At 34.2% G+C, this 115,343-nt stretch carries 95 protein-coding genes and 2 tRNA genes (2 of these 97 running past the window's edge); 58 read left to right on the top strand and 39 right to left on the bottom strand.

Translation table 11 applies throughout. From position 1 onward, the window contains the following. Nucleotides 1-248, top strand: partial view of an NAD(P)H-binding protein gene (locus tag LNQ81_RS04610; protein ID WP_229945000.1) — the final stretch only. 382 nt of this gene lie to the left of the window's left edge; only the last 248 of its 630 coding nucleotides appear in the window; its start codon lies off the left edge, out of view; it ends in the stop codon at nt 246-248. 39 nt (nt 249-287) lie between these two features. Here LNQ81_RS04610 and LNQ81_RS04605 read toward each other — a convergent pair whose 3' ends face one another. The 6 genes from LNQ81_RS04605 to LNQ81_RS04580 form a co-directional block, all read right to left on the bottom strand. After that, the gene (locus tag LNQ81_RS04605; protein WP_229944999.1) at nt 288-1,178 is read right to left on the bottom strand and encodes a hypothetical protein; all 891 of its coding nucleotides are present in this window, start codon (nt 1,176-1,178) and stop codon (nt 288-290) included. Nucleotides 1,179-1,423: 245 nt separating this feature from the next. Next, nucleotides 1,424-1,999, bottom strand: coding sequence for a YceI family protein (locus LNQ81_RS04600; protein WP_229944998.1), 576 nt, complete (start codon nt 1,997-1,999; stop codon nt 1,424-1,426). A gap of 153 nt (nt 2,000-2,152) precedes the next feature. Beyond that, a complete protein-coding gene (locus tag LNQ81_RS04595; protein WP_229944997.1) occupies nt 2,153-3,388 on the bottom strand; it encodes a lactate oxidase in 1,236 nt (411 codons plus the stop codon). Between the two features lie 415 nt (nt 3,389-3,803). After that, nucleotides 3,804-5,348, bottom strand: coding sequence for a glycine--tRNA ligase (locus LNQ81_RS04590; RefSeq protein ID WP_229944996.1), 1,545 nt, complete (start codon nt 5,346-5,348; stop codon nt 3,804-3,806). Between the two features lie 92 nt (nt 5,349-5,440). Then, nucleotides 5,441-6,181 carry an MUS family subclass B1 metallo-beta-lactamase gene (gene blaMUS, locus LNQ81_RS04585; protein ID WP_229944995.1) on the bottom strand — a complete coding sequence of 247 codons (741 nt, stop codon included), beginning with the start codon at nt 6,179-6,181 and terminating at the stop codon, nt 5,441-5,443. A gap of 23 nt (nt 6,182-6,204) precedes the next feature. Next, entirely contained in the window at nt 6,205-7,368 is a 1,164-nt protein-coding gene (locus LNQ81_RS04580; protein ID WP_229944994.1) for a pyridoxal phosphate-dependent aminotransferase, read from the bottom strand. A 428-nt stretch (nt 7,369-7,796) separates the two neighbouring features. Between LNQ81_RS04580 and LNQ81_RS04575 the strand changes: the two genes are divergently transcribed. Next, nucleotides 7,797-8,165: a hypothetical protein gene (locus LNQ81_RS04575; RefSeq protein ID WP_229944993.1), complete on the top strand. Its 369-nt coding sequence runs from the start codon at nt 7,797-7,799 to the stop codon at nt 8,163-8,165. Nucleotides 8,166-8,233: 68 nt separating this feature from the next. On the opposite strand, the gene LNQ81_RS04570 is transcribed toward LNQ81_RS04575, so the two are convergent. The 11 genes from LNQ81_RS04570 to LNQ81_RS04520 all read right to left on the bottom strand — a co-directional run bounded on the left by LNQ81_RS04570 (nt 8,234) and on the right by LNQ81_RS04520 (nt 21,957). After that, nucleotides 8,234-9,397: an efflux RND transporter periplasmic adaptor subunit gene (locus LNQ81_RS04570; RefSeq protein ID WP_229944992.1), complete on the bottom strand. Its 1,164-nt coding sequence runs from the start codon at nt 9,395-9,397 to the stop codon at nt 8,234-8,236. 4 nt (nt 9,398-9,401) lie between these two features. After that, a complete protein-coding gene (locus LNQ81_RS04565; RefSeq protein ID WP_229944991.1) occupies nt 9,402-13,751 on the bottom strand; it encodes a CusA/CzcA family heavy metal efflux RND transporter in 4,350 nt (1,449 codons plus the stop codon). Nucleotides 13,752-13,853: 102 nt separating this feature from the next. Next, complete coding sequence (locus tag LNQ81_RS04560; protein WP_229944990.1) at nt 13,854-14,234, bottom strand: hypothetical protein; 381 nt, start codon at nt 14,232-14,234, stop codon at nt 13,854-13,856. A gap of 177 nt (nt 14,235-14,411) precedes the next feature. Further along, nucleotides 14,412-14,894: a hypothetical protein gene (locus tag LNQ81_RS04555; RefSeq protein WP_229944989.1), complete on the bottom strand. Its 483-nt coding sequence runs from the start codon at nt 14,892-14,894 to the stop codon at nt 14,412-14,414. Nucleotides 14,895-15,046: 152 nt separating this feature from the next. Continuing rightward, on the bottom strand, nt 15,047-15,541 hold the full coding sequence (locus LNQ81_RS04550) for an SMI1/KNR4 family protein (RefSeq protein ID WP_229944988.1): 495 nt from the start codon (nt 15,539-15,541) through the stop codon (nt 15,047-15,049). After that, entirely contained in the window at nt 15,541-16,221 is a 681-nt protein-coding gene (locus LNQ81_RS04545; RefSeq protein WP_229944987.1) for a DUF2625 family protein, read from the bottom strand. The genes LNQ81_RS04550 and LNQ81_RS04545 overlap by 1 nt, the downstream gene beginning before the upstream one ends. Nucleotides 16,222-16,322: 101 nt before the next feature. Further along, on the bottom strand, nt 16,323-16,931 hold the full coding sequence (locus LNQ81_RS04540; protein WP_229944986.1) for a DUF4190 domain-containing protein: 609 nt from the start codon (nt 16,929-16,931) through the stop codon (nt 16,323-16,325). Nucleotides 16,932-17,026: 95 nt separating this feature from the next. Then, entirely contained in the window at nt 17,027-18,568 is a 1,542-nt protein-coding gene (locus tag LNQ81_RS04535; RefSeq protein WP_229944985.1) for an acyl-CoA carboxylase subunit beta, read from the bottom strand. A gap of 5 nt (nt 18,569-18,573) precedes the next feature. Next, complete coding sequence (accC, locus tag LNQ81_RS04530) at nt 18,574-20,013, bottom strand: acetyl-CoA carboxylase biotin carboxylase subunit (protein ID WP_229944984.1); 1,440 nt, start codon at nt 20,011-20,013, stop codon at nt 18,574-18,576. Nucleotides 20,014-20,015: 2 nt separating this feature from the next. Further along, nucleotides 20,016-20,501: an acyl-CoA carboxylase biotin carboxyl carrier protein subunit gene (locus tag LNQ81_RS04525; protein WP_229944983.1), complete on the bottom strand. Its 486-nt coding sequence runs from the start codon at nt 20,499-20,501 to the stop codon at nt 20,016-20,018. Between the two features lie 874 nt (nt 20,502-21,375). Next, nucleotides 21,376-21,957, bottom strand: a complete 582-nt coding sequence (locus LNQ81_RS04520; RefSeq protein ID WP_229944982.1) for an RNA polymerase sigma factor — start codon at nt 21,955-21,957, stop codon at nt 21,376-21,378. A gap of 551 nt (nt 21,958-22,508) precedes the next feature. On the opposite strand from LNQ81_RS04520, the gene LNQ81_RS04515 reads away from it, so the two are divergent. The 5 genes from LNQ81_RS04515 to LNQ81_RS04495 all read left to right on the top strand — a co-directional run bounded on the left by LNQ81_RS04515 (nt 22,509) and on the right by LNQ81_RS04495 (nt 31,699). Further along, the gene (locus LNQ81_RS04515; protein WP_229944981.1) at nt 22,509-23,639 is read left to right on the top strand and encodes a FecR family protein; all 1,131 of its coding nucleotides are present in this window, start codon (nt 22,509-22,511) and stop codon (nt 23,637-23,639) included. Between the two features lie 162 nt (nt 23,640-23,801). Further along, the gene (locus LNQ81_RS04510; RefSeq protein ID WP_229944980.1) at nt 23,802-27,053 is read left to right on the top strand and encodes a SusC/RagA family TonB-linked outer membrane protein; all 3,252 of its coding nucleotides are present in this window, start codon (nt 23,802-23,804) and stop codon (nt 27,051-27,053) included. A 12-nt stretch (nt 27,054-27,065) separates the two neighbouring features. Then, nucleotides 27,066-28,448 carry a RagB/SusD family nutrient uptake outer membrane protein gene (locus LNQ81_RS04505; protein ID WP_229944979.1) on the top strand — a complete coding sequence of 461 codons (1,383 nt, stop codon included), beginning with the start codon at nt 27,066-27,068 and terminating at the stop codon, nt 28,446-28,448. Beyond that, a complete protein-coding gene (locus LNQ81_RS04500; protein WP_229944978.1) occupies nt 28,438-29,151 on the top strand; it encodes a hypothetical protein in 714 nt (237 codons plus the stop codon). The genes LNQ81_RS04505 and LNQ81_RS04500 overlap by 11 nt, the downstream gene beginning before the upstream one ends. 94 nt (nt 29,152-29,245) lie before the next feature. Continuing rightward, complete coding sequence (locus LNQ81_RS04495; RefSeq protein ID WP_229944977.1) at nt 29,246-31,699, top strand: alpha/beta hydrolase family protein; 2,454 nt, start codon at nt 29,246-29,248, stop codon at nt 31,697-31,699. Nucleotides 31,700-31,727: 28 nt separating this feature from the next. Here LNQ81_RS04495 and thiL read toward each other — a convergent pair whose 3' ends face one another. Further along, nucleotides 31,728-32,786 (bottom strand): thiamine-phosphate kinase, encoded by a 1,059-nt coding sequence (gene thiL / locus LNQ81_RS04490; RefSeq protein WP_229944976.1) that lies wholly within the window; start codon nt 32,784-32,786, stop codon nt 31,728-31,730. Between the two features lie 76 nt (nt 32,787-32,862). Next, a complete protein-coding gene (locus LNQ81_RS04485; protein WP_229944975.1) occupies nt 32,863-36,066 on the bottom strand; it encodes a glycosyltransferase family 117 protein in 3,204 nt (1,067 codons plus the stop codon). A 179-nt stretch (nt 36,067-36,245) separates the two neighbouring features. On the opposite strand from LNQ81_RS04485, the gene LNQ81_RS04480 reads away from it, so the two are divergent. Next, nucleotides 36,246-36,316 (top strand) — tRNA-Gln (locus tag LNQ81_RS04480). Between the two features lie 114 nt (nt 36,317-36,430). On the opposite strand, the gene LNQ81_RS04475 is transcribed toward LNQ81_RS04480, so the two are convergent. Next, nucleotides 36,431-37,366, bottom strand: coding sequence for an ISAon1 family transposase (locus LNQ81_RS04475; protein ID WP_229949234.1), 936 nt, complete (start codon nt 37,364-37,366; stop codon nt 36,431-36,433). A 37-nt stretch (nt 37,367-37,403) separates the two neighbouring features. Continuing rightward, a complete protein-coding gene (locus tag LNQ81_RS04470; protein WP_229944319.1) occupies nt 37,404-37,757 on the bottom strand; it encodes an ISAon1 family transposase N-terminal region protein in 354 nt (117 codons plus the stop codon). 641 nt (nt 37,758-38,398) lie between these two features. Here LNQ81_RS04470 and LNQ81_RS04465 point away from each other — a divergent pair. After that, nucleotides 38,399-38,469, top strand: a tRNA-Gln gene (locus LNQ81_RS04465). Between the two features lie 92 nt (nt 38,470-38,561). On the opposite strand, the gene LNQ81_RS04460 is transcribed toward LNQ81_RS04465, so the two are convergent. The 5 genes from LNQ81_RS04460 to LNQ81_RS04440 are packed head-to-tail and all read right to left on the bottom strand — an operon-like array spanning nt 38,562 to nt 43,272. Continuing rightward, nucleotides 38,562-39,347, bottom strand: a complete 786-nt coding sequence (locus tag LNQ81_RS04460) for an enoyl-CoA hydratase/isomerase family protein (protein WP_229944974.1) — start codon at nt 39,345-39,347, stop codon at nt 38,562-38,564. Nucleotides 39,348-39,364: 17 nt separating this feature from the next. Beyond that, nucleotides 39,365-40,837, bottom strand: a complete 1,473-nt coding sequence (locus LNQ81_RS04455; RefSeq protein WP_229944973.1) for a sensor histidine kinase — start codon at nt 40,835-40,837, stop codon at nt 39,365-39,367. Next, a complete protein-coding gene (locus LNQ81_RS04450; RefSeq protein WP_229944972.1) occupies nt 40,837-41,376 on the bottom strand; it encodes a CopD family protein in 540 nt (179 codons plus the stop codon). The genes LNQ81_RS04455 and LNQ81_RS04450 overlap by 1 nt, the downstream gene beginning before the upstream one ends. A gap of 2 nt (nt 41,377-41,378) precedes the next feature. Next, complete coding sequence (gene hemH, locus LNQ81_RS04445) at nt 41,379-42,395, bottom strand: ferrochelatase (RefSeq protein WP_229944971.1); 1,017 nt, start codon at nt 42,393-42,395, stop codon at nt 41,379-41,381. A gap of 4 nt (nt 42,396-42,399) precedes the next feature. Continuing rightward, on the bottom strand, nt 42,400-43,272 hold the full coding sequence (locus LNQ81_RS04440) for a helix-turn-helix transcriptional regulator (RefSeq protein ID WP_121964319.1): 873 nt from the start codon (nt 43,270-43,272) through the stop codon (nt 42,400-42,402). A 231-nt stretch (nt 43,273-43,503) separates the two neighbouring features. Between LNQ81_RS04440 and hemA the strand changes: the two genes are divergently transcribed. The 7 genes from hemA (at nt 43,504) to hemB (ending at nt 50,141) form a co-directional block, all read left to right on the top strand. Next, nucleotides 43,504-44,754: a glutamyl-tRNA reductase gene (hemA, locus tag LNQ81_RS04435; RefSeq protein ID WP_229944970.1), complete on the top strand. Its 1,251-nt coding sequence runs from the start codon at nt 43,504-43,506 to the stop codon at nt 44,752-44,754. A 1-nt stretch (nt 44,755) separates the two neighbouring features. Then, nucleotides 44,756-45,685: a hydroxymethylbilane synthase gene (gene hemC, locus LNQ81_RS04430; protein ID WP_229944969.1), complete on the top strand. Its 930-nt coding sequence runs from the start codon at nt 44,756-44,758 to the stop codon at nt 45,683-45,685. A gap of 1 nt (nt 45,686) precedes the next feature. Then, nucleotides 45,687-46,352 carry a uroporphyrinogen-III synthase gene (locus LNQ81_RS04425; RefSeq protein WP_229944968.1) on the top strand — a complete coding sequence of 222 codons (666 nt, stop codon included), beginning with the start codon at nt 45,687-45,689 and terminating at the stop codon, nt 46,350-46,352. A gap of 37 nt (nt 46,353-46,389) precedes the next feature. Beyond that, nucleotides 46,390-47,418, top strand: a complete 1,029-nt coding sequence (hemE, locus tag LNQ81_RS04420; RefSeq protein WP_229944967.1) for a uroporphyrinogen decarboxylase — start codon at nt 46,390-46,392, stop codon at nt 47,416-47,418. 66 nt (nt 47,419-47,484) lie between these two features. Next, nucleotides 47,485-47,844, top strand: a complete 360-nt coding sequence (locus tag LNQ81_RS04415; RefSeq protein WP_229944966.1) for a hypothetical protein — start codon at nt 47,485-47,487, stop codon at nt 47,842-47,844. A 296-nt stretch (nt 47,845-48,140) separates the two neighbouring features. Next, on the top strand, nt 48,141-49,046 hold the full coding sequence (gene hemF, locus LNQ81_RS04410; protein WP_229944965.1) for an oxygen-dependent coproporphyrinogen oxidase: 906 nt from the start codon (nt 48,141-48,143) through the stop codon (nt 49,044-49,046). 102 nt (nt 49,047-49,148) lie between these two features. Next, nucleotides 49,149-50,141 carry a porphobilinogen synthase gene (gene hemB, locus LNQ81_RS04405; RefSeq protein WP_229944964.1) on the top strand — a complete coding sequence of 331 codons (993 nt, stop codon included), beginning with the start codon at nt 49,149-49,151 and terminating at the stop codon, nt 50,139-50,141. A 168-nt stretch (nt 50,142-50,309) separates the two neighbouring features. Here the strand turns inward: hemB and LNQ81_RS04400 are convergent, their stop codons facing one another. Further along, complete coding sequence (locus LNQ81_RS04400; protein WP_229944963.1) at nt 50,310-50,744, bottom strand: DUF3592 domain-containing protein; 435 nt, start codon at nt 50,742-50,744, stop codon at nt 50,310-50,312. Nucleotides 50,745-50,886: 142 nt separating this feature from the next. On the opposite strand from LNQ81_RS04400, the gene LNQ81_RS04395 reads away from it, so the two are divergent. The 5 genes from LNQ81_RS04395 (at nt 50,887) to LNQ81_RS04380 (ending at nt 55,028) form a co-directional block, all read left to right on the top strand. Further along, entirely contained in the window at nt 50,887-51,252 is a 366-nt protein-coding gene (locus tag LNQ81_RS04395) for a DUF7716 domain-containing protein (protein ID WP_229944962.1), read from the top strand. Between the two features lie 140 nt (nt 51,253-51,392). Next, entirely contained in the window at nt 51,393-51,794 is a 402-nt protein-coding gene (locus LNQ81_RS04390; protein WP_229944961.1) for a c-type cytochrome, read from the top strand. Between the two features lie 567 nt (nt 51,795-52,361). Further along, nucleotides 52,362-53,963, top strand: coding sequence for a fumarate hydratase (locus LNQ81_RS04385; RefSeq protein WP_229944960.1), 1,602 nt, complete (start codon nt 52,362-52,364; stop codon nt 53,961-53,963). A gap of 433 nt (nt 53,964-54,396) precedes the next feature. After that, a complete protein-coding gene (locus tag LNQ81_RS18175) occupies nt 54,397-54,531 on the top strand; it encodes a hypothetical protein (RefSeq protein ID WP_006266739.1) in 135 nt (44 codons plus the stop codon). Nucleotides 54,532-54,539: 8 nt separating this feature from the next. Continuing rightward, nucleotides 54,540-55,028 (top strand): DUF6169 family protein, encoded by a 489-nt coding sequence (locus LNQ81_RS04380; protein WP_229944959.1) that lies wholly within the window; start codon nt 54,540-54,542, stop codon nt 55,026-55,028. Nucleotides 55,029-55,074: 46 nt separating this feature from the next. Here the strand turns inward: LNQ81_RS04380 and LNQ81_RS04375 are convergent, their stop codons facing one another. Then, on the bottom strand, nt 55,075-56,280 hold the full coding sequence (locus LNQ81_RS04375; protein ID WP_229944958.1) for a TCR/Tet family MFS transporter: 1,206 nt from the start codon (nt 56,278-56,280) through the stop codon (nt 55,075-55,077). A 257-nt stretch (nt 56,281-56,537) separates the two neighbouring features. Between LNQ81_RS04375 and LNQ81_RS04370 the strand changes: the two genes are divergently transcribed. The 7 genes from LNQ81_RS04370 to dnaG all read left to right on the top strand — a co-directional run bounded on the left by LNQ81_RS04370 (nt 56,538) and on the right by dnaG (nt 65,077). Then, nucleotides 56,538-57,887: an SWIM zinc finger family protein gene (locus LNQ81_RS04370; protein ID WP_229944957.1), complete on the top strand. Its 1,350-nt coding sequence runs from the start codon at nt 56,538-56,540 to the stop codon at nt 57,885-57,887. A gap of 491 nt (nt 57,888-58,378) precedes the next feature. Beyond that, complete coding sequence (gene rlmN, locus LNQ81_RS04365) at nt 58,379-59,419, top strand: dual-specificity RNA methyltransferase RlmN (protein WP_229944956.1); 1,041 nt, start codon at nt 58,379-58,381, stop codon at nt 59,417-59,419. A gap of 106 nt (nt 59,420-59,525) precedes the next feature. Further along, entirely contained in the window at nt 59,526-60,503 is a 978-nt protein-coding gene (locus LNQ81_RS04360) for a polyprenyl synthetase family protein (protein ID WP_229944955.1), read from the top strand. Nucleotides 60,504-60,691: 188 nt separating this feature from the next. Then, nucleotides 60,692-61,258: an RNA polymerase sigma factor gene (locus LNQ81_RS04355; RefSeq protein WP_229944954.1), complete on the top strand. Its 567-nt coding sequence runs from the start codon at nt 60,692-60,694 to the stop codon at nt 61,256-61,258. Next, nucleotides 61,240-61,857, top strand: coding sequence for a hypothetical protein (locus tag LNQ81_RS04350; protein ID WP_229944953.1), 618 nt, complete (start codon nt 61,240-61,242; stop codon nt 61,855-61,857). Before LNQ81_RS04355 ends, LNQ81_RS04350 begins: the two co-directional genes overlap by 19 nt. A 6-nt stretch (nt 61,858-61,863) precedes the next feature. Then, nucleotides 61,864-62,934, top strand: coding sequence for a hypothetical protein (locus LNQ81_RS04345; RefSeq protein WP_229944952.1), 1,071 nt, complete (start codon nt 61,864-61,866; stop codon nt 62,932-62,934). Nucleotides 62,935-63,091: 157 nt separating this feature from the next. Further along, entirely contained in the window at nt 63,092-65,077 is a 1,986-nt protein-coding gene (gene dnaG / locus LNQ81_RS04340) for a DNA primase (RefSeq protein ID WP_229944951.1), read from the top strand. Nucleotides 65,078-65,111: 34 nt separating this feature from the next. On the opposite strand, the gene LNQ81_RS04335 is transcribed toward dnaG, so the two are convergent. Both LNQ81_RS04335 and nadE read right to left on the bottom strand, forming a co-directional pair. Beyond that, entirely contained in the window at nt 65,112-65,591 is a 480-nt protein-coding gene (locus LNQ81_RS04335; protein WP_229944950.1) for a hypothetical protein, read from the bottom strand. Nucleotides 65,592-65,663: 72 nt separating this feature from the next. Beyond that, nucleotides 65,664-66,470 carry an NAD(+) synthase gene (nadE, locus tag LNQ81_RS04330; RefSeq protein WP_229944949.1) on the bottom strand — a complete coding sequence of 269 codons (807 nt, stop codon included), beginning with the start codon at nt 66,468-66,470 and terminating at the stop codon, nt 65,664-65,666. A 73-nt stretch (nt 66,471-66,543) separates the two neighbouring features. On the opposite strand from nadE, the gene gldB reads away from it, so the two are divergent. Together gldB and gldC are read left to right on the top strand one after the other, a co-directional pair. After that, nucleotides 66,544-67,530 carry a gliding motility lipoprotein GldB gene (gene gldB, locus LNQ81_RS04325; RefSeq protein WP_229944948.1) on the top strand — a complete coding sequence of 329 codons (987 nt, stop codon included), beginning with the start codon at nt 66,544-66,546 and terminating at the stop codon, nt 67,528-67,530. Then, nucleotides 67,530-67,868: a gliding motility protein GldC gene (gene gldC / locus LNQ81_RS04320; protein WP_229944947.1), complete on the top strand. Its 339-nt coding sequence runs from the start codon at nt 67,530-67,532 to the stop codon at nt 67,866-67,868. The genes gldB and gldC overlap by 1 nt, the downstream gene beginning before the upstream one ends. 60 nt (nt 67,869-67,928) lie before the next feature. Here the strand turns inward: gldC and LNQ81_RS04315 are convergent, their stop codons facing one another. The 4 genes from LNQ81_RS04315 to LNQ81_RS04300 all read right to left on the bottom strand — a co-directional run bounded on the left by LNQ81_RS04315 (nt 67,929) and on the right by LNQ81_RS04300 (nt 73,692). Continuing rightward, nucleotides 67,929-68,909 carry a LuxE/PaaK family acyltransferase gene (locus tag LNQ81_RS04315; RefSeq protein WP_229944946.1) on the bottom strand — a complete coding sequence of 327 codons (981 nt, stop codon included), beginning with the start codon at nt 68,907-68,909 and terminating at the stop codon, nt 67,929-67,931. Nucleotides 68,910-69,004: 95 nt separating this feature from the next. Continuing rightward, nucleotides 69,005-69,355 carry a T9SS type A sorting domain-containing protein gene (locus LNQ81_RS04310; protein WP_229944945.1) on the bottom strand — a complete coding sequence of 117 codons (351 nt, stop codon included), beginning with the start codon at nt 69,353-69,355 and terminating at the stop codon, nt 69,005-69,007. Between the two features lie 110 nt (nt 69,356-69,465). Continuing rightward, nucleotides 69,466-70,614, bottom strand: coding sequence for a hypothetical protein (locus tag LNQ81_RS04305; RefSeq protein WP_229944944.1), 1,149 nt, complete (start codon nt 70,612-70,614; stop codon nt 69,466-69,468). A 324-nt stretch (nt 70,615-70,938) separates the two neighbouring features. After that, nucleotides 70,939-73,692: a TonB-dependent receptor gene (locus LNQ81_RS04300; protein ID WP_229944943.1), complete on the bottom strand. Its 2,754-nt coding sequence runs from the start codon at nt 73,690-73,692 to the stop codon at nt 70,939-70,941. A 183-nt stretch (nt 73,693-73,875) separates the two neighbouring features. Here LNQ81_RS04300 and LNQ81_RS04295 point away from each other — a divergent pair, with 183 nt between their 5' ends. The 7 genes from LNQ81_RS04295 (at nt 73,876) to LNQ81_RS04265 (ending at nt 79,026) form a co-directional block, all read left to right on the top strand. After that, nucleotides 73,876-74,568 (top strand): response regulator transcription factor, encoded by a 693-nt coding sequence (locus LNQ81_RS04295; RefSeq protein ID WP_229944942.1) that lies wholly within the window; start codon nt 73,876-73,878, stop codon nt 74,566-74,568. A gap of 3 nt (nt 74,569-74,571) precedes the next feature. After that, the gene (locus tag LNQ81_RS04290; protein ID WP_229944941.1) at nt 74,572-75,633 is read left to right on the top strand and encodes a sensor histidine kinase; all 1,062 of its coding nucleotides are present in this window, start codon (nt 74,572-74,574) and stop codon (nt 75,631-75,633) included. 102 nt (nt 75,634-75,735) lie between these two features. Beyond that, the gene (gene trmB, locus LNQ81_RS04285; protein WP_229944940.1) at nt 75,736-76,407 is read left to right on the top strand and encodes a tRNA (guanosine(46)-N7)-methyltransferase TrmB; all 672 of its coding nucleotides are present in this window, start codon (nt 75,736-75,738) and stop codon (nt 76,405-76,407) included. A gap of 1 nt (nt 76,408) precedes the next feature. Further along, nucleotides 76,409-77,035 carry an amino acid permease gene (locus LNQ81_RS04280; RefSeq protein WP_229944939.1) on the top strand — a complete coding sequence of 209 codons (627 nt, stop codon included), beginning with the start codon at nt 76,409-76,411 and terminating at the stop codon, nt 77,033-77,035. Next, entirely contained in the window at nt 77,035-77,370 is a 336-nt protein-coding gene (locus LNQ81_RS04275) for an MGMT family protein (protein WP_229944938.1), read from the top strand. The genes LNQ81_RS04280 and LNQ81_RS04275 overlap by 1 nt, the downstream gene beginning before the upstream one ends. A 536-nt stretch (nt 77,371-77,906) precedes the next feature. Further along, nucleotides 77,907-78,383 carry a hypothetical protein gene (locus LNQ81_RS04270; protein ID WP_229944937.1) on the top strand — a complete coding sequence of 159 codons (477 nt, stop codon included), beginning with the start codon at nt 77,907-77,909 and terminating at the stop codon, nt 78,381-78,383. A gap of 103 nt (nt 78,384-78,486) precedes the next feature. Further along, on the top strand, nt 78,487-79,026 hold the full coding sequence (locus tag LNQ81_RS04265) for a hypothetical protein (protein ID WP_229944936.1): 540 nt from the start codon (nt 78,487-78,489) through the stop codon (nt 79,024-79,026). Between the two features lie 443 nt (nt 79,027-79,469). On the opposite strand, the gene LNQ81_RS04260 is transcribed toward LNQ81_RS04265, so the two are convergent. Both LNQ81_RS04260 and LNQ81_RS04255 read right to left on the bottom strand, forming a co-directional pair. Then, a complete protein-coding gene (locus tag LNQ81_RS04260; protein ID WP_229944935.1) occupies nt 79,470-80,798 on the bottom strand; it encodes a sensor histidine kinase in 1,329 nt (442 codons plus the stop codon). Nucleotides 80,799-80,806: 8 nt separating this feature from the next. Further along, complete coding sequence (locus LNQ81_RS04255; protein ID WP_229944934.1) at nt 80,807-82,153, bottom strand: sigma-54-dependent transcriptional regulator; 1,347 nt, start codon at nt 82,151-82,153, stop codon at nt 80,807-80,809. Between the two features lie 152 nt (nt 82,154-82,305). On the opposite strand from LNQ81_RS04255, the gene LNQ81_RS04250 reads away from it, so the two are divergent. From LNQ81_RS04250 to LNQ81_RS04180, 15 genes are all read left to right on the top strand, one after another. Further along, complete coding sequence (locus tag LNQ81_RS04250; RefSeq protein ID WP_229944933.1) at nt 82,306-83,547, top strand: efflux RND transporter periplasmic adaptor subunit; 1,242 nt, start codon at nt 82,306-82,308, stop codon at nt 83,545-83,547. 23 nt (nt 83,548-83,570) lie between these two features. Next, entirely contained in the window at nt 83,571-84,254 is a 684-nt protein-coding gene (locus LNQ81_RS04245; protein ID WP_229949232.1) for an ABC transporter ATP-binding protein, read from the top strand. Between the two features lie 12 nt (nt 84,255-84,266). Beyond that, nucleotides 84,267-85,022, top strand: coding sequence for a GIN domain-containing protein (locus tag LNQ81_RS04240; RefSeq protein ID WP_229944932.1), 756 nt, complete (start codon nt 84,267-84,269; stop codon nt 85,020-85,022). A gap of 3 nt (nt 85,023-85,025) precedes the next feature. Continuing rightward, on the top strand, nt 85,026-87,404 hold the full coding sequence (locus LNQ81_RS04235; RefSeq protein ID WP_229944931.1) for an ABC transporter permease: 2,379 nt from the start codon (nt 85,026-85,028) through the stop codon (nt 87,402-87,404). 2 nt (nt 87,405-87,406) lie between these two features. Further along, on the top strand, nt 87,407-89,854 hold the full coding sequence (locus LNQ81_RS04230) for an ABC transporter permease (protein ID WP_229944930.1): 2,448 nt from the start codon (nt 87,407-87,409) through the stop codon (nt 89,852-89,854). A gap of 2 nt (nt 89,855-89,856) precedes the next feature. Further along, complete coding sequence (locus LNQ81_RS04225) at nt 89,857-92,289, top strand: ABC transporter permease (RefSeq protein WP_229944929.1); 2,433 nt, start codon at nt 89,857-89,859, stop codon at nt 92,287-92,289. Between the two features lie 2 nt (nt 92,290-92,291). Continuing rightward, on the top strand, nt 92,292-94,721 hold the full coding sequence (locus LNQ81_RS04220; protein ID WP_229944928.1) for an ABC transporter permease: 2,430 nt from the start codon (nt 92,292-92,294) through the stop codon (nt 94,719-94,721). A 2-nt stretch (nt 94,722-94,723) separates the two neighbouring features. Continuing rightward, entirely contained in the window at nt 94,724-97,177 is a 2,454-nt protein-coding gene (locus LNQ81_RS04215; RefSeq protein WP_229944927.1) for an ABC transporter permease, read from the top strand. Nucleotides 97,178-97,196: 19 nt separating this feature from the next. Then, complete coding sequence (locus LNQ81_RS04210; protein ID WP_229944926.1) at nt 97,197-98,027, top strand: GIN domain-containing protein; 831 nt, start codon at nt 97,197-97,199, stop codon at nt 98,025-98,027. Between the two features lie 23 nt (nt 98,028-98,050). After that, nucleotides 98,051-100,477, top strand: a complete 2,427-nt coding sequence (locus LNQ81_RS04205) for an ABC transporter permease (protein WP_229944925.1) — start codon at nt 98,051-98,053, stop codon at nt 100,475-100,477. Continuing rightward, a complete protein-coding gene (locus LNQ81_RS04200; protein WP_229944924.1) occupies nt 100,470-101,765 on the top strand; it encodes a TolC family protein in 1,296 nt (431 codons plus the stop codon). Before LNQ81_RS04205 ends, LNQ81_RS04200 begins: the two co-directional genes overlap by 8 nt. 117 nt (nt 101,766-101,882) lie before the next feature. Continuing rightward, complete coding sequence (locus tag LNQ81_RS04195) at nt 101,883-103,013, top strand: Mrp/NBP35 family ATP-binding protein (RefSeq protein WP_229944923.1); 1,131 nt, start codon at nt 101,883-101,885, stop codon at nt 103,011-103,013. Nucleotides 103,014-103,032: 19 nt separating this feature from the next. After that, complete coding sequence (locus tag LNQ81_RS04190; protein WP_229944922.1) at nt 103,033-103,272, top strand: NifU family protein; 240 nt, start codon at nt 103,033-103,035, stop codon at nt 103,270-103,272. A 122-nt stretch (nt 103,273-103,394) separates the two neighbouring features. Then, on the top strand, nt 103,395-104,447 hold the full coding sequence (locus tag LNQ81_RS04185; protein WP_229944921.1) for an NAD(P)/FAD-dependent oxidoreductase: 1,053 nt from the start codon (nt 103,395-103,397) through the stop codon (nt 104,445-104,447). A gap of 1 nt (nt 104,448) precedes the next feature. Continuing rightward, nucleotides 104,449-104,790 (top strand): 2Fe-2S iron-sulfur cluster-binding family protein, encoded by a 342-nt coding sequence (locus LNQ81_RS04180; protein ID WP_229944920.1) that lies wholly within the window; start codon nt 104,449-104,451, stop codon nt 104,788-104,790. Nucleotides 104,791-105,159: 369 nt separating this feature from the next. Here LNQ81_RS04180 and LNQ81_RS04175 read toward each other — a convergent pair whose 3' ends face one another. Both LNQ81_RS04175 and LNQ81_RS04170 read right to left on the bottom strand, forming a co-directional pair. Next, nucleotides 105,160-105,864 carry a DedA family protein gene (locus LNQ81_RS04175; RefSeq protein WP_229944919.1) on the bottom strand — a complete coding sequence of 235 codons (705 nt, stop codon included), beginning with the start codon at nt 105,862-105,864 and terminating at the stop codon, nt 105,160-105,162. 20 nt (nt 105,865-105,884) lie between these two features. Beyond that, entirely contained in the window at nt 105,885-107,129 is a 1,245-nt protein-coding gene (locus LNQ81_RS04170) for a dicarboxylate/amino acid:cation symporter (protein WP_229944918.1), read from the bottom strand. 300 nt (nt 107,130-107,429) lie between these two features. Between LNQ81_RS04170 and LNQ81_RS04165 the strand changes: the two genes are divergently transcribed. The 5 genes from LNQ81_RS04165 to LNQ81_RS04145 all read left to right on the top strand — a co-directional run bounded on the left by LNQ81_RS04165 (nt 107,430) and on the right by LNQ81_RS04145 (nt 113,796). Beyond that, nucleotides 107,430-109,331, top strand: coding sequence for a S9 family peptidase (locus tag LNQ81_RS04165; RefSeq protein ID WP_229944917.1), 1,902 nt, complete (start codon nt 107,430-107,432; stop codon nt 109,329-109,331). 391 nt (nt 109,332-109,722) lie between these two features. Beyond that, on the top strand, nt 109,723-110,535 hold the full coding sequence (locus tag LNQ81_RS04160) for a hypothetical protein (RefSeq protein ID WP_229944916.1): 813 nt from the start codon (nt 109,723-109,725) through the stop codon (nt 110,533-110,535). A 512-nt stretch (nt 110,536-111,047) separates the two neighbouring features. Then, nucleotides 111,048-112,247: a C1 family peptidase gene (locus LNQ81_RS04155; protein WP_229944915.1), complete on the top strand. Its 1,200-nt coding sequence runs from the start codon at nt 111,048-111,050 to the stop codon at nt 112,245-112,247. A gap of 16 nt (nt 112,248-112,263) precedes the next feature. Further along, nucleotides 112,264-113,097 carry a mechanosensitive ion channel family protein gene (locus tag LNQ81_RS04150; RefSeq protein WP_229944914.1) on the top strand — a complete coding sequence of 278 codons (834 nt, stop codon included), beginning with the start codon at nt 112,264-112,266 and terminating at the stop codon, nt 113,095-113,097. A 111-nt stretch (nt 113,098-113,208) separates the two neighbouring features. Further along, nucleotides 113,209-113,796 carry a type 1 glutamine amidotransferase family protein gene (locus LNQ81_RS04145; RefSeq protein ID WP_229944913.1) on the top strand — a complete coding sequence of 196 codons (588 nt, stop codon included), beginning with the start codon at nt 113,209-113,211 and terminating at the stop codon, nt 113,794-113,796. Between the two features lie 335 nt (nt 113,797-114,131). On the opposite strand, the gene dusB is transcribed toward LNQ81_RS04145, so the two are convergent. Next, complete coding sequence (gene dusB / locus LNQ81_RS04140) at nt 114,132-115,124, bottom strand: tRNA dihydrouridine synthase DusB (protein WP_229944912.1); 993 nt, start codon at nt 115,122-115,124, stop codon at nt 114,132-114,134. Between the two features lie 155 nt (nt 115,125-115,279). On the opposite strand from dusB, the gene LNQ81_RS04135 reads away from it, so the two are divergent. Further along, nucleotides 115,280-115,343, top strand: the beginning of a protein-coding gene (locus LNQ81_RS04135; RefSeq protein WP_229944911.1) for a hypothetical protein. The gene runs 2,303 nt beyond the window's last position; 64 of the gene's 2,367 nt are visible here — the first part of the coding sequence; its start codon is at nt 115,280-115,282; its stop codon lies beyond the right edge, outside the window.

Here is a 115,343-nt window from a genome sequence, read left to right as displayed (position 1 = left end):
CTTTGGAGCGATCGATACTTAATCTTCATTTCGAAAACACTATTATCCTTAGACCGGGGTTATTGATTAGACCTGGAACCGATCGTTTTGGCGAACGTATTGCGGCTAAATTATTGCGATTTTTTAATGCTATACACTTGTTTAAAGGCTATAAACCAATTGATGTGTTTAAAGTGGCAAATCGTATGCGTAGTGAATCTAAAAATAACTGTTGTCGTCGTTTGATAGTAGAAAGTAACGAAATATAGAAAGCTTATCTCATTGAGATAAGCTTCTATATTATCATATTATTTAAAACGGGTAGCTAGTTTTAATAGTGCATCTGGATTACTAACACCATCTTTTACATCCATTATTTTAATATTATCACTATCTCCTGTACTTGTACTTAAAGGTAATTGAAGAGGTATCTTAGGAGTTTCTCCAAAAAGAGTTTGGTATAATACGATAGAGTTAACGAATACGGCATCATTAAGCATATGGCGTGAGGAATCTGTGTGACGTAGTACATCTTTGCCATCTTTGACCGCAACATAATCTTCTTTCCCTTCATATGCAGCACCTAATACAGAAGAAAAGTCTAAGTATCCCGTGTTAGGCAATGCTTTTGCTACTGTTACACCATTCTCTACTAATAGTGGTTGATAATCTTTATAGTCGGCTCCATTGTACTCGAATGGCACTGTTAATCCATAGATATAAGTTGCTACGCCAGGACTGTTTTTGATCACCTGATCATATACGTTCTTTGTATTTGTTTTATATTTTTCTAACTCTTGGATTGCTACAGGGGTTGCTTCTTGTAAGATTATATAGTCAAAGTAGTTACCATCTTTATCAGTACGTCCAAATAATTTGTCTGCCTCTTTTTTATTAGCTGAGATTATTTTATCAATGCTTACTCCCATTTCTAAAAGGGATTTGACTTCTACCTCTTTATTATTTTCTTTTGCTAGAGCTTCTAACATTTTAGGAAAACTTGCGAAGTACTCCGTATGGCTATTTCCTACAAATAATACTCTTACGGGACCTTCTGATTTAGGTGGTTTAGGTTTGGTAACCAACTCTTTAGAAGTAGTTCCTTCAGCTGCTCCATCTGTACCTTCGACCTTGTTTTTTTCTCCACACGAGGTAAGTATTAAAGCTCCGATAAAGGCACTTAATAAAATCTTCTTCATAGTATTTTTATTTGTAATAATGTTAATACTATCAAATTTAAACATTATAACCTTTATCGTTCGGATAATCTGATTTTATTTTAGTAGTTTTTTGTTCCTATTCAGAGTGCTGTTTTTGATGTTATATCCATTTGGTATATGATAAAATAGGCCTCACATTATCTGTGAAGCCTATTTGGGAAATCAAGAGTCTATTTATACTTCTTGGGTAAATAATAGACAGACTCTTAGTAATTATGAAAGGATTATTTAGCCTTGTTAAACTCTAGGTTTACATTAATCTTAACGTCTTTAGCGATAGCTTGTCCTGATGGATCGTATGCTACTCCAAAGTCAAAACGGTTGATAGTAGTACTTGCTTGGAATCCAAGTTTAGTATTACCTTGGCCATCATCTTTTAATAAACCACCGTAAGTAAGATCAAAAGTTACTTTCTTAGTGATATCTCTTATTGTTAAGTTACCTTCTAATTTATATTGGTCTTTACCTGTTTTTTTAATTGAAGTACTTTCAAAAGTCATTGCAGGGAATTTCTCTGTATTAAAGAAATCATTTGTTTTTAAGTGGTTATCACGCATCTCGATAGATGAGTTCACACTGTTCATATCTACTGAGAATTTAAATGTTCCTTTCGTTAAGTCTTCAGGTGTTCCTTCGAATGTTCCCTCGTATTTATCAAAACGACCATCTACAAAAGAAATTCCTAAGTGCTTCACAGAGAAGTTTAAAAATGAGTGGTAGTTATCTACATTCCATTTTGTTTGGGCGAATGATGCAACAGAGAATAATGTTGCTACGAATAATAATGCTATTTTTTTCATGATAATAATTTTAATTGTTTTGTTATTTATTACAAATTTAGTTCCACATTTAGCTTTAAGCACTTAACCTACATTAAGAAGTATTTTTATCTTGTGTAATTGTGGTTTTTCATTAATCATAATCCTCTGTTTAATAGTAGGATAACTGTTTTTTTATAATTGAAAATCTTTATCTGTGTATAGTTTCGTATTTTGAATTTCTTTTATGTTTTTAGCTCCTCCTAAGAACATATTGATGGTCAATTCCTTATTTAACTGATCGATCACAGACGTCACCCCTTGACTACCTCCTAGGTGTAGTGCATATAGTAAAGGACGACCTATCGCTACGATATCAGCTCCACTAGCTAATGCTTTAAAGATATGAGATCCTCGTCTAACACCACTGTCAAAGATAATAGGCACGCGTTTGTTGACTGTTTTTGCTACCAATGGAAGTACATCAAATGAAGATGGACCTGCATCTAGTTGTCTACCGCCATGATTAGATACCCATATTGCATCTGCTCCTGCTTGAATTGCTATCTCAGCATCTTCAGGTGACTGTATTCCCTTAATGATAACAGGTAATCCTGTCATATCTTTTACATACTTGATATCAGATGGTTTAAAGTCTTGCTTAGCTTGTGCATATATTTCTGTTATACCAGCTCCTTTTCCAGTTTTATTTCCATCTGTTTGTTGGGCTGCAAATAACTCTAAGTTACCCATCACTAGTGGAAATGTGAATCCTGTTTTGATGTCTTCTTCTCTATATCCTCCTACAGGTGAATCTACTGTTAAGATGATAGCTTTAGCTCCGTGTTTTTTTGCTCTTTCAAGTGTAAACTTATTAAAATCATCATTTTTACTCATGTATAACTGAAAGAAGAAAGGTGCTCCGTCGATTCCCTCAGCTACTTCTTCTATCGTCTTGTTGCCATAAGTACTCAGTGAGAATAGAGATCCCGCTGCTATCATTCCTTTAGCTGTAGCTACTTCACCATCTACATGAGATAGCCCTTGAGCAGCCATAGGAGCTTGTATAATAGGTGTCTTTAATGGAATTCCAAATAAACTTGTTGATAGGTCTATGTCCTCATGTTTAATTCCTTTTAGCACGCGTGGCATGATGTACTTCTTATCGAAGTTCTCAGTATTAATCTTTAGATTATTTTGGTCTTCAGAACCTCCTACGATATATCCGAATGCCCCTTTATCCATCTCAACCTTCACCTGACCTTCTAATTCGTGTAAGTTGACAATCTTTAATTTTTTATTAGCTGTACTAGCTCGATAACCTTGCTCTTTTTTTTCTTTGTCTTGTAGGATTGTTTCTGTTTCTGTTGTGTGAGCAAATGCACTAGTTATAAGTGTTATTGCAATCAATGTTACTATTGTCTTTTTCATATTCTTGATATTTGTAATTTTTGATAGGACAAAGTTAAGGTGAGGTATTATTCTAATTGATTAACCTACATTAAGAACGGTTTTTTCTTGTAAATAAACTATAAATTACCTGATTACTAGATTACTAAAGGTAGTGATAATTTTGTAAACCTAATAAATAAGATGAGTTGACAGTTGCGTTTTTTACGAACTAATTTTGGGTGGTCGGCTTATGGTCGGCTGTTGATAGGCATGTGGTCGGCTGAAAAGTGCTATTAATAAGCCTATCACTAGCCTACCATATAGGGATCATTATCCTAGCAGTTGGAAGGAGGTATAATTTAGAAGAGGGGTGTTTATAGAAATGGATAATATAAAGCACAAAAAAAAGCTGCTCCCCTTGGAACAGCTTTTGTATCTTAAAGTAATCTATTGATTACAACATTTTCTTTAACCAGTTTCTCATAGATACTTCATTTTCTATGATACTCTTAAGGTCAGTAATTGCTACACGGTCTTGTTTCATAGTGTCGCGATGACGAATAGTCACAGTCTTATCTTCTAATGACTGGTGATCTACAGTGATACAGAATGGTGTACCTAATGCATCAGCACGACGGTAACGACGACCTACTGCGTCTTTCTCATCATATGCTACATTAAAGTCCCATTTAAGTTCTTCGATTATCTCTTGAGCTAGCTCAGGAAGACCATCTTTCTTTACTAAAGGAAGTACAGCAGCCTTAGTAGGAGCTAGTACTGATGGTAATCTTAATACTGTACGTGTAGTACCGTCTTCTAAAGTCTCTTCTACTAAAGATTTAGAGAATATAGACAAGAACATACGGTCAAGTCCTACTGAAGTTTCTACTACGTAAGGTACATAAGAAGTATTTGTCTCGTTATCAAAGAACTGAAGCTTTTTACCAGAGAACTTCTCGTGTGCTTTAAGGTCAAAGTCTGTACGTGAGTGGATACCTTCTAATTCTTTAAATCCAAATGGGAAGTTAAACTCGATATCAGTAGCAGCATTAGCATAGTGTGCTAACTTCTCGTGGTCGTGGAAGCGGTAGTTCTCAGCTCCCATTCCTAATGATAAGTGCCACTTATGACGAGTAGATTTCCAGTACTCATAGTACTTCATCTCTTCACCTGGTTTCACAAAGAATTGCATCTCCATCTGTTCGAACTCACGCATACGGAAGATAAACTGACGAGCAACAATCTCGTTACGGAATGCTTTACCAGTCTGAGCGATACCGAATGGAATCTTCATACGACCTGTCTTCTGTACGTTAAGGAAGTTTACGAAGATACCTTGTGCTGTCTCAGGACGTAAGTATAAGTCCATAGCTGAGTCAGCAGAAGCTCCTAGTTTGGTACCAAACATCAGGTTAAACTGACGTACTTCAGTCCAGTTTTTAGATCCTGTATCAGGGTCAGCAATCTCTAGCTCTTCGATAAGTGCCTTCACATCTGCTAAATCTCCTGTATCAAGACCTTTAGCCATGCGCTCTAAGATCTCTTTTTTCTTCGCAAGATATTCTACTACACGTGGGTTAGTAGCTACAAATTGTTCTTCGTCAAAAGATTCTCCAAAGCGTTTCTTTGCTTTTTCGATTTCTTTTTGAGCCTTTTGGTATAATTTTTCACAGTAATCTTCGATTAGAACGTCCGCTCTATATCTCTTCTTACTGTCTTTATTATCAATTAATGGGTCATTAAACGCGTCTACGTGACCAGAGGCTTTCCAAGTAGTAGGATGCATAAAAATTGAGGCATCAATTCCTACAATATTTTCGTGCATTTGTACCATAGATTTCCACCAGTACTCGCGAATGTTTCTCTTTAACTCCACACCGTTTTGAGCGTAGTCATATACTGCGCTTAAACCATCGTATATTTCGCTAGATGGAAAAATATAACCATACTCTTTAGCGTGCGAAATAACGTTCTTAAAAATATCCTCTTGTTTTGCCATAGTGCAAAAGTAATAAAAGACTTTAAGATTAGAAACTCTGCCATTGGCATTTTAGTGTTAATATCCTAAAGTTTATTGGTTTACTATATTAATTAATCGTTTTTAGTTGAATGTAGTTGATTGTATTCTGATAATATACGCTCAGTATTCTCGATATGCCCTGTCATATCCCATTCGTCGTGTCCAGGTATAATGACTTTAGCATTCTTAAACTTTCTCTTTACTGCTTCGATAGTCTTAGGCCAAGCTTTTACATTGGCGTCAGCTATATTACCGATAGTAGTAGCTTCTGCACTCTTAATCAGACACCCTCCGAACAGTACTTCTTCTTTAGGGAACCAGACTACTGTGTTATCCAGTGAATGTCCTTCTCCTAAGAAGTATACAGTCAACTTCTCATTGCCAAAGGTAAACTGTTTTTCCTTATTAAAAGAATGTTGAGCTTGAGGTTCATTGCGTTCTTTTAATATTTTGTTTGTTAATGAGTAGGTATACGTCTGTGCACCTGTGCTATTAAAGTAACCTAATCCCCCTGAACGATCTTCGTGAAAGTGTGTAGTCACTACCCATTTAATCTCTTGGTTATGATTAGTTCTGATGTACTCGATTAGAGGTTCGTACTGATCTTTATCCCAAGGTGTATCTATCAGAATAACTCCTTCGTCTGTCAGAATGTACATCGAATTACACGAATAGGTTACTCCTTTAAAATCCTGATAAGTAGTGTATACATACATATTATCATTGAGTTGTTTTATTTTTAGCTTGTCAGATTGAGCGTGTACTAACGTAGTACAGATTAACATCGCTATGGCACTAATTATTTTGTACATGGTTTATTTATTTCTTAATGAGATTATACCCATCCGTTCTTTTTAAATTTTTTGATTACAGCTAAGAAATGGTTCATCTCTTCTGGAGTACCTAGTGTTACTCTACTCCAGTCCATAAAGGGAGGAAAAGGGCGCCCTATAATGATGCCTTCACTTTTCATTCCATCCATATACGTTTTTTGATCACATTTGATTTGGTGAAATAAGAAATTTCCTTGACTAGGTAAATACTTAATTTCTAAGGCATCAAATACTTGAGTGGTCATTGCTAAAGAATTAGAATTCATACCTCTGCTTTGTTGGATAAAGGATTTATCTTTTATTGATTCTGTACCTGCAACAGCTGTAGGTGTACTAATATTGAGTATTGCCATAAAAGGTAAAAGCTCTTTTGCAAACTTTTCTGTAGAAAGACCATATCCTAAACGCATCCCTGCCATAGCAAATATCTTAGAGAATGTGCGTAGTACGATAACATTATCTCTGCCTTCTCGTATAAATGATGTGCCACTAATAAAATTGGGGTCAGTGATGTACTCAGCATACGCCTCATCTACCATAAAGAAATTCTTTTGGGGATCTGCCCCTTTTACCCAATCAGCTATAGTGGTCGATGAGGTAAGTGTACCTGTAGGATTATTAGGATTACATAAGTAACATATAGATACTCCATCAAAGCGATCTGCTATCTCTTTCATTTTTGTGATATCCATACAATATACGTCATCTAAAGGAACTTTAATGACAGATATATTCATTCCTTCTGCATGACTAGCCGCTAAGAAGAATGATGGATCAGGAGTTATTAATTGGATGTTTTGTTTCTTTTGAGTAGCTTGATACCCTAGGGTATTAATTGTGGCTCTAATCACATCAGAAGATCCTATGCCAAGTGTAATTTGTTTAGGAGTCATTTTAAATTCACTTGCTACCGTATTTTGTAGCTCTTCAATATAGCTATCAGGATATCGATTAACATTAGATAATGAGTCAATAATAGCATTCTTTGCTTTAGGAGATAGTCCTAAGCTATTTTCATTATAATGTAATAATAGAGGATTATCAGTAGAACCTGATAATTCTAAGTCTGTTATTGAATCTAATGCTGTTGTTGCTGCAAATCCTTGTGTTAGGATACTTCCTGCGAACAACGTACCTGAAATTTTTAATAGATCACGTCTGTTCATAGTGAATAAATTACTGTGTGTTTGAATAAAAAATAGCCCCAATAGTTATACTGGGACTTTCTAAGTGCTTAAAATTAGTTTATATCTATCAAATAGTAGATATAATCCTATGAGATTTTACTTAAGTGCAATATTTTTTTATTGTTTTTGTGGAATTTGGGTATTTGAATAATAAAAAACGAGTTGTGGTTGTTATGTGAAAAATAGTGTGTTTTCCAATGTTTACAAGACTTTTGGATTACTTGTGATAAGAACAATCTATTGTATCAAAAATAATTATCATAAATTAGTGAAGCAAACGTTTTATGTAAGGTTAATTTGTGTTAATTTTACAATGTATTTAGTTATGAGCATTTCAGATTACGATTAATCAATGCAAAGAAATAATAGCGTAACTAAATCATGTCTAATTTATAAAAAAAACAATTATGAAAAAAATCACTTTTATGGTGTTAGGAATGGCTGCTATGTTAGCTGTTGCTTGTGGTGAGAAAAAAGAAACTGCAAAAGAAGGAGAAGCTCCTGTAACTGAACAACCAGCTGAAACTCCTGCAGAGACTCCAGCTCCAGCTGCAACAGGTGATGCTGCTGTATTGGATAACTACATCGCTTCTATGGAGAAGTTCGTTGATGCTGCTACTAAAAAAGACCAAGCTGAAATGCAAAAAATCGGAATGGAGATAGCTAACATGGCTCAAGATTTTGCTAAAATTGACCAAACTAAATTAACTCCAGAGCAAACTCAAAAACTTACTGATTTAAGTAAAAAATATCAAGATGCTTTAATGGGTAAATAATCCATTAGTTAAATAAAAAAGAATGCCTTCTAAATCAGAAGGCATTTTTTTATAATGATAGGAAGAGATTATTCCTCCTCTTCAGTATTCTTCAGTTTCATAAGTAGCGTGTAAGCTCCCTTAGTAACAATCTTTCTATTTGCTAGTTCGTTCGTATTGTTAATCTGTATGTATCCATCTTCTTTGGCACCTACTTTTACCTCAGTCATCTCGTAAGTCTGCTTGGCAGTTTCAACGAAGACATAGTTTTTCGTTTCAAAGTAAACAACACTTTCTTCTGGAAGAGCTTGAGTTATTGCAGCATGAGTGTCAATATCGGCATTCATATACATACCAGGCACTAGTTTCTTGTCAAATTCCTCAAAGTGACAGTGTACTTCAGATATACCATCAGTATTAACATCCATACTGATCAGTACAATCTCTCCTTCATATTTTTTATCAGGGCTTCCATTCGTATAACTCACTACTCGCTGTCCCACTTCTAATTTATCTAAGTCTTTCTCATACACTTTTAGGTTTAAGTGTATGTCAGTAGGATTGATTAACTCAAACATCACATCCGAAGGGGTGACATATTTACCTACATTGACAAAAACATTACTTACGAAACCATTAATAGGGCTATAGATATTAACTGTTCGACTAATATTAGTATGTGTAAGAGATGTTGGATTGATGTTGATTAAGCTTAATTGTTGCGCTAAAGCATTCATTGTGATACGTTGATTATTCATCTCCGCTTGCGCTATCTGCATTACTTTATCACTACTCGCTTGGCTGGCATTTAAGTCTTTCTGACGATTGTAGTCAAGTTTTGCAAAGTCATATTTATCTTTAGCTATTAAGTAGTTTTGTTGTAACTGTATGTATTGAGGATCTTCCATTGTAGCGATTAGTTCCCCTTTCTTAACATGCATACCAGGTAGTAACTTTGTATATTTAAGATATCCACCTAGAGGATTAGTCACAGATATTAAGTTCTGTGGCGGTACATCTATTTTACCATTTAACTTTAAAGTAGTGGCTATATTACGTTCTGTTAGTGTGCCAGCTACTATAGTCGTATTCTTCATCTGTGCATCAGTTAGATGGACTGTAGTTATGTTTTCCTCAACAGTAATGGTTTGTTCTTCATCAGTCTGTTCTTTTTTGCATTGTGTAAAGAGAATTGCACTTCCTAATGCAAGAGTTAAGGTAAATATTCTGATATTGATATATTTAGAAATCATGATATTAGTTGTTAGAAGTTAGATAGTTGATTTGGATGATATTGTCATTGTACATTTTCAGAGTGTCTAAGTATCTGTTGACTGTTTCGATTGCTTGATTAATTAGCATTACATATTCAAGATAGTTTATATCTCCATTGATGAATTGTAGTTGAGCTGTCTTAGTAATAGTATCTGAGTTTTTGAATGAGAAACTTTCATAGCTGTTTAGAATCTGTTCATTGTTTTGATGTGATGTTAACAACTGTTGATAACGTGAGTTCATCCTGTCTTTCGTTGCAGTGTAATCTGCTTCAGCTACTTGTTCAGCTATCTTAGCACTTTTAACTCTATTGCGTTGTCCACTTGTAAAGATGGGCAGTGAAATCCCAACTTGAAAAGCGTGGAAGCGATTACTTCTGTCATAATATACCTCATTAGCCGCCATCCCCATAAAACTACTGTTATTATAGGTCGCCTGTAAGTTAGGCAATTGTTTAGCGCGCTCTAGTTTTGTCTGTTCTTGCGCTATTGTCTTTTGATTCTCTATTAATTGAAGAACAGGGTTATTGACTAAATCGCTTTCTATGCTTGATAGTTCTAATTTCTTATTATTCATTGAGGGTATAATATCCTCTGTTGTGTTTAATAAATATTGTAGTTGTACTAAAATTAGTTTTTTAGTTTTTTGCACCTCTCCTAATTGAGCTTGTATACTTAGTTGCTGATTCTGAGCTGTTGTTTTTTCTAATATATTACTCTCTCCTTTTTGTAATCTTAGGGTTGCTTTACTATAGAAATTCGCATATAAACTATCTGCTTTTAATAGCAATGCTTCTTTTTCTTGCCAATACATATAATCATAAAAACTCTGAGTAACTGCTTTATTCAGCTCAAACGTTTTTAAACTGAGATTAAAAATACTCTGTTGATATTCTGCTTTGTACACATTTTTTTGTTTATTATAAACAGTCGGAAAAGCAAAGTCTTGTGATATAGCAAACTTATTGTCAGTGTATGGGCCGTTGATTTGCCCGAATTCTCCTGTTACAGTTGTTTGCTGTATATCAGTAGAAGTTTTTATAATTGCTTTTGCATATTCTGTTCTCAATTTTTCAGCACGTATACTATTGTTGTTTTCTATAGCTGTTGTCAGAGCAGTTTCTAAAGTGATAGGCGTTTGTGCTTGTGCAGAAAGACCTAAACTTAAGAATAATACTATAGCAGCTATTGCTTTTTTCTTTTTCATAAAACTAAAGTTTAGTTTTTGTTCAAATGTGATGTATAATAGCGGTAATACAAATAACGTTAGGAACGTAGCAAGCATTAACCCTCCGATAACCACTGTTGCTAGTGGTCGTTGTACTTCTGCTCCTGCCCCGTTACTCAATGCCATTGGTAAGAATCCAAATGAAGCAACACAGGCTGTCATTAGTACAGGGCGCAACCTTGATTTAGCTCCTCTAACAACGATGAATACAATGTTCTTAATTCCCGATTTATGCAGTCGGTTAAACTCAGCAATAAGTACAATACCATTTAATACTGCAACTCCAAAGAGTGCAATAAAACCTACTCCAGCACTAATACTGAAAGGCATTCCTCTTAATGCTAATAAGAATACCCCTCCAATAATAGACAATGGAATAGCAGTGAAAATCATTAAACACTCTCTAATATCTCTGAAAGCAAAGAATAACAGTAAAAAGATAAGTACTAAGGCTAGTGGAACAGCAACAGCAAGACGGGCTTTAGCCTCATTCAAGTTTTCGAACTGGCCACCATAAGTGATTTGATATCCAGTAGGTAACGTAATTTGTGCATCTACTTTACCTTGTAATTCTTCTACTATACTTTGTACATCTCGGTCTTTGACATTGAATCCCACGAATATTCTACGTTGAGCATTTTCACGTTGTATTTGATTAGGTCCTTCTTTAATCTCTACTGATGCCAACTGATTTAGAGGTACTTGATTACCTAATGGAGTTGGGATTAATAAGTTCTGAATGTCTGCAAGGTTTTTTCGATTGGTTTCATCCATACGCACGACCATATCGAAACGTCTCTCTCCTTCATAAACCATTCCTGTACTCTGTCCTGCAAGTGAAGAGTTTACGATTCGGTTTATTTCTGCTATAGACAGTCTATAGCGTGCTATAGCAGGACGATTGTACTCAATCATTAGCTGTGGCATTCCAGTCACCGGCTCTACATATAGGTTGGTAGCTCCTTTCACGGTATTGGCAATAGCTCCTATTTTACCCGCTATTTCAGCTAATTGGTCAAGGTCTTCTCCGAATACTTTGACTACTACGTCCTGTCTAGCCCCTGTCATTAGCTCATTAAAGCGCATTTGTACAGGAAACTGGAATCCTACTGTTACTCCAGGAACTTCTTCAAGTGCCTTAGTCATCTTCTCTGCTAATTCAGGGAATGATTCGGCTGAGGTCCACTCACTTTTATCTTTTAAGATGACCATCATATCACTAGCATCCATTGGCATAGGATCTGTGGGTACTTCAGCACTACCGATTTTAGTTACTACTTTTTCTACTTCAGGGAAGCGTGACTTTAAAATATGTGCTGTTTTTTGTGTACTCTCTATCGTGGTGGTTAATGTACTACCTGTTAGGACTTTTGTATCTACTGCAAAATCTCCTTCTTCTAAGGAAGGAATAAACTCTCCTCCCATATTGGATAGAATAAGTAGCGCAGAAATAAAAAGAATTGCTACAACTGAATAGATAATCTTTGGGATTTCTAATACTTTTACTAAAGCATTCTGATATACCTTTTCTACTTTAGCCATAATACGCTCTGATATATTTGGCTTATGAGTGACCTTTCTACTCATAATCAATGAGCTCATCATAGGAATATAGGTTAGCGATAACAAGAACGCTCCTAATAATGCAAAAGCAACAGTCTGTGCCATTGGTTTAAACATCTTTCCTTCAATACCTTCAAGTGTAAGGATAGGGATGTAGACAATTAGAATGATGATTTGTCCAAATACTGCACTATTCATCATTTTAGAAGCAGAGTGAACCACTGTCTTATTCATGTCTTCTTGTGACAGATTGTTCATTGATTTATATCTCGCATTGTGTGAGAACTGATGGAGAACAGCCTCTACAATAATGACTGCTCCATCGATGATTAAACCAAAGTCAAGCGCTCCTAAGCTCATTAAGTTTCCACTTACGCCAAACAGATTCATCATACAGATGGCAAATAACATGGCTAATGGAATAACTGAGGCTACTAATAGACCTGCTCTCATATTTCCCAAGAATAAAACTAAGACAAATACAACTATAAGTGCTCCTTCTGCTAAGTTTTTTTCTACTGTACCGATGGCGTTATTAACCATTTTAGTACGGTCTAAGAAAGGTTCGATAACAACGCCTTCTGGTAAAGTTTTTTGTATTTCGGCTACTTTCAGTTTGACATCTTTGATAACATCATTACTGTTCTCTCCTTTTAGCATCATAACGATTGCTCCAGATACTTCTCCTTGATCATTATAAGTCAGTGCGCCATAACGAGTGGCATGTCCGATCTGTACCTTGGCTACGTCTCTAACTAATAGAGGTACTTCCGTATTCTTAGAAGTAATAGCGATGTTTTCAATGTCTTCGATTGTACCTACTAATCCCTCTGTGCGAATATATAACACTGTAGGACCTTTCTCTATATAAGCTCCTCCAGTATTCTCGTTGTTGTTTTCTAATGCTGCGAATACATCGTTTATAGTTATACCATAAGAGTCTAGTTTATTAGAGTTTACGGCTATTTCATATTGTTTTAGCTTTCCACCGAAACTACTTACTTCAGCTACTCCTTTTACAGAAAGTAATTGACGACGCACCACCCAGTCTTGGATAGATCGCAGTTCTGTTAGATCATATTTGTCTTCATACCCAGGTTCAGTTCTGACTACATACTGATATATTTCTCCTAACCCTGTTGAGATAGGGCCTAATTCAGGCTGACCAATATCTTGTGGTATCTCAGATTTTATTTGATTAAGGCGTTCTCCGACTTGTTGTCTTGCCCAATATACATCTACATCTTCCTCAAAAACTATAGTTACTAATGACAATCCGAAACGCGAGAAACTTCGCATATTCTTAATCCCTGGAATATTGCTGTTTGCTTGTTCGATAGGGAAGGTGACTAAGCGTTCTATATCTGTAGCTCCATAAGATGGTGCCACTGTGATAACTTGTACCTGATTATCTGTAATATCTGGTACAGCATCAATAGGTAATTTCGTTGTTTGGTATGTACCAACACCGATTAGAGCTAATATAAATAGCCCAATGATGAGTTTGTTCTTTACAGAAAACTCAATTATTTTATTTAACATGATAGTTCTATGTTAATACGTTAAAATTGCTTGATAGTTATAGGTAAGTGCCCCCATAGCAATGATGTATGGGTTGTTATACCTAAATAGCGATAAAATATATTAACAGTACTTCGGCGGTTGCCAAATAGAAGATAGGTAGCTACTCTCGACTTCATCTTCGTCGAATGAGTGTATTTTATCATCAGTAGTATTTATTCTGATGCGTTCAATCTTTAAGATAGGTGAGGGATTGACTATTGCTATAATAGTAACAAAATGTGTGTGGGTGACAAAAGGTAGTTTCTCATCCATAGGATCCCCTTCTTCCTTATGACTTTCACTATAGTGAATCTGTAAGAATCCCCATAATGATAATTCAGGATTATTTGAAGTGTGCTCAATATAGTGTTCAACCAATAGCGGAAACTTCAACACCTGACCTACTTCAGTTGTTGAAATTAAGAATAGCATCATAAAAAATATGGCAATCTTTCTTCTCACTTTAATGGATTGTTTACGAATTGAATAGTACAAAGTTATTAATTCTTTGTGTAACTACGACGCAAGTTACTAATTTGTATTTATTCAAAGTTAATATACTGTTATCTTCTAATCAAATTCTAATAGAAAGTGCTGTAAACAAATAACACACCTCTTAGAAGTGTGTTATTGTATGGCTTATAAGAAGCTTTCTTCGTCAAATTCATAATCCTTATTGAAGAAAACAGATTCATTGTTTATGTGTTCAAAGTGTTTCTCAATCTGTTCTAAAGTATAAATTGTTTCTAATTGATGCCAGTGTTCTCTAGTAAGTGGCAAGAATGCTAGTGTATCTGAACCATCTGATATTTTGCAAAAGCGAATTTCATAATCAGGTTGTAGTATTTGATTAAGCCAGATAATAGTATCATCTCTATCTACAATTAGATGTGTATAAACCTTATTGTCATACTGTACTTTTAATTGTAGTTCATCATTAGGCATATCCTCTATAGTTGCATTTAAATGCCCTGTCTGTAAGCATTTTTCAATATAATCAACAATAGCATCATCATATTCTCTCCAATCTACCCAAATAACTAGGTCACTCTGTAAAGAGTGGAAATCTTCATATAACTCAGTTTCAAAGTATTTTTCTAAAAGTTGTATTTTATCTTGCATATATAGGATTTAAACGTTCTTGTGTGATAGCTAATGTCACTCTAATTTACGATAAATAAGGCGTATTAAAAAGAGAACAGATGTTAATTAAATAATATTATATAATGTACTACTTGGCAAATACTGTGCTAACTTATCTTGTGTAAAGTATTTTAGCTTTCATTGATAGGTTCAAATTCTCGCTCTGTAAAGATTTCTGTTAATATTCCCTTGCTACACAACCATTCAACGGCATCATGCAAGTTGTCCCCTAATAAATAGATGTTTTCTTCTTGACGAGGTAGTACGTAGTAATTCTCGTGGTAAAAGATAATTTCATCTCCATCTAGCGTATCTCCAATGCAGATAGATTCGAATACCTGTTCTTTTGTTAGTATATCCTTGCCTTCTTCCCAGAAGTAATAGTCCTTTACTCGAGCCAACCATTCTACTTGATTTGTTAGAATGTGATGAGGTAGGTATATACGGATATATGTTCCTCCTAGTATACCTTTTCCGTATTGAAGTATATAGGTTTTATAATCTTCCTCAAAAGAGAAGTTTAATACTTGTTCACACTTGTTGATATCTTCAATACTCGGTATTACAAGTGTTTTTTCTGTTGTATGAATATTAGGAATAATGGTGTAGTGGTCAAATTTGCTCATTAGATGTACTTGTTTTCGATATTATCTAGACCGTTTTTAAACTCGTTGTTTGCCTGGTAAATTTCTTCTGCCATAACAGCTTTTAATGAGGTTGAGTCAATGTGCTTTCCTTCTTTTGTCCATAGTGGAGGAAAGATTTGATATGCCTCGTTTAAAGGTAATTGTGCTACATCTTCTTTCCAAGTACTCCACCTGAAATCTTGATAGAATAGATCTAAATTACCTGCGATAAAGAAATAAATTAAGTCAGAGTAACCTATGTCAAGTGGTTCAAAATCTAATACGTCTGGGGCAAAATAATAAATGTTTCCGATATCACTTCCGAGAGCGCCATTATTGATACAAAAATAACCACCTAAGATGTCATAAGCAACGATATAGTATTCCTTAGCTTTATCACTAGTTTTGTTTTTATTCCATTGGTAATTAGAAGGGAGCATTTCTGTTCCTCCACCTAATATTCTTACCCATCCTTTGTCTATTAGTATACCTCCTGTCTCATAGGTGATAGCTCCTAGAGGTGAACGAGTAGTTACTTGTAGTTGTAATAGTGCTTCTTCTGCAGCTAGTTTATCATGTAGAGGCAAGATATCTACAGGTCTAACGGCATCATGTAGCCATTCTCTGATAAGTTCTATGCCAGGGTCTTCTGTATTTATTAGTTCTGCTAGTAGTCTCATTGTCTAATTTTGTACTAAAATACAAAAAAATAAAGAGTTAAAGACGCCGCTTTAGGTATGGCATATCTCTTTTTAGAGAGACAATATATTTATTGTAATTGTTACTGACCTAAAAAATACTTAAGAAAGAATAGAGTGAATAGAGAATCTAAAAATGTGTCAATATTAGACAGTATATAGATAATAACGATTAGCATAAACCCAGAAATGATTGTACCAGCTATCGCTAATCCCTTTGGTTTTTTAAATAGACCTATAATTGAGAGAATGGCTCCAAGCAACCATAATATCCATCCTACAATCGGAATCCAAAATAAAATAATCGTTATTAAAGAAAGGATAAATCCTGTAGTTCCTAAATTATTAGTTTCTTGTCTGGCAATAGGAGTGTTATATCCAGGGATATAGTTTTCGTAAGATTGGTAGGGAGTCGATATTTGACTACTTTGATCTCGGTCGGTAGGAGCTGGGTTAAGTAAGTCAGTAGGCAAACCTATAAGAGTAGGTAGTTCTTCCTGATGTGTTACTTCTAACTCGAGCTTATTTATAATAGGATATTCTGTAGATATATTTATATCTGTATTATCCATATTCAGTGTACTCATCTCGTCTTTAGTATTAACGACTTCTTGAAGAGATTCTTTAGACATACCAGGAGGCATGAATCTGCTGTGATCAGATTGCTTATTTAAATTCTTATCTTCTTGCATAGCGATAGACTTTTAACGTCTATCAAATATAGTTAGTATTTAACAAAAAAAATAAAAGCCCCTTAGAGAATATCTAAAGGGCTAAGTTTATTTTATTACAATGGTATATTACCGTGTTTTCTATTTGGCATATTAACTTCCTTATTTTCCAACATAGAGAATGCTTTTAGCAATTTTCTACGTGTCTCGTTAGGAAGTATTACTTCATCTATAAAGCCGCGTTGTGCAGCTCTGTATGGATTGGCAAATTTGTCTGCATATTCTGCTTCTTTTTCTGCCAATTTAGCTGTAGGGTCTGCCGCTTCTGATATCTCTTTCTTAAAGATAATCTCACTTGCTCCTTTTGCTCCCATTACTGCAATCTCTGCATTTGGCCAAGCGAAGTTCATATCTGCTCCGATGTGTTTAGAGTTCATTACGTCATAAGCACCACCATAAGCTTTACGTGTAATTACGGTTACTTTAGGCACTGTGGCTTCACTTAATGCGTATAGTAACTTAGCTCCATGTACGATAATACCATTCCACTCTTGATCAGTACCAGGTAAGAACCCAGGTACATCTACTAACACTAACAATGGAATATTAAACGCATCACAGAAACGGGTGAAACGAGCTGCTTTGATTGAGCTATTCACATCTAAGCACCCTGCTAAGAACATAGGATTATTCGCTACAATACCAATACTCTTTCCTCCAAGTCTTGCAAATCCTACGACGATATTCTCTGCATAATCTTTGTGAATTTCGAAGAATGAGTCCTTATCTATGATATGTCCGATTACATCTTTCATATCATAAGGTTTGTTTGCGCTTTCTGGTACTAGATTGTCTAATTCGTATCTATATTCTTCTCCTACAGTATATAGAAGACTCATTGGTTTTTCCGTATTATTCTGAGGCATATAAGATAACAATGTTTTTACATCTTCTAAACAAGCTACGTCGTTAGGAGATGTAGTATGTGCTACCCCAGACTTAGTAGAGTGAGTACTTGCTCCTCCTAATTCTTCTGAAGTTACTTCTTCATTGGTTACAGTTTTTACTACGTTTGGTCCTGTTACGAACATATAACTAGACCCCTCTACCATCATCGTGAAGTCTGTCATTGCTGGTGAGTATACTGCTCCACCTGCACATGGTCCCATAATAGCTGATAGTTGAGGTATTACCCCTGATGCTTGTACGTTGCGGTAGAAGATATCTGCATATCCTCCTAAAGAACGCACTCCTTCTTGGATACGTGCTCCCCCAGAATCATTTAGTCCGATCATCGGCGCTCCCATTTTAAGAGCCATGTCCATCACTTTACATATTTTCTCAGCATGAGTCTCTGACAAAGCACCTCCAAATACGGTAAAGTCTTGTGCAAAGACATAGACTAGTCTACCATTGATGGTACCATATCCAGTGACTACACCATCTCCATGATAAACTTCTTTATCCATACCGAAGTCAGTAGTACGGTGCGTTACTAACATGCCAATTTCCTCAAAAGAACCTTCGTCTAGTAAGTACTCTACACGTTCACGAGCAGTAAGTTTTCCTTTGCTGTGTTGGGTATCTATTCTTTTTAGCCCGCCGCCGAGTTTAGCTTGAGCTTGTATATCTTGTAATTTATTTATTTTCGGATTCATAGTTCTTAGTTTGGTAAGCGAAGTTGTTTTTGATCTTCCAGATACTGTTGTAGAGCAATAAATGCTGCTATCTCTGCCTCATCTTTAGTTTCTTCTTTAATTAATTCAGCATTGTAATATTTCTTAACGAAGTTCGTATCAAAGTGTCCTTCTCTGAATGCTTCATGCTTCATTACGAATTTACCGAATGGCAATGTTGTACTAATTCCTTTCACTTTAAACTCGTCGATAGCTTTAATCATAATCTCTATTGCTTCTTCACGTGTATCACCATAAGTGATTAGTTTGGTAAGCATAGGGTCATAATAAATAGGCACATCCATACCTTCTTCTATACCATTATCCACACGGATACCAGGTCCTACAGGTAATTTATATTGTTCTAAGTTACCCACACTAGGTAGAAAGTCATTTAGAGGGTCTTCTGCATATACACGTACTTCCATTGCATGTCCTTTGATCTTAAGGTCTTCTTGTGTGAAAGTAAGTTGCTCTCCTCGTGCGACTCTTATCTGCCACTCCACTAAGTCTAAGCCTGTGATTAATTCTGACACAGGATGTTCTACTTGTAGACGTGTATTCATTTCTAGGAAGTAGAAGTTTAAGTTCTCATCGATTAAGAACTCTACTGTACCAGCTCCAGAGTAGTTACATGATTTGGCTACCTTGATAGCTGCTTCTCCCATCGCTTTACGCACTTCAGGAGTTAACACTGCTGATGGAGCTTCTTCGATTACTTTCTGGTGACGGCGTTGAATACTACATTCTCTTTCAAAGAGGTGTACTACATGTCCGTGATTATCAGCTAATACTTGAATCTCTATATGCCTAGGCGAACCTATATATTTTTCTATAAACACAGAACCATCTCCGAATGCGTTAGTCGCTTCTGAAATAGCACGTTGCATTTGACTTTCGAATTCTACTTCATTCTCTACCACACGCATTCCCTTACCACCACCACCTGCAGCAGCCTTGATAAGAATAGGGAATCCTATTTCTTTAGCCACGTTTTTTGCTTTTGCTACATCTGTAATCGCTTCATCTAAACCTGGAACCATTGGGATGTCATACGCCTTAACAGTATCTTTAGCTGCTAATTTGTTTCCCATAACTTCTATAGCATGAGTATCAGGACCAATAAAGGTAATTCCAGCTTTCTGACATGCAATTGCGAAGTTTGAGTTCTCACTTAAAAACCCATATCCGGGGTGAATACCATCTACGTGAAGTGATTTTGCAACTTCTAAGATTTTATCCCCTAATAAATAAGATTGATTAGATGGTGCTTCTCCAATACAAACAGCTTCATCAGCCATTCTAACATGTAGAGCTAAACGGTCAGCAGTAGAGTAAACAGCTACTGTCTTTATCCCCATCTTTTTGGCTGTTGTCATGATGCGAACAGCTATTTCGCCACGGTTGGCAACTAATATTTTTTTCATGATTATTCGAATTCAATTAAAACTAATCCTTTATCAACAGTTGCGCCTTTAGCGATGTTGATAGATTTAATAATTCCAGCTCGTGGTGAAGATAAGTTGTTCTCCATCTTCATGGCTTCTAGAATTAATAAATTGTCATTCTCAGCTACTTCTTGACCTACTGTTACCAAAATATCTAGGATAAGACCAGGCATAGGAGCCTTTACAGAATTAACCTGCTTAGTAGAGTTCAAGGAGAAACCAAGTTGATTGATTAGTTTATCGAGTTCGGTTTGGATATTAACAGAATAGTTATTTCCATTAACCGTTACAGTGTAGTTCTTCTCTGTAAATTGGTTGTCTAAAATTTCAACATCATAAGATCTGTTATTCTTGAGTACGTGGAACACAGCTGATTCTACTGCAGATACATTTATATCTTGTTGTAGTAAATCATTACTCTCAAAAACAGTATCTGCATTTACTTTTAATTGATACGTTTTATTCATTATTTATTTTAGTTTTTGGTATTCGTAAATATAGATAAATGTGTGATATTTAAATAATAATTATTGATAATTTAATTTTAAACCAAATGAGAGAAAATTATTACTGTTTTGTGTGCTGTTTTGCGATTTTGAGATAGTATTTGTTTTGTAGTCAGTAAGGAGAATTGTTTTTTAAATCCAGATTCCGCGATAGACATATAAACGAAAAGTTGTTATACAAAATAGCTCTGAATCAGTGAAAAAATCATACTGTAGTTTGGTTATAGAGCTAATGAAATATCTATGAAATAGAATTGCAATGTAGTATCTAGCTAATGTTGATTCTTGGTTTAATGGTTAGTTAGAGGAGAATAGTAGAAGTATAAAAGGAGAATTGTTGGGAAAAAGTGCCCTTTACTCCAGTATTCTCGACTTATTGTCCTAGAATTGTCCAATAAGCTACGAATAAAGCCTTGTTTTACTAGGGTTGAGGTGTTTGTTATAGTAAACCTTGTGTAAGTGCATTTTTGATAATATATTGATTGTTAGTTGTTTAATTTCATTTAGGTTTTTAAAAAAAAACTTATTTTTTATGGTTTTTTAATTGAAGGAAGGGGATTTGTAGCTATTTTAATAAAAAAAGCGCACTAGAATTATAATTTATGGCCTTTTAGAGGGGAGTTATTTTGATAAATTAGAAAAAAGTAGAACAATTATATTGAAAGTATATATGGTTTATATAGCTGATTATTTCATCAATATATGCGCCACAGAATGTTTGAAGACATCTAGGTGTGACATCTATAAAAAGGATAAGTAGTATATGTGGAAGGGAAGAATGTCTAATAAAGGCTAGTTCTATCCAGAACTAGCCTTTATTAGAAGTTTTAGGTACTTACTTAGAAGCTCTTCCAAATAGCATAAATAGAAGAATCTCCATATTCTTGCCTATCCTTGTTTTAAGGATTGTATATGCTTTTGAGATATGTGACTCTACTGTCTTAATAGAAATGTCAAGGTAGTCAGCTATTTCCTGATTAGTCAGTCCTTGGCGTTTACTCATAATGAATATCTCCTTACTCTTTTCGGGTAGTTTATCTATTTCTTGTTGCATGACTTTTATAGCGAACTCCAAGTCATCGTTAGAATGGTGTTCTACATAGTCATTTAGGACTTTTATATATTTCTGTTCAAGAGGTTCGAGTTTCTTATTCTTGCGATAAGCATCTATAAATTCGTTAAAGACAGCTTTATATAAGAAGTTTTTGATATTCTGCTCAGCATTTAACTTCGTTCTTTTTACCCATATCTTCATAAAGACATTCTGAACAAGGTCTTCTGCTTCCTCACTGCCTATTAATTTATGCGCATAGACACATAGACGATGATGGTATCGGTCTATCAATGTGGTAAAAGCCTGTTCATTGCTTAAAATGATCTTCTCTACAAGTTCGGTATCTGTGGCAACGGGTTTCATATTAAATTAAAAAAATAAATAATAAGATAGGGTTGTTTAAAAATGCAACGTTACTAACTATAAGATGACAAATGAATAATAAACTTTGGGATTAAATGTTGAAATCCAAAAGTATATAAAAAATGTTAGTAAAAGGTGTATTTAACCTTTATAAGCTCATTTAAATAAGAATTCTTTTTATTACTTATAAACTGTGAATGTTTTATACAACAAAACGCACACATTGGGACTATACTTGTTATAAAAAACAAAACAATACACTAAAGAGAGAGGTCTTTTTAGTTTATAGCAAAAAAATGACCTAGTAAGGGGTTTGATTTTATTTTTAAGATTAGTTAGCACGCTATAGTATACCTGTTTGATATAATAAGAGAGTCTGTCATTGGGGTAAGGACATTATTAAGTTGGCTATTCCACTTCCTTTTCCTGAAGGAAGTAGGAGTAGCTTTTTTATACCTATAAAAATTTTATTAAAAAAAATAAAAATATTTCTTAAAAAAACGTAGGGTATTGAAAATATCAATCGTATTAAAGGTATAAAAGGTTATGAAATGGTACAGAAAAGAAGTGAAGAACTATTGTTGAAATATATTTCAAAGACAATTAGTCAAGAAGAGGAGCAAGAGCTTTTACTCTTTTTAAAGAATGAAGAAGAACGAGAAGTTCTTGAACGCATGATCGAGAACGATTTTGTTCTAGATAACTTGTTGAAAGAGTATGATAAAAAACGTACAATTCTTCGCTTACAACATTTTATACAGAGAGATAAGAGAAAGAGAACAAAGAAAAAAATACTGTGGGCAGCGGCTATTTGTACAGTATTCTTAGGTTTAGGATCTATTTACGTATTTAACAATCAAATACAGCAAGATGAGGTCCTAGTTATTGATGAGCAAGCGATAACGCTTATATCATCTAAAGGGAATCGCACTGAGATAGACGCAACAGATAATGAGACTGTCTATGATGAACATGGCAATCGCATCGCGCAAATAGAAGATGATATGATGAAGGTGGATGCGGATAACGATGTGGTAGAATATAATGAACTAAATGTTCCTTATGGTAAGAAGTTCTCTGTAATACTAGCAGATGGTACTAAAGCATTTCTGAATGCGGGTTCTAAAATAAAGTTTCCTACTTCATTTAATCAGTTAGCATCACGAGAGGTAGTTGTAGAAGGAGAGGTATACTTTGATGTACAAAAAGATGCTAACAAACCATTTTATGTAGTGTCAAAAGAAGCAAGAATAAAAGTAGTGGGAACTAAGTTTTTGTACTCAGCTTATAAAGACGATTTATTGACTTCTGTCGTGTTAGCAGAAGGGATGGTTCAGTTCGCCAGTATCGCATCTTTAGACAAGTATATTGATCTTGTCCCAGGGCAAAAAGCAAGTTTAGATAGAACAAGCCAACAGATCGCTGTAGAACAGGTAGATACTAGAGCTTACCTATCGTGGATGAAAGGCGAATTAGTCTTTAGAAAACAGAGTTTTGGACAAATTATTAGAAGTCTAGAACGCACTTATAATGTAGAGATAGTCAATAAGAATAAAAACTTAGAGACAACAGTATTCAACGCTTCGTTTAACAACAATACGATAGAAGAAGTATTGGTTTACTTCAATGAAGTACTCGCTATAGAATACACTATCAAAGACAATAAGATTATCATTAAATAACCTTTATATAACCAACAAAAAAAGACACTAGCTATGCGGCAACATGACTAGTGTCTATAACATGATTATTACTTAATAGTAACAACCCTTAACTAATCCAAATTTATGAAAAATTATTTACTTAAGGAGAGGAAACTTCCACTCCTCAAATTTGATCTAAAAATGAAAATATCAGTTGTTTTGTTTTTCGGATGTGCATTGAATTTGTTTGCCATAGGTACCTATTCGCAGACAAAGATATCTGTGGATGTCATCAATGTTTCTTTAAATGAAGTACTCGATATCATCGAGGGGTCTTCTGATTATCGCTTTATCTATAACGTAAAAGAGATCAATCTTACAGAAAAGAAAATACTTCAGGTAAAAGAGGAGAGTATCGATATGGTTCTAAAAAAACTATTCGACAAATCTGCTGTGAAGTATGTAGTAATGAATAATCAAGTGGTGTTGAGTAAAAGTGCATTGACTTCTCATAAGGTTGTAGCAGAACAACCTTCTCGTCAAATAACGGGAGTAGTACGCGATGAATTTGGCGTGCTGCCTGGTGCTGTCGTGCAGATAAAAGGCTCTACTAAAGCTACCTTAACCAATGATAAGGGAGAGTACAGCATTAAAGCGAGTGTGGGGGACACGCTAGTGTTTACATTCGTAGGAAATGGAACACAAGAAGTCCTAGTACAGGCACAGGATAAGATAGACTTAGTAATGAAAGCAAGCACTACTGATCTAGATGAAGTGGTTATTAATGCTGGTTACTACTCTGTAAAAGATAGAGAGCGAACAGGAAGTATAGCACGCGTAACAGCTAAAGATATCGAGTTTCAGCCAGTGGTGAATCCTCTGCAAGCTATACAGGGTAGAGTTGCAGGAGTTGACATTACCCAAAATAGCGGTGTCGCAGGTGGAGGTATGTACGTTGAAATAAGAGGAAGGAATTTTCTTGGAAATTCAGCCTCTGGAAGAAACAGTCCTATGTTTATAATTGACGGTGTGCCTTTTATATCAAACTCATTAGGTATTAACAATGGTAGTTTGGGACTTGAAATATTACAAGGTGGTATTTCTGCTTTAAATGCAATAAACCCTAGTGATATAGAAAGTATAGAAATATTAAAAGATGCAGATGCTACGGCTATATACGGATCACGTGGGGCTAATGGAGTGGTGCTTATTACAACTAAAAAAGGCAAACCAGACAAAACGCGTTTTACAGTATCTTCATCTATAGGCTTTAGCAAAGTTGCCAAGTTTATGGATATGATGAACACAGAGCAATATCTACAGATGCGAAAAGAAGCCTTTGAAAATAGTGGTATTACCTCATATCCTGTTAATGCGTATGACCTTAATGAAACTTGGGATACTAACCGATATACCAATTGGCAAAAAGAACTTATCGGCGATACTGCTATTGATCAAAATATTTCTCTTGGAATTAATGGAGGGACTGATAACACAATGTTCAATATTAATCTTTCTCACAATGAAAATACAACTGTGTTTCCAACTGACAAAGGTTACAAAAGAAACAATATACTACTTGCACTTAATCACTTTAGTAAAGACAATAAATTCAAATTAAACGCTTCTAGTTCATACTCTACTCAAGAAAATAACTTACCTACTTTAGACCTAACAAAACAAGCTTTATCTATAGCTCCTAATGCACCAGCTTTATTTAATGAAAATGGCGATTTAAACTGGCAAAACGGAACCTTTATTAATCCCTTAGCACAGTTAAATCAAACTTATGAAAACAACATCAAAACACTTGTTATTAATAGCAATGCAGCCTACCAAATATACAACAACGTATTTTTTAAAGTAAATGCAGGTATTTCAAATAACAACTTGGAAGAATATAAGCTTATACCACACACAATTTTTAATCCAGCTCTTGGAAGAACAAGTGAGAATTCTGAAGCACACAAGGCTAATCAAGATTTCTCCTCATTTATAGTTGAACCACAATTACAATATAAAGCAAAGCTAAACAAACACACCCTTGATTTTCTAATTGGAGGGACTTTTCAAGGTTCTAAATCAACTGTTTTGCAATTAACGGGTCGTAATTTTACAACAGATGCTATGATTAAAAATATAAGTGCAGCAAAAGAAAAGTACATTGGTAATTCTGCTACTGCTCACTATAAATATGCTTCTCTATTTACACGTCTTAACTACACCTATGACAATAAATACATTTTAAACATAACTGCTCGAAGAGATGGTTCTAGTAGGTTCGCTAAAAATAATCGATACGGCAATTTTGGAGCAATAGGAACAGCTTGGTTGTTTTCTGAAGAAAACTTCTTTAAAGATGTACATTGGCTAAGTTTTGGGAAAATACGTCTAAGTTATGGAGTTACGGGTAGTGATAATATAGGAGATTACGCTTACCTTGATACTTATAGTGTAAATAGCACTTCATACGACAAGGAAATTGGTTTGTTTCCTAGTGCACTCTACAACCCCGATTACAAATGGGAAAAAACAACCAAATTTGAATCTGCTTTAGAGTTTAGTCTTTTTAACAATCGTATCCATTCTTCTATTGCCTATTACAATAATAGAGCTACAGATCAACTAGTAGGGTTAACTCTTCCAACAACAACTGGATTCAATTCGATATTAACAAATTTCCCTGCAATTGTAGACAATAGAGGGTGGGAGTTTACTGTAAATACACAAAACATATCCAATAAACATTGGAACTGGTCTACAAACATTAATTTTTCTATTCCCAAAAACAAACTTGTGTCTTATCCTGGTCTTGAACAAGGGACTCAAAGTAGTTCGTATATCGTTGGCAAACCAATTAATATTATAAAACTCTACGAGTTCAAAGGAATAAACCCAGAAACTGGTATGTACGAATTTACTGATTTTAATAATGATGGTAAAATTAATGTCGAAGACAAAAAGATTGTTAAAAGCCTTAATCCTTCTTTCTTTGGAGGAATACAAAATACAGTTTCTTACAAGAGTTTTACCCTTGATTTCTTATTCTATTTTAAAAAACAAGAAAACTACAACCTAAACAATTATTACGCTACACCGGGTGGAGCAATAAATAATCTACCTGTACAAATGGTAGATCGTTGGACAAAAGAAAACCTAAATGCTCAATATATATCAGCGTTTTATAATAAACCAGAGAATCAAGCACTGAGCTCTCCTTTTAGAGAAAGTTCTAATTCTATAAGTGATGCATCCTTTATAAGATTGAAAAACATATCTCTTTCTTATGTTTTAAAAATTCCGAAGGTCAAAATTGAATCCTTGAGAATATACTTCCAAGGACAAAATCTATGGACTATTACCTCATACAAAGGAATGGATCCTGAGTTTACAACTTTTGGATACTTACCCCCTTTAAAAACCTATTCAATGGGAATGCAATTAACCTTCTAATCTAATCATATTATGAACAATTCAATATCACATAAAAAACTATTCACATATAGCATATTACTATTATTAATTAACTTCATACTAATATCTTGTGACCAATTAGTAGATGTTGATTTACCTGATAACAAAGTAAATCAACAAGACGTTTTCAAAAATGTATCTAGTGTAAAATCTGCATTATCACAACTTTATACAAATGTTCGAGACAAAAATTTTATAACTAAAAACACAAATGGCGTTAGTCATGGACTGAGTCTATACACTGATGAACTTAATTATGTAGGTACTTCTACAAGCAATTTTTATATAAACTCTATTCAACCCAATAGCCCAGAAACAGCAAACTGGTGGAATAGTGCCTATCAAAATATTTACCAAATTAATGCCTTTATCGAAGGTTTAACTCAATCCCAATACATTGAACAAAAACTAAAAGAACCTTTCTTAGGCGAGGCGTACACTTTAAGAGCTTTACACTACCATTACCTTATTCAATTATACGGTGATATTCCCTATACTCTAACTACTGATTATAAGTTCAACACAAACATTAACAAAACGCCTTATAATCAAGTTCTTTTAGAAATTGAAAAAAATCTTCTTATTGCACATCAATACTTAACGTATGAATATAGATCAGCAAACAAATTTCACATCAATAAAGCTATTGTTGAATTGCTACTGGCAGAAAACTACCTTTTACAGAAGAGATTCGATCTAGCACAACAGTACTGTCAAAACATACTCGACAACAAGCTTTATCAAATCGAATCAGACCTAAATAATACATTCAAAAAAACATCTAAAAGTACTCTATGGCAACTTAGTCCACATCTTGAAACTAATATCACTCCAGAAGCAAATGCCTACATATTTACAGCTTTAAGCGCCAATACAACAGCCATTAGTACAGAACTGATAAATAAATTCGATCCTGAAGATTTAAGGTTAAAAAATTGGATAAAGAGTACTACGGTTAACAATACTAAATTTTTAACTGCTTTTAAATACAAGAACAAGACGAATAACACAGACGAATATTCCATTTTCTATAGAATTGAACACGTTTATTTTATTTACATTGAGAGCTTGTTCTTTCAAAATAAACGATTACAAGCTATCACTGAGTTAAATAAGATAAGACAAGTAAGAGGAGTAAAACCTATAGATACTGCTCTAAGCTCTGACGAATTTGAACAGGTATTTCTAGATGAAAGTCAAAGGGAATTTTTTACAGAAATAGGTCAACGATTTTTCACTCTTAAAAGATTTGAAAAACTAAATCAATTAAAATCTACTAAAACAAATTGGCTTGATTATCATCAATTATTCCCTATACCTGAAAAACAACTATTAATCAACAAAAACTTAAACCCAAACAATCATGGATACTAAATATTGCTATACCAATATTTCATTAACGATAGCTTTTATATTACTTATGCTTACTACCTCTTGTGGATTCAACAACAGTATCATTGTTAAAGGAAAAGTTACTCTAGAAAACACTTCTACTCCACCACTAGGTATTACCACTATGAATATAAAAAATAAGTGGCAATGGAAGAATGACACATTAAACGCATATGGCGATAATGTCAAAACTTATGTCAATAAAAAAGGATACTATAAAATTAAAATACAAAAAGGAGACACTTTAGTTCTTATCCCAAATTCTATCCTATACGGAAGGAATAATAAAAAATATACTTATAGTAATATAACTAAAAGTAAAACACTAGATATACAAGTAACACAAGACTCTTTAGCAATAAACAATTACTTAAAGCTTTTTAGTAAATACCCTGAGCTTGAACTCAATTTTAAAAAAAACCTACAAGATTCTGATCCTGATACTTTAATACAAGTATCAGGACATATCTATAGCAAAAAAACAAATCGTCCACTCAAAAATGTTGATATAGGTCCTGCTTTTATTGATAATACTTTGGGGATTGCATTTTATCATCTAACTAATAACAAAGGAGAATTTTCCATTACAATTCCAAAGGGCAATATCTTAAGCATTCTAGCACTATCGAAGAATTCAGTACATCTTAGCCCTAAGAATGACACTATCATTAACCTCTCTCTCTAAACCAATTATGCATAAAATCACAATTAAATACTTACTACTTTTTTTAGTCCTACTAATACAATACATTGTACTAGCTCAAAATGATTCACTCGCTTTGAAAACCGACTATAGAATCAATACAATAAATCCTTCTAAGATAAGCCCTGATGGTAAATGGGTAATTGTCAACAAGACATATCTAAACAGTACAATAGCTGACTCAACTTATTATATCAATACTCAAGACAAAAGAAAAATCAATGTCACTCATATCCAGAATATGTACCAAAATTTGTTATTTGATGACTTAGTCGTTGGGACATTTAATAAGGAAGTAATAATTCTAGATGCGAACAAAAACAAAATAATCGCAACAAAAGAGCAAGTAACAAAATATCATACTATAGCCAATAAAGACAATAATCTATTAATCACATTAAACAATAACAATGCTTTAAATATTGAAAAAATTGATAAACGAAAAACACTTAACCAACCTCTGCTTTACAAATCAGAGGTTAAGAACTATCACTTAAGTCCAAACAAAACAAAGTTAATTTTCTACACTCCCAATTCATTAAACATCTTTGATTTAAACACACTAGAAAACACAGAAATTAAAGATCAGTCACAAGATATAAGCAAATTATACTGGAACAATGATAATACACTTTTTGCATACACTGACAAAACCAATAATTTACTGATTATCAACATCAAAATAAAAGAAATTAAGAAAATAACCCTATCAAAAGAAAAACTAGAAAGGTTTGAAGTGAACTTCTATTTTAACAACGATTTATTTATAAAATACAATTTCAAAACCAATAAAGAGATTAGTCATAGCCAATACCTTGATATATGGAACGGAAATTCTAGATTTATATATCCTAGTAATTACAAGTTGAAACATCAACTAAATTACAAAGCCTTTATTTATCAATACAATGAGAATAAAACAATTGAGTTAGAAAGAACAAGAGATAAAGATTATAGTTTTATTGATCTGCCAAACCACATACTAAGATACAATCCCTTTAAATTACAGAAATTTGAATCTTCTATTCTACCTATACAATACTCTTTAATAGATATTAATACGTTAATCTCAGAAGTTGAAATTGCTTCTTATAAAGTACCTGTGGCATTTGCTAAAAACAATTTTGTACTATATAAGCCTTTAAATAGCAGAAATCAACTTTGGCATTTGTACAATCTAACTACTAAACAAGAGCTGGCAATAAAAGTAGACGAATATAGTTCTTTAATTGCAAATACTAATAACCAAGAAATACTATACTTCATTAAAGAAAAACTTAATAAATTCAACCTTAATACAAACACAACAATAACAATTGCAAATTTCCCTATTGGAAGCAAAAACACAATACTAAATTTACAATCAAACACTTACACGTCTAATCTAGATAGTATTAAATACATTTATAGTAAAGTAGGTGAAACCGAGAGAATATTTAGCATAACAGATAATAAAACAATACTACTAAGTGAAAGTAATCAAAAGTCTTTTAGTAAATCACTAGCCTTAAAAGGCAACCTTACAAGTGCTGATAACAAAGTATTTGTATACACAGAAAATAGTTTTAATTCCCCTGTCGAAATTAAAGTTATTGACAACAATAAAATTTCAACATTGCTCAAAACTGACATAGAACCTACACAATATAATTGGAAGAAGAGACAGAGCATTAAGTACACAGATAGATATAACAAGGAATTAGAAAGTACCTTACTCTATCCTAAAGATTATGATCCTTTAAACAAATATCCAATGGTTGTATATGTCTACAACGAAAAACCATTTAATACCTTTTCCTCTTTTGAACTACCGACAACTGTCAATCAAACAGGATTTAATGCTAGCCTATTAAATGAACAAGGGTATTTTGTATATTTTGTGGATTCTTATGTGAATAATATAGGTCCTGGTATATCTGCTCTCGAATGTATAACTCTAGGCGTTGAAGAAATACTGAAGAAAGAAAAGTCTATAGATCGAGAGAAATTAGGTTTAATTGGGCATTCCTTTGGCGGTTATAAAGCAAGTTTTATTGCTACACAAACAAACCTATTCTCAACCATAGTCAGTGGCTCTGCTGCGCATGACCTTATTAGTGGATTAACTTTTAGGTATAGTAAGTACAGAATAATGCCCGATTGGTTTATGGCAGAACGAGCTCAATATGGAATGCAAAAAAAATATAGTGAAGATCCTAAAAAATATATAGACAACTCCCCCCTTCACAATGCTCACAAAGCGAAAACGCCTATGCTACTTTACACAGGATTATTAGATGAAAATATTCACAGTACCAATACCATAAATATGTTTAATGCACTTAAGAGAGAAAATGTTCCAACAATAGCGCTATTTTATAAAAACATAGGTCATACCACTGGTCCAGATACTCCGATAGAGGCTAATGATCTAACTACTAGAGTTCTTGACTGGTTTGATTATCACTTAAAAGATAAAAAAGACATTCAATGGATAAAAGAAGGTTTGGATTATAATGAATATACATGGAGTAAGCAGGATGACTTTTAAAACAAAAAGACGCCAGTGGCGTCTTTTTTTATTCTTCGTCTTTGTTTTCTAAAGGATTCCAACCTCTTGCTTTAAGAGGAATCTTAGTGTTCTCTCTACTGATCAGGTGTACACCTTCGCTCTCTTGCGTCATGTGTCCTATGATAGATAAGTTAGGGTTACCCTTAATCTTATCGAAGTCTTCCATTTTGATAGTGAATAGTAGTTCATAATCTTCACCACCGTTTATCGCCATCGTAGTAGCGTCGATGTTAAACTCTTCGCAAGTGTTCATAAACTGAGGATCAAGAGGAAGCTTGTCTTCATATAAGTTACATCCTACAGTAGAGCTTTTGCACAAGTGCATAATCTCTGATGACAGGCCATCTGAGATATCTATCATGGCTGTCGGCTGTACTTCTAAGTCTGTTAAAAGCTGTTTGATGTCTGTTCTAGCTTCAGGCTTAAGTTGTCTCTCGATGATGTATTCATAGATAGATAAGTCAGGTTGGCTATTTGGGTTTACTAAGAATACTTGTTTCTCTCTTTCTAAGATTTGCAGCCCCATGTAAGCTGATCCGATATCACCTGATACTACTAGTAAGTCAGTCTCTCCAGCGCCACTGCGGTAGATGATGTCCTCTTCTTTCGCTTTACCAATAGCTGTAACGCTAATAATAAGCCCTTTCTGAGAAGATGTAGTGTCTCCACCTACTAAATCTACTTTATAGTAATTGCACGCTAATGCGATACCTTCATATAGCTCGTCTAATGCTTCTAGTGGAAAGCGGTTAGAGACAGCTATAGAGACTGTGATTTGTGTAGGAGTAGCATTCATCGCGCAGATATCTGATAGATTAACTACGACAGCTTTATATCCTAAGTGCTTTAGTGGCGTGTAGGCTAAGTCAAAGTGTACACCTTCTATCAAAAGATCTGTAGATACAACTACTTTGTCTTCACCAAAGGAAAGTATAGCGGCATCATCACCGATTCCTTTGTCAGTGCTGTCATTCTGGATAGTAAAGTTTTGAGTTAAGTGCTCTATTAAGCCAAACTCACCTAATTGTCCAATATCTGTTTTAGATTGATTTTTATTCTCGATCATCGTATATCTGCTTTGTTTAAAAGTAGGGCAAAGGTAAAAAGAAAAGGCGATAGAAATGAATCTATCGCCTTCTTAACTATAAATTAGGTCTCTTAAAGTATGAGAAGTAACCGTTATATGTATTAAAATCTGCAACAAGAGTTTTAAAATAACTAGGGTCTTCTTCTTTGACTACCTCTAGTAATTCTCGCCATATCTCTATGTCTGTCATTATTTCTTGTTGATAATACTGGATGTCATCCATCTGTAGCCCCTTGTAATAGGTAAGAGATTCTTTAGATTTCTGAACTAGTTCTTTTACCATAAGGCGAGCTTTCTCTTTCTCTCCTACTTTATACGAACCTTCAACAAAAGGATGTACTACTTGGTAAAGGCCATAGTATTTAATTGGCATATTGGTCATCGCTATGTCAATTACCTTCTTCGCTTTTTCGTCTTTACCTTCTAGAAGTAATTGTTCCATTAAGCGAGCAAGATTAATACGGTAGCTTAGCGCATTACGTCTAGTCTGTGGATCGTGATAGATTTTATCACTACCCATATTCCCCCAATACCACTTGGTTACGATATCATACATTCTGTCTGCATCTATAGAACCTTTGTCTAGTGCATGTGCATTTTCTGTATCAGATTTTAGAGGAACTAGTTTATATACTAAACCGCTTAACTGTAAGTAGTCTTTCATCCAGATGAAATCATCATCCCCCCAGCTTCCTCCAGAGAAGTATATAGGTCTTTTCCAGTTATTATTTGCCACTATATCAAGCATTATCAAACGGTGCTTATAGATAGCCTGATCTGTGATGTCAACATCTATGTATGGAGGAACATCTTTTCTCAAATGAGGAGATACAATATTGTATTTTGCGATATTCACACTGTCAACTGGGATTCTGATTTGTCCAGTAGGAGCGATATACAGGGTAGTACCTGCTTCTGTCTTTATTTTTGTTCTTTCGTCATCAGATTTGATAAAGTTCATCAAAGACTGTATGTCTATTCTCTCTTCAATCATTTTGTTGATTAAGACAGCGTCTCTCTTGTTACCTACATATTGATCATGTGTAAATGAAATAGGTAGTGGCTCAGAATCATAAGCTTTTGCCTTCATCTGATCAATATACCAGTCTAACGGAAGTAAGCTAGTACACACTACTCTTACGTCAGTTCTATAACCTTCTACATCTTGTAAATACCAAAGAGGGAAGGTATCATTATCTCCAATAGTGAATAAGATGGCATTCGGATCACAAGAGTCTAGATATGCTTTTGCATTTGCTAATGCTGTATATCGGTCAGAGCGATCGTGATCGTCCCAGTTCTGCTGTGCTAATAAGACTGGCGCAGCGAATAGTGAAACGATTAATACTGCTGGTGCAGCTAGTTTAGGCTGTACATATTTCTTAAGTCCATCATAGATGGCGTATACTCCGAATCCAATCCATAATGCGAACACATAGAATGCAGGAACTACAGCGTAGTCACGTTCACGTGGTTCGAATGGACGTTCATTAAGGAATATTTTTAGGGCAAAACTAGTAAATAAGAACAGTACTAAAAGTACCCAAAACATCTTAGGATCTTTGCGGTAATGGAATACCACACCTATAAGCCCTAGTATGAATGGAAGGAAGAAATAGGTGTTTCTACCTTTGTTTTCTAATGCATCAGATGGTAAGTCTTTCTGAGAACCTAAGCGGATTTCATCTAAGAAAGTGATACCACTGATCCAGTTACCATGCTGTAAGTCACCCTGACCTTGGATGTCATCTTGTCTTCCTGCGAAGTTCCACATTAGGTAACGCCAGAACATATAACCAAATTGGTAATCAAACATGAAACTCATGTTGCTTCCAAAAGAAGGAACTTCTATATCTAGGTATTCTCCATAGGTATCGAAGAATTTGTCAAGTCCTTCGTATCCTATTTCGCCTTTTTCTAGTCCATTTTTCACACCTTCTATAAGCTCTTCAAGCTCTTTGTTTCCTGCATATCCTTGAGCTGCATGGAAGTTTAAAGCTTTAGTGTATCTCATATAGTTAACGCGGTGGTTCTTATCCGTACTCCACAGTCTAGGAAGGAATCCTTTATGCGTTTCGTTAAAGTTTTGACCAGCGTTTTTATACTCATTTACGATTTCATACTTACCAGTTTGGTAGTTTCTTTCGTAGTTTGGTTTTTCATCTTTCCACGGGTTGTTTTTATCTAGCCCAGTATATTTTTTAGTGAAATACGAATCGTAATAGATGCTTTCTTCTCCGTATTGTTCACGTTGATAGTAAGCTAATAGCTCTGTAGCATCAGAAGGAGTGTTCTCATTGATTACCACTTTAGCATTGGCTCTAATCGGTAGCATTAACCAAGCTGTAAGTCCGATACTAATAAACAGTAAGGTAAGTATAAGAGTGTTCGCCATTATTTTGTTGTTCTTCTCAGTGTATCTCAATCCAAAAGCAAAGAATGCTATGATAAGTAAGAATGCGAATATGGTACCACTATTAAAAGGCATTCCCATTGAGTTGACCATAAAGATCTCAGTTTTGCCAAATAGGGCTAATGTGTATGGGAATAGAAAAGCAAATAGAAAGAATAGAACCCCTACTGCTACGATATTCGCGATAATGAAGTTCTTGATATTTACTTTTTCATACTTCTTAAAGTAGTAAAGTAATGCAATAGAGGGAACAGTAAGTAGCGCCATTAAGTGTACACCAAAAGAAGCCCCTATGACTAATCCAATTAACAATAACCAACGATTACCTTTAACTGTATTGATGTCATCATACCATCTGATACCTAAGTAAAGTAGGAGAGAAGTTAATAGCATCGCAGAAGCGTATACTTCAGACTCAACAGCATTAAACCAGAAGCTGTCTGTAAAAGTAAATGCTAGTGAACCAATAGCTGCACTACCTAAGACTACAATAGCATTGTGGTTAGTCCACTCGCTTTTAGAAACTACGATTTTCTTTAAAAGATTAGACAACGTCCAATACATAAAGAGAATAGTAAAGGCACTTGATATAACGGCAACCATGTTTACCATTAAGGCAACTTTATCAGGTGACGTAGCAAACATAGAGAAGAAAGCCCCTAACATTTGATAAAATGGAGCTCCCGGAGGGTGTCCTACTTGTAGTTTAGCAGAAGTAGCAATGTATTCTCCCGGATCCCAAAAGCTTACAGTTGGTTCTACTGTTAGTGTATAAGTTAATAGAGCGATAGCAAAACATAGCCAACCGCCTATAACATTCCACTTCTTGTAATTGAATGTCAACATATTTTTAATTACTAGATATTTCTATAGATTGTACATACAAAGAAAAGATTTTTTTTGTGTTGCATGAAGGAATTAGAAAAAATTAATTTTTTTACAGTAAAAATTTGGAGATTACAAAAAATGTGCTAGTTTTGCATCCGCATTACAGAAGTAATCACGCTGAAGTAGTGAAATGGTAATGGCTCATGGTGTAATGGCAACACTTCTGTTTTTGGTACAGACATTCTAGGTTCGAGTCCTAGTGAGCCAACAAGTAAGCTCCTCTGGAAACAGAGGAGCTTTTTTTTGTTATCTCTAAAAAACTGATCAGAGTCAGAGTTTTGGAATTAAGTAACTTATTTTGGATCAATCTCAAAAGTTGTGTTTATGCATAAAGCTTAGTCAATCTGTATAAAAAGAAATCAATATCTCTTACACCTCTAAACTGAGCTCTGAATGCTTTAATTTTGGCATTAAAAGATTCAGCAGAGGCATTGGTACTTCTATTATCAAAATAGTTAAGAATTGTTTTATAATTGATTTGCATTGTATTGATAACAGTGCCGAATTGTTTTAAATTAATCTTGATAACATCATTGTACCAATGAGCCAGTTTAGTATAAGCTACTTCTTTTACTATGGTTGTGTTATATATTATTCTTAAGTGTTGCGCTACATTGTAAGCTTGTTTAATCAAAGGATATTGATTAAATAATATATCTGCTCTTTGTATTTGATTAGTGGTCCATTTACTTGGATCCATAGTTAGTAGATATCTACTTCTTATAAGTAGTTGCTTAGCTGTATCTCCATTATCAAATTCTATTGGAATAAATTGTTTACCTTCTTTTTTAGCTTGTAGGATTAAGTTGTTTTCAATATCTGAAGCATTCCAACGTTCTTGTATTCTAATATCTTGTAATGCTTCATTTACTAGTTTCTGTACATGAAAACGATCTGTTACTTGTGTGGCATTAACAAAGCACTTCGTAACAATTTTTTTCATAGAATTTGCCATATCAAGTGTTATCTCCTTAACTTTAGATCCTCTCTTAGAGGAGATTGTAAGGAGCTTTTCTATAATAGGCTCTACTTTAGTGCCAGAAAAAATGGCTACTATACTCCCTTTCTTTCCTCTACTATACTTGTTTGTAATAATTGTATAGAGCTCACCTTTTGACAAAGCTGTTTCGTCTATTGATAGTTTAGGTCCTATGTTTTCAGGAAAAAGAAGATAGTCTTTAGCGTGTTCTTTATGTTTCCAAGCTTGAAAATCACTTAGTGAATCTTTGTATTGGCGTTGTAGTTTTTTACCATCAATATTAAAGAAACCTCCTATTGTATGACAATCACTTGCCTTAGTATCTATTAATTTCTTTTAAAAAAGAGGCAAACTCATCAGTTAAACGAGTGCCTTTTGCTACTAGATTCCAATCTCTCTGTACTAATTCGCGAGTAGTTTTATCTAACCAACGACGTCGCTTGACATGAAGATAAACACTATTTCCTCGTAATGGAAAATCTTGTATTGTGGTTTCATTATGAAACCCATGACCTATAAGAATACGGTCTTTCGCTTCATCTGGGACTCTATTAAATTCTTCAAAATATAGGTGCATTGTTTCACCTTGTTTTATCGTTTTTACTAAATCAAAATGTTCTACTAAAAACTCAGGTAAAATCATTTTTATAAACTCAATATAGTTTTCCACGTTTATTATTTATCATTACAAAGATCTGTAGTTTTTAATTCACACACAACTTTTGAGATTGATCCCTTATTTGAGACAAGTGCTCATCAAGAGTGGCTCAAGAATTCTTCAATAAAAAGAATTTATAATAGAGCAATGTTGAAGAATTGTTGAAGAGGTCAGACAATCTCTGTAATAGCAGTAATTTTATACGTGATTTTCATCCTTTATTCTAGAGTAATTCAAGTATTCAATTTTTCCCTATTTCTTGTCCATAAGCATAATCAGGATCATAGAGGGAATCTAAGGAGTAAGCAAAACACTTAGTTTATTAAACCTAGATTCCGCATTAGCCAAATACTACAAAGCAATTCTACTTCATATCTCTTTTATTAGTTCTTAAACCATACTATGCTTTACTCACTAATTCAGAGCTTACTTTTTGTTTATATGTCTATCGTGGAATCTGGGTTGAAAAAAAGATATAAAAATAAAATGTTAAAGTTTTAAACAATAAACATTGATTTTGAATAGGTTAATTTTATTTTAAAAAAAGGCCTCGATAAAAAGATTAGGATCTATTTGGAGGTTTGAAAAAAAGTGCTACTTTTGCATCAGCATTACAGAAGTTAACCTGTTTAACTCAACAATGACAAAGGTAATGGCTCATGGTGTAATGGCAACACTTCTGTTTTTGGTACAGACATTCTAGGTTCGAGTCCTAGTGAGCCAACAAAGCCTCTTGATTTTTTCAAGAGGCTTTTTTATTTTATGTAGGTTAGGTAAAATAAAAAAGGTCAGACGTTAATCTGACCTTCTAGTATATTAGTTATAACCTTTAAAATCTGGTTTTCTTTTTTCTAAGAAAGCTGTTGTTCCTTCAGTAAAGTCTTCGGTATCGAAGCATTCTCCGAAGTTTTTAATTTCTTCGTGATAACCATTGATTCCTTCCTTAAAGTTTGCATTGATTGATTTGATTGCCTTTCCTACAGCTGAAGCTGAGTTTGACGCTATTTTAAGTGCAGTTTTTTTAGTGAAAGCTAATAGCTCTTCTTGTTCTACTACGTGATTTACTAATCCGTATGCAACAGCTTTTTCTGCCGTGATCATGTCAGCCGTCATTATTAGTTCCATTGCTCTTCCCTTTCCAATAAGCTGAGGTAGGCGTTGTGTTCCTCCATAACCTGGTATTAGTCCTAATGTTACTTCTGGTAAGCCCATTTTAGCATTAGTCGAAGCTATTCTAAAGTGACAAGCCATCGCTAATTCTAATCCACCTCCTAAAGCGAATCCATTAACAGCAGCAATGACAGGTTTATTAAAGTTCTGAATATAGTCAAATAGTAATTCTTGTCCTTTTGCAGCTAATTGAGAACCTTCGCTAGTATTAAAGTTAGAAAACTCTTTTATATCGGCTCCAGCAACAAAAGCTTTTTCTCCACTTCCTGTAATGATAATAACGCGTGTTTCGTGCTCTCTCTCAAGTTGTTTTAATGCTTGGTGTAGCTCTTCAATTGTTGGTCTGTTTAAAGCGTTTAATTTAGTCGGACGATTAATTGTAATAATGGCCAGACTACTTTCTTTTTCTATTAGAATATTCTCAAAATCCATAATATGTTTTTATTTGATTAACTATTGATGATTGGTAAGGTTACGATAAATGTTGTTCCCTTGCCTTCTTCGGTCTCAAAAATGATTGTACCGTTGTAATTTGTTATTATATTTTTAATAATTCCTAGGCCTAGTCCCATACCGCTCGACTTAGTTGTGAATTTAGGTTGAAATATTTTACTTAAATCCTCTTGTTTTATACCTGTTCCATTGTCTGCAACTTTGATTATTGCTTTGTGATCAGTTCTGGAAATAGTAACTTTTATCTCAGGATGTTCTTGTTCAGAAGGCATTGCCTGTATTGCATTTTTGACTAAGTTAGTGATAATTCTGATTAGTTGTGTTCTATCTATTTTAGATATGATCTCTTTATCAGTGGTTTCGAACCAAATGTAATCTTCATTAAATATGTCTAGAGTTAATTGTATTGTCTTGACTATATCTAGTGTTTCATTTTGTTGAGCAGGCATCGTAGCAAAACTTGAGAAAGCTGTGGCAACTGAGGTCATCGTGTCTATCTGTTGTATAAGCACTTGTGAGAAGTCTTTTAGCTTGCTTTTTATATCAGGGTCATTAGGGTCAAATCTTCTTTCGAAACTCTGAACAGTTAAACGCATAGGAGTAAGGGGGTTTTTTATTTCGTGTGCTACCTGTTTAGCCATTTCTCTCCACGCTTGTTCTCTTTCGGTTTGTGCCAGTTTTTCATAAGAATCATCTAGTTTTTCTACCATATCATTATAAGCTGTGATTAAGGTAGATATTTCTTTACTTGTAGATGTAGATTCTATTTTTTCGTTTTTCTGCCCAAGTTTTGTACGAGTCATTTTGACACTTATATCTTTAAGACTTTGGGTTATATAATTAGATAAGAAATATGAGATGGCAATGGACATAATTAACATAATGATGTATACTTGTCCAAATTTTATCATGAAGTTTTGGATTTCGTTTTCATAGAATTCCGTTTGTTCTTCATAAGGTATTTTAAGGATACCTAGTGGTTTAAATTTTAGATCTTTTAGATAACTATATGCTATTCTAATGCGATTGTTGTCATAGGTTTTTATGTCAACAAAGCGCTTATTAGGTGAAGACTGTATCGTCTTTAGTACTAAAGGAGATATGTTTTTAGAAATGCTATCTACAGAGAAGGTACCTCTCGAAGTGATCAAGAGGTGCCCTTGTAGATCATGTATATTGATTTCTGTATTGTGAATTGCAGCCAATTCATGGATTTTGTCTCTGAATATGCGTGGTATATTCTCGGTGGTCAGAGGATATTCACTAGTAGTAAGGATGTAGTTTATATTTTCATTAATAGAGTTTTCTGTTCGTTCTAGTCTATATTGATGATAAGTACGTGCTTCTTCTCTGAATTGATATACAGATACTGCCGATATCAATACAGATGAGATGATACTTAAAAATATAAGTGAGAAGAATATTCTATTCCTCAGAGAAAAGTTCTTTAATATAAAGTCATCTTTCATTAGTTTCTGCTATGGCGAATCTTTTTGTATAAGCGTATTCCTAGCATTAATAGTATTGATAAACCTACTAGTCCTACAACTCCAAATATCCAATTAAAAGTACTTTTTAAAATTACTAAAAATACTACAGAAAATAAAATAAGGGTAGCACCTTCATTCCATATTCTAAAAAAAGAGGATGTTTTGGTCATCGTTCTGTTGTTTATTTGCATCACGAATTGATGACATTTAAGGTGATAAGCTATTAATAATACCACAAAAAGTAGTTTGACATGCATCCAGGGTTGACTTAACCATGCTGGCATAATTACAATCATCCATATCCCAAAAGCTGTTGCTAATACGGCTGCTGGCCATGTAATAATGTTCCACAGTCGATTAGTCATTATGGTATATTGTTCTTTTAAGATTTGCGCTTTTGGTTCAGGCATATCTTTCGTTTCAGCATAGTAGACAAATAAACGTACAATGTAAAATAAGCCTGCAAACCAACAAACAATAAATATAATATGTAGCGATTTTAGGTATAGGTACAACATAATTATTTAGTTTTCCATTCGTTAATCCAAGTTACCATAGCGTCTATCCACATATCGTCATCGTTCATACAAGGGATGGTTCTGAACTCTTCACCACCGTGGTGTAAGAATTCATCATGTGCTTCCATACCTATTTCTTCAAGCGTTTCTAAACAGTCTGCTACGAAAGCAGGTGTTACAACAGCAAGTTTCTTTATTCCCCTGTCTGCTAATCCATTTACGGTAGCATCAGTAGGAGGTTGAAGCCATTTGTCCATTCCTAAACGCGACTGGAAGGAGTTCGTATATTTATCTGCGGGAATGTTTAGCTTCTCTACCACTTGTCTAGTTGTTTCGAGACATTGGTGTCTATAGCAGAATTCATGAGCTTTAGAGGCTGTTTGACAGCATGTGCTATCGATTGTACAGTGCCCTTTAGTTACATCTGATTTATGGATGTGTCTCTCTGGTACTCCGTGGTATGAGAATACAATATGGTCGTAATCATAACCTTCTAAGTGTCTTTTAATGGTATGAGCTAAGGCATTTACATATTCAGGTTTATTATAGAATGCAGGGAAACTCGTTACTTTCATCTGAGGGAAGAATTTTGTTCTTACTTCTTCTGCTAGTACATCGATAGTCTCCGTAGTTGCCATAGCAAACTGAGGGTATAATGGTATCATTAACACATCATCTACTCCCTTGTCTTTTAACTCTTGAAGACCTGTTTTAATAGATGGTTCTCCATAACGCATTGATAGGGCTACAGGGATGTCTACTTTATCCTGTACTTTTTTGTGTTGGCGTTGAGATATTACAATAAGAGGAGATCCTTCTTCCCACCATATTTTTTGATAAGCCTCTGCTGATTTTTTTGGTCTTGTATTAAGAATAATACCCTTTACTAATAAGTATCTCAGGATGTAAGGCATGTCGATTACTCTTTCATCCATTAGAAATTCTCCTAAATATGGTTTTACGTCTTTTGCTGTAGGGCTTTTAGGTGAGCCTAGGTTTACTAATAATATACCTTGCATGAGTTTAGTTATTTGTGTTAAGGGACATTAAATATTTTTTAGGTGTAGTGCCAAACTTCTTTTTAAAAGCTGCGATGAAGTGGCTAGATGAGCTATAGCCGATCTTTAAGCCTACTTCATTCACGTTATATGTGCCATTATCTAGAAGTTTACGAGCGTACTCCATCTTGTAGTCAAATAAGAAACTGAATACAGAGTCACCATAAATCTGCTTAAAGCCCATTTTTAATTTTTTAATATTAATACCTACTGTGTCGGCTAATTCTTGTAACGTAGGTGGTTCTGCCATTTTGCTTATGATGATGTCTTTTGCTTTTTTGATTTTGACAACGTCATCTTCATCAGATAAGAACGGGCAGTTCTCTATATTTTGATCTTCGTTTTGATTGAATAATAGGCTCAATAACTCATACGTCTTTCCAGTGTAGTAAAGTTTCTTTATAGTAGGATTCATATAGAAGTTAAAAAGCTGGTTTAATACTATAGCCATAGAAGGAGTAATCTCTTCTTCTGAATAGTATTTTTTATCTCGATTTTCCCCTGTTAAAAAGCCAATAAATTCAGCTTCTGTAGAGAATAGAGCATGAAACTTTTTAATAGAAATTAAAACACTTATAATCCAAGTGTTGGGGGTTATTTCTAGATGAACAGGTAATTGCTTTTGAGGGTTGTATAAGATGAGAAACTTTTCTTCATTTAATGGTAAAGAATATGCTCCTCCACTAAACAAAAACTTCGCAGAACCCTTTAACCCGAAATAGAATTGAATTACATCAGTTCCCATCTCTCTTTGAAAAGTGATATTCTCTTTAAGGTTATTTTCAAACCTAAGTAATGAAAAATTATCGTCAATTATGATTTCTTCTGTTGGACTCATAGCGTTACTTTTTGAATAAGCAAGGTAAACTTATTTGGTTACTTTTTATTTAGAACTGTTCTATATAACAAGCTTCTTAACCCTTGTGTTTATTGCAAATGTACTGTATTATAATGAAATGCGGTGCTTTTTTTTCAGGAAATCATTCAGCGATATAAATAGTCCTTCTAGCGTTACTTTTGTCAATTCTTTAATCTTAAATTTGTTTACTTTTTAGAATTAACTCTGTGTATGGACAAAATAGATAAGACTAGACCTGCGACTTTTTATGCAGTGGGATTAAGTTATAAGAAAGCAGATGCTGAAATGCGTGGTAAGTTTAGTCTAAGTGATGAAGCTAAAGACAATTTATTGACTCAAGCTAAGAATGAAGGAATAGAAAGTTTAATAGTTATTTCTACATGTAATAGAACTGAGATATTTGGTTTTGCACAACACCCGTTTGAATTGATTAAATTACTATGTGACAATAGTAATGGTACTGTGGATGATTTTCGTAATGTAGCTTATGTATATAAGACTAAAGAGGCTATAGAACACTTATTTCGTGTAGGGACAGGATTAGATAGTCAAATCTTAGGAGATTTTGAAATCATTAGTCAAATAAAGAATGCTTTCTATTTAGCGAAAGAGAAGGAGTTAACAACGAATTACTTCGAAAGATTGGTTAATGCCGTAATCCAAGCTAGTAAGCGTATTAAGAATGAAACGGAGCTTAGTTCTGGTGCTACGTCAGTGTCATTTGCTTCTGTACAATATATTATGGACCATGTAGAAGATATATCTAATAAGAATATCTTGTTATTTGGAACGGGTAAAATAGGTCGAAACACTTGTGAGAATTTAGTAAAACATACTAAGAATGATCATATTACACTTATAAACCGTACAAAAGAAAGAGCATTAGAAGTAGCAGGTAAGTTTAACTTAATTGTGAAAGATTATGCTGATCTACAAGCTGAAATGCGTAAAGCAGATGTGCTTATCGTTGCTACAGGTGCACAGAAACCTACAGTTGATAAGGCGCTACTTAATCTAAACAAACCCCTTGTTATACTGGATTTGTCTATTCCTAAGAATGTTAGTGATAATGTGACAGAGATTGAAGGTGTAGAGTTAATACATCTGGATTATCTATCTCAAATGACAGACAAGACTATAGAAAGAAGAAGAGAGTTTATTCCTCAAGCAGAAGAAATTATAGAAGAGATTATGTCTGAGTTTATTGCTTGGACTAAGATGAGAAAGTTTGCACCGACAATCCATGCTTTAAAATCTAAATTGGAGCAAATTAAAGACGGAGAACTAGATTATCATAAGAAGAAGTTTGATAACTTTGATTCAGAGCAAGCAGAAATAATAAGCATGCGAATCATACAAAAGATCACCACACAGTTTGCAAATCATCTTCGTCATGAAGATACTGTTGTGGATCAGAGTATAGAGTGGATAGAGAAAGTGTTTCATATAGAATCAAATTAAAATGAGTAAAATTATTCGTATTGGTACACGTGATAGTGAACTAGCAATGTGGCAAGCAAAAACAGTAGAACAATCACTTCAGAAGTTGGGATTTCAAACACAGTTAGTACCTGTGAAATCTACAGGAGATTTAGTGTTAGATAAGCCACTATATGAAATGGGTATCACAGGGATCTTTACTAAGACTCTAGATGTTGCAATGATTAAAAAAGAGGTAGATATAGCAGTGCATTCTATGAAAGATGTACCAACGGCTCTACCAGAAGGAATCGTACAAGGTGCTGTACTTAAACGTGCTAATACTGTAGACATCTTACTACATAAAGGAGATACATCTTTTATGTCTGAAGATCTTGATGGTGTAGTGGCTACAGGAAGTTTAAGACGTAAAGCACAATGGTTAAATCGCTTCCCTAAACATACAACTGTTGACTTACGTGGAAATGTAAATACACGTATGGAGAAACTAGAGAACAGCGACTGGAATGGAGCAATCTTCGCTTCTGCTGGTCTTGACCGTATTAAAAAGAAACCAAAGAACTTTATTAACCTTGACTGGATGATACCTGCACCTGCACAAGGAGCAATGGTAGTAGTGGTGAATGCTGATGATAACTTTGCACTTGATGCAGTAGCACAGTTAAATGACTATGAGACAGAAATGACTACGCATATCGAAAGACAATTCTTAAGAACGTTAGAAGGTGGGTGTACTGCACCTATTGGAGCATTAGCTACTTATAATGATCATGATGATACCATCAACTTTAAGGGTGTATTGTTCTCTTTAGATGGTCAACAAAAGTTCGAAGTGAACAAAGTTGTGGATATTGCAGAGTGGAAGAAGCTTGGGTTCTTTGCTGCTAAAGAAATTCTTGAGAATGGTGGTAGTGTATTAATGGAAACACTACGTCAACAATTAAAAAAATAAAATGTCTTTTAATCCAACTATTTTATCTACACGTAAGATTAAAGCGAGTGTATTAGATTCTGTTGCTTTAGGGAGGGTACATTTAGTAGAACAAGATTATATCTTGACAGAACACTTAGTATTTGACTTGAATGCTGTACATGATTATGTGCTTTTTACTAGTCAGAATGCAGTGAAGAGTGTGATTAGTCAAGGTTATAGAGAAGTTCTGAATAAGAAACCTGCTTTATGTGTAGGGATAAAAACAAAAGAATTGTTGGAGGAGAACGGTTGGGAAGTTAAGGCTTGGGCACATTATGCAAAGGAATTAGCTCCTATTATTGTTCAATACTATAAAGATAATAACATAACATTCTTTAGTGGAAATATCAGAAGAGATCTATTACCAGATGCTTTTAAGGCAAACGGAGTAGTCTTTAATGAGTTTACAGTTTATCAAACTGTTCTTAATCCAGTAAAGAATGAACAGATAATAGAAGGATTATGTTTTTACAGTCCCTCAGGTGTTGAGAGTTATCTTAAGGCAAATAGCATTACTACAGAAGTATGCTTCTGTATAGGAGAAACTACAGCAGAACCATTAAAAGGAGTTACACAGCATATCGTAATTGCAAAGCAGCCTACAGTGGAAGCTACATTACAAGCTTGTGTGGATTATTACAAATAAAGTCAGCTAAAAATTGACGTTTTAAAATCGAAAAGAAATGATTAAAAATGATTTATTCTTAAGAGCGTTAAAAGGTGAAACAGTAGAGAGACCACCTGTATGGATGATGCGTCAAGCAGGTAGATATTTACCTGAATTTATCGCTTTGAGAGAGAAGTATGATTTTTTTACACGTTGTAGAATGCCTGAAATCGCAGCTGAGATTACAGTACAACCAATTCGTATTGTAAAGCCAGATGCAGCTATTTTATTCTCAGATATTTTAGTCGTACCACAAGCTATGAATATTGATGTAGAAATGAGACCAGGAGTAGGACCATGGGTACCTAATCCTATTCGTTCTGCTAAAGATGTGGAGCAAGTTATCGTACCTAATATCGAAGAGACTTTAGGCTATGTGATGGAAGCGATTAAAGTAACAAAAGAAATGTTGAATGACGAAGTGCCTTTGATTGGTTTCGCAGGATCTCCATGGACTATCTTTTGTTATGCAGTAGAGGGTAAAGGATCTAAGAGTTTTGACATTGCGAAGAGTATGTGTTTCTCTGATCCAGTAGCATCTCACACTTTATTACAAAAAATCACGGATACAACTATCTTATACCTTAAAGAGAAGGTAAAGGCAGGAGTAGATGCAGTACAGATATTTGATTCTTGGGGAGGTATGCTTTCTCCTGTTGATTACCAAGAATTCTCTTGGCAATATATCAATCAGATTGTAGAAGCTTTATCTGAAATCACTCCTGTTATCGTATTTGGTAAAGGATGTTGGTTTGCATTACCTGAGATGGCGAAGTCAAAAGCTTCTGCATTAGGAGTAGACTGGACTTGTAGCCCACAGAATGCTCGTCTATTCACAGGAGGAGATATCACATTACAAGGTAACTTTGACCCAAGTCGTTTAATGTCACCGATACCGACTATTAAAAAGATGGTACACGAGATGATCGATGCGTTTGGTAAAGATAAGTATATAGTGAACTTAGGTCACGGTATCTTACCTCATATCCCAGTTGATCATGCAAAAGCATTTATCGAAGCGGTAAAAGAATACGAACACAAGTAAAATATTGACAGAAAAGCCTGCCGAAGTACGACGTAGGCTTTTTTGTTTTACTATATCATTTGACCTATGTTAAACAAAGGAACAAAAAGTGAAGAAGAAAGACGTATAGAGTCTATTGTTCAGAAGTTGTCTTCTATTGGATTTACCCCAGAGGACAAGAAATTAATAGAAGATCTAGATGTAGAGCTTCAGAAGATAGGCTTGAGTTATGAACAACTGTTGATAACAGAAGGTAAGGACTTAGCCTTGCACTTACATAAATTCCACTTCCCTTGGGATAAGATGGAAGAGTTTACAGATTTATTAGTGAAGTGGTCTTCTCAAGAACCTTCATTAAAAGCAAAAGCAAAGGCTGTCTATCAATATATTCAAGATGAGAGTAAAGCATTCTCATTTAATATCATGACTAAGATTAGTCGTCTATAAACAACAATGATAATAATACGAAAGGGGCTTTTAATAGTTTATTATATTCTTTCAGTAGTTCTGTTGGTGTGTTTTTACAATTCTTTTTTTAAGGACTGTAAAGGCGCAAAAACAATCAATTATGAAGCTATAGTTATCCCTTTTTGTGTTATTGTTTTGACGGTAGTAACATATACACTATTGTTTATTCTGAATATGATAGAAAAACGAAACGCTATTTATCAATTCAAAAGAGTGACAATTGTATTTTTAATAATGAGTGTGCTTACAGTAGTAGGTTATGCTTTATTTATAATATGAAAGAACAGTTTTATCAATATATACAACAGCTTCAAGATACCATTACGAAAGGACTTGAAGAAGTCGATGGAAAAGCAAAATTCCAACAAGACCTTTGGGAGCGCCTTGAAGGTGGAGGGGGACGTACTCGTGTAATTGAGAATGGTAATGTATTCGAAAAAGGAGGAGTGAATATCTCTGCCGTACACGGACCGTTGCCAGTAGCGATGCAAAAGTATTTTAATGTAGGAGATGTAGATTTCTTTGCGTGTGGATTGTCTTTAGTACTTCACCCGAAAAGTCCGATGGTTCCTACAGTACATGCTAATTGGCGTTACTTTGAGATGTATGATAAAGAAGGTACAGTAGTGCGTTCTTGGTTCGGTGGAGGGCAAGACCTAACACCCTATTACTTATTCGAAGAAGATGCTATACACTTTCACAGTGTGTGTAAATCAGCGTGTGATAAGCATAGTTCAGCGTTTTATCCACAGTATAAGAAGCAGTGTGATGAGTACTTTTGGAATGCACATAGAGAAGAAGCACGTGGTGTCGGAGGATTGTTCTTTGATCGCTTAGAAGCTACGGAGGCAATGTCTATGAAACAATGGTTTAACTTCGTTACAGAAGTGGGGAATAGCTTTTTAGAGGCATATGTGCCTATCGTAGAAAGACGCAAAGAATTGCCATATACAGAAGAACAACGCACATGGCAAGAAATCAGAAGAGGTAGATATGTTGAGTTCAACCTTGTACACGATAAGGGAACTTTGTTTGGCTTAAAAACCAATGGACGTATCGAATCTATTTTAATGAGTTTACCACCACACGTACAGTGGGTGTATGACCACCATCCTGAAGAAGGAAGTGAAGAAGATAAGTTGTTAAAGGTGTTGGTTAATCCTGTTGATTGGGTAAAGTAGAGACGCAATACTTTGTGTCTACCACAATATGCCACAACAATCGCGCGGATTTGCAATCCGTGCACTAACAATTACATATAAACATATAAAACCAAAATAATTATGTTTCCATTACAAAGAGGTAGAAGATTAAGAACAAATGAGTCTATTCGTAGTTTGGTAAGAGAAACTATTGTGACTCCACAAGATTTTATGTTTCCTATGTTTATAGCAGAAGGTACGAATGTACAAGAAGCTATTCCATCAATGCCAGGGATGTTTAGACGTTCTGTGGATTTGACTGTAAAGGAAGTAAAAGAATTATATGCATTGGGTATTCGCGCAGTGAATATCTATGTGAAAGTAAGTGAGCATTTGAAAGATAACGCAGGTACAGAAGCTTGGAATGCGAATGGATTAATGCAAACAGCGATTAAAGCGATTAAAGATGCATGTCCGGGTATGATCGTTATGCCAGACGTAGCTTTAGATCCTTATTCTATCTATGGACACGATGGTATTATCGAGAATGGTGTAGTAGTAAATGACCCTACGGCAGAGGCCTTAATGAAAATGAGTGTATCTCATGCTGAAGCAGGGGCTGACTTCGTAGCACCAAGTGATATGATGGACGGGCGTATCTTGCGTATGCGTGAGGCGTTAGACCAATCAGGATATACTGATGTAGGTATTATGAGTTATTCTGCTAAATATGCTTCTGCGTTCTATGGTCCATTCCGTGATGCTTTAGACAGTGCTCCAAAAGCAGATATGGAAATACCAAAAGATAAAAAGACATATCAAATGGATTATGCTAACCGTATCGAGGCTGTAAAAGAAGCTTTATATGATGTGGAAGAGGGTGCTGATATCCTTATGGTAAAGCCAGGTATGGCTTATTTAGATATCGTACGCGAAGTGAAAGACGCAGTGAATGTGCCTGTAGCAGTATACCAAGTATCTGGTGAGTATGCGATGGTAAAGGCCGCATCAGAAAGAGGATGGCTTGACCATGATCAGATCATGATGGAACAATTGACTTGTATTAAGCGTGCAGGAGCAAGTATTATTTCTACTTACTTTGCTAAAGAAGCCGCAGTACTTTTGAATAAATAGTGGTATCAAATATAATAAATTGAAGAAGCTCAGTGATTAAGTTCACTGAGCTTTTTTGTTATAACTTTTTTGATAAAAATTAAAATAAAACCATTTGTAAATATCTTACAACGTTTGTTTTTTTAGCTATTTACTATCAATATATTAAATCTTTAAAGCCTTCAAATCTTATTTATTAGCTTGTTTGTCGCGGATTCTCTTTTCTTCCAAGTAGCTTTCTTCTGAAGTTTGACCATATGGATTCTCAGGATTGTAGTAGATTACAATTTTTTCTCCTTTATCCTTTGATAAGAAGGTGTCTTGTGCATATTCTGCAACGATTGTTTCTCCTTTGACTGTTACAAACTGTATTTTGTATAATGTTTTTTGTCCTTTTCCAATTCTACCATTGCCATAGGTGTCTAAGATTGTAGCTTCAGCCTTCTCATAGTTGGTGTAGTAAAAATCTGTTTTGTTCATGTCTTGTCGGTTCGGCATATAGACATATAAGAAATACATTATCCCTGCACATAATACAAGTGGGAGTAAGATAACCTTCCAGTTTCCTTTTTTTAATTCACTTATTACTTTTGATAAGTCCGGAGCAGAATTTTGTTGATTCATAGTAATATTTTTTTGTTAAAATTAACACTATTGTTTGTGATTAGAAAGTGTGTGGTCAAAATAGTTGGTTTTAATAATTTATGAGTTAATTTGTATTGGATAACAAGGCGTCATATCTAGCCTAAATTTAAGCAGAAGTAAAATGATGGATTTTAAAAATAAAACATATCAATTAGCAGAGTTTATCTTGCTTGTTAAAGATCGAAAAGAAAGAACCACGGAGTATAATCCAGCCTTTCATTATGCTATTTATGCTGTAGAAGACGAGGTGGATGAGGATTTAGCGATTTATGTGGGCGAACCAGTTGAGGTAACAGATAATGATGAAGAGATTTACCCTAGCGAAGTTATAGAACAAGAGATGTGGTATTTGTGTTCTGATGAAGACATTCAGGATGTAGTAGATTTGGCAATAAGTCAAAAACCTTCTGCAACGATGGAGGAGCTAGTGATGGCGCTAGATTACTATCTGACTATAGACGACTTTATAGATCTAATAGATGAATAAGTAATATCGCTTATTCATTATCGATAAATGGTAAGTAGGACTAAGTTTTTTTGTCCGATTATTACACTAAAAGGACTGTTTTGTATAGTTGGAAGTTTAAGTTGTTTTTCTATTTTTGATGGAACAATAAAACAACAACGATGACAACAATTATTAAAAATAGTTTGCTTTTCCTTGCAACAACTCTCTTTATAGCATGTGGAGGAAAAGAACAGCCAGAAGCAGTATACGAATCTGAACGTGGAGAAACGGCAGAGCTGTCTATGTCTGAAAAACTCAAGTTAGGAGAGAAGATATTCACAGGTAAAGGTAACTGTACTACTTGTCATATGGCTGATAAAAAATTAATAGGGCCGAGTATACAAGATATTGTGAAAGGTTATGATGCTAATGGGGCTGACTTAGATGCATTCTTACGCGGTAAAGCCAATGCTATTATCGAACCTGCACAATTCCCAATGATGGAAGCAAACCTGACTATTACTAAAAAACTCTCTGCTGTAGAAATGGAATCACTGATCGCTTATATGCGCAGTCTATAGGTATTTATACTTAATTAAAATATTTTAAGCCCTGGATCATACGATGCAGGGCTTTTGTGTTTATAAGATTAAAGGCAGTGTAGCGAGGTTTTTTATCCTGTTTGATAGGCGTTTATATCATGTTAAAACTTTGTAGTGAGAGTATTTGAGACAGTCTTTTTTATGGTTATAAAGGGGGGTGGTCGGCTTGTGGTCGGCATGTGATGGGCATATGGTCGGCTTAAAAGTACTAAAAACAGCCTATCACCTGCCTATCATATAGGTATCAGCTAGGGATCAACTTGGATATGTACTATAAGTATTGTAGCATTGACGTAATGGAATTTTAAAAGGGAAGTGGAGCTTTTAGGCAGTAATATTCTTTATTGATGTAGGGTATTGGATTGTTGCTTATTTTATTTTGAATAGCGTTTTTTTTTAGAGGAATAAAGTGTAGTGTCCGGATATTAGTCATAAAAGTACAATTGAATCAAAACCCTTGTAGTTACTGGCTATTTAGAAGCATTCTACGATTTTATAAGGACTTTAATTAGTAATTTTACTAAACAAAAATAAACTAACAATTCAATGGACTTCATATATCAAGATCCGTATCCGATTCAGAAAGATGATACGCAGTACAAAAAGATTTCTTCTGACTATGTAAAAGTAGAAAAATTAGGAGATAGAGAGATATTAGTGGTTGATCCTAAAGCGATTGAGATGATTGCTGAGACAGCGATGACAGATGTGTCATTCATGTTAAGAACATCGCACTTAGAAAAATTAAAAGCTATCCTAGATGATCCGGAAGCGACAGATAACGATCGTTTTGTGGCTTATAACTTATTGCAAAACGCAAAAGTAGCAGTAGAAGGACAATTGCCTTCTTGTCAAGATACTGGTACTGCTATCGTAGTGGCAAAAAAAGGTGAAAACGTATATACGGGATCGAATGATGCTGAGAGTTTATCTAAAGGTATCTTCGAAACGTACCAAAAGAAAAACCTTCGTTACTCACAGATCGTTCCAATCAGTATGTTCGAAGAGAAAAATTCAGGGTCTAACTTGCCTGCACAGATTGATATCTATGCTACTCAAGGGGCTAAATATGAGTTCTTATTTTTAGCAAAAGGTGGAGGGTCTGCTAACAAGACATTCTTATACCAAAAAACTAAGTCATTACTTAATGACAAGAACTTAACAGAGTTTATTAAAGAAAAAATAATGGACTTAGGTACTGCTGCATGTCCTCCATATCACTTAGCTTTAGTGATCGGTGGAACATCTGCTGAGGCTAACTTAGCAGCAGTGAAGAAGGCATCTGCAGGGTACTATGATAACTTACCTACTTCTGGGAATATGGGAGGTCAAGCATTCCGTGACCTTGAGTGGGAGAAAAAATTACAATTAATCTGCCAAGAGTCTAGAATCGGTGCACAGTTCGGAGGTAAATACTTTACTCACGATGTACGTGTGATCCGTCTACCTCGCCACGCTGCTTCATGTCCAGTAGGATTGGGAGTATCTTGTTCGGCAGATAGAAATATTAAAGCGAAAATCACTGCAGAGGGATTATTCGTAGAACAATTAGAGACTGATCCAGGACGCTTCTTACCTGCAGTAGCTCCTCACTTAGAAGAGCCTGTGGTAATCGACTTGGACAAGCCAATGAAAGAACAATTAGCAGAGTTAACGAAGCATCCTATCAAAACTCGTGTAATGTTAAACGGAACTGTTATCGTGGCGCGCGACATCGCTCACGCTAAGATCCAAGAGATGTTAGACAATGGACAAGAGATGCCAGAATACTTCAAGAATCATCCAGTGTACTATGCAGGGCCAGCTAAGACTCCAGATGGTATGCCATCAGGAAGCTTTGGACCAACTACAGCAGGGCGTATGGATCCTTATGTAGATAGTTTCCAAGCGGTAGGTGGAAGTATGATTATGTTAGCGAAAGGTAACCGTAGCCAAGCGGTAACTGATGCGTGTAAAAAACACGGAGGGTTCTACCTTGGTTCTATCGGTGGACCAGCTGCTATCCTTGCGAAAGAGAATATCTTAAGCGTAGAAGTGGTTGACTTCCCAGAATTAGGAATGGAAGCTGTACGTAAGATCGTAGTGAAAGACTTCCCTGCCTTCATCATCACTGATGATAAAGGAAATGACTTCTTCGCTGACCTATAGTATTTAATTAGGAATGTTTGCCTACGGTATGAGGTAATTAGTTTTGCCTAATGAATAAGCTGTAGATAGCAACAGGAATAAGAATAAACTAACAATTTATAGACGACAATTAAAAGCCGATACTAGCGACAGTATCGGCTTTTTTATTGGGAATTTAGAATTAGTAATGTTTGCCTACAGCATTCTATACGCTATGGACATCTTCTATATCAAGGTACAGACGCATTATTATACGTGTCACCCTTCACATGTACTAAAAATGTCTATGAGATATTTTCTTAACGCTCTGTTCTGTGTCTCCCAACAGGCAAAGGAGATTACTTTACAATCAAGGTAAGTAGCCTAATGATTTGTGTATAGAAATTCTAAATGTTTGAATTTTAATGTTTTGAAAATAATAATTGTTGTAGATTTGTAGGGTAAATGAGAAGTTATGAAGAAGACAGAGACTATTAATACAGTAAAGAACTTGGTAGAGAATAAAAATCAAGTTAAGGCTTATATGAAAGGACAAATCACTAGAATGGAATTAGTAGAAAGAGGGGTTAAGTTGGTTAAACCTTTTTAGTAAGATTGATGGCTTATCAGTTCTATTGGGATGATCAAATAGGTATGTATTCTTTTATTACAGATAAAGGAGTGTCTTATGGTGTATCTTTTTTGGAAGACTTTACTTTAGATTTTGATGAGGATGGATTAATAGAGAACGTTTATCAAATTATATTAGAACAGATTAGGAGTAATCAAAGCAATAATAAAGGATTTGATGATGAGATAGCTCATACAATTGGAGATATTGTAGTTAAATTCTTTTTATCGGATAGACATAAGGTTCTTGTATATGTATGCGATAATAATGATAATAAAGCACTAGGACGTTCTATACTGTTTAATAAATGGTTTGTTCAATTTAACTCGCTAGGTTTGTATAAATTTGATAAGGTTTTGGATATTGATGGTCGTAAAATCTATACTTCGTTGTTAGTACATAAAGAGAATGTTCAGTTTGATGTAATAGTAAAAAGGTATCAAAGATTAGAACAGAGTTTTAAACCTGAAGAATAATATAAACAGCCCTATTCTAGTAAAGAATAGGGCTGTTTATTTAAACTTACTTCTTATATCTTAAGAGTAGTAATAAGCTAATTAGGAGTAATAAAGCTGCTATGGAAAAGGCTATACCAGGTAAGTATGGTAAGGTATTGTCCTGTGTGTATAGGTAGAAACAATAGGTAAATAATGGTGGAGCCACAATAGTGGTTAATCCATTAAGGCTTCCTAATACCCCTTGTAGTTCTCCTTGATGTTGCTGATCTAGTGACTTAGAGAGCATAGACTGAAAACCTGTCTGTTGTATACTTCCTAGTAAGTATAATGTGATACCTACCCAGAGTTGTATTTCAGTAACACAATAACTCAATAAGAGTAATCCTATAAAGCTGGTTAATAAACCGATGTAGACAAGTCTTTGGTCTGATAGTTTAGTAGACAAGTATTGTAACAGATATACTTGTACTAAGAAACCTATAATTCCTATAATGGTTAGTGATATCCCGACCTGCTGTTTACTCCAGTCAAACTGTATCATGGTATAGAATGACCACGTACTCTCCATACTATGGGATGCAGCAGATAATAAAAAGAATACAATAAACAATACACTTAGTTGTTTAAAGCGTTTGATACTTTTTAGAGATTGTAGAGGGGAGATCTCTTTTAGTGATAATCGCTTCAGTGAACCTGAAGTATTGGTTTCTGGAAAGAAGAAATACCCATAAAGAACATTTAATAAACCTAATATTCCCGCAAAGTAGAAAGGGTAGGTAAAATGATATTCTCCTAATAACCCTCCTACTAAAGGGCCTATGATAAAGCCAATATTAAAAGCTGCATTTAAATAGCCGAAGTATTTCGTTCTGTTATCTTCATCCGTAACATCTGTAATCGTAGCTGATGCCACGGCAAAGGTAGCACCTGTCACTCCCGCGATAAGCCGACTGATGAATAGTAGCCAATAACTATGAGCAAGTGCCATAATAAAACAGTCTATAGAGAATCCAAAAAGAGAAAGTAATAATACTCGTCTACGTCCATAACGATCGCTAATAATCCCTAAGATTGGTGCAAAGATAAATTGCATAAAGGCGTAAGCTAACGTAAGTACACCTCCGTACTTCGCTGCTGTGCTGAGGTCAGCATGTAGTACGTGTTCTAATAGTTCCGGTAATACTGGAAAGATAATACCGAAGCCAGCACTGTCTAATATAATGGTGATCGTAATGAATATTACGATGCTGTTAATCTTGTTTGATTGCATAAGTATATATAATAAAATAACTGTACCCTAAAGATTGGGTACGCTTAAATAAACGAAGTCAATTGCTACGTTGTAGTGTGTGACTGTGATTTACAATGTTATTTTACTATTGCTGCATAATGGGCAAAGATAATGTGTAAAGGATTTATTATCAAAGAGTAATTGCCTTTTTTTAAAATAAGAGAACAGATGTGTACAGTTCTATAACGTTATATTTCTATGAATTTTAGTACCTTGCTTACTCATTTGTAAGTACCATGAACGATCTATTATCTTATATATACAATAACCCTTCTAGCTTAACGAAAGGCAAGGGAGGGGACGAATTATTCTTAGCGAAGTACAGTGAGATACAGAAGAAGACTGATGCTCCATGCTTTTTTTGGGGTAATGTGAAGGATCCTTTTATTATGGCACGTTGTTTAATCACGTTGTCTAATGTGGTGAAGTCTAGTTTTAATTTATCTCCTGCTGATCTAGCTAAGCTAAAAGACCCTATTGCTACAGCAGGGGATGGTAGAGTGCGATTCGAAGGATTCTCTCACTGTGCAGGAGTGTACGCTCGTGTAGATGTATTGCCTGATGGGTTAGATGGGGAGTTCTTAGAGAATGGGACTACGAATGTAGACTTTAACCAGCCGATGCTTACTGCGCTGAATAGTATTAAGCAAAAGGAAAATGTACTGCTGTCAATAGGTCAGAAGGAGGTTAGTATTCAGACTGAGGATAAGAAAATAGTAGAACGAAAAGTACCTCTTCCGATCAAGTGGATTAAAGGATTGAGTACGGTACAGATCTATCTGTCTAAGGCAGAGCGAGTGCATACATTTAATAAAATACAGACACAACAACTGTTTAGAGGGATTCCTAAGGGGGTGATTAAGACAGATTATTATCTAACAGTACGTGGTAATATGCCTGTATTCACACCTGTTAAGTCTGCTAATGCAGTTTGTGTAGGAGGTATTCATCGCTTGAGATTGTTAGAGCCTTTGTTGCCTTATATAGATACTATGCAAGTGTATCCACATCCTGATATGCAGAGCACAACTTGGCAGTTGTATTTTGGAGATATTCGATTTAGTTTGTCTTTATCTCGTGAAACTTTTAGAGGGTTCTCGGGAGAGGGAGCTGCGCTAGAGTCGTTAATCGACGATGTGGATGATGAGTGGATAGATGCGATGGATAAATACGCTTATGCGAACCAACGCTTTAACCCGACGATGTTTGCGATGGAAGAAGGGATGAGTTTCACTGATGCGGATAGTCTGACAGGACGATTAGCTGCTATGGGATTATTAGGTTTTGATTTAGATGACAATGCTTTCTTTTATCGAAGATTGCCCTTTAAGTTAGAGCGTGTTATGAGTCTTAATCCTCGTTTAAAGAATGCTGAGAAGTTAATCGCTGAGAATAAGGTTGAGATTATCGGCAATGCCAATGGACGTGTAGAAGCTCGTGTAGATGGTACGGGAGGTGTACGCCATACGGTAATTTTAGATGATGACCAAGAGAGATGTACTTGTGAGTGGTATGGAAAATATCAGGGAGATAGAGGTATGTGTAAGCATGTGCTAGCGGTGAAGAAGGTAGTGGTTAACGGTTAATAGTTTACAGATAACAGTTACTGTGTGGAGATAGATGTTATGTACTATTGGCACACAACGGTAGGGGCGTAATACTTTACGCCCACCGAAAACATCTTTTAGATGTTTTCTTTATGTAATTGTGTGGATATACATGGCAATTGTTTTGAGAAAATACACGTCACGGATTACTCTGCCAACACGCCTCCTGTCCCATTAACTAAAAGATTCCACTGGACTCTTTCTTAGCGTTCTGACCTGCGCCAACGCAAGTATTGTGGTTGCTGTGTGGAGTTATATGTGTGATGCTTCCTTCGTCAGCATGACATAGATTGGAGATATGCATGGTATGGATTGCGTGGCGTATAGTGATACGCCCATACTACTGTGGATATAGATGTCTCGGATTCCTAATTTTAAATTCCTAATTCTTAATTGATTCTTCCTTACAATATTGTTATATTTTTATTACAGTATTTGGCAGTCGGATAATTTGAGATTAACTTTGCGCCATGCAAATAGACAAAAAAGACATCAGAAGTTTATCTAAGGAACAATTAAGAGATTTCTTTGTTTCTCAGGGAGATAAAGCATTTAGGGGAAACCAAGTATACGAGTGGTTATGGAGTAAAGGGGCTCATACTTTCGAGGATATGAGTAACTTATCTTTGGCTACACGTGAGATGCTAGATGCAAACTTCGTAATTAATCACATTAAGGTAGATAGTATGCAGGTTAGTTCTGATGGTACTATTAAGAATGGTGTGAAGTTACACGATGGTCTTATTGTAGAGTCTGTCTTAATCCCTACAGAAACGAGAACTACGGCTTGTGTGTCTTCACAAGTGGGGTGTAGCCTAGACTGTGAGTTTTGTGCTACTGCTCGTCTGAAGCGTATGCGTAATCTAAATCCTGATGAGATCTATGATCAGGTATTAACTATCGATCAACAGAGTCGTAAGAATCACGGACACCCGTTATCTAACATCGTGTTTATGGGAATGGGTGAGCCACTGATGAACTATAACAATGTGCAAGCAGCGATAGATAAAATCACTTCTGAAGAAGGGTTAGGAATGTCTCCTAAGCGTATCACTGTATCTACTTCAGGACTTCCTAAGATGATTAAGAAGTTAGCAGATGATGGCGTAAAATATAAGTTAGCGGTGTCTCTACACTCAGCTATCGAAGAGATACGCAATAAAATTATGCCCTTCACAAAGAGCTTTCCACTGACTGATTTGAGGGAGTCTTTAGAGTATTGGTATAGTAAAACGAAGAGTCGCGTGACGTATGAGTATGTGATTTGGAGAGGAATTAACGATGATAAGGCATCTATAGATGCGCTAGTGAAGTTCTGTAAATACGTACCATGTAAGGTAAATTTGATTGAGTATAATCCTATTGACGACGGAGAGTTTCAGCAAGCAGATGAGCAAGCTACCAATAATTATATCAAAGCTTTAGAGCGCAACGATATTACAGTAGTCGTTCGTCGTAGCCGTGGTAAAGATATTGATGCAGCTTGTGGACAGTTGGCTAATAAATCGTAATCAAAAACAGTAAATTTCTGTGTAATAGAAGACTTGACTATTTCTTAATAGTTTACTCCTAAAGGAAACTATTTAATGAGATAAAAAAGTCGTATTTTTGATTTCGATGAATATAGTACAGCAAATAAAACAGCCTATACAAAGTGAGATGGAACTTTTCGAAAAGAAGTTCCGCAACTCAATGACTACTAAGGTAGCCTTACTAAATAGAATCACTTACTATATAGTGAATAGAAAAGGGAAGCAAATGCGTCCTATGTTTGTATTCCTAGTGGCGAAGATGGTGGCAGGTGAGGTTAATGAGCGTACTTATCGAGGTGCTTCTGTTATAGAGCTAATACACACAGCAACTTTAGTACACGATGATGTCGTGGATGATAGTAATAAACGCCGTGGTTTTTTCTCACTAAATGCTTTATGGAAGAATAAGATAGCGGTGTTAGTGGGTGATTACTTATTAGCAAAAGGACTTCTATTATCTATAGACAATGGTGATTTTGATTTACTTCGTATTATCTCTGTGGCTGTACGTGAGATGAGCGAGGGTGAATTACTTCAGATAGAGAAAGCAAGACGTTTAGATATCACTGAAGAGGTGTATTATGAGATTATTCGCCAGAAGACTGCTACGCTTATAGCAGCATGTTGTGCCTTAGGAGCAGCCTCTGTTCAACCTGATGATGCTGAACTTATTGAGAAGATGCGTAAGTTCGGAGAGTTGATTGGTATGGCATTCCAAATAAAAGATGACTTGTTTGATTATACTGATGGTCCTATTGGTAAACCTACAGGTATAGATATCAAAGAACAAAAGATGACACTTCCGTTGATTTACACATTGAATACTTGTGAACCAAAAGAGAAGAAGTGGTTGATAAATTCTGTGAAGAATCACAATGAAGATAAAAGACGTGTGAAAGAAGTTATCGCATTCGTCAAACAAAAAGGAGGTCTTGAGTATGCTACTACTAAGATGGTAGAGTATCAACAAGAGGCTTTAAGTATACTACAAGAGTTTCCAGAATCTACTTATAGAGAAGCTCTATTTACGCTAGTAAATTATGTAATAGAAAGAAAAAAATAATTTTTTCACTTTCCTTACAACCTTTTTGTTTAGAATTGCGTCTATGTAAATAGATAAGCAATTCTAAATATTATGAAAGGTATTATTTTATTTATCACTTCGGTTATAATCCAGTTTATTATGTACATTTTAGACTTCTTTGAATAAGGAGGTTAGAAGCTATATTTAAGCAATAGAAGATTACTATTATGAAGTTGATAAGGCTACACAAAAAGAAATTAGAGGATTATATAGATGATCTGTGTGCTCATAAAAGAGTTGCGCAGAAGGAAGTCTATGACCTTGTGTCTGGTAAGATGCTTGCTGTCTGTAGACAGTACATTAAGGATATTCACTATGCAGAGGATGTGATGATTGCGGGGTTTATGAAAGTCTTTACAAATATAGAGAAGTTCGAAAGAAAAGGGAATTTCGAAGGCTGGGTAAGACGTATCATGGTGAATGAATCTATTTCTTTTTTACGAGTACAGAAAAACTTTCATTATATAGAAGATGTTGAGGTAAGAGAAGAAATTGCAGAAGATGATATAGAGCTGTCTATTGAGGATATACAACTACTAATAGATCAGTTGCCAGAAGGCTGTAGAACGGTGTTTAATTTATATGTAATAGAGGGATATAAACACCAAGAGATAGCAGAATTATTAAAAATACAAGAGGGGACATCTAAATCTCAGTTAGCACAGGCTAGAAAATTACTACAACAGCAATTAGCAATCTTAAAAACACAAGGGGTATGGAATGGAATAAAATAGATAAACAGTGGAAAGACAGTTTAGCAGATAGAGAGATAGTTCCTTCTTCTCAGGCATGGGATAAATTATCTTCTCAGTTAGATCAGCAGGCTAAAGCAAAGAGCAAGTCTAATGTGATGTGGTGGATAGGATTAGCAGCTAGTTTGTTGATTGGAGGATTCTCAGTAGTACAATTTATTGATCCGAGTTTAGATAATCAGGTAATACCTTCTATAGAATTGCCTAGTGTGGAAGAAATCGACAATACATTAGTAGAACAAGAAATACCCAAAATAGATACAATCTATAATCAAGAGAAAATAAGTGAACCTAGTACATCTCCTGTGATAACGCAGGAAGGAATTAATACACTGAAGCAAGAACATAAGCAATTAGCAAATGATGATATAGTGGTAGATACAATAAGTCCATTAAAACCACAAAATCTTCAAGAAGTATTCATAGAACCGGTAGTGAGTAAGTCTTCGAAGAAAATAGTGGTGAGTAGTGATGACCTGTTGAATCAAGTGGAAGGGGAAATAGAGGTCGAATACAGAGAATCTGTAATCAAAAAAATTTATGACAAGACCAAGAAGGTCATTGTAGAATTATCTAATTAGTCAATTATGAAACAAAAGAATACACTAGTTATGGCTCTTGCCTTATTTGCTACTTTAGGTATGTCTGGGCAAGTAAAAAAATTTAATAGGGAAGTAACTAGTATTGCTGTAAAGATTCAGAATAGTACAGTATCTGAAAAGGAAGCTTTAAAGATTAAGGTAGATTCCCTCAATGTGTTAGTCGAGAATAAGAAACTTACAGAAGAAGAAGTACAAGATCTAAAGAGTAAATTAGCTTTAGAGTCGTCTAAGAGGTTAGAAAATACTATAAATAATCTAAATGATAGCTTATCTAGTACTGTTCAGAGTCATGTGCAATATTCGATTAAATCAGGGGAACTATATGGAGATTCTGCTAAGGATCAGTCAGGCTCTGCAATTGTAATGGGTAGAAAAAACTACATACAGAGAGGTAATCGAATAGTAGGCGATAGACGCAATAGGTTTCAGATTCAATTTGCTTATGGGATGAGTAATCTAGTAACAGAAGGAGCTTTTGCTAATTCAGATATTCGCTATGTCCCTTCTAGCTTTATTCAGTGGGGATTTAATATCAATAGACGTCTATTGAAAGATAGTAACTTATTACACCTTAGATATGGGGTTTTATTAGAGTATAATAATCTAAAACCCACAGAACACCGTTATTTTGAAAAACAAGCTGATGGTCAAGTAGCTATTGTAGAACATGAGAAAGATTTGCGCAAGAATCGATTGGCAATACGTTCAGTACAGATACCTATTTATTTAGAGTTTGATTTCTCAAAACCTAAGATGAATGAGAAGACAGGTAGAACTTACTTTAGGAGTCAAGAGTCTTGGAGAGTTGGAGTAGGAGGTTTTGTAAACCTTAATCGAAAAGATACTTACCAAGTATATAGATACACAGATGAAGGACATGAATTTAGAACTAAAGAGAGAGTAGATCTTGATATTAATAAAGTAAGATATGGTTTAGGTGCTTATATCGGTAATGGAGATTGGAGTTTATTCGCTCAATATGAATTGACACCAATGTTTAAACACAGTGATATTAAACAGAATATGTGGTCATTTGGTGTAAGAGTAGATTTATAAATAGATATTAAAAGTGAATTATTAGGTTATTGGGAGTTGTTTTTGGATGATTTATTCTAGAAACAACTCTCTTTTCTTTTACCTTTGCATTTGCCAAAAATAGTTGAATGTCGCAATAATTCTATATATTGAGCTATAAATGAACTAAAATAAGTATATGATTTCCAAAAGTACTATAGATGCTGTATTTGACGCTGCTCGTGTAGAAGAGGTGATAGGTGACTTTGTAACTCTGAAAAAGTCAGGGAGTAATTACAAAGGACTAAGCCCCTTCGTTAACGAGAAAACACCATCATTTATGGTATCACCTGTTAAGCAGATTTGGAAAGACTTCAGTTCAGGTAAAGGTGGTAACGCTATTAGCTTTATTATGGAGCATGAGCACTTCTCTTATCCAGAGGCAATACGCTACTTAGCAAAGAAGTATGGTATCGAAATAGAGGAGACAGAACAAAGTGATGAGGAAAAAGAACAGCTGAACGAAAAGGAGAGTATGTTCATCGTGTCTGAGTTTGCAAAAAAGTACTTTGAAGAAACATTATTTCATGCAGAAGAAGGTAAGGCGATAGGAATGACTTACTTTAAGGAGAGAGGCTTTACTCAAGAAACAATAAAGGAATTTGGATTAGGATATTCCCCAGATCAGTGGAGTGCCTTTACAGATGTTGCGTTACAGAAGGGTTATTCTTTAGAGTATCTTGATAAAACAGGGCTAACTATTGTAAAGGAAGATCGTAAGTTTGATCGATTTAAGGGAAGAGTTATGTTTCCTATTCAGAGTATGTCTGGTCGAGTATTAGGATTCGGAGGGCGTATTTTGACTGCAGATAAGAAAGCTGCTAAGTATCTTAACTCTCCTGAGAGTGATATCTATCACAAGAGTAAAGTACTGTATGGTATCTATCATGCTAAACAGGAAATCGCCAAACAAGACAACTGTTTCTTAGTAGAAGGGTATACTGATGTTATACAGATGCATCAGACAGGTATAAAAAATGTCGTGGCGTCTTCTGGTACTGCACTTACACTTGATCAAATACGATTGATTAGTCGCTTGACTAAGAATATAACGATGTTATTCGATGGAGATGCTGCGGGTATTCGTGCTTCTCTTAGAGGGGTAGACTTGATATTAGAGGCAGGGATGAACGTACGAGTATGTCCCTTACCTGATGGAGAAGATCCTGATAGTTTCGCTAGAAAACATACAAAGGAACAGCTAGATGAATATTTTAAGGCAAATGCTACTGACTTTATCCGTTTTAAGGCAAACTTGTTAATGGATGAGGCTAAAAGTGATCCTATAAAGAAAGCAGAGTTAATTAGAGATATGGTACAGAGTATTTCTAAAATACCTGATCTCATTCAAAGAGAAATATATGTACAGGAATGTGCGCGTATTATGGATATTTCTGAGGATGTTATCTTTAATTCACTGGCACAAATAGGAAGAAAGGAATTAGCTGAGGCCAATAGAAAGTATACAGAGGAGAGAAAGCAGATGGAGGTAGTTCATTCTGATCTTTCGAAGAAAGAGGTGTTTGATAGGCTATATAATCATGAGCTTAAGATTATTGAAATACTGTTGTTGTATGGAAATGTTGAAGAGCAATTTGTAGAGCTTCTTTTAGACGTTAATGAAGAAAATGAAGTAATAGAAGTAGAGCATAAGGTAGAACAAAAAGTTTATGAAAGAGTTTATTTGAGCCTACAAGAAGATGAGGTACAACTAACGAATCCGATGTTTAAAATAATTTATAAGGATCTTATTGATTACTTTAATCACAATGTATGGGATTTAGAGAAGTATCTTAAAACTCTTAGTCCTGAGATGGCACAGGAGGTAACAAGTATTATAATGGAGGATGAGAAAGAGGTATTACATAAATGGGAATCTCAGAATATTATAGTTAAACAGAAAGAACAAGGAATATCTCAGTATGTGACTGAGAATATTTTAGCCTTTAGGAAGTTTCTCTTAGAAAAGATGATCGATAAGTACCAGGATAAATTAAGAGATATAGATATTGTTGATGAAAGAAGATCTTATGAAATCCTTTCTTTAATTGTTGATTATACGAATTTGAAGACTATGTTTGGGAAGCGTTTGGGTGAGGTTACTTCTAGATTTAGAGATCTATAGATAAACAAAAAAGAGGCAATAGCCTCTTTTCGTATTAATTATAGAATTGTACAGTAGTTATTATATCATATTGCTCACTTTTTGTTTTAGGAACAATGGTGTGGTAAGTAATATAACCATTATATTTAGAGCCTTTGTTCAATTTAATTTCTACATTTAGAATGTTTTGAAAGTTGTAATTACAGCTTTCTTTATAGAATGTTGATATGTCTATAATTCCACTAAAACGCTCTTCATATTTTTGTCCAATAATCAGCTCATCATATCTCCAATCTATAACATTTCTATAGTATTGAGCTCCATACACTCTATTTTGGAAGTCTCTTTCATTTCTAATAATAATATAGGAATCTCCTTTGAGCCCTTTTACATAGAAATTTAAAGGGCTAAAATTAGGTGTTTCTTTAAGTTGTAATGACCTATAGGTTTCATTACCACAGTAGTCATCATCTACTGAACATGAAGTCAGAGATATAGATAATATGGTAATTAAAAATAATAAATACTTTTTCATAACTAATATTTTTTTAACAAAGGTATTTGTTTTTAAGATATAGATGATAAAAAAGTATTTATTGAATAGTGATTATTTGAATTCTATAGGAATTATACAGACAGGTATAGGGTTAATCTTATGCTGATTGATTTTATTTAATCTACGATATATTTCAAAAACTTCTTTTTCTCTTCCTGTGAAGTCTTCTGCTTTAGCTCCTTTGTCGTGTGCTAGCATAGCTACTTCTAGTTCGTCATAGTTAGCACCTAATTGATCCTCATCTGAGCGTTCGTCACCAAATAATCCATCAGTAGGCTTGGCTATGATAATACTACTTGGAATACCTAAGTACTCTCCGATAGTGCGTACTTCTGATTTCATTAAATCTGCGATAGGGCTGACGTCTACTCCACCGTCACCATATTTAGTAAAGAAACCTACACCGAAGTCCTCTACTTTGTTACCTGTTCCAGCCACTAGACTCCTGTGTAGTCCAGCATAGTAGTATAATGTTGTCATACGTAGTCTAGCACGTGTGTTAGCTAATGTTAGGTTGAGGATTGCTTCATCTTTAGAAGAAGGTACAGATTCTTTAAATATCTCGAATGTAGAAGTTAAATTAGCTTCTGTAGATGTCACATTAGGAAACTTATTCTGTAAGAAATCTATATGTTCTTTAGCTCTTGATATTTGAGAAGGGTCTTGATGTATAGGCATTTCGACGCATAATAGAGGTAGTCCTGTCATCGCACATAAAGTAGATGTAACAGCAGAGTCTATACCTCCTGATATTCCTATAACATAACCGCTAACTCTTGCATTTTGAGCATAATTTTTTAACCAATTAACAATGTGGTTAGTAACTGCTTCTGTATTCATTTTAATATTGTTTGTCATGACTTTGAAGAATTATGGAATAGGTTGATATCTATCTTATTATATTTGTACTTTGAAAATAAAAAAAGATAAAATGACTTTTTCCAAATTTACTAATTTATCTAGTGTGGTTTTACTAGTTGGCTGTGTTTTTTGGTCAAGCTGTAGGGATATGAAAAGCGATCTTGAAAAAGAGATTGCGGAGATTCCTGTAGAAATGACTATTTCTCGTTTTGATGAAGAATTCTATAAGATGGATGTCTCACAGTTCGAAGAGGTTAAAAAAAAGCACCCTTATTTCTTTAATTCAAATCTATCGGATGATTTCTGGTTAGAGAAGAAAAAAGACACCTTGTTTATAGAATTAAATGAAGAAGTAGAGAAGAGGTTTACGGACTTGGGAAATCTACCTTCTCAATTAGAAGACTTCTTTAAGCATATCAAATACTATTATCCGCAAGAATCATCTAAGAAGAAAGTTATTACACTTATCTCAGAAGTAGATGTTACTGCGAAGGCTATCTACGCAGATTCGCTAGTTTTGATTGCTCTAGATACTTATTTAGGTAAAGATCACCGTTTTTATCAAGGCTTTCCTGATTATTTACGAGGCACGTTTGAATCAACACAAATTTTGCCTGATTTAGCGGAGAGTTTTCTTATCCAAAAAATATCTAGTAATAGAGACAAGACTTTTTTAGGAGGGGTAATACAATATGGGAAAACTCTATATGCAAAGAAGTTGCTACTGCCTAATATAGAAGATTCTTATATTATCGGATTTACACCTGAACAAATAAAATGGTGTCAAATGAATGAGCAGTATATGTGGAGATATTTCGTTGATAATAATTTGTTATATGATACTGACCCGAGATTATCTAGTAGGTTTTTAACAGCAGCTCCTTTTTCTAAGTATTATTTAGATATTGATGGAGATAGTCCAGGAAGAACAGGAGCTTGGTTGGGTTGGCAAATAGTTAACTCATATATGACGAATAATAATGTAACTTTGCAAGAACTTTTTAATAAAGAAGCAAAAGAAATATTTGAAAAATCAAAATATAAACCAAAGAAGTAATGAGTAAAAATCACGTTTCTGATATAAATATTAGAGTAGAATTAGACGAGAATAAGGTGCCAGATAAAATATTCTGGACTGCTGAAGATGGAGGTGTTAATGGTGCTGCGGCTAAGGCGATGTTATTATCTATATGGGATCATAAAGCGAAAGAAACTCTTCGCATAGATTTATGGACTAAAGACATGCCTGTGGATGAGATGAAAAAGTTTTTTCACCAAACATTAGTTGCGATGTCAGATACGTTTGAACGTGCAACTGAGGATGAAAAGATGGCCGCTACAATGAAAGATTTCTGTGATTACTTTGCAGAGAAGTTAGAATTAATTGAGAAGTAATAGACGATAAAAAAAGCGCTGTAAAATAATTATTTACAGCGCTTTTTATTGTAATAATGATTACACTACCATTAAGTTACATCCTCTTATATCTGAATGGTCAAATCGTCCTAATACTTCGAACGAACCGTCTTTATATTTCTTACCTAAGTCCTGTGTAGCTATAAATGAACAAGAGTTTACATTTGCTAGGTCGATTACGTTAACCCCACCCGTTTTTCCCTCTTCAATATATCTTAGTGCATCTTCAGGATCACGAATTAGGATGTCCATCCAAGGTGGACATTCGAAAATACCATCTCCAAAAGAATATCCTTGAGAAAGTAATTCAGTCATTCCGTATTCTGAATGTATTTTGGTAACTCCAAAACCACTGCATAAAACTTTGTGAAGTTCCTCTCTAATCATTTCTTTACGCCTTCCTTTCATACCTCCTGTTTCCATAATGATAGTATTACTAAGAGAAAATTGTTGCATCTCTATCATATCTAATAAAGCATAAGTAACACCTATAAGTAAGACATTCTTCCCTTGTTTATCTAAATCAACTAACATTTTAGCTAATTCTGCATAGTTGTTTAAGTAGAACCCGCTTTCAGGTTGATTAGACCCCTCTATTAAATCTTCTACCATATAGATAAGCGAAGATCCTTCTCTCTCTAGATAAGCTGGTAACAGAGCTAGAACAACATAATCTTCAATGTTGCCATAGAAATGTGAAAACGCAGCCCTAAAACTGTATTCATAATAAGTTAAGTCAGTCACATGATGTTTGCTAGTAATTACTCCCGTTGTACCACTACTAGTAAAAGTAATTTGTATTGCTTCACTAGAGCTCAGTATATCTTTACTTTTAAAAAACTCTATAGGCAAGAAAGGTACATCTACTAATGTTTTTACTTGTTCTGGTGTTTTATTAAGTAGGTTACAGAATTGTTGATAAACAGGGTTATACTCATACTGGAATCTAAAGACTTTCATAGCTGTTCTATGGAAATCTTTTTTAGTTTGTATTTGTATGATTTCTTCAGGTCTAAACACGGTGTAGTATATTTAAGTACAAAAATACAAATAAAAAAGAGCATCTCTTTTAGAGATACTCTTTTTAGAATATAAAATCATTAAAATGTAATTCTTTATTTTATAACTATCTTTCTAGTAGCTGTAGCGTTACTCTCTTTAATCTTCATTACATAGATTCCTGCATTAACGCTATAAGGTAAACTTAATTCTCTATTATTTACTGTTGTCGTAAATACCTTTTTTCCTACAACATTGTATAGTTCTACTTCTTTAGGTTCATTTTTAGTAGATTCAATGTACAATTTACCACTAGCCACAGCTGGGTTAGGGTAAATAGATAGCCCTTCAATATTCTGATTAGAATATCTAGGTTCATTATTATAGCGCAAACCACTTTGCGCAAATGCTGTACTTCCGCCTAGCATTGCAATGAACATTGTGATATAAAAGTATTTTTTTGCCATCTAACTAAAATTATGGTATAAAAGTAAAAATTTAAATTGATATAAAAAAACAAAAAAGTGCTTATTTATATAAATAAGCACTTTTTTTTAACATTTTTATATCTTAATTATTATAGACCTACTGTCCACCCTTTTGTCCAGTCTGGAACACCAGCACCATTACCAGCACCTTTTGCTTCACCAGTAGTGTATACTTTTGATACATCTATTGTTTCACCTTTCGTGTTTTTACCTGTAGTAGCTTTACCTACGTTGATTAGTTTAACGTTGCTTAAGATTAAAGAACCATTTTTAACATTGTCAATTGTTTCGTCATGTTCTACATCGAATGCAGTACCGAACGCTCCGATAACTACGTCAGAAATATTTCCTTTAGTTCCTTCACGTAATTTCATAGCAGTACCTTTTCCATCTACAGCAGGTAGTAATGTTACACCTTTGATTGTAGGGTTAGAGTAAGGATTAGCAGATCTGTTTTTTGCATTGTTGTCAGCTTCAAATCCTTTATCAGCTTCTCCTGATTGTTTTGAATACCAAAATTTATTGTCTGTACCTGACCATCCTTCTGTCCAGTCAAATTGATCATCATCATTGTTCGTAGATACTAAATATTGTGCACTTACTGTTCCACCGAACCACTCAAATCCATCATCAGAACCTTCGTGCGCTTGTACATATTGAATAGTAGTTCCACTACCAACACCGAATAATGAAAGACCGTTAAATTCTTTTTCACTATTGTAGTTAGCTCCTGCGTATTCTATTCTTAGATATTTGATTGATCCTGAGTTGTCGTTAGAAACAGTACCTCCATAAGTTAAGTCAGATACTTCAGCTGTCGCACTTACAGCTTTATTGATAGGTGCTTTACCACAGATTACTAAACCTCCCCAGCTTCCTCTTTTGGCAACATTTGCAGTCATAACCACAGGATTTGTTTTAGAACCTTCTACAAATATTTGTCCTCCTTGTGCTACTGCTATGTAAGACTGTGTTCCTCCTTCTCCAATGATTTTAACTCCTTCTGGTATGTTTAATGTTGCACCATCACCTACTACCAACTTAGATTTTAATTTATATGTTTTGTTAGCTTGAAGACTCACTTTATCACCTTTCTTCATTTCTCCCCCTATGACATCACCCTTTAAAATTCCTTCTTTTCCTCCATTATTATCGTTGTTGTCATCACTAGATGAACAGCTTACTAATGTTAATGTTGCTACTGCAATTGCGAATCCTGATCTTAATAATTTTTTCATGTGTAATATAGTTTTTTATATTTGTTTGATACAAAGATGTATAGAAATTGTTCGAAGGGTGTTAAGTGACTGTCATTGAATAATTAACTATTTGTAATTTTAATATTAACCATGTGTTAACTGTGTTAATTTGATGCTTTTTGAGTGTTTAAGATTAAGTGAATGTGAATAGCCTTAAGTGAGCTATGTTTTATTGATAGACATACTCCTCTTATTTTGTTTATTTCAGGATATACTATTGTATATAGGAGATAAAAAAAAGCGAGGATCAAAAGATATGATTCTCGCCTTTCTTAAATTGGGGTATTTGTGTAATATGCTATTTTAGAAATTATAATTTAAGCTTAAACTAAAGTTTCTTCCTAACTTATAAGATCTAACTAAGATATCTTGTGTTAGGTTTTGTTGCTCTCTTTCGATTTTAGGATCTAATAAGTTTTTTGCATTTATTCCTATACCGAAGTTTTTGTTAAACTTCATCTTAAAAGTGAAGTCTAGCATTCCGAATGCTTTATCTACTAAGTTACCACCTTGTTCTGTACCAATAGAGTATAGTTTGTCAGAGAAGTGAGCATAAGACATTGTCGCCATTAAGTTCTTTTCTCCCCATTCTTTGATATAAGATAAGTCTGCATTAAGCAAGAAATCAGAAGCTCCTGTAAAATTAGCATTGTCGTGTGTAAAAGAAGTTGATAAGTACTTATTTTCCTTATTTACTTTTTCGTTATCTAATTTTTGGTAAGTCTTCATGATAGAGGCGTTTAGTCCTCCAGAGATTTTATTTGTATTAATGTCGTCGAAGCTGATTAAGTTTTTGCGTAATTCGATTTCTACTCCTGTAGCATATCCATAGTCACCTGTGTTAGCATAAGTGATATCATTTGATGAAGAGGCAGATACGATTTCATTAATTGGATTTTTAATATATTTTCCAAATACTGTTGCAGAAATTACTTCATCATTTGTAGGGAAGAACTCCCATTTTAAATCAGCATTGTAGTCATCAGAAGCATATAAGTCTGGGTTACCTACTTTAATTTCAGTAACATCTTCATAGATAAATCTTGCTCTTTCTTTAAACTGTGGTAATGTATATGTTTTAGATGCAGCGAAACGCAAGTTATTTCTATCATTCACAGCAAACTTTAAAGATAAGCTAGGTAAGAATGCATTTTTGTCTAAGGTGTTAGAAGTTTTTTCTGAATCTAACTGTGTTTGCCAAGTTACTTTTTGCGTAATAGTTTCAAATCGTGCACCTAATGTACCTGAGAATCTATCTGAGAATTTGTATTCAACATTAGCAAAACCTGCATTTACAGTCATGTCTCCATCATAAGTTTGTGGGAGTAATGCTCCTGGAGTACTAGAACCTCCTCTGAAAGTATAGGTTTCGAAGTATCCGTTGTTGAAGTTTTGTTGGTTAAAAAAGCTATCTAAAGCATTTGGATTAATGTTGTTGTTATAGTCAGCATTGATTTGAAATACATACTGAGTAGCTTTAAACTCTCGTTTCTTTTGACGTAAGTTGTATCCTAAAGTCAATTTACCATTATATTGATTATCACTGTTCTTTGCGAATTTATAAGAAGCAGCAATATTTGCACTTATTTCATTCTCGATTAAGTCTTCAAAATATCTATTGTTATCTGATCTAGAGTTAGTAGAGAACTCATAGTTATCTTGTCCTTTAATTTTATTTAAAGTGTACATCTGTCTATCGGGAGTCTGAGCAGAGATATTGTTAAGCGCTAATCCCCAGTTAAGATCTATTTGTTCATTAAGTTTGTGATCTCCTAATAATTGATTTACTAATAAACGATCTTGTTTATAATTCTGTCTTGTTAATAATGAACTCTCATAGTAGTCTTTTCTATCCGTGATATCTCTGATATATCCTGTATAGTCATCTAGTTTTTCTTGTGAACCATTAATTAATAAAACATTATATTTAATACTGTTGTTTGAGTTGATGTTGTAATCAGCATTTAACATAGCAGTTGTATTCGTATTATATTCATAAGACTTCATATATAAGTCTTTTGTAAAACTGTTTTGTGCTTGTGCCGTACGATTTACTCCTTCTTTGAATTTATAATTATTGTCAAAAGATAAAGTAGCGAATAAGTTTAATGAAGATTCCTTACCGAAGTAAAATGATTTACCTCCATTTAAACCTAAACTCATTCCATAAGGAGACTTGTCTTTAGTTTGTGTTGAGTTTTTAAAACTAAAGTTGTTTAAAGCGTTGCTTGGTTGTTTGGTTTCAGAGAATCCGATAAAGCTTCTATCTGACAGGGATTTAAAATTGCTTTCACCTACAGCATTTGTATTGATATTTGTTCCTACAGAAGCATTAAAGAAAGCCTCTCCACTGTGTTTTTTAGATATAATATCAATATTTCCTCCTGCAAAGTCACCTGAGTTTCTAGCATTATAGGTTTTGTCGATAGAAATATATTCAACAATATCTGTAGAGAATAAATTTAGGTCAATATTCTTTTTTTCGGGATCATTAGACGCTAATGGTAACCCGTTAAGTGATGTACTATTGTATCGATCTCCTAATCCACGTACAAATATAGTTCCTGTTCCTTCTTGTTTAGATACTCCTGTTGTTTTAGCTACAGCAGATGCTACATCACTAACTCCTTTACGAGATAATTCTTGTGCACCGATTTGTTGTTTTATTTCGCTAGAACGCTGTTGTTCTATAAGCAATGCAGATTCTCTAGTTTTAGAGCGAGTGGTTTGTACTACTACTCCTTCTAATTCAATATGCTCAGATGCCATTGCAATATTGATAGTTTTAGTTTCTTTTGCTGTAATTGTAATTGTTTTTTCTTGAGTAATATACCCCATGTATTGATATTGTAGGATATAGGTTCCTGCTTCAACAGTGATGTGATAATTTCCATCAAGATCAGTGTTTACTCCATTAGATGTGTTTTTAATTGCTACTGTTGCATACGCTAATGGATCTTGCGTCATGTCATCTGTTATTTTTCCTTTAATGTCAGCCTTTTGTCCATAAAATGAGACTGATACAAATAGAAATAAGATAACTAAAAAGTTTTTCATAGAATAAGTGTGTTGTATTATTAGTGCAAAGAACCTAGTACAATATATCCTAGATGTTATTCAAATTTTAAATTTTTGTTTATATTAGGTTACCAAATTGTTAACATATTAAATAATTGTAAAGTCTATATTTAGTAATGTATTATGCTCTATATTTGACATGAGAAAACACACAACACAAGTATGAAAAATTCTGAGATTAAAATCCTTTTAGCTGATGATGAGCATGATATTATTGATGTCATTGGTTATAACCTAGAACAAGAGGGATATCAAGTATTCACTGCCAGTAATGGTAAGCAAGCTGTAGAAATAGCGATAGCAAATAAGCCACACCTTATTATATTGGATGTAATGATGCCAGAAATGGATGGTATAGAGGCTTGTGAACTAATTCGAAATAACAGTGGTTTAGCGAATAGCGTAGTTACTTTTCTGACAGCACGAGGGGAAGACTATTCTCAGGTAGCTGGTTTTGAAGCTGGCGCAGATGATTATATTACTAAACCTGTAAAACCAAAAGTATTAATGAGTAAGGTAAAAGCGCTATTAAGACGTGCGCGTTTTGCTGATGATAATAGTTCTGATGCTATTGAGGTTGGAGATATAAGAATAGATAGAGATGAGTATAGAGTATTTGTCCGTAAAGAGGAAGTAGTATTTCCACGTAAAGAATTTGAGTTACTATATTTATTGATGGCAAAGCCAGGTAAGGTCTTTACACGTGATGAGATTCTTGATTCTGTTTGGGGAAATGAGGTTGTTGTAGGGGGAAGAACGATTGATGTACATATCCGCAAACTAAGAGAGAAAATTGGAGATAATTACTTCAAGACAATTAAAGGAGTAGGCTATAAATTCGACCACGCAGAGTAATACATGGCTACAAAGTTTAAGAACTCTTATAAGTTCGCAGTAAAGTCGTCACTAGCAATTACGGTAATCAGTATTATTGTGATTTTTCCTATTGACTTTTTTTACTTAAATATTCCTATCTGGATTTTATTGAGTTACCACATATTTTTATACACTGTATCATTCTTTATCCTACAGTATAGAGTAGAACACTTTATCTACCGTCGTATAAAAAAAATATATGATAATGTGTCATTGCTAGAACATACTGATCTAAGAAGTAAGGCGGTGACAACAGATATGCAAACATTAACTGAAGAAATTCAAAAATTTGCCAAGAATAAAAAGATTGAAATTGAATCACTACAAGTGAGAGAAGAGTATAGAAGAGATTTTTTAGGTAATATTTCTCATGAATTAAAAACGCCCTTATTTACTATACAGAGCTATTTAGAGACACTTAAGGATGGAGCTATTGATGATTTAAATGTTCGAGATAGATATATAGAAAGAGCGGCGCAGAGTGTAGATCGTTTAATTTATATTGTCAATGATCTGGATATGATTACGAAGTTAGAATCTGGAGATCTACATCTTAATATTGTAACTTTTGATATTGTAGAAACGATAAGACACGCCTTTGATTTTTTAGATTATAAAGCTAAAAAGAGAAATATATCTCTAATCTTTGATTTAAATTATAACAAACCCATTTATGTCGTTGGGGATAAAGAGCGAATAGGACAAGTGATTACTAATTTAGTTGACAATTCTATTAAATATGGTAAAGAAAAAGGTACAACAGAAGTGAGTATTGAGGATTTAGTCAGTAATAAATTGATAATCCGAGTTACAGATAATGGATTAGGAATTAAGAAAGAGAATGTCTCTAGATTGTTTGAACGTTTCTATCGAATCGATAAGAGTGGAGCTAGAACCGTGGGAGGATCAGGTTTGGGATTATCTATTGTCAAACATATTGTTGAAGCCCACGAAGAGCATATTTATGTAGAAAGTAGTTTTGGATATGGATCAGAGTTTTCATTTACGTTAGAAAAAGCTTTAGTAGCTCCAATAGATAATTAATTATGAGCCAATAAGGTATCTATTTGTTGCGTATAAAATTAAAATAGGATAGTTTCACTATAATTACTTAATTTTGCGCAAATTTATAATGAAGTATATCACGTGGGAAGCAAAAATAAACTAAAGCGATTTAGAGAAAACGAAACTTTTGATATTGTATATCAACCGACTAGAGAAGATATGATAGGTGAATTACCTCAAAAAGGTAATTGGGGTAAAGAGGTATTTAAGAATGACAATCCTATCGTCTTAGAACTTGGGTGTGGAAAAGGAGAATATACAGTAGAGCTTGCGAAGCGTTATCCTGAGAAGAACTTTATCGGTATAGATATTAAGGGAGCTCGTTTTTGGCGTGGTGCGAAGACTGCTGTAGAGTCAGGAATGACGAATGTAGCTTTCTTACGTACGCAAATCGAATTGATCGAGCATGCGTTTGCAGCAGCAGAAGTTAGTGAGATCTGGATTACTTTCCCAGACCCTCAGATTAAATATAAACGTACTAAACACCGTCTTACGAATAGCGAATTTTTACAGCGTTATAAGAAAGTTCTTACTGCAGATGGAGTAATGAACTTAAAAACGGATAGTGAATTTATGCACGGATACACATTAGGACTTCTTCATGGAGAAGGGCATGAAGTTATTTATGCTAACCACCACATTTATAAGAATGAGGGGGCACCAAGTGTAGTAACTGAGATCCAAACTTTTTACGAATCACAGTATTTAGAACAAAATAAACCTATAACTTACATTCAATTTAGAATAAAGTAAGATGGGGGTAGAAGTTATCACACTTTTATTTTTCGGTTTTTTAGCAGCTACCTTGGGAGTTTCTCTTCCAGGGCTGCTTAATATGACAGCAGTTAAGATTGCTAAGGAAGAGGGAGGGCGTCAAGCGTTTCACTATATCTTAGGAGCCTTAACTGTTATTTTTATACAGACTTTTGTCGCGATTTTCTTTTCTAAGCTTATTGATTCAAGCCCTGGTATTACTGAGGCACTTCACGAGATAGGACTAGCTATCTTTGCTATCCTGACTATTTACTTTTTGTTTTTTGCTAAAAAGAAGGAGAGAAAAAAAGCTGATAAAACCACTAAGAGAAAGTCTCCTTTTATATACGGGGTTTTCCTTGCCTCGATTAATGTTTTTCTGATACCTTATTACGTATTCCTAAGTATTACATTAGCTACGTATGACTTTCCTATTTTTGATATTCTGTGTACTACATTCTTTTCGTTAGGAGTAGTATTAGGATCAGGAATGATGTTCTATATCTATGTATCCTTGTTTAAAAAACCTTCAAGAGAGGATGCTTTTATTCTTCGTAATATCAACTATGTTATTGGGACAATTACAGGTATAATCTGTCTAATTACGATTTATAAATTACTTAAGTAATGGCTACTGAAGAGAGTTTCTTTGAACGTGTCTTTACTGTAGCCAGACAGATTCCAGAAGGGAGAGTGACTACTTATGGAGCTATCGCAAGAGCAATAGGAGCTGCGCGTTCTGCTCGTATGGTAGGGTATGCTATGAATGCATCTCATAATGATGATACAGTACCAGCTCATCGCGTAGTGAATCGCAATGGAATGTTGACAGGTAAATTTCATTTTGATGGAACTAATCTGATGCAACAGTTATTAGAGAATGAAGGTGTTGAGGTAGTAGATAACAAGGTAGTCAATTTTAAAGAACTACTGTGGGAACCTACCGTGTACGAAGGAGAATAAATAACCGTATAAATCACTTATTTTCTCCAATAGTGTATTTTAATTTTATCACATATATATTATTAGTTCATATTTTGAATTAGTTTGTTTGCTTCTTATTTTGACAGAAGGAGGGCTGTTTTTCTCTTATAAATAGCTGTTATTTACTTTTAAAGAGTTTTAGCAGACTCTTTATTTACTGTTTTTTTACATATTTAGGCTATTGTAGCCTTTTTTTGTGTCTTTTTTTTAAAAACAAGCTTATTTTTTTAGCATTCATATTGAGATTTTAATGGCTTAAATTAATGATTGTTAGTTATTTGTGGTTTTTTTGTTTTTATAGATTAAGAACTAGAATAGCCTTTGACCCTATATATAACGTGCTTTAGAGTGAACTCCTTCAAGACTTCTTCAATATTTCCCCAAGATTGCTCTAGTAGAGCGCTTATTTCTTGAAGAAGTATTGAATATATGTTGGGGCAGTGTTGGAGAGGTTAAAAGAAAAGGAATGAGTTATTGTTTTTTAATCTGTACTTTTAGGTATTAAAAAAACAGTTATGAGATGCTTTTTGTTTTTAGCGTTATCTTTTTTTTCGGTTGTGGCTAGTTGTTACTCCAGTGAAGGTGTTAGCTCCTCTTATCTTAAGAAAGATCTCTTGGGATCTTGGGAATATGTATCTTCTAAAGTGTATGATATAGAAGGGAACATTGTAAGAGAAGGGGTAGAAGAGAGTACTGATCACTGTAAACTGTTGGTCATAACCTTTGACGAAGAGATGATAGAGTATTTTAAGTATGATGGGATAGATAAAGAAGGAAATTGTATAGAACTGAGTAAAAAAGTAAAGTACGATTTAAGAGATGACTGTATTTATACACTTGATAGTGAAGGAGGTTTAGACTTAGGAGAGATGGTGGTAATTAAAGAATTATCTGCTTATACGTTTTCTTTTCATAGGAGATTAGAGAGTCCGACGACTGTTAATGGAATAAAAATTCAAGCAGTAGAAATGAAGCTAAAAAAGGTGAAATAATAAAGATGGTTTTTTATAGTATAAGAGGGTTAGTATCTGAGAGAATTGACTTTTTTTGGTTTGCTTTTTTCTGATATCATTATATTTACTAAAAAATAGCTAGATGAAAGAAGAGAAGGTATATTATTATGGAGTTAGTATGGGAAGGAGCATGCTAATCTTAGGCTTTATTAGTCTAATTTCTGGGATGCTATTAAGCTATTTTATATTAAGAGATATTAGTGTTACGTTTTCTTTATTGGTAGAGTTTTGGCGTATGACTTTGTTGTTACTTTTATTCTTTGTTATGGGAGTTTTACTTATTTGTAATGGAGTGGTTGTGTGGAAAAAATCTGCTAACAAAGTCGTGTTACTAAGGTTGTCATCAGAAGGAATAATTAACTATGAACACAATATTACTATAAACTGGAAAAATATAGATGATGTGATTTATATTGGGTTTCGCAATAAACATGGTATAGGCGTAAAGATGAAGCATAAGGAACTTCTATTAAATCAATTGCCGCTTCATAAGCGTTTAGTACAACGTCTTTTTGGGTTAAGCTTATTTGATGCACTCCCTGGTGAATACATTGCAGGCGATGGCAGAGCAGTACATCGAGAAATTAAAGAGTATTATGAGAGGGTAAGAGTTGTAAAATAGTTGATAGAGTTAATAGGTAGATTACATCAAATTTATATAAAAGATTTAGTTTTTTTAGAGATGAGTATTTCATACCTTCATGTTAGGATATGAGAGAATTACATTTGGCGATGTTGATAAATGTGTGATATAATTTATATAAATAGATTTTATATTTGGGAGTATAATATAGTTAATATAATACTGAGAAGAATTAAGGTTAAGAACTTTGGACCAATAAGGAAAGGAAATATTGCAAATGAGGGATGGATAGATATCCACAAGGTTACTGTGTGGAGTTATATGTGTGATGCTTCTTTAGTCAGCATGATATAGGGGGTGAAAAATGTTGGAAGGGGATTGTGGTTACTATGTGGTTACTATGTGGATACATACGGCACGGATTACGTTCGAGCGGTTTTGCAATCCGTTTGACGCCAACACATTCCTAATTCTTAAATAATCTAATACATCGGGAAGTTAAGACTGAAGACAGTTTTGTCTTCACGTCTGTGGTAAGTTAGGTACCCATTATGCATTTCTACGATGTTCTTAGATAGGGGAAGTCCTATACCTGCTCCTTCTTCACGGGTGGTGTAGAATGGGATGAATATCTTCTCTTTAATTTCTGCTAGTATACCAGCTCCACTATCTTCTATATCTATACAGAGACGGTTGTTCTTCTCGTATAAGTTGATGTTTATTTCTTTTATTTTTTGTTTAGCTGTTGCATGGATAGCATTAGTGAGTAAATTGATAAATACTTGTTCCATTTGCTTAGCATCCCATTCTATGGTTGTCTTTAGTGAGAGATTAGTGTGTACTGATATCTGATTGTTTTTAAATAAAGGCATCAGTGTCTCCACACTTAGTTTGATAATGTAATTAGGATCTACTACTTGCTTTTTTGGAGAAGCTAGCATTGTTAGTTTTCTATAGTTATTGATGAATTGCTGTAAGTGATCTGTGCGGTTAACGATTGTACTTATACTTAGTTTGATATCATCTAGATCTTCTTCTGATAGGCTTTCTTCTTCTTCTAATATTTGTTGTGTATTATGTGCTAGAGAATGAATAGGCGTTAATGAATTCATTATTTCATGAGAGATGATTTTCATTAGATTTTCCCAAGTATCTTTTTCCTTTTTGTCTAAAACCTTCTGAATAGAATCGAGTAGGATAATAAAGTATTCTTGGTTTTGACTAGTGGTATTAGAGGTTTGTAAAATAAAGGTTTGTTTCTCCTCTTCTTCTATTTTAATATCTATAGATTCTTTAGATTCTTTAAAGTTTAGAGTTTGTAGGTGATGTGTCAATGAAGGTAATAATCGCTCTAGATTAGTCCATGATTTGATTTTAGGAATATCAAATAGAGAAGAGAAGTAATCATTAATGAAAAATATCTCCCAATTGTCTAGTTTTTTTTCTAAGATAAGTATTCCTGTTTCGATATTGTTTAAAATGTTTAGATATACTAGTTCACGTACTTCATTTTGCTGTTGTTGAGTTTGAAGTTTTTGATATAATTTCTGTAAGTTATTTATCGTTTCATTGGATTGAGTTTTGGTAGTTTTTAAAGAATAGTCATCATACATCATCGCTAAGACAATGCGGTCAATCGCTGAATAATGTCTCTTCTGAAAGAAGTACAATTCGCAGAAAAGCGCTGTTATAAATAAGATTACGAGTATAAAAGAGTAAACTAATTCATGCTTAAGAAGATACATCCCTAGTAATGCCACTGCTAGGATAACTATAATGCGCAAAAAAGCTTTAAAGTGAAATGAATGCATAGTACTACTTAGTTTTTAATATTGTATTTTTCTAATCTTCTATATAATGCAGCTCTTGATAGACCTAGTTCTTCTGCGGTTTGGGAGATATTGCCCTCGTGTTTTTCTAAAGCTTTTAAGATAGATTGGCGTTCCATATCCTGTAGGGTGTTTTCTTCTGAGATATTATCATTGATCATGGTAAGTGAGATACCAAAAGCAGTAAGATTTAATTCATCTTCTTCTGTAAGAATAAGTGCGCGCTCTACTCTGTTTTGCATTTCGCGTATATTTCCTTTCCAATCATAGCATCTAAGAGCTTGTTGGGTAGATTCGCTAATTGTAGGAACAGTACGGTCATATTTATTAGCGTACTCTTCAATAAAGAATTGCATTAGAGGAATGATGTCTTCTAGTCGCTCACGTAGTGGGGGCAACTGAAGTGTCACTGTATTAACACGGTAGTAAAGGTCTTCTCTAAAAGATTTGTTTGTTACTTCCTGCTCGATATTAGCATTAGTAGCTGTAATAATGCGGATGTCAACAGGACGAGTCTTTGATTCACCGAGCCTGATTACACTTTTAGATTGGATGACTTGAAGTAGTTTTGCTTGTAAATGTAGTGGTACATTCCCTATTTCATCTAAGAATATCGTACCGCCATTAGCCGCTTCGAATCTCCCTTCAGTATCTTGTTTTGCGTCAGTAAAAGCTCCTTTAGTATATCCAAATAATTCACTTTCAAATAAGTTTTCATTTAGCGAACCTAAGTCAACATGTATAAATGGTTGGTCTTTCCGAGGAGAGTTGTCATGTATATATTTTGCTAATACATACTTACCTGTACCGTTTTCTCCTAAGATTAGAGCATTAACATCAGTTTTAGCGACACGGCTTGCCATTGAGTATACTTTTTGTATGCTAGGAGCTTGTCCGATAAACACATTGCTTTCTTTCTGCGGTTTATCTGCTATTGTTTCTTTTTTTCGAAGTTGTTTTATTACATTTTTTACAGCTTCAATAAGGGATTCATTGTTCCAAGGCTTTAGAATATAATCTACTGCTCCAAGTTTAATACCTTCTACAGCAGTTTCTACATTTCCATAAGAAGTCATTAAGATAATCTGTGTATGTGGCGCTATTTTTTTTATTTCTTTAAACCAAAATATTCCTTCCTTTCCATCTTCAAAACCCACACGGTAGTTCATATCTAAAATAATTACGTCTACTTCTTGTTGAGAAAGTATTTCAGCTAATTTTTTTGGATTATTGTTTGTTAGTATATTCTCAAAATGTCTTTTTAGCAACAGTTTAGCAGCAATAAGTACTTCAGAGTTGTCATCTAATACAAGAATAGTAGCGTTAGTTTTTCTCATGGTGAAAAAGTTTAATTCAAAAGTGAACGATTTGGTGTTCGAAACCGAACAGTTGTTTTTACAGTAAAACATTAAGTGTTTGATTTATAGTGCTTAATGTTTCTTTTAATGATTGGCACATTATTGTTATTATGTCTATAAAACAATAGATAATGGATCGTACTGTACCTCGTAAAAATAGAAAAAATCTTAAGATAATTCTCCTCTCTGTAGGTATTATCATATTGGGGTGGATAAGTTATATCACTTTTTTTCAAAATATAGCTTTGAATATATCAAAGAAAGAGATTCGTATTCGTGCGGTGGAGGAGAATTATTTTGAGGAGTATATTTCTTTTCAATCGCAAGTAGAACCTCTACATTCATTGTTAGTCAATATCACGGAGGGAGGGGCTGTGATGGAGAGACTAGTAGAAAATGGAAGTATGGTACAAAAAGGGCAACCTTTAGTGAGACTGTATAATCCATCTTCTGAGTTTAGTTTTATGTCTCAAGAAGCATCTTTGATAGAACAAATGAATAATTTGAATGTAAATAAGATGAATATTCGCAGTCAAGAATTAAATTTAACAAAGGATTTGATTAGTATTGAATATGATTATAAGAATGCAGAACTTCAATACGATCTTAATAAGAAGTTGCACGACCAAGAAATATTGTCAGAAAGTGATTGGAATAAGACTAGAGAGGCTTTGTCTTATCAAAAGAGACGTAAGGCATTGATGGAAGAGAGTATTCAAAAAGAGAAACAAAGTAATGCTTTGCAGGTGAGACAAATAGATCAGTCATTAGTAGTTATGAACAGAAGTTTAGAACAGCTGAGAGAGAATAAGCAGAATTTCTTATTGAAAGCGCCAGTATCTGGTAGACTTTCCTCATTTGAAGCAATATTAGGAAAGACTTATAATGGAGGAGAGAGTATTGGTAAGATTGATGTGATGGAAGGATATAAACTAGTGGCTCAAGTAGATGAGTTTTACTTAGACAAGATCGTTTTGAAACAGAAGGGTCAGATAGATATGAAGGGCCAGATAGTCAATGTAGAGGTGATAAAAATACTACCCGAAGTAAAAAGTGGTAGATTCGAAGTACATCTATCTTTTGAGACAGAAGAAAAATTAAAATTACAAGAGGGTACGACTTATGGAGTTAAATTATTTTTGTCAGGGAAGGAGAAGGCGCTTTTATTAGCTAAAGGAAACTTCTTTCAAGACACTAAAGGAGAATGGGTGTATGTAGTGAAGGATAATAAAGCTATAAGAAGAAATGTGGAAATAGGGCGTGAGAATCCTGCCTACTACGAGATAATCTCTGGATTAGAAGTGGGAGAGCAAGTAATCGTGTCAAGTTATAAGGATTATTTAAGAGTAGAACATTTAAATATAGAGGAATAATTATGGTAATAGCAATCAAAGAAATGTCTCGTGTGTTTCAGACTGAAGAGATAGAGACAACAGCTTTAAATCAGGTTTCATTAAATGTTAAAAAGGGAGAGTTTATCTCCGTGATGGGACCTTCAGGGTGTGGAAAGTCAACCTTGTTAAATATTATTGGTCTGTTAGACAATGCAAGTAGTGGGAGCTATTTATTATTAGACAAGGAGATGATAGGCCTAACAGAAAGCCAGCGTGCTCAGATTAGAAAAGAAAACATTGGGTTTATTTTTCAAAACTTTAATTTAATAGATGAGTTGTCGGTATATGACAATATAGAGTTACCCTTAATCTATAATAAAGTTTCTAGTAGTGAACGCAAAAAGCGAGTGATGGAAATTGCAGAGCGCTTAAACATTGTTCACCGATTAAAACACTATCCTCAACAATTATCAGGAGGTCAACAACAACGTGTGGCGGTAGGACGTGCTTTAGTGACTAATCCTAAGATTATTCTTGCCGATGAACCTACGGGTAATTTAGATAGTAAGAATGGAAATGAAGTAATGGAATTACTAACAGAACTGCACCAACAAGGAGCGACGATAATCATGGTGACTCACTCGAATCACGATGCTTCGTACTCAGAACGCACGATTTTGATGAAAGATGGTATGATCTTATCAGAAAAGATAAATACTAAAATCGTAGATGTTTTTGCAGAATAAAACAACAAGAGTATGATACGTTTTTTATTAACATTAATAGCAGCGCTATTGTCCTTCATAATGCATGGGCAGAGTAAGCAAACAATTACAATCTCGGGTGGAGTGCAGAGTATCGAAGTTTCTGCTTTATTGGTTGTGAATGTTGATGCGACCAAGGATTCTAATACAGTAGAAGTTGTTGCTGATAGTGATACTTCTGGAGAATTAGTAGATGTGAGACAAGTAGGCTCTAAACTAATTGTGGACTTAAAGTCTTCGAATAGAAGATATAAAAATATAGGAAAGATTACAGTAAATGTTTCTCAGAAGGCGATACTTAATTACTACGCTAGTTCTGTAGCGAGAATATTGGTGTCTGGTAGAGTATCAGGAGATCATGCTAAAATATCAGCTGATGGAGCAGGATATGTAAATGCTAACTTCTCTGTGAATACGATCAGTATTAATATAGATTCAGCATCTAAATATATAGGTAATGTAACAGCTAAGACGATGAAGGCTAATGTAGACTCAGCAGGTCGCGTAGAAGTGACAGGAGATGTAGAATCATTAGTGGTGAATGTAGATAGTGCAGGTTCTTTTGCAGGAAAGGGGTTAAAAGCGAAAACGGTTAAAGCAGAAGTAGATTCGATGGGAAAAGCGGAAGTATATCCTACCGAAAGCCTTAATGCATATGCGGATTCGATGGGTAAGGTGATCTATTATAATACACCAAAAGAGATAAAAAAATATACGGACTCAATGGGTTCGGTTAAGGCAGGTAATTAGTCTATGCTAAAGAATTGGATTAAAATATACATTAAAAACATCAGTAACTCTAAGCTGTTCTTTGCATGGAATATCATAGGGCTGGCGGTAGGTATGGCATCTGTCATCTTAGCTGTGACTTACTATAAGAGTGAGCATAGTTATAACAGATGGGTACCTGGTGTGGATGCTATGTATGAGCTTAATCTAGAAATGGGTAAGCAAGCCAATTCTATCTTTATACCTGCTGGAGTAGGACCTTATCTGTTGGGAAATAAATTAGCAGAAGACTATTGCTACTACGCATTAGAATATCTAGACTTCTACGGAGAAAGCAAAACTGAACAAGGTATCGTACACAAGATACTAAATACACAAGATACATTCTTTCATTTTTTTCCTTTCGAATTTAAGTATGGAGATAAAGAGAAGTTGTTTGAAGATGATTTATCTATAGCGATTTCGTCTACTCTAGCAACACAGTTTTTTGGAGATAAAAACCCTGTAGGAGATACATTGTCCTTAGCTCATCAGAAGTATGTCATCAGTGGTGTGTATGAACTAGATAGACGTGCGACGATAATGCCTGATGTGGTACTAGCTTCTATAGATTTTGATGAAATGGAAGAATCTGAGTTATGGCAAGAGAATGTAGGTGGACTTGTGTTTAAAAAAGCAGAAAGAACAGATCTAATTAAATTGTTAAAAGAGCTAGAGGAGGTTTATTACAATAAGAAAAAGAAGAACAAATACTTTGATGATAAAGGAGATGAGATTGTTTCTAAGTTAGTTCCATTAGCAGAAGCTCGATTTGAATCAAAGCAAAGTACCTTGTTAGAAGGGAATACGAAAAGAGAAACAATAGGACTAATAACGGGGTGTTCATTTCTTATCTTCCTATTAACAGTCATCAATTATATCAGTCTGAATCAAGCTAATGTATTAAGCAGGGTTAAAGAGTTCTCTTTAAGACGTGTGATAGGGGCTTCTAAGACGCTGATTGTATTACAACTATTATTCGAAACTGTACTAAATGTCACTATAGCATTGAGTATATCTTTAGTACTAGTAGAGCTAAGTTTACCTATTTATAACAGTTTCTTACATCAACATTTAGTGTTTTCGTGGGAAGCGATGGGTATTGTTATCTTACTTATAGGAGGTGGAATTATTTGTTTAGGAGGTTTATTACCAGCTTTATTCGCTAGTGTGATAGCAAGACAGAATACGAAAGGAATAGAGGTACAGTTAAATGTCAGAATTTCTAAATGGAGAATGGCATTCGTGGGAGTACAGTTGGTTATTGCTTTTTTCTTCTTAATTGCGGGGTGGTTAATATATAATCAGGTGTATTATATGCAGACCAAGGAGTTAGGATTTAAAGGAGAACAGGTGTATCAAGTAAAGCTCTATACACAACAGATTAGACGTAAGATGTATAAATCTCCAAAGTTAATAGAGCAGATACAAAATATTAAAGGAGTTGAAAGTGTAGGATTATCTACTATCTCTTTTAAAGGGACTAGTATGAATACTAATCATACCGCTTATTATCAACAACAGAAAATTACGGACTTCATCATGGATGGTGTAGATGAAGGATATATACAGATGATGGGATTCAATATGCTGGCACTTCAGGAGGATATAGAAGAAGATCTGCCAACTGTGTATGTCAATGAGAAGTTTGTTACCCAACTAGGGAAAAAACCTAGTGAGGTGGTAGGAGAGGTCATAGCGTATGACAGTAATACGTTTATCATAAAAGGGGTAATAGGGGACTTTAACCGAGACGGATTTGAAGAGAGTATAAAACCAATGCTTCTGTTTCACTGGAGAGATATAGAGTTTTTACCTTATGGTATAGAGTCTATATCTGTGCAGATAGATCCAGAGATAAAGGAAGAAACTCTAGAACGTCTACAGGCGTTCTGGATAGTGAATGTCGATTATGAATATCCATTTGAGGTGATGGCTGTGAAGAAACAGTTTGCTCAGATTTATCAGAAAACATTATCACAGCGCAATATGTTTATGCTGTGGAATGGAGCGGTAGTGTTGATCGCTCTGTTTGGACTCTACGCCGTGATGTCCTTTGCAATAGAACAACAATTAAAGGAAATCGTAATCAGAAAAGTATTAGGAGCTAGTGAAAAAGAACTCTATCTGAAGTTATTAAAGCCATTTATATATGCTCTGGGAATTACTTATGGATTAGTGCTATACCCTACATATTGGCTGATGAGTAAATGGTTAAATAGGTTTGTAGATCATACAGATATTTCGGTTTATCCTTTTGTACTTTCTTTAGTGCTACTCTCTGTTTTAGTTTTTGTGGTTTTAGCAAGTAAGATGTATAAGGCTGTTAAAATCAATATTATTAATTATATCAAATACGAATAAAAATGTTAAAGAACTGGTTGAAAATATATTGGTACAATACGATGAAGCACAAGATATATTTCTTGTTGACTGTAGTAGGATTGACACTAGGTATTGCGTCAGTTGTATTAGCATCGTTATACTATCTAGAAGAGACTAGTTATGATCAATGGAACCCGAATAAGGATGAGGTGTATCTCGTAGAGACAGTAGCTCCGAATTTCTCTATGACAGATCAGTTTCGCCCTATGGGAAGATATCTAAAGGATAATTATAAGGAACTAGATGATTATATGTACTTTGGATATAATGGTTCCTTAAACTTTATTTATAATGAGAAGAAGATAGATGTAGAAGAGATATATGGCGTACAGGATAACTTCTTTGATTTTTTTCCATTCGAGTTTGTATATGGCAATACTGAAAAAGCGTTAGTTAATCCGAATGATGTTGTGATAGATATTAAAATATCTGAAGCACTGTTCGGGAAAGGAGTAAATCCAATAGGTAAGACAATAGAAGCTATCAATCCTGATTACGAAGAACAGGGTAACACCAAGTATATTATCTCTGGTGTATACAAAATAGGAGACCTACGCAGTTCTTTTGCTCCTAATGCGGTTATGAATAATTTATCAATAAAGTCTAGTAGTAGTGATGACTGGGAGGGATTTGGGTTCATTTTATGTGTGAAGACTAAGCAACCTGAAAAAATTAAAAAGGCTATAGTGGAGCTTAGAGATAAATATGTTGCCATTCCTAATGCAGAGAAGGAAGGTCTAACATTAGAGCAATACAAAGAAGAAGAGCCTTTCAAGTACTATACAGGAGATATCGTATTAAATAAGCTTGCAGATTGCCGCATGTTACCGAATCAAAGGTTATTCCCTGCAGGTAGTGCAAATGTGCAAATGCTAAACATTAGTGTATTCTTATCTATGACGATACTCTTACTTTCTATTTTTAATTATGTCAATCTATCATTAACACAAGTAGTGAGTAGAGGAAAAGAAATAGGAATGAGAAGAGTAGCTGGTGGAGGTAAGAGAAGTTTTTATCAACAGAGTATTTTCGAAACTGCTATTGTGGTTATTCTTTCTTTAGTATTAGCTATTTGTATTATTGAGCTCATTTTACCTTATATCAATGTGTATTTAGAGACGAATATCACATTCTCGTTTATCAACGATTTAGTTGTTCTTATCGTTATTTCAACGTTAGTGATTTTGGTATGTGGTAGTATTCCTGCTTTGTTTATTTCAAGATTTGAAATTGTCAAACTACTAAAGGGAAGTATAATCGGAACTAAAGGAGGTAAATGGCTTAGTAATGGATTCTTAGTGCTTCAATTTGCAATAGCTTGTTTCTTTATTATAGGTTCTATCATCGTCAATGAACAAGTAAGTTATATGCTCAATAAAAGTCTTGGCTTTAAAGGAGATCAAGTTATTAATATAGAGTTTCTAAGTAATAGTAAATATACAGGAAAGCGCGCTACTAAATATGCAAGCTTCAAAGCCGAACTAGAGAAGATAAAAGGAATCGAGTCGGTATCAACTAGTAACGTAAGTTTTGCAGGTAATCGTGGAGGTGTATTCGGTACCTATCATAACAATGGAAAAGAAAATGTGATGATTAATAATGCCATGATTGACTATAATTTCTTTGATGTATTAGAGATTGAGTTAAAAGAAGGGCGAATGTTATCTGCTCAATTATCTTCTGATAGTTTAGATAATGTGGTAGTGAATGAGACTTTTGTACGTACCATGAATTTGGTTAAGCCTCTTGAGGATCCAATAGAACTGCTAGGTAAGAAGAAAAAAATAGTGGGAATAGTTAAGGACTTTAATGTCGAGGGACTAGAAGAGAAAATATTGCCATTTGTATATTCTTATATGCCAGAGACTAAGCATAGCTATGGGATGTATTCTGTTGTGTATATTAAGGTTGATCCACAACAACTTAGTAAGGCTATAGTAGCTATCGAGAAGCTGTGGAAGCAGTATAATATAGAAGAAAGAGATGAATTTAAATACAAATTTGTAGATAAGCAGTTTGCAGAGACCTTTGATAAGGTACAGATAGAGAAGAGGATATTCAATATTCTGAGTATTGTAGTTGTGTTCATTGCCTTATTTGGATTGTTTGCAGTATCATCTTTCACTATAGGTACAAGGTTAAGAGAAGTGGCTATTCGCAAAGTGTTAGGAGCAGACACTTCTGGATTATTAAGACAGCTATCATTCCAGTATATAATCTATTGCATAATAGGATTTGGGATAGCGGTATTCCCTAGTTATTATTTTTTAAATAAGTGGTTAGAGAATTATGCTTACCGCATAGAGATAGATTGGAGTGTGTATGTGTATAGCTTACTGTTGATTTTAGGATTGACATTGTTGATTGTTATCAGTCGTGCTTATAAAGCGACTAGAGTAGATGTATTAAAGTATATTAAATACGAATAGAGATGTTAAAGAACTGGTTAAAGATTTATTGGTACAATACGATGAAACACAAGATGTATTTCTTGTTGACAGTAGTTGGGTTAGCGATAGGTATTGCGTCAGTGGTATTGGCGTCGTTATACTATCTAGAAGAGGCTAGTTATGATCAGTGGAACCCGAATAAGAATGAGGTGTATGTGGTGGAAAGTAGAGGTAATACTGCTGTAAACTGTAGTCAACCTTTTGGGTTAGGGAATATACTAAAAGACAATTATGAAGATGTAGAAGCATATATGTATTATAATGGAGTGTATCACACTGCAGATGTAGAGGTGGTAAATACACAGTATAATATAGAAAAGGTTTTATATGCACAAAAAAACTTCTTTGAGTTCTTTCCTTTTGAATTGATTTACGGCAGTAAAGATTCTGCATTTAAGAATCCTAATGACATAGTGATAGACTTACTGACATCAGAGATGTTATTTGGAAAAAACAGTAATCCACTAGGTAAGGAAGTTAAGATACAAGACGAACGATATACTATATCTGCCGTATATAGAATAGGAGATAATAGAAGTTCAATTAGTCCTCAAATAGTAGTAGATAAGATTAGTAAACAGGAGGAGGAATATAAAAATGATTGGTTTAATAGCAACTTTAATTTGTTAATAAAGACTAAGAATAAGGATAAAACTGAAGAGGATGTCAACTCACTTTTTACTAAGAATTTTTATGCTGTGATCGCTCAGTCTAAAGGAGTATCGGTACAGAACTTAATAGAGAAGGACTTTAAAGAATTCTACTCAAAGCAATATTTACGTTCATTAAATGGTACTAGAATGACGTCAGCAGAGTATGTCTTCCCAGAAGGGATTACGAATATGTTGATGTTAAGGGTTATTATAGGATTATCTGTGATGTTGTTACTGTTATCAGTATTTAATTATATCAACTTATCTCTATCGATTTCGCTTAATAGGACTAAAGAAGTAGGTATTCGTAAAACGGTTGGAGCTAGTCGTGTTGATATCATTCAACAGAGTTTGTTTGAGTCGTTATTAACCACAGGATTAGCTGTCTTGATAAGTATCATATTAGTGGAGTTAATGGTTCCGTTCATCAATACATTTGTAGGAACAACTATTGATTTCTCCTTAATAAAATTTGCCTTATTGTTAATTGCGCTCCTTATTGGAGTTGTTTTACTTACGGGATATTTACCTGCGTTATATTTAAGTAAACAAAATACTTTACTTGTGTTAAAAGGTTTAGCCGTTCGCAGTAAGGGAGGACAGGTAATAAAGAATGTATTTCTAATAGTTCAGTTTATTATTGCTAGCTTTTTTATTGTTAGTGGAATAACGGTTTATAAGCAAGTTGATTTTATGATGAATAAAGATTTGGGATTTAAAGGAGAACAAATAATAGGTTTGCTTTTTTTAGAGGAAGAGCGCTATGAGAGTTCGGATAATAGGTTGAATAAATATTTTAACTTTAAAGAGGAGCTTAAGAAGCTAGAAGGAGTAGAAGAGGTTAGTACAGCGTCTAGTCATTATGGTTCGGGTGCATTATCTAATATATTTACTTATTGCACTTATAAAGAGGAACAGTTTTTAGTAGAACAAGTTTCTATGGATTATAATTATTTTGATATGTATCAGATAAAGATACAATCAGGAAGAAATATAAGTATTGATATAGCTTCAGATAGTATTAGTAATGTGGTGGTGAATGAGGCTTTTGCTAGAGCGATGAAGGAACCTGAGCCAATCGGGAAATATCTAGATATAAGTGATTTTAAATATACAATTATTGGGGTGGTTAAAGACTATAATAATGATAAGTTAGATAATGCTATTAAACCTAAGATATACACACACTTTAATACAAATCAGCGTGTAAAAAGAAATTTTGTATACGTGTCTGTTAAATTGAATAAGGCCAATATAGAAAAAACACTGGTTGCTATCGAAAAGGTTTGGAAGAAGTATAATATAGAGAGCAAAATACCTTTTACTTATGATTTTGTCGATAAGCGTTATGCAAAAACGTTTAATCGAATTTTATTGGAAAAGAAGGTATTTAGTATTCTGAACTACATTGTAGTGTTCATTGCCTTATTTGGATTGTTTGCTGTATCATCTTTCACTATAGGTACAAAGTTAAGAGAAGTGGCTATTCGCAAAGTGCTAGGAGCAGAGACTTCTGGGTTATTAAGACAGTTATCATTCCAGTATATAATCTATTGCATAATAGGATTTGGGATAGCGGTATTCCCTAGTTATTACTTTTTAAATAAGTGGTTAGAGAATTATGCTTACCGAATAGAGATAGATTGGAGTGTGTATGTGTATAGCTTACTGTTGATTTTAGGATTGACATTGTTGATTGTTATCAGTCGTGCTTATAAAGCGACTAGAGTAGATGTATTAAAGTATATTAAATACGAATAGAGATGTTAAAGAACTGGTTAAAGATTTATTGGTACAATACGATGAAACACAAGATGTATTTCTTGTTGACAGTAGTTGGGTTAGCGATAGGATTATCAGCTATGATTATTTCGTATTTATATTATACTGAAGAAATCTCTTACGATACTTGGCACAAAGATAGTGATCGTGTATTTATGGTAGAGACTAAGTTTTCTGAAGAGGAGAGTTGGCCAATGTTATCTTATCCTTTTGGATCTAAATTAAAAGAAATATCACCTGAAGTAGAAGCATATTCTTATGTAGATAATAGTTATGACGATGGAATGTTAGTTTACAATGGGGAATTGCTTTCTTATACCAAGGCTATTAGTGTACAGTCTAATTTTTTTACTGTATTTCCTTTTGAAATAGCAAGTGGAAGTCAACTACAACCTTTTAATGCCCCAAATCAAGCATATATAAAAGATACATATGTAGAATACTTATTTAAAGATAAAGATCCTATAGGACAAACTATTGTGATATGGGAGACGCCGTATGTAGTCAAGGGAGTGTTTAAGGGAACAAGTACATTAAGTTCTATCAATCCTAATATCATAATGAATGATTTAGATGAAAGGGAGAAAGAAGCTGTTGAAAAAGAGTATTGGGGAAACTACAACTCTGCTTTATGGATAAAACTAAAGGATGGGCAGTCTAAAGGAACTATAGAGAAAAGGTTACTCGCTATATATGATAAGTATGTCATGTTGCCTGAAGCAAATAAAAAAGGAATATCTATAGCAGAGTATAAACAGAGTAGAGGGGAGAATTTCTTCGCATTTTATTTGCATGAATTAAAAGAACAACGCCTTGTTAAGAATGTAGATTTAAATGCTCTACCAGAGGGCAATGCCAATGTAGATAGGATACATATAGCGATCGGCTTATCCTTTCTAATCCTATTGCTGTCGGTATTTAATTACATTAATATTACTACAGTACAGGTGATGAATAGAGGTAAAGAGGTAGGAATGCGTAAGACTTTTGGAGCTCGTCGTTTGAGTTTAATGTATCAAAATTATTTTGAGGCATCTATCACTGTTCTAATTTCTATAGTATTGTCCTTTGTGCTAGTTGAGTTTTCATTACCTAGTTTAAGAGTGTTTTTTAAGGCACAACTGAGTTTTAATATCTTGGATTTTATACCTCAATTATTCTTATTCTTTATTTTGGTAGTGGTTTTAGTAGGAACTATTCCCGCCTTATATATTTCTAGTTTTAAGACAATAGAAGTTCTTAAAGGAAATATAAAGAGAAGTAAGAAAGGAGTGTGGTTTAAAAATATTCTATTGACAGTTCAGTTTATTGTAGCGTGTTTTTTCATTATAGGTTCTTTTATTGTTTATCAACAAGTGAATTATATACTGACCAAGAATCTTGGATTTTCTTCTGAACAGATAGTAGGTGTATCCTATAATTTTAAGAAAGGAGTAGGTAATAAATTAGACGTGTATGAGAGATTAAAAACAGATGTTTTAAAACTGAGTAATGTCGAAGGAGCAAGTGCTTGTTTATTAGATATAGGAGGTAGCCGATATGTGTCTTCAGGATTTAATTATAATGGAACTGATGTACAACCTGGTATAGCAGCTATCGATTATGATTTCTTGGATTTGTATCAAATTAAAATGACTGAAGGAAGGATGTTGTCAAAGGATTTCGCTAATGATAGTATTCAGAATGTATTGATTAATGAGAAAGCAATGTACTTAATGGGAGAGTCAGAACCTGTAGGTAAGAATATTAAGTGGAATGGCGGGGAATATACTATAGTAGGGGTGGTGAAGGACTTCAATTTAGTAGGACTTAGAGAAGATTATAGACCATTATTATTTGTTGCATTATCTAATAATCAGTGGGGAACAACTATGAAAGAGATGTCTATTAAGATAAAAGCTGATAAAGCAGAAGAGACGATGCAGGCTATAGAACAGATTTGGAAGAAGCATAATATTACTGATTTACCATTTCAATATGAATTTGTTGATAAGCGTTTTGCAAAGAGTTTTGAACGCTCTATACAAGAGCGAAATGTATTCTTAGTATTGAATTTATTGGTTGTATTTATTGCTTTGTTTGGATTGTATAGTTTGGCATCTTTTACTATCAATTCTAGGTTAAAAGAAATAGCAATTCGCAAAGTATTAGGGGCGGGAGCTAAGAGTTTGATTGAGCAATTGACGCTTCAGTATCTTGTGTATTGTTTAGTTGGTTTTGTTTTAGCTATCCTACCAAGTTACTATTTTTTAAATAAGTGGTTAAGTGATTATGCTTTTAGAATAGATATAAGTGTTCTGCCTTTTATAATGTGTTTTGTAATAATAATGATGTTGACCTTACTGATTGTTATTAGTCGTGCTTATAAAGCGACTAGAGTAGATGTATTAAAGTATATTAAATACGAATAGAGATGTTAAAGAACTGGTTAAAGATTTATTGGTCTAATGTGTTGAAGAATAAGATCTATTTTATTCTGACACTACTTAGTTTAGGAGTTGGTTTTGCTTCAGTTATTTTGTCTTTTGTACATTATAGAGAGGAGGCGTCTTATGATCAGTCTAATCCATATAAGGATAATGTATTTACTGTTGAATCAGTGTTGAATGCAGAGACAAGTTGGATAAAACTTCCTTATCCGTTTGGGGCAAAATTAAAAGAGGAATCTTCACACATCATCGATTATACTTTTATGGATAATTATTATGATAGTGGGGTAATGACGATAAATGGAGTTAAGAGAACTGTAGATAAAATAGGAACGGTACAGTCTAATTTCTTTGACTTCTTCCCTTTTGAAATTCTAAAAGGAGATAATAAAAAGCCTTTTTCAGGGCCTAATACTGCAGTTATAGCAGATGAGTATGCGAAAGTGCTGTTCGGAAAAGTAGATGTGATAGGTCAGTCTTTTGTTTTTAATAAAGAAACGTATGTCGTGAGTGCTGTTTATAGTTTAGGACATCAGAGACACTCTGTTATGGCAGATATACTAATTAATCCTGTAGATAAGTACGAAAAGGAGTCAATAGATGTATGGGGTAATTATAATTCATCTATATGGTTAAAGTTAGATAATCCAAAATATACCAAAGAAGTAGTAACATTGATAAAAGATATTCTAATAAAAGAAGTCTATGTTTCTTTAGCCCAAGATGAAGGACTTAGTTTAGAGGAGTATCTAAAAAAAGAAGAGGGACAGACTTTAGAAGAGTTTAAGGATGGTGAAAACAGGGGATTTAAACTACATTCACTTGCTAATCAAAGAATGCAAAAGGCTAATTGGTTAACAGGCACACCTGAGGGAGCGACTAATGTCTCAAGGATGTATATTATGATAGGATTATCTCTATTGATATTAATTTTGTCTGTATTTAATTATGTCAATCTAACTACAGCTCAGGCTATTAGTCGTACTCGTGAGGTTGGGATTAGAAAAACTCTAGGAGCAACTAGACTAAATCTGATCTCTCAAGGATTATTTGAAGCCTTGATTACTTCGTTGTTAGCGTGTATTGTTGCCTTTGTGATTATTGAGTTTTCGCTGCCTTGGTTAAAGGTGTTCTTAGCTTCTAAGATGGAGGTAGAACTGGTTTATATTGTGCCTTGGTTAACCTTGTTTATTGTTCTTATTGTATTATTAGCAGGTATTGTACCAGCTGTATTTACTGCTAGTTTTAAAACGTTAGAAGTATTAAAAGGAGAGGTAAATAAAAGCAAAAAGGGAAATACGCTGAAGAATTCGATGTTAGTAATACAGTTTGTTGTGGCGTGTTTTTTTATGATAGGAAGTTATATCGTTTATCAACAAGTGGATTATATGATGAATAAGGACCTTGGATTTAAAGGAGAACAGGTAGTTTTAATTCCTTATATCCCTAAGGTGGATTATAAAGAGAGAGTGAAGCTGTATTATTCACTTAAGGAAGAGATGACAAAAGTGAGTGGCGTGGAAGATGTGACCACAGCATCTATAAGTATAGCAAGTAGTATGGGGAGTTCATCAAGCTTTATGTATAAAGGCAATAAAGTTCAGGGGATAAATGTGGGAATGGACTATAACTATCTCGATATGTTTGATATTAAAATGAAAGAAGGCAGAATACTGTCTCCTAATTTTGCTAGTGATACGATATCTAATATTCTGATTAGCGAACGTACAGCTTATGAGATGAAAGAGGTTAATCCTATAGGGAAAGTAATCGAATGGAATGAGATACCATTAACCATAGTGGGTGTAGTTAAAGACTTTAACTTATATAATCTTAAAGCGAGCTATGTTCCATTAGTATACTTTCACTTAAAGACGGTGGACTGGGTGGGACTTAATAGCAGACAGATTTCAGTAAAAGTAAAAGGGGATAATGTAGAAAAGACAATGAATGAGCTAGCAAAAATATGGGAAAGAAGAGATGTATCTGAAGAGCCATTTAGTTATGAGTTCGCTGACAAACGTTTTGCTAAGACATTTGACAATGTGAAGAAAGAGCGCAATATTTTTATTACCTTAAATACAGTAGTTGTGTTTATCGCTTTGTTTGGACTGTTTAGTTTAGCGTCTTTTAATATTAATAATAGACTGAGAGAAGTAGCTATTCGAAAAGTGTTAGGTGCAAGTTCTGTTAGTTTGTTGAAACAATTATCTCTACAGTATTTAGTAATGTGCCTTGCAGGTTATGCTTTTGCAGTATTTCCTAGCTATTATTTTCTGAACAAATGGTTAAGTGATTATGCCTTTAGGATAGAGATAGGAGTATTGCCTTTTGTATTAAGCTTTGTTGCGATTATTGTATTGACAGGAACAGTGGTCTTTATAAAAGCGTGGTCAGCAACGAAGGTAAATATGTTGAAGTATATAAAATATGAATAACCATAAAACAAATTTAAATATGAAAAAATTAGTAATGTTCTTCTTATTAGTAGGAGGAAGTGTGTTCGCACAATCAAAAGAAACGCGTCAAGTAAATGACTTTAGTTCGGTTAAATCTTCACAGGCAATAGAAGTTAACTTCACTTATGGAGGAGCTAAAAGTGTCGTGGTAGAAGTAGAGAAGTCTGAGAATATGAAGGATGTCATAACAGAAGTAGGAAGTACAGGTGAACTAAGAATATATATAGATCAAAAATCTAATAAAAAATGGTTTAACGGTATTAATACAAAAGAATTTGGCAAAGTAATCGTGACTATTAGTAATCCTTCTCTAGAAGGTGTGAGACTATCTTCATCATCAAAGTTTAACTTGTTAAACAAGGCAAAAGCCAAGTCATTTGACGTTAAGGTAAGTAGCTCTAGTAGATATAATGGAGAACTAGTACAAGCTGATAATCTGTCTTTAGAAGCAAGTTCTTCTGCTGATATCAATGGGAAATTTGAAGTAATGAACAATGCTTCAGCAAGCGCAAGTTCTTCTGCAGATATTGACATCACATTAAAGGCGAAGAATGCAAGCTTTGGAGCTAGTAGTTCAGCAGATTTAAAAGTATCAGGAAGCGCAAATAAAGTTGAAGCATCTGCATCAAGTAGTGGAAGTATTAAAGGAAGTAGTTTTGTTACTAAGATGTTGGACGGCAAAGCGAGTTCTTCAGGATCTATGTTGTTTAATGTTACAGAGGAGGTTAATGGAAAGGCAAGTTCATCAGGTAGTATAAAGTACTCAGGTGGAGCTAAAATAGTAGATGCTAAGACATCATCGTCTGGTCAAGTTAAGAAAGTAGATTAGTTTAAAACCTAATATGGATTCTAATGATTAATAATTGGTTTAAGTTATATTTAAAGAGCTTTTTAAAAAGTAAGTTCTTTTCCATTTTAAATATCTTGGGATTATCTTTAGGGATAACTGCTTTGATATTAGCTATGCTATATTGGAAGCACGAGAAAAGCTATGATCAGTGGAATCCATATAAAGATAGAGTGTATGAGGTTTATCGAAATTTTAATGATGAACCAATGCCATGGTTATCTGCTCCTTTTGCTAATCAGTTAGATCAATTAAGTGATATAATTGAGGCATATAATTTTAGTTATAATAATTGGGAGGAAAGAAGTATTGAGATTGATGGAAGGAAAGATTACTTGTATGATGTGAAAGGAGTACAGGCTTCATTCTTTGAGTTCTTTCCTTATGAAGAGATTTATGGTAGTAGTGCAGATTATCAAAAACATTGGCAAGATGCTATTGCTATTGATTTAACCCAATCAGAAAGATTGTTTGGTAAAGGAGTAAATCCTATAGGTAAGAGCATTACAGTTAGTGAAGGACTAGTGCTCTCTATCCGTTTTGTATATAAAATACCTGGTAATTCATCACTATATCCTAAGGGAGTTGTTTCTTATGAAACGGAAGAATGGATAGCTAATAATAAAGAGAATAATTGGGGTGATGCTAATTATAACTTACTGATAAAACTAAAAGAAGGTATTGTATTAGCGGATGTAAGGGATCGAATAGCAAGGATGTTATATGACCCACTTCTGCAAAGAAGTGCTAAAGCAGGAGGAATAACAATCGATGAACTGATTAAAAAAGAGTTTAAAGGGGATATGTTTTATTTCTATCTACTTAAAGATGTTCATTTAAACCCTCAATCATCTGTCTTAGGTGCAGGGGCTTTAGCAGGTAAGATGCTGTATATATTAGTAGGTGCTTCTGTTTTATTAGTGTTATTGACTATACTGAATACAGTCAACTTATCTTTAGTATATGGTTTTAGACGTGCTAAAGAAGTAGGGGTACGCAAGACATTAGGAAGTTCTAGGAGACAATTAGTTTATCAGAATATTTTTGAGACGGCGATAACGATAGGGGTAAGTTTGGTATTAGCAACGGCGATGGTTGAATTAGTATTGCCTTATTTTAATTTATTGATTAATAGAACAGTTGTATTTAAGATTATTGAGTTTATTCCCTTGTTAATAAGTGTATTCATTATTCTTATTATTGTAGCAGGTGTAGTGCCAGCACTGTTTATTTCTTCTTTTGAGACGCTGAAAGTTCTCAAAGGAAATTATATGAGAAGTAAGTCGGGTGTTGTTATCCGCAATACACTTTTAGTTGTACAGTTTTTCATAGCTTTCTTCTTTTTGACAGTAACCATAATAGTGAATAGGCAAGTTGAATATTTGCTAAATCAAGACTTAGGTTTTAAAGGAGATCAAGTAGTTAATATAAACTATAAAGTAGATAATGTTGATGATAAAGATGTTTACTTTAAGAAATTCGTCTCTGATTTTAAGAAGGTAAAAGGAGTGAAATCTGTTACTGCTCATTCAGTTAATTTTGGAGGAGGTTATTATAGCAATTCTACTAACTATATAGGTGATGTTAGTGCACAAAGTGGTAATATAATTATAGATGAAGATTTTAAAGAGACATTTGATATTACGCTAAAAACAGGACGTTTTTTTGATCCGAACTTAAAGAATGATGGTGCGACTAATATATTAGTTAATGAATCTTTTGTACGTATTTTTAATTTAGGAGACAATGCACTTGGTAGAGAAGTAAAGTGGAATAATAGGATCTTTACTATTATTGGCGTTGTTAAGGATATGAATACACAAGGATTTTCTACACAGGTCGCTCCGTGTACTTATTTTTTGGCCAATGCAGCAGAGTGGTTTCATCTAATCCTAAGTACTATATCCGTAAAGATTGATACAGAAGAAACACAAACCACTTTAAATAGAATAGAAGATTTCTGGAAGAACCGAGTAGATAATACTTACCCTATAAAATATAGTTTTGCGAATCACGACTTCGCTAAAAGTTATGAGAGTACACTGTATCAGCGTACTTTGTTTATGATTCTTACTGTTATATCGGTGTTTATTGCTCTTTTCGGATTAATTGCTATCGTAGCATTTAGTATTGAGAATAGATTAAAAGAAATAGCTATTCGCAAGGTGCTTGGTGCTGAGGTAGGTGGCCTAATTTATCAGTTGACCAAGAAGTACTTTATCTATTGTATTTTTGGATTTATGATATCAGTATACCCAGTGGTGTATTTATTAAGGGTATGGTTAGAAGGCTTTGCCTACAGGATAGAATTGAGTTGGCAACCTTTTGTCATATCATGGGGATTACTAACTATGTTTTCGTTGGTATTAGTTGTGTTTAAGGCTTGGAAAGCGACACGTATTGATGTTTTAAAATATATAAAGTATGAGTAAGAGTTGGTGTTTATTATGGAGTTTATTGTTCAGCATAGTTTGTTTTTCACAACAAAAATGGACATTACAAGACTGTGTGGATTACGGTAAAGAGAATAGTTTAAAACTGATGGTTTCAGCCTTACAAGCAAAAGTAATCGAACAGCAAAAGCAGAGTGTAGCGTCTTATTACTTGCCAGACGTAACATTCAATGGCAATCAGAGTTACAATTTCGGTTCTGCCATAGATCCTAATACGAATAGTCGTGTGAGTTCTAATATGCAATCTACAAGAGCCTCTTTAGATGCTGCTATAACATTGTTTGATTATGGTAATTTTATTCAGCATAAAAAAGAATTATTAAATATAGATTATGCAAAATTAGATGAGGCTGAAGTGCTGTTTCAATATCAAACTGCAATATTAGAGATATTCTATGAAATAATTGGTTCACAATCTTTTTTAGGAATTCAAGAACAACAGTTAATTAATAGTAAAGCTAATCTTGAACGTGTACAAAAAGAAGTTGACGCTGGCGCTAAGCCTAAAAGTGATTTTTATGATATTGAATTTATTTATCACAATGAGACTATAAGTATTAAACAAACTGAAAATACACTATATAATCAAAAGCTGAGATTGCTTCATTTGCTGAACCATGACGGATTAGATGTAGAAAGCTTTAGTGTGGTACAAACGGAGGAATCTATTGCACAATCGACAGTTTATGAATTCAATCCTGTATTGGAAAAAAACCGATTAAAACAGCAACTTTTAGAACAGGAGAAAAAACTTATTATGTCTAAAAATTTACCTCGACTAGTAGGTAATTATCAGTACGGGTCTTTCTATTCTAAACCATTTAATAGTGATATCGAATTACGTACAAATTCGTTTTCAAAACAGATGGGCGATAACAAAAGTCAGTATGTTAGTTTTGGTCTAAGTATACCTGTTTTTCAAGGGGGGAATGTACGAAGACAGTTGCGTGTGAAGAATGAAGAATTGCGCTTAAATACCTTGAAAATAAAGGAAAGTGAAGTTAATCTAGCAAATCAAGTTAATGAACTAGAAGAAGAAATAAAACAACTTGAAAGTATTGCAAAACAGCTGCATAAAAGTATTGAAATGTCTGAGAAATCATTTGGTACAACACAAGCGAAATATGAGAATGGACAAGTGGATATATTTTCTTTTAATTCAGCAAAAAACCAATTGCTAAATTCCCAATTTGCAATTATAAAAAACGAATACAATCGATCTTTTATGAAAAATAAATTAAGGCTTTATAATACAAATTCATTATAGAATCTGTGTATTGAGGTATTTGTATTTAGAATATATTAACATTATAATTTCAAATATTCCTACTATATTTGCGTTAGTCAGAATTTATATTAAATTGTTGAAAACTAATCGCATATAATGAAATTAGATAGAAAAGAAATCCTTAAAGCATTAGAGACGATTACTCTAGCTGGTGAAGGGAAAAATATGGTAGAGAGTGGAGCTGTAAGTAATGTAATGACTTTCGGAGACGAGGTAGTAGTGGACTTAGTATTAAGCACTCCAGCTTTACACATAAAGAAAAGAGCAGAAGTTGACGTGATGAAAGTGATTCACGATCAAGTGTATGACAAAGCAAAAGTAAAAGTAAATATAAAAGTTGAAGCTCCTGAAAAACCTGAGATAAAAGGAAAAGCTATACCAGGTATTAAAAATATAGTAGCTATCTCATCAGGGAAGGGTGGAGTAGGAAAGTCTACAATAACAGCTAACCTTGCAGCGAGTCTTGCTAATATGGGCTTTAAAGTTGGTATACTAGATGCAGATATCTATGGACCATCGATGCCTATTATGTTTGATGTCGAAGGAGCAAAACCTATTTCTGTAGAAGTAGATGGACGTTCTAAGATGAAGCCTGTTTCTTCTTATGGAGTCGAGATTCTTTCTATTGGATTCTTTACTAAAGGGGATCAAGCTATTATATGGAGAGGACCGATGGCAGCTAAGGCATTGAATCAGATGATTTTTGATGCTGATTGGGGTGAATTAGACTTTTTACTTTTAGATTTACCTCCTGGTACAGGGGATATTCACTTATCTATTATGCAGTCTCTACCTATTACTGGAGCTGTAGTGGTATCTACACCACAGGCAGTAGCACTTGCTGATGCTAAGAAAGGAGTATCTATGTTTATGTCAGAGAGTATTAACGTACCTGTCTTAGGTATTGTTGAGAATATGGCATATTTCACACCAGAAGAATTACCAAATAACAAGTATTATATCTTTGGAGAGAATGGAGCTAAGAATCTAGCAGCAGATTTGGATGTTCCTTTCTTAGGTGAGGTACCTATTGTACAAAGTATTCGTGAAGCAGGTGATTATGGTCGCCCTGCAGCTTTACAGAATGATTCGATTATTTCAAAAGTATTCGAAGATTTAAGTAGAAATGTAGTTGAGCAAGTTGTACTGCGTAATGAGTCATTACCAGCTACAGAGGCTATTAAAATTACAACAATGGCTGGATGTTCATCAGTTGTAAAAAAATAATACTAATTATAAAAAAAATATGGCATCACAAACTATAAAAGAGAATGTTGAAAAAGCGTTAGACGAGATTCGTCCGTTTTTACAATCAGATGGAGGAGATATTACCTTAATTGATATCGTTGACGGTAAGCATGTTCAAGTTCGTTTAGAAGGAGCTTGTACTTCGTGTAGCGTAAACCAAATGACGCTAAGTGCTGGAGTAGAAACAACAATTAAAAAGTATGCTCCAGAAATTGAATCTGTAGTTAATGTGGGATAAAAATAACATAGTCAACTATATGTGTAATTGAAGGTTTCTATGGAACTTATTACATATAGTTGACTTTTATCATTTTTAATAAAAATCGCAAAGTGGATCTTTGCACTAAATTAAACTACATCATGGTTGAGACCGATATAATAATTATTGGAGCGGGCCCTACGGGTCTGTTCGCTGTATTCGAAGCAGGATTATTAAAACTAAAATGTCATCTAATAGATGGACTTCCACAACCTGGAGGTCAACTTACAGAATTGTATCCTAAAAAACCTATTTTTGATATCCCTGGATATCCTAGTGTAGGGGCAGCAGAGTTGATTGATAATCTTATGGAACAAATCAAGCAATTTCAACCTGGCTTTACATTAAATGAGGTTGCGGAAACTGTAGAAAAGCTAGAAGATGGTACTTTTATTGTTACTACTAATAAGGGGACAAAACATCATGGTAAAGCAGTGGCAATTGCAGGTGGATTGGGGTCTTTTGAACCACGTAAACCTGAGCTTGCTAATCTTGCATTTTATGAAGAAAAAGGGGTAGAGTACTTCGTGAAGAAACCTGAAATGTTCGCAGGTAAAAAGATTGTCATTGCAGGTGGAGGTGACTCTGCTCTAGATTGGAGTATCTTTTTAGCTGACGTAGCTGCTGAAGTGAACTTAGTTCATAGACGTAATGAATTCCGTGGTGCTCTAGATTCAGTTGAGAAAGTACAAGTACTAAAGGATCAAGGAAAAATTAATATGCTAACTCCTGGTGAGATAGTTGAATTAAAAGGGACTGATAAATTAGAGGCTGTAGTAGTCGATATTGATGGAGAAAAGCGTGAAATAGCTTGTGATTATTTTATTCCATTGTTTGGATTAACTCCAAAATTAGGGCCTATTGCAGATTGGGGATTAGAAATCGAGAAGAATGCAATTAAGGTAAATAATGCACTAGATTATCAAACGAATATACCTGGTATTTATGCTATTGGTGACGTTAACATTTACCCTGGTAAATTAAAATTAATCTTATGTGGATTCCATGAAGCGACTTTAATGTGTCAAAGCGTTTATAATATGCTTAATCCAGGTAAGAAATTTGTACTTAAATATACTACTGTTTCTGGTATTAATGGATTTGATGGTACACGTAAGGAAGCTGAAAAGGCAGTAGTTAAATCAATTGACTAATATGGCTGAAGATATTAAAATAACCATTATTGATCGCGAAGGACAAACTCACGAAATAGATGCTCCCACTAATATGGGAATGAATATGATGGAAGTTGTTCGCGCTTATGAATTAGTAGAGGAAGGAACTTTTGGAATATGTGGAGGGATGTTAATGTGTGCTTCGTGCCAATGCTATGTGATAAATGGAGACGAAGTTGAACTACCTGAGATGGGTGATGAAGAGGACGCCCTGTTGGCTTCAGATGCTCGTAATGTTAAACCTACTAGCAGACTTAGCTGTCAGATACCTGCAGATGAGAAAGCAGAGGGATTAGTATTCGAAATCGCTCCGATTGGATAAAGTGTTAGATTAATAATCATTATAGAAAAAGGCTTGTATTAAGAGATACAAGCCTTTTTTTTCTGTATGTGAGGTACAAGTGTACATACTTTAGTAAAGCTGATAAAAGAGATCTTAGGAAGTTTTGATGTTGGTTCCGAAATGTTATCTTTTATAGCAACCACTTCAATACTTGTTCAACATTACCACTACATTGTTCTACTATAAATCCTTTTTACTGAAGAATTCTTGATTCACTCTTGACTCAAATAAATTGCTTAGTCTTCAACTTTTGAATATGCCCTGTTATTACTAGCAAACGGATATATAGATAACAAAAAAGGATTGCCTTAATTAAGACAATCCTTTATATATGAGATAATGCTTAGACTAAGCTTCGTCTATATTTTCAGCTTCTTGTTTTCCTCCTTTACTTTTGATAAGTTTCATTACGATAGGAAGAGTAGTGACTAATACTAAGAAAAGAATGATATATTCAATATAGTGTTTTAGATCAATACCATAATCATTCAATAACCAAACTTGTAAATAGTGACCAGCAAAGATTAAAGTAGTCGCCCATAAGAAAGAACTAATTACATTATACAACATAAACTTCTTTATGTCCATATGTACAATTCCTGCTATAATAGGAGCAAATGTTCTAACTACAGGTAAAAAACGCGCAAAGATAATTGCTCTACCTCCATGTCTCTCGAAGAAAACTTTAGATTCATAAAGATATTTTTTCTTATAGATAAAGTTGTCTTTTACGTTATAGAGATAATTTCCACTTTTCCTACCAAACCAATATCCAAAACTATTTCCTAGAATACCTGCTAATGCTACAAGAGTAGATAATAAAGCTACGTTACCGAAGTCACTTTCTATAGGAAATACTTCAGCCATTAGTGCAGTACTGTAAATACCAGATAAGAATAGTAAGCTATCTCCTGGTAAGAAAAAACCTGCGAATAGACCTGTTTCTGCAAATACAATAAATAAAACTACATATATTCCTATTGAGTGTCCTGCTATCTGTAAATTGATATAGAATTCAGGGTTGATAAGTTGTGATATTGTGAATTCGTCCATTATGTTTTATATTCTGTAACCTAACTTAATTGTTTAGTTTGTTCGTTTTTTGTTTCAAATTTATCAATTGCAGCAGTTGATAATGCGTTACCTAATACGTTTGTCATACTTCTTCCCATATCACAGAAGTGATCTATAGGTAAGATAAACGCAATCCCTTCAGGAGGAATGTTAAACATAGCACAAGTAGCAACAATAACAATTAATGATGCACGTGGAACTCCAGCTACACCTTTACTGGTAACCATAAGTACTAATAGCATCAGTATTTGGTCAGCTAAACTCATGTGTACATCGTATATCTGTGCAATAAAAATAGAGGCAAATGTAAGATACATCATACTTCCATCTAAATTAAAAGAGTATCCCAAAGGTAAGGTAAATGAAACAATTTTTGGAGAACAACCATAAGCTTTTAATTGCTCTACTAACTTAGGGAATACAGCTTCGCTACTTGTTGTCGAGAAGGCAATTAATAGAGGTTCTTTAATCGCTTTTAGCAATCTCCAAACATCTTTTCCTATGATTAGATATCCGACTAAAATTAGAATAGCCCATAATATAGCTAATCCAGAAGCAAAGGCGATTAGATATTTTCCATATGTTAGGAAGATAGATAGTCCATAAAGTGCTACAGCACTTGCGATAGCTCCTAATACTCCTAATGGAGCAGTCCACATGATGTAAGTCACCATCTTAAGAACTACTTCTGATATTTTATCAAATAGTTTGATTACAGACTTTCCTTTTTTACCTAAGGTAGAAAGAGCTATTCCAAAAAATACAGAGAACACTACTATTTGTAGAATTTCATTATGAGCAAAAGCTTCGAATATACTTTTAGGAATTAAGTGTTCTACGAATGATTGTAAACTTAAAGAATCCGTTTTAGTTAGTAAATCACTTGCTCCAGAAACATTGTTTAAATCAAAATTAGCACCTACACCTGGTTTAAACCAGTTAACTAAGACTAGCCCAATAGTTAGCGAAACTAAAGACGCAGTAACAAACCATCCCATTGCCTTAGCTCCTACTCGGCCAACCATACTCATATCTCCCATTTTGGCAATACCTACTACCAAAGTACAAAATACTAATGGAGCAATAATCATCTGAACTAAACGGATGAAGATAGTTCCTAATAACTTGATGTTTTCTGCAAATGCTGGGATATATTCAGGGAAAGCATAATGATAGATACTTCCAAATACAACACCTAGCACAAGGGCAATGATAATTGCTATAAAAAGTTTGTTGTTTTTCATGTAATCAAATTTGTGCGTGAAAATACCCATTTTTTTTTCAAATACAGTAGAATTAAAAAAAAATAACGCAATTATATGAGTATAGTTTTGAGAATTATTTTTATAATACTCTTTTGGTGTTTTTATTGGTAATAATGGAAGTGATTTTTAATATGAGGTCTCTTAAGGTGAGATAATTTATTAAGATGGATATTATATTGTCCTTTATGCAATATAATGTCTTTAGAATAATAGAATTACTTATCTTTCAGCCCAAATCAAAAGAAAAGCCTATTTTTACGCTTTTATAAAACCCTAACAATGAAAAAAATATTCTTATTTGCTTTAAGCTTAGCAAGTTTATCCGCTTTTTCTCAAGAAGTGATGACTAAAGAGCTTCTTTGGAAATTAGGTAGAGTAAGCCCTGTAGGTGTTACTAAAGACGGAAAAAACTTAATCTACAAAGTTAGCCATGCTAACATGACTGAGGATAAGTTTGATTCTAAGACTTATCAAATTCCTGTAAGTGGTGGTACACCTGTTGAAATAACTGATTATAAACACTTACTAAGTGATAAAAATGTTTCTCCAGATGGGAAGATGATTTTATCACATGAGGCAGTGAAAATCAATAAAATACTTGGAAAGGATATTTATCCTACTATGGAAAAATCGGATGCTTATGTGTATGATGGTTTAGACTATAGACATTGGGACACATGGAACGATGGTACACATAACCATGTATTATATGCTCCTACGGATAATAAAGATGCGAAGGTAGACATCTTAGGTAACGAGCCTTATGATGCACCTCAGAAACCTTTTGGGGGAGATGAAGATTATACTTGGACTCCTGATGGCAAAGGAATTATTTATGTTTCTAAAAAGAAGTTTGGTACTGAGTATGCTATAAGTACTAATACGGATTTATATTTATACGACTTAGCGACTAAACAAACTAAGAACTTAACAGAAGAAAATAAAGGATATGATACTCATCCTACTTACTCTCCTGAAGGACACCTTACTTGGTTGCAAATGAAACGCGATGGTTATGAAGCTGATAAAAATGATATTATTGTAGACTATCATGGCATTAAGATGAATCTTACTGCAGGATGGGATGGTACTGTGGATAGCTATAAGTGGAGTAAAGATGGCAAAAAGATTTACTTCATAGCAGCAGTAGGTGGTACTGTGCAGTTATTTGAGGTTAACTTCCCAGGAAGGACTAGAATAGCTATCACTGTTAGACAAATTACTGATGGTAATTTTGATGTGAATAGCATTGTTGATATTACTGGAGATGTTGCTCTAGTGACGCGTACGGATTTTAACCATGCTTCTGAGGTATATGCTTATAATATGGCTAAGAAGACTTGGAATCAAGTGACTAAAGTGAATAATGAAGCTTATTCTAAGATTGCATTGAGCAAGAGTGAGAAGAGAATCGTGAAGACTGTAGATGGTAAAGACATGGTTACTTGGGTAGTATATCCACCTAACTTTGATCCAAACAAAAAATATCCAACGTTATTATATGCACAAGGAGGACCACAATCAGCATTGTCTCAATTCTATTCTTTCCGTTGGAACTTTCAGTTAATGGCTGCAGAGGGGTACATTATAGTAGCTCCTAACCGTAGAGGAATGCCAGGACATGGAGTAGAGTGGAATGAAGCAATTTCTAAAGATTGGGCAGGTAAGCCAATGCAAGACTACTTAGCAGCTATCGATGATGTAGCGAAAGAGAAGTATGTAGATAGAGATAGATTAGGAGCTGTAGGAGCTAGTTATGGAGGATATTCAGTATTCTACTTAGCAGGTATCCATGAGAACCGTTTCAAATCATTTATTTCACACTGTGGAGTATTTGATTTAGTAAGTATGTATGGTACTACAGAAGAGGTATTCTTCCCTAACTTTGATACAGGTGGAGCATACTGGGAAAAAGATAATAAAGATGCCCAAAATGCTATTACTAACTTTAACCCTATTAATAATGTGGATAAGTGGAATACACCTATCTTAATTATCCAAGGTGGTAAAGACTACCGTGTGCCTATTGGACAAGGACAAGAAGCTTTTCAAGCTGCTCAATTAAGAGGTGTGAAAAGTAGATTCTTATATTTACCGGATGAAAATCACTGGGTAGTAAGACCACAAAACGCACAAGTCTGGCAAGGTGAATTCTTCCGTTGGTTGAAAGAAACACTTTAGTTAATACTTAATCCAGATTACGCATTAACCAAATACTACAAAGCAATTCTACTTCATATCTCTTGCATTAGCTCTTAAATCATACTACAGTATGCTTTACTAACTAATTCAGAGCTATTTTGTATAATTACTTTTCGTTTATATGTCTATCGCGGAATCTGGGTAAAATTAATATAATGAGCAGTGTATCCTTACTATAGGATACACTGCTTTTTTTTGGCAATACTATTCTGATTATAACTAGAATGAAATGTTTGTTTTTTTACATAAGTAGGGTGGTAGTTATGTGTTTTGTATAAGTTATTGAATGATAGAGGTGTTTTTGTTTAATAATGTATTTAGAATGTAGTAGTATGATATTTATGTTAATTTTGTCAAAAAATAAATTACTATGAAAAAGATTGTATTTAGTGCTTTAGCGGCACTTGCGTTTGTTGGGGTATCATGTAGTTCAGATGATAATGGAAATATTATTGCAACGGATCCTGTTGTTGTTATTAAAAACATTAAAAACATTGACGTAGTTCTTTTTGAAGAAGGGAAAAGAGAATTAGAGAAAAAGTTTGATTTGTATTATACAGAGGAAGGGAAGTTAACAACTATAGAATATACAGATTTGGATGAGGAAGGTACTGTTTATGAAAACAGTAAAGGGAATTTGACACAGGATAGCAAGAATAAATTAGAGAAGATAAGTAGTCCTAAAGAGATGATTCTTATAAAAGATTTGTTAGTATATCAGAATTCAGCCTACAAAGTAGGTAAAGTATTAAAGTACGACAATCACAAAAATCCATCTGAGATACTTGTATATAATAGAGATATGGAAGAAATCACAATGAAAATATCGTATGACGATAAACCTTTCTTTGGATTTCATACATTAAGAGCTGCTGGTATCATTGATTTATTAGATGGAATTGAATTAAACTTAGCTAACCCTACTGTGCCAGCTGAATTAAAGTTAGCTAAAGAATTATTGCCTCGTAATAATCCTATTACTTATACTTATACTAATAAAGAGGGAATAGTGTTAGATAATATTAAGATAGTTTACGCTTATGACGAGAGTAATTATCCTACAAAAGCTGTTCTTACTGGAACTAGACAAATGTCAATACCTAATTATGTCAATGGAGTATATGTTAATCAATGGGAGTCTTATGACTTTGAGGTTGTGACATCTTATAGTTACGTAAAGTAAAGGAGTATATAAGTATCACTTAAAAAGTGTTAAAAATAACATTCAAGATATATTTTTAAAAAAGGTTATTTCCTATCATGGGGAGTAACCTTTTTTAGTTTATAAAAGTGACATTTTCTTTTCTTGTATAGGCTATTAAGAGAATGTATATAGGTTTTTTTTACCACTTTTTTAGGGGTGGTCGGCTTGTGCTCGGCTAGTGATGGGCATTTGGTCGGCTTAAAAGTACTAAAAATAGCCTATCACTACCCGAGCATATAGGGAGTATATTGCTATCACCACTATCGTTGTTAAATCTAGTATAGTGTAATAATATAGTGTAATAATATGGTGTAATAATATGGTGTAACTATGATGAGTAAATGGTGAGTGAGAGTATAGTGGAGTTTGAGAATAAAATAGTTAATAAAGAGATTTTCTACAGATATACTAAAGAAATGTAGTTTTGTGATGGAAGATAAGGCTGTTTTTAATCCCTTTTTTTATCTTTACGATTCTAACAATCTAACAATATGTATAAAAACCAATTAAAAGCATGGGTATTAGCCTTAATGCTGTCAGCCGGATATTCTGTAAGCACTTTTGCTCAGGATAATTTAGTCAACTCTTTAAAGCTAAACGCGAGTGCTAAAAGTAAAGAGTTATTTACATTCAATGATGTTGTGAACATCGAGAATACTTCAATTAAAAATCAAGGTTCTTCGGGAACATGTTGGTCTTATTCTGCTAATTCATTTTTAGAGTCAGAAATGATGAGAATGGGGAAACGTCCTGTGGAGATCTCTCAAATATTTTCGGCGCGTAATGCTTATATTGAGAAAGGTAAAATGTATGTAAAGATGCATGGAGCTGTTACTTTAGGTGACGGAGGAGCATTTCACGATGTAATGAATATGTATAAGAAATATGGAGCTGTACCTCAATCAGTATATTCAGGTTTAAACTATGGAACTACAACTAATAAGTTTGGTGAAATGGCTGCTGTTCAAGAGGGAATTCTTAAAGCTATCGTATCTAATCCAAATAAAAAATTAACTCCTAACTGGGAGAAAGCTTATACCGCAGCGATAGATGCTTATCTAGGTGAAGCTCCTAAAGAGTTTACATGGGAAGGTAAAAAATATACACCACAGAGTTTTGCTAAGGAAGTAGTAGGTATTAATGCTGATGAATATGTAGAGATTGGCTCTGATTTAAACTACCCTATGTATGAGAAATTCGTATTATTAGTACCTGATAATTGGGCTTTTGATCAAGTTTATAATGTGCAGATGAATGAGTTAACCGATATTATCGACAATGCTGTTAGCAATGGATTTTCTGTAGCATGGGCTGGTGATGTGAGTGAGAAATATTTTAGCTGGAAGAATGGTGTGGCTTTTGTACCAGAAAAAGATTGGGAGGATATGACTACAGAAGAGAAAGATGACATGTTTAACGGGCCTAAACCTGAACGTAAAGTCACTCCTGAGATGCGTCAAGAAGCTTTTGATAATTATACAACTACTGATGATCACGGAATGCATATTGTAGGTATTTCTAAAGATCAGAAAGGACGTGAGTATTATATCATTAAGAACTCTTGGGGAACTACGAATGACTATAAGGGATATATGTATATGAGTAAAGAGTATGTGAAGTACAAAACAACTGATATCATGATCCATAAAGATGGTATTCCAAAAAGTATTGCGAAGAAATTAAAATTATAAAAGAAAAAAAGTTGCTATGGAAAAATTTACTGTTGGATTAGATGTGATGATTACAAATATGATGGGAGCCTTACCTAAGATAGGGGTAGGTGTACTGATATTAGTAATCGGAGGTTTTATTATTAAATCATTTTTAAAAGGATTACGTCACCGTTTTGAGAAGAAGAATATGGAGAAGTCTCTTAGAGGCTTCTTGCTAAGTATTATTCAGGCTTCATTATATGTGTTGTTGTTAGTGACAGCAGCCTCTACTATGGGGATTGAGACGACTTCATTCTTGACGATATTTGCTTCTGCTGGTTTAGCTATAGGCTTAGCTCTTCAAGGGAGTTTATCTAATTTCGCAGGAGGGGTATTAATCTTGTTGTTTAAACCTTTTAAAGTTGGAGAGTATATTTCTAATACAGGAGGTGTAGAGGGAACTGTTGAGAAAATAGACTTATTGTATACTACTATTACAGGTGCTACAGGGTTAAAGATCTATTGTCCTAATGGACCATTAGCCAACTCAGTGATTACGAATTATAGCGATATTACTTCTCGTAGATATGATTTCGTAGTGGGTATTTCGTATGATGCAAATATTAAAACAGCTCAGAATGTTATTCAAGAAGCATTAGCTAAACATAAAGAGGTGAAGCAAGATCCTAAGCCTATCATCTTTGTAAATAACTTAGCGGATAGCTCTGTAAACTTAAATGTACGTGTATGGATGGATAAAGCTAATTATTGGGATACAGTTTTTGTGATTCAACAAATAGTGAAAAATGCTTTAGATGATGCTAATATAGAGATTCCTTTTCCACAGCGAGATGTACATGTTATCAATGATAAACATATTAGAGATTAATAAGTTAAGAAACTCCTTTCAATTTGAAAGGAGTTTTTTTTGCTATAATTTGTAGCTGTTGTTTCGTATTTATTGATATGATATTGATCTATATTTGTTAAAAAGAACAAGATGAAAGCAAATTATATTTATGTTTATTTATTTGATGGATATTCGGATTGGGAGCTTGGGTATCTTATGCCTGAGTTAAGAGAGGATCGTAGATATGTCTTATTAACAGTCTCAGATACGGGAGCTGATGTTGTATCTAAAGGAGGGTTAAAGGTGAGTGTAGACATCAGCCTAGAAGAGTTAGATATGGAGAAGATGAGATTGTTTATTATCCCAGGTGGACAAATGTGGGAAGACAATAAGCATGATTTTAAAAATTTAGATCGAATTATCTATGGTGTGTATACACATAAGTTACCTATAGCGGCTATCTGCGGGGCAACGGTTTATTTAGGGCATAGAGGGATGCTAGACCAAATAAAACATACAAGTAATGCATTGTTTTATCTGAAAGCATTAGTCACTACGTATCAAGGAGAACTGTATTATACTGATGAACTAGCTGTGTCAGATGCTAATATTATTACAGCCTCGGGTATAGCACCTTTAGAATTTGCTACTCAGATTATGAAAGAATTAGAGTTTAATTCCGATTATATAGAGAGATGGTATCAGTTGTTTAAAAATGGAGTTTTTCCAATTGTCTAATAACACTCTCTAAATAGTAGCTCTGTTAAGTCATTATATATTTAACCTAGAATCAGCATTAACCAAATACTACAAAGCAATTCTACTTCATAGCTCTTTCATTAGTTCTAAAACCATATTGTAGTATGATTGCATTGCTAATTTAGAGCTGTTTTTATAATTACTTTTTGCTTATAGGTCTATCATTTATTTAGGTTTAAATAATGGAGAATATAAAGAGACTTACTATGTTTATAAGTTAAAGTTTTATAGTAGTAGGATAAAAGTCTTATCATAAAAAAATTCCACCTAGGAGGTGGAATTTTTGATGATAAGTGATGTGAAAGAAGGTTGAGTTATTCTATCACGTAGTCTTTATATTCTTCCGCTATTCTATCAAATAGTGCCAATAATTCTATTGGATCATCAGTAGTAACTAGTTGTAAACGATGTGGTTTAAAACCGCGAATTCCCTTAAAGTAATTTGTATAGTGTCGTCTCATTTCTACGATACCTAATCGCTCTCCTTTCCATTCCATAGACCAAATTAAGTGGTTTTTGGCAGCATCTAGTCTATCTTTAATAGTAGGAGGGGGTAAAATCTCACCAGTATTAAAGAAGTGTTTAATCTCGTTAAAAATCCAAGGATATCCGATAGCTGCACGTCCTATCATCATTCCATCTAATCCGAAAGTCTCTTTATATTCTAGAGCTTTCTGTGGGTTATCTATATCTCCGTTACCAAAAATCGGAATGTGTATGCGTGGATTGTTTTTGATTCGTTCAATATGTGTCCAGTCTGAGTGACCTTTATACATCTGTGCTCTAGTACGTGCATGTACAGTCAAAGCTTGTACGCCAACATCTTGTAGGCGTTCTGCTACTTCGTCAATATTAATAGACTCGTCATCCCAACCAAGACGTGTCTTTACAGTCACGGGTAAGTGAGTACTAGTAACTACAGCTTTAGTCAAGCGAATCATTAAATCAATATCTTTAAGTACTCCCGCACCTGCACCTTTAGAAACAACTTTCTTAACAGGACATCCGAAGTTAATATCTACTAGATCTGGCTGTACAGTTTCTACGATTCTTGCAGACTCTGCCATAGCATCTTCATCACCTCCGAATATCTGAATACCAACAGGGCGCTCATAGTCGAAAATGTCTAGTTTCATTTTACTCTTCATAGCATCTCTAATTAGTCCCTCAGAAGAGATAAATTCAGAATACATCAAGTCTGCACCATGTGCTTTACACAAACGGCGAAACGGTGGATCACTCACATCCTCCATCGGAGCTAAAAGTAATGGATGATCAGGAAGTTCTATATTGCCTATTTTAATCATATTCGTTCTGGAAATTTGATGCAAAAGTACAAATTTTTTAGATTTCTGATTTTTAGTTTAGTTAATGTTCTCTTTAATTCAAATAAGTTGAGGTTCTCTACGAGATACACAGTTAGTTATTTTGTATCTTTATAAGCTAATAGATACCCACCACTATGAGATTAGCGACTTTTGATTTTACTCCTTTTGAGATTAAGTTCTCTTTTCACCGTTTAGTAG

It is taken from the genome of Myroides oncorhynchi, assembly GCF_020905415.1.
GTDB lineage: Bacteria > Bacteroidota > Bacteroidia > Flavobacteriales > Flavobacteriaceae > Flavobacterium > Flavobacterium oncorhynchi_A.
The sequence above is the reverse complement of the archived record's forward strand: the minus strand, read 5'-3'. Positions and strand labels throughout refer to the sequence as shown.

Bases quoted from the DNA above. Each gene is read 5' to 3' on its own strand.
- LNQ81_RS04605 (WP_229944999.1), bottom strand. From the start codon at position 1,178: ATGAAGAAGATTTTATTAAGTGCCTTTATCGGAGCTTTAATACTTACC.
- LNQ81_RS04600 (WP_229944998.1), bottom strand. From the start codon at position 1,999: ATGAAAAAAATAGCATTATTATTCGTAGCAACATTATTCTCTGTTGCA.
- LNQ81_RS04595 (WP_229944997.1), bottom strand. From the start codon at position 3,388: ATGAAAAAGACAATAGTAACATTGATTGCAATAACACTTATAACTAGT.
- LNQ81_RS04590 (WP_229944996.1), bottom strand. From the start codon at position 5,348: ATGGCAAAACAAGAGGATATTTTTAAGAACGTTATTTCGCACGCTAAA.
- blaMUS (WP_229944995.1), bottom strand. From the start codon at position 6,181: ATGTACAAAATAATTAGTGCCATAGCGATGTTAATCTGTACTACGTTA.
- LNQ81_RS04580 (WP_229944994.1), bottom strand. From the start codon at position 7,368: ATGAACAGACGTGATCTATTAAAAATTTCAGGTACGTTGTTCGCAGGA.
- LNQ81_RS04575 (WP_229944993.1), top strand. From the start codon at position 7,797: ATGAAAAAAATCACTTTTATGGTGTTAGGAATGGCTGCTATGTTAGCT.
- LNQ81_RS04570 (WP_229944992.1), bottom strand. From the start codon at position 9,397: ATGATTTCTAAATATATCAATATCAGAATATTTACCTTAACTCTTGCA.
- LNQ81_RS04565 (WP_229944991.1), bottom strand. From the start codon at position 13,751: ATGTTAAATAAAATAATTGAGTTTTCTGTAAAGAACAAACTCATCATT.
- LNQ81_RS04555 (WP_229944989.1), bottom strand. From the start codon at position 14,894: ATGCAAGATAAAATACAACTTTTAGAAAAATACTTTGAAACTGAGTTA.
- LNQ81_RS04550 (WP_229944988.1), bottom strand. From the start codon at position 15,541: ATGAGCAAATTTGACCACTACACCATTATTCCTAATATTCATACAACA.
- LNQ81_RS04545 (WP_229944987.1), bottom strand. From the start codon at position 16,221: ATGAGACTACTAGCAGAACTAATAAATACAGAAGACCCTGGCATAGAA.
- LNQ81_RS04540 (WP_229944986.1), bottom strand. From the start codon at position 16,931: ATGCAAGAAGATAAGAATTTAAATAAGCAATCTGATCACAGCAGATTC.
- LNQ81_RS04535 (WP_229944985.1), bottom strand. From the start codon at position 18,568: ATGAATCCGAAAATAAATAAATTACAAGATATACAAGCTCAAGCTAAA.
- accC (WP_229944984.1), bottom strand. From the start codon at position 20,013: ATGAAAAAAATATTAGTTGCCAACCGTGGCGAAATAGCTGTTCGCATC.
- LNQ81_RS04525 (WP_229944983.1), bottom strand. From the start codon at position 20,501: ATGAATAAAACGTATCAATTAAAAGTAAATGCAGATACTGTTTTTGAG.
- LNQ81_RS04520 (WP_229944982.1), bottom strand. From the start codon at position 21,957: ATGAAACCCGTTGCCACAGATACCGAACTTGTAGAGAAGATCATTTTA.
- LNQ81_RS04515 (WP_229944981.1), top strand. From the start codon at position 22,509: ATGGTACAGAAAAGAAGTGAAGAACTATTGTTGAAATATATTTCAAAG.
- LNQ81_RS04510 (WP_229944980.1), top strand. From the start codon at position 23,802: ATGAAAATATCAGTTGTTTTGTTTTTCGGATGTGCATTGAATTTGTTT.
- LNQ81_RS04505 (WP_229944979.1), top strand. From the start codon at position 27,066: ATGAACAATTCAATATCACATAAAAAACTATTCACATATAGCATATTA.
- LNQ81_RS04500 (WP_229944978.1), top strand. From the start codon at position 28,438: ATGGATACTAAATATTGCTATACCAATATTTCATTAACGATAGCTTTT.
- thiL (WP_229944976.1), bottom strand. From the start codon at position 32,786: ATGATCGAGAATAAAAATCAATCTAAAACAGATATTGGACAATTAGGT.
- LNQ81_RS04485 (WP_229944975.1), bottom strand. From the start codon at position 36,066: ATGTTGACATTCAATTACAAGAAGTGGAATGTTATAGGCGGTTGGCTA.
- LNQ81_RS04460 (WP_229944974.1), bottom strand. From the start codon at position 39,347: ATGGATTTTGAGAATATTCTAATAGAAAAAGAAAGTAGTCTGGCCATT.
- LNQ81_RS04455 (WP_229944973.1), bottom strand. From the start codon at position 40,837: ATGAAAGATGACTTTATATTAAAGAACTTTTCTCTGAGGAATAGAATA.
- LNQ81_RS04450 (WP_229944972.1), bottom strand. From the start codon at position 41,376: ATGTTGTACCTATACCTAAAATCGCTACATATTATATTTATTGTTTGT.
- hemH (WP_229944971.1), bottom strand. From the start codon at position 42,395: ATGCAAGGTATATTATTAGTAAACCTAGGCTCACCTAAAAGCCCTACA.
- LNQ81_RS04440 (WP_121964319.1), bottom strand. From the start codon at position 43,272: ATGAGTCCAACAGAAGAAATCATAATTGACGATAATTTTTCATTACTT.
- hemA (WP_229944970.1), top strand. From the start codon at position 43,504: ATGGACAAAATAGATAAGACTAGACCTGCGACTTTTTATGCAGTGGGA.
- hemC (WP_229944969.1), top strand. From the start codon at position 44,756: ATGAGTAAAATTATTCGTATTGGTACACGTGATAGTGAACTAGCAATG.
- LNQ81_RS04425 (WP_229944968.1), top strand. From the start codon at position 45,687: ATGTCTTTTAATCCAACTATTTTATCTACACGTAAGATTAAAGCGAGT.
- hemE (WP_229944967.1), top strand. From the start codon at position 46,390: ATGATTAAAAATGATTTATTCTTAAGAGCGTTAAAAGGTGAAACAGTA.
- LNQ81_RS04415 (WP_229944966.1), top strand. From the start codon at position 47,485: ATGTTAAACAAAGGAACAAAAAGTGAAGAAGAAAGACGTATAGAGTCT.
- hemF (WP_229944965.1), top strand. From the start codon at position 48,141: ATGAAAGAACAGTTTTATCAATATATACAACAGCTTCAAGATACCATT.
- hemB (WP_229944964.1), top strand. From the start codon at position 49,149: ATGTTTCCATTACAAAGAGGTAGAAGATTAAGAACAAATGAGTCTATT.
- LNQ81_RS04400 (WP_229944963.1), bottom strand. From the start codon at position 50,744: ATGAATCAACAAAATTCTGCTCCGGACTTATCAAAAGTAATAAGTGAA.
- LNQ81_RS04395 (WP_229944962.1), top strand. From the start codon at position 50,887: ATGATGGATTTTAAAAATAAAACATATCAATTAGCAGAGTTTATCTTG.
- LNQ81_RS04390 (WP_229944961.1), top strand. From the start codon at position 51,393: ATGACAACAATTATTAAAAATAGTTTGCTTTTCCTTGCAACAACTCTC.
- LNQ81_RS04385 (WP_229944960.1), top strand. From the start codon at position 52,362: ATGGACTTCATATATCAAGATCCGTATCCGATTCAGAAAGATGATACG.
- LNQ81_RS18175 (WP_006266739.1), top strand. From the start codon at position 54,397: ATGAAGAAGACAGAGACTATTAATACAGTAAAGAACTTGGTAGAGAAT.
- LNQ81_RS04380 (WP_229944959.1), top strand. From the start codon at position 54,540: ATGGCTTATCAGTTCTATTGGGATGATCAAATAGGTATGTATTCTTTT.
- LNQ81_RS04375 (WP_229944958.1), bottom strand. From the start codon at position 56,280: ATGCAATCAAACAAGATTAACAGCATCGTAATATTCATTACGATCACC.
- LNQ81_RS04370 (WP_229944957.1), top strand. From the start codon at position 56,538: ATGAACGATCTATTATCTTATATATACAATAACCCTTCTAGCTTAACG.
- rlmN (WP_229944956.1), top strand. From the start codon at position 58,379: ATGCAAATAGACAAAAAAGACATCAGAAGTTTATCTAAGGAACAATTA.
- LNQ81_RS04360 (WP_229944955.1), top strand. From the start codon at position 59,526: ATGAATATAGTACAGCAAATAAAACAGCCTATACAAAGTGAGATGGAA.
- LNQ81_RS04355 (WP_229944954.1), top strand. From the start codon at position 60,692: ATGAAGTTGATAAGGCTACACAAAAAGAAATTAGAGGATTATATAGAT.
- LNQ81_RS04350 (WP_229944953.1), top strand. From the start codon at position 61,240: ATGGAATGGAATAAAATAGATAAACAGTGGAAAGACAGTTTAGCAGAT.
- LNQ81_RS04345 (WP_229944952.1), top strand. From the start codon at position 61,864: ATGAAACAAAAGAATACACTAGTTATGGCTCTTGCCTTATTTGCTACT.
- dnaG (WP_229944951.1), top strand. From the start codon at position 63,092: ATGATTTCCAAAAGTACTATAGATGCTGTATTTGACGCTGCTCGTGTA.
- LNQ81_RS04335 (WP_229944950.1), bottom strand. From the start codon at position 65,591: ATGAAAAAGTATTTATTATTTTTAATTACCATATTATCTATATCTCTG.
- nadE (WP_229944949.1), bottom strand. From the start codon at position 66,470: ATGACAAACAATATTAAAATGAATACAGAAGCAGTTACTAACCACATT.
- gldB (WP_229944948.1), top strand. From the start codon at position 66,544: ATGACTTTTTCCAAATTTACTAATTTATCTAGTGTGGTTTTACTAGTT.
- gldC (WP_229944947.1), top strand. From the start codon at position 67,530: ATGAGTAAAAATCACGTTTCTGATATAAATATTAGAGTAGAATTAGAC.
- LNQ81_RS04310 (WP_229944945.1), bottom strand. From the start codon at position 69,355: ATGGCAAAAAAATACTTTTATATCACAATGTTCATTGCAATGCTAGGC.
- LNQ81_RS04305 (WP_229944944.1), bottom strand. From the start codon at position 70,614: ATGAAAAAATTATTAAGATCAGGATTCGCAATTGCAGTAGCAACATTA.
- LNQ81_RS04300 (WP_229944943.1), bottom strand. From the start codon at position 73,692: ATGAAAAACTTTTTAGTTATCTTATTTCTATTTGTATCAGTCTCATTT.
- LNQ81_RS04295 (WP_229944942.1), top strand. From the start codon at position 73,876: ATGAAAAATTCTGAGATTAAAATCCTTTTAGCTGATGATGAGCATGAT.
- LNQ81_RS04290 (WP_229944941.1), top strand. From the start codon at position 74,572: ATGGCTACAAAGTTTAAGAACTCTTATAAGTTCGCAGTAAAGTCGTCA.
- LNQ81_RS04280 (WP_229944939.1), top strand. From the start codon at position 76,409: ATGGGGGTAGAAGTTATCACACTTTTATTTTTCGGTTTTTTAGCAGCT.
- LNQ81_RS04275 (WP_229944938.1), top strand. From the start codon at position 77,035: ATGGCTACTGAAGAGAGTTTCTTTGAACGTGTCTTTACTGTAGCCAGA.
- LNQ81_RS04270 (WP_229944937.1), top strand. From the start codon at position 77,907: ATGAGATGCTTTTTGTTTTTAGCGTTATCTTTTTTTTCGGTTGTGGCT.
- LNQ81_RS04265 (WP_229944936.1), top strand. From the start codon at position 78,487: ATGAAAGAAGAGAAGGTATATTATTATGGAGTTAGTATGGGAAGGAGC.
- LNQ81_RS04260 (WP_229944935.1), bottom strand. From the start codon at position 80,798: ATGCATTCATTTCACTTTAAAGCTTTTTTGCGCATTATAGTTATCCTA.
- LNQ81_RS04255 (WP_229944934.1), bottom strand. From the start codon at position 82,153: ATGAGAAAAACTAACGCTACTATTCTTGTATTAGATGACAACTCTGAA.
- LNQ81_RS04250 (WP_229944933.1), top strand. From the start codon at position 82,306: ATGGATCGTACTGTACCTCGTAAAAATAGAAAAAATCTTAAGATAATT.
- LNQ81_RS04245 (WP_229949232.1), top strand. From the start codon at position 83,571: ATGTCTCGTGTGTTTCAGACTGAAGAGATAGAGACAACAGCTTTAAAT.
- LNQ81_RS04240 (WP_229944932.1), top strand. From the start codon at position 84,267: ATGATACGTTTTTTATTAACATTAATAGCAGCGCTATTGTCCTTCATA.
- LNQ81_RS04235 (WP_229944931.1), top strand. From the start codon at position 85,026: ATGCTAAAGAATTGGATTAAAATATACATTAAAAACATCAGTAACTCT.
- LNQ81_RS04230 (WP_229944930.1), top strand. From the start codon at position 87,407: ATGTTAAAGAACTGGTTGAAAATATATTGGTACAATACGATGAAGCAC.
- LNQ81_RS04225 (WP_229944929.1), top strand. From the start codon at position 89,857: ATGTTAAAGAACTGGTTAAAGATTTATTGGTACAATACGATGAAACAC.
- LNQ81_RS04220 (WP_229944928.1), top strand. From the start codon at position 92,292: ATGTTAAAGAACTGGTTAAAGATTTATTGGTACAATACGATGAAACAC.
- LNQ81_RS04215 (WP_229944927.1), top strand. From the start codon at position 94,724: ATGTTAAAGAACTGGTTAAAGATTTATTGGTCTAATGTGTTGAAGAAT.
- LNQ81_RS04210 (WP_229944926.1), top strand. From the start codon at position 97,197: ATGAAAAAATTAGTAATGTTCTTCTTATTAGTAGGAGGAAGTGTGTTC.
- LNQ81_RS04205 (WP_229944925.1), top strand. From the start codon at position 98,051: ATGATTAATAATTGGTTTAAGTTATATTTAAAGAGCTTTTTAAAAAGT.
- LNQ81_RS04200 (WP_229944924.1), top strand. From the start codon at position 100,470: ATGAGTAAGAGTTGGTGTTTATTATGGAGTTTATTGTTCAGCATAGTT.
- LNQ81_RS04195 (WP_229944923.1), top strand. From the start codon at position 101,883: ATGAAATTAGATAGAAAAGAAATCCTTAAAGCATTAGAGACGATTACT.
- LNQ81_RS04190 (WP_229944922.1), top strand. From the start codon at position 103,033: ATGGCATCACAAACTATAAAAGAGAATGTTGAAAAAGCGTTAGACGAG.
- LNQ81_RS04185 (WP_229944921.1), top strand. From the start codon at position 103,395: ATGGTTGAGACCGATATAATAATTATTGGAGCGGGCCCTACGGGTCTG.
- LNQ81_RS04180 (WP_229944920.1), top strand. From the start codon at position 104,449: ATGGCTGAAGATATTAAAATAACCATTATTGATCGCGAAGGACAAACT.
- LNQ81_RS04175 (WP_229944919.1), bottom strand. From the start codon at position 105,864: ATGGACGAATTCACAATATCACAACTTATCAACCCTGAATTCTATATC.
- LNQ81_RS04170 (WP_229944918.1), bottom strand. From the start codon at position 107,129: ATGAAAAACAACAAACTTTTTATAGCAATTATCATTGCCCTTGTGCTA.
- LNQ81_RS04165 (WP_229944917.1), top strand. From the start codon at position 107,430: ATGAAAAAAATATTCTTATTTGCTTTAAGCTTAGCAAGTTTATCCGCT.
- LNQ81_RS04160 (WP_229944916.1), top strand. From the start codon at position 109,723: ATGAAAAAGATTGTATTTAGTGCTTTAGCGGCACTTGCGTTTGTTGGG.
- LNQ81_RS04155 (WP_229944915.1), top strand. From the start codon at position 111,048: ATGTATAAAAACCAATTAAAAGCATGGGTATTAGCCTTAATGCTGTCA.
- LNQ81_RS04150 (WP_229944914.1), top strand. From the start codon at position 112,264: ATGGAAAAATTTACTGTTGGATTAGATGTGATGATTACAAATATGATG.
- LNQ81_RS04145 (WP_229944913.1), top strand. From the start codon at position 113,209: ATGAAAGCAAATTATATTTATGTTTATTTATTTGATGGATATTCGGAT.
- dusB (WP_229944912.1), bottom strand. From the start codon at position 115,124: ATGATTAAAATAGGCAATATAGAACTTCCTGATCATCCATTACTTTTA.